Genomic DNA, 95,474 nt, shown 5'->3' with positions numbered 1-95,474 from the left:
CGGGCGAGGTGGGGGGCCCCGCCACTTATCGTCCGCTACAATAGGGCGGGCCCCGCCACTTACGCAAACACCGAGGTGAAGGCATGTCCGACGGTCAGCGCGCCGACGCGCGGCGGAACTACGCGCGCATCCTCGCGGTGGCCGAGGAAGAGGTCGCGGCCCACGGCTCCGGCGCCTCGCTGGAGCAGATCGCCCGCACCGCCAACGTCGGCTCGGCGACCGTGCGCCGCCACTTCCCCACCCGCCGGGCGCTGCTGGAGGCGGTCTCCGCGAGCCGGATCGCCGCGCTGTGCGCCCGCGCCGCCGCCTTGACCGGCGAGGAAGACAGCCGGAAAGCACTCCTGACCTGGCTGGACGAGGTCGTCGTCTACTGCGTCTCCGCTCGCGGGCTGGCAGCCGCGCTCTCGTACGACGGGCCAGTACAGGAGAACTCCTGTTCCGCCGCCATCGAGGACGCCGGGGAACCGCTCCTGCGGCGGGCCGCGCGGGACGGCGCGGTGTCGCCGGACGTCACCGTCGCGGATCTGATCACGCTGATCGTCGGCATCGTCCTGGCCACCGAGCACCACCCGGATCCGGCCGCCCGGGCGGACCGGCTGTTCCGGCTGGCCGTGGCGGGGCTGAGCCCCGGGACGTGACAAGGGGCCGGAGTGGTCGCCCACTCCGGCCCCCGGCACGGATTCCGCTTACCGGGTACCGCGGCGGCCCGACGAGACCACCGCCGGCACCGGAGCGCCGTTGATCACGAACTGCGACCCCGGCTCACGGACGACATCACCGTTCGCGGAGCCGCTGATCGTCACGTTCGTCAAGGCCGCGCTGCCACGGGCGCCGCTCATCGCGAGGATGCCCGCACCGTTGTTCGACTTGTCGATCTTGACGTTGGTGAGGGCCGCGGTCACGACGCCGCCGCCCGTCTTGAACTGGACACCGTCGTAGGTCGAGTCGTGGATCTCGGTGTCCCGCAGCACGACTCCGGGAATGTCCTTGCCCTGCGCGAAGAACGTGATCGCGCCGAACTCCTGCTGCTCACCCCAGAACACGCCGCCACAGCGGTACAGGGCGTTGTTCGCGATGAGCGTCTCCCCGGAGAACGGCAGCGGATCGTGGTCCGTCGCCAGCATGATGCCCGGGTAGTTCATCGTGTCGTGGACGATGTTGTTCTCGATCCTGTTGCCGTAGCCGCCGTAGACCGCGATCCCATTGGCACGCCACGGAAGCTGGATCGTGTTGTTGGCGAACACGTTGTCGTGCGCGATGTCCTGCGAAGGGTCCTTCACGTACTGGTTCGCCCACACCGCGAGCGAGTCGTCACCGGTGGTGCGGAACGACGAGTCGAACACCTTCGAATTCCGCGTGCCGTTGGTGAAGTTGATGCCGTCGGCGTAGGTGTTCCGGATCCGCATACCGCTGAACTCGAGGCCGTCGCCCGGTCCCCAGAGCGCCGGGACGTTGCTGTAGTCCCGGCCGACCCACGCGCCGACGTTGGCGTGCTCGATCCAGACGTTCGTGATCTTCGTGCCGGTACCGAACCGGCCGTTGAGACCGACGCCGCCTTCCGCGCCGCCGTCCCCACCCCGGATCCGTCCGGAACCGAAGATGGCGATGTCGGAGATCTGCGTGTTCTTGTCGATGTCGAATCCGAAGTTGCCCTCGTGCGGATGGTTGATACCGCCCGCGTTCTGCGGCTCGATCAGCGAGTACAGCTGCGAATGCCACATCCCGGCGCCCCGGATCGTCACGTCGGAGATGCCGACCTGGTTGTACTGGCCGCCGCCGTTGGGCACGTTCGGGTCGTCGGTCAAGATCTTCTTCTCCTGCCGCCACTGCCCCGCCGGGATCCAGACACAGGCGATCACGCCGTTCTGGTCGTCGGTCACCGCGCGCTGGATCGCCGCCGAATCGTCGTTCCCGTCGTTCGGCACGGCGCCGTACTCCGTGATCGACGTGCAGTTCGCCGGCTTCTCCGACGCCGGGGCGACCTGCTCCAGATCGATGAGATCGACGATGTAGAACGCCGCGTTGTCACCGCTGTCCCGCTGCAGCTTGAACTTCGTGCCCGGCGGATACGACCGGGACAACAGCGCGTGCGACTCGTCGAACAGGCGCCGCGCGTCGGCCTGCGGGGTGTTGGTCAGGCCTTCGGGGTCGTCGGTGCTGCCGTAGAGCCAGCTGTGCTTCGACGACAGCGTCAGCTTCTGCGCGAACGTCCCGTTGACGTACAGGCTGATGGTCGCTTCCTGTCCGCCACCGCCGGGGGCGTCCGGGATGGAGTTGCGCACGACGATCGAGTTCGCCTCGTTCGCCGACGTGAACTCCACGTACTGCCCCTGATTAGCCAGCCGAACGGACTTGCGGCCGGAGGACTCGGTCGCGAAGTTCGTATGCCCGAAGGTGCGCAACGGGTCGGCTTCCAGCAGTTGTCCTTGGTACTGCGCGGCTTCCGCCTCGTACTCGACGTACGGGACGGCCGCGCCACGGCCCACGACGATCGCCCGCGAGAGACTGTTGTTGGCCTCGTTGGTCTCCGTGACCGTGCCGGTCGCGTCGGCCGTCGCGGTCAGGGTCGCGCCACCGTCGGCGGCGGTCCAGGTGCCCGCGATCGCGACGTTCGCGGTGGTCCCCGCCTCGATCGCACCGGTGGCGCCGGTCAGCGTGGTGCCGCCGACGGCCAGCCGCGTCACCGAAGCGTCCGCGCGGCTCGTGCCGCGGTTGTGCACGGCGACGGTGAAGGACACGGCCGAACCCGCCGCCGGGTTGGGCGGGTTCGACGTGATGCCGCTGACCTCGAGATCCGGCCCCGGCGCCTGCGCGACGACCAGCGCGGTCGGCGAGGTGTAGGTGTTGTTGGTTTCGTTCTGCTCGGCCACCGTTCCCGCCGGATCCGCGGTCGCGGCCACGGTGTACGTCCCTTGTGGACGCGTTCCCGCGTCGACGGTCACCGTCGTGGACGCGCCGGCGGCGAGCGCCCCGACCACCGCTTCGCCGACGACGGTGCCACCGAGGCTGACGTTCACGGTCGTGGCGGCCGCGTTCGCGGTGCCGGTGTTCTTCACCGTTGCCGAGACGGCGAGTCGGCTGGTCTCCGTCGGGTTCGACGGCGTCCAGGTCGTGCCGGTGACGACGAGGTCTGGATTCGGCGCGGGCGTGCCGATCACCTGGAATTCCGCGACCTGGCCGCCGGGAGCGCCGGAGTTGGCGAAGAACTGCAGGCGCACGTCCGATGCCCGTCCGCTGACCGGTACGACCACCGAGTTCTGGTTGGTGGCCGGGTCGAAGCGGTGATCAGCCCGCGCCGAAAGGGAAGTGAACGCGGTGGCGCCCTGCGCGCGGCCGACGATCTCGAAGTTCTGCGTCCGCGCGCCCCAGATCTCGTCCGGGTTGAGCTTCACCACGACCGAGTCGACGTCCGCGTCGACGCCGAGTTTCACCGTCAGCGAGTTCGGATAGCCCGCGGCGGACTCCCAGTACGTGGCGGTGTTGTTGTCGTTGGCGTTGGCGGGGACGAACGAATGGACCGCCGAGGTGGCCTCGATCGGTTTACCCGCCGCCAGGTTCGCGCCCGCGCTCGTCCCGGAGCGCACGACGTGGTTGCTGTCGCCGGATTCGTTGCCCGCCGCGTCCTTTGCACGCACGAAGTACTCGACCCGGGTCCCGGTCGGCCTGGATTCGGTGAACGTGGTGCCGGTGATCGTCGTGACCGGCGTGCCGTCGCGGTAGACGGTGTACCCGGTGACCCCGACGTTGTCCGCCGAAGCCGTCCAGGTCAGCCGGATCTGACCGGCGGCGGGCTCGGTCAGCGCGAGATTCGCGGGCGCGCTCGGCGCCTGGGTGTCACCGGTGTCCGGTCCGTACAGCTCGAATTCCGCAAGCTGCGCCGCGGGCCAGCGCGTGTTCGCGGTGACCTGCAGCCGGACATAGCGGGCCGACGCGGTCATCGGGATCGTGACGGTGTTGGTCCCGGGGGTGAACGCGTAACCGGTCGGCGCGGCGAGGTCGGTGAACGCCGAGCCGTCGGTACTGCCGCGCACGGCCAGCGTCTGGGTGCGGGATTCCCAGCCGGACGGCAGTTTCAGCACGATCCGCGACAGGGTTTTGGCCGTTCCCAGGTCGGCCTGGATCCATTGCGGGAACGCGTTGTTGGCTGATTCCCAGTAGCTGTCCTGGTTTCCGTCCACGGCGTTCGAGACGGGATAACCGGGCAACGCGCTGCTCGCCGACACCGTGCGGGTCAACGGCACTTCGGCGAGCGCAGCTGGACCGGGTGGGACGGCGGGATCCGGCGGCGGCCCGCTCGCGGCGGAGGCGAAGGAGAGTCCGGCGACGGAAAGCCCCGTGACCAGGAGACCGGCGACGATCCGGGACAGGCGCATACGTGTCATGGCGTCTTCTCTTCTTTGAGACGGCGGGGAGGGAGCCAGAGCCGTACGAGCATGCAACAACTCGGAGACAAAATGCAAGAAGTTGACTTGCTTCCGAAATTTTGCGACATGTCTTCGCCTGTCGACATTGGATCGCCTGGCAACACACTTGTTCTCCGAATACGAGAGAACACGGGAAGAAGTGGTCGCGTATTCCGCAGAAACTGTGCACAGTTGTACACTCAACGCAGGCGAGCCGCGTGGAGGTCGAACCCTGATGGACGTGACGAAAACCTTGAGGTCGGCACTCACCGCCACGACGACCGAGTCGAGGTCCGCGGTCCGTGAGCTGCGACGGGAGACCGAAGATCTCGTGGCGCGCCGCGCGGGCAGGACCGCGAACCGGCTGACCGAACTGGGCGAGCGGCTCGCCGATCTGGTCCTGGTCTCGGGGAGCAGGCTCGCGGGCCTCGCCGATCGGCACAGCAAGCCCGTGGGTGAGGGCGTGCGCCGGGAAGCGGGGCGGATCGGCGAGTCGGTGGAGCGGCTGTCCGTCAAGCTTTCGGACCGGGCCATCCTGCTCGCCGAGGAACTGCTCGATCCGCGGCCGTCCGAGCGCCGCCGGCGTCGCTAGTCGATCACATCTCGCCGATCCGTGAAGGCCTCCTTGAGGGACCCTGGGTCCCTCAAGGAGGCCTTCACGGACCTGGCCTGAAACCGGCCGCAGCCGGAAGTCCTTGGCACATCGGTGCCACCGGCACTCGAGTGCCGGAAGCCCGGGTCCCGCGCCGCCCACCGCGGCCTTCTCCCGTCTTTAGTCGCTATCAACCGCCGTATCCGCTTGCCTAGCATGGGAAAACCGGTATCGGATCCGGCCGGGCGATCCCTGGCGAATCCGCCGTGGCCGTAAACGGGTGACCCGTCGATTTCCCTGAATTCCCCTGCATTGGAAGGCACCCATGCGCATCCGAGGTCTCCTCACCGCACTGCTGTGCGCGGCCGGGCTCACGACGGTCGCACCCGCCGCCGTCGCGGCCCCCATCATCGACGGCGAATACGCCCAGTCCGGCCCGTGGGCGGCCATGATCGAGCAGAACGGCGAGCAGTGGTGCTCCGGTTCGATCATCAGCGCCCGCTGGGTGCTCACCGCCCAGCACTGCATCGACGAACCCGGCGCCGAATACTCCGTCCGGGTGGGCGACGTCGACCACCAGGCCGGCACGTACGCGGTGGTGGCCGACATCTACACGCCGTCCAGCGGCGCCGACATCGCACTGTTGAAACTGGACCGTTCCGTGACCACGACGTACGCGTCCCTCGGCACCTCCGTCGCGGTCGGCGACACCGAATACGTTTATGGCTGGGGCTACAACGAAGACGGCGATCTGCAGCGTTACCTCAAGGTCGCCCGGATGACGGTGACCAGTGTCGGGAATGGACTGATCAAGGCCCGCCGGGGCAACGGCCTGACCAACGGCGGCGACTCGGGCGGCCCGGTCTTCGTCGGCGGCAAGCAGGTCGGCGTGCACATCGCGGGCAACAAGGTGGACAGCTCGACGCACACCAGCATCTCGGCGAACCGCACCTGGATCCGGAACACCTCGGGGGTCTAGGTCCGAACGGGTCCGGGAGCGGTGGCGCCACCGCTCCCGGACCGCTGAGAGGCAGGTGGAAAGTGGCATCGACGACTCCGGACGGGCTCGGCCCCCAACTGGGCAGGCTAGGCCTCGGCGAAACCGCCGCCAGGCTTTACCGGCGGATGCTCGAAAGCGCGCCCGTCACCGCCGCGGAACTGGCCTGGCGGGAGGACGACGCGGAGAACGTCGAGCTGGCGCTGAAGGAACTGGCCGACGCCGGTCTCGCGGTTTCGTCCGGAGTGGACGGAGACGAGTACGTCCCGGCGAACCCCAGCGAAGCGCTCACCGCGCTGACCACCCGACGACAGGCCGAACTGCACGACGCGCGGCTCGCGGTCCAGACCGCGTACCGCGCCTTCAGGCGGGCGCACGCTGGGATGCCGAACGCGCAGGACCTGCTCGAGGTGGTCACCGGCGACGCCATCATCCCCCGGCTGCAGCATCTCGCGACCACGGTGCGGCATCAGGTGCGCCGTCTCGATTCCCCGCCCTACTTCACCGGCGGCCGCCGGAATCTCCTGGAGGAGGAGCAACTGCGGCGCGGAATCGGCTATCGCTGTGTCTACAGTGGAGCGTCGTTCGGCGATCCCGGCTATCTGGCCGCGAACATCCTGCCGTGCCTGCGCGCCGGTGAGCGGGCCCGGCTGCTGCCCGAACTCCCGGTGAAGCTGACGCTGTTCGACGACCGTGCGGCCACCATCGCGCTGACCATCCGCGAGGCCGATCGCAACCAGTCCATCGTCATCGTGCGTCCCTGCAGCCTCTTCTCCGCGCTGGAGGGGCTGTTCGAGACGTCCTGGGCGGCCGCGCTCCCGATCGACCGGCGTGGCCGGACGTCCGGGCAGCCGATCCGGCCGGTCGAACGGGAGCTGCTGATCCTGCTCGCCGCCGGGCGCAAGGACGACGAGATCGCCGCCGAACTCGGCGTCAGCAGACGCACCCTGTTCCGCTACCTCGAAACCCTGATGGACCGCGCCGGCGTCTCCAGCCGGTTCCAGCTGGGGGTCTTCGCCACGCACAACAACTGGCTCTGAAAACCCCCGCATTTCGTCCTCTGAATGCGGGTGGCCCTCACCCGGATGGGGTCACCCGGGTCGATCATCCCCGCTGCGGTGAAGGCGCCGGGAGCGGATGGTGATCTTGGAAGGAGGGCGGAATCATGGGGAATCACCGGCACCACACCGGCACGGCGTCGCTCCGGATCGCCACCGCCGGCCTGCGGGTCTTCGCGGTCGTCGTCGCGATCGCGGCCTGCGCGTGGCTCGCGCTCTGGCTCGCGTTCACCCTCTGAGACCCGCCGGTCCCGGCTGGGATTCCGGCGGGCTCTCGGGTTCCGGCAGCGGGCGGTCCGGTCCCGGAGCCGGAACCCGTTCGGGTGCCCCAGGGTCCGGGACCGGTTCCGGCCTGCCCGGATCGGGCACCGGTTCGGGCATACCGGGGTCCGGCGGCATCGGGTCCGGCGGCGCCGGAGGCGCGGTCGTTCGAGGATTCGTCATCGCACATACCTCCTGATCACGCCACTACCCGATGCGCCACCGGCCGAAACGGTCCGTTAGCCCGTATGGGTGGCGATCCAGTCCGCGATGACGTCCGCGCGAGAGGTCGTCTCGATCCCGGCGTGCGGGCAGTTCGGCCCGGTGGCCTCGAGCGACACCAACGCGCCACCCGTGCCCTCGGCGACGAAGTACGGCGCCCCCGAGTCGTACGTGCAGGCGCTGGTCGTGATCGACGGCGCGGCGCCGCGGACGCCGATCGTCGTCGGCGCCACCGTCGCCACCTGCACGGTGCCTTGCTGCATCCGGGTGGCCGGAGCGGGATTCGTGGCGTTCAGGCTCCCCCAGCCCGCCAAGGTCAGCTGCTGGCCGACCTTCGGGAGCACCCGGCTCACCTTCAGCGGGGACACCGTCGTCACGGGCGTGTCCAGCTTGATGAGGGCGACGTCGTTTTCCTTCGCCTGCAGCACTTCGGTCGCCTTGCGGGCCACACCCGATTCGACCGCCTCGTCGACCAGGCCCAGCGTCACCATCGTCGGATACGGCATCTTGCCCGCGACCCGCTTGCGGTGCGCGTCGTGGAAGCAGTGTCCCGTGGTGACGACCCAGCTCGGCGCGATCAGCGCGCCCGTGCAGTAGCTGCCGTAGGTCGAACCGTCGGGACGTGGGATCTTCGTCATCGCGATCTTCGCGACGAACCCGAACCGCCCCGGTGGGACATCGGTGCCGTGGGCGACGTCCGGCGCGGCGAGCGCGGCCGGAGCGGTGGTGATGGTCAGGACAGCAGCGGCCAGCAGGGCGCGCAGACGCAATTTCTTACCCTTCGTCGATGAGGTGATCCGAGGCTAGGACCCCCTGCCCGACAAGGGGAATTCCCCGACCAGGTGTCACCCGATGGCACGTCTGCCGTTGACCGGTCCCGCACGGCGGGCGAGCCAGTGGCGATAGGGGAGGCTGGTTTCGGTGTCGGAGCGGTAAGCCGCCTCGGCCGCCGCGATCAAGGCATCGGTGTCCCCGCCGAAGGCGCCGTCCGCGCTCCAAGCGATCAGATACCGCATCCACAGCGGATCCCCCGCGAGAGACCGGATCGCGATCCCGGGTGAAGAGGGAAAGGTGACCTGGCACGGGGAGATCGCCCGGCCCGCCGCGATCAGGCGTTGCAGCGGACGCAATTCCGTGCTCCGATGCGCGACCTGCGGCCGGAATCCCGCGCGGGCACAGGCTTCTTCGAAGCACTCCGGCCATCCGGCGCCGTCGGACGGCCCGAGTACCCACCGTTCCCCGGCGAGCTCGGCGAGATCGATCTCGGCGCGGCGGGCCGCGGGATGGTCCGCGGCGATCGCCACGAACACCGGTTGCGTGGCCAGCGGCCGCGACGCCACGCCCGGCGCCGACGGCAGCGGGTGGCCGGGATAGTCGGCGACGACCGCGGCGTCGAGTTGCCCGCCGGCCACGAGATCCAGCAGCCGCAACGGCGAGAACTCGGTGGTCACCGAAACCGCTTGTCCCCGGCCGGAATCCCCGAGCCGGTCCGCCAGCTCGACGACCATGGACCCGCCGATCCCACCCAGCGCGACAGGACGTTTCTCGCCCTCCGCCAGGAAACGCGCCGCATCCCGGTGCATCGTGTCCGCCGCGGCGAGGACGGCACGGGCGCGGACGAGGACGCATTCGCCGAACGCCGTCGGGAAGACGCCGTCGCGCCCCCGGACGAACAAGGTTCCCCCGAACGCGCGCTCGATCCGTTGCACCGCGGCGGTCAGCGCGGGCTGGGTGCTCCCGATCCCGATCGCCGCGCGCGTGATGCTGCCCGCGTCGGCGACGGCGCACACCACTCGCAGATGACGTAACTCGACGTCCATCACGCGGACCTTATGGCCACTTGGGATGTGCCGGAAGCCGTCGAAAGTCGGGATCGTTTTTCGTACTCCCCTCTCCCCTCCCCGCAAGGAGTACGCATGCGACGCGCCTGTCTCATGGTCGCGCTGACCGCCGTCCTCGTCGCCGGGCTCGTTCCCGCGACGGCGTCGGCGGCTCCCCGGTTCACGACGTCGATGGAGGCCTTCGAGCCCGGAGGAACCATCACCAGGGTGGACGTCACCCGGCCCGCTTCGGACCGGGCGGCCGCGCCGCAGCAGATCGCGGCCGCCGCCGCGGTGACCCCGATCGAGACCAACGGCCCCAGCGAGACCACGTTCGACCTGGTCTTCGTCGGTGACGGCTACACCTCCACGCAGCTGAGCACGTACTCGCAGCACGTCCGCTCGAGTATCGCGGCGCTGTTCGCCATCGAGCCGTACAAGAGCTACCGCAAGCAGTTCAACCTCTGGCAGGTCGACGTCGTCTCGCCCCAGTCGGGCATCACGAACGACCCGACACAGGGCATCCGGCGCAACACCGCGCTGGGCTCGTACTTCTGGTGCGGTGGCATCGAACGGCTGTTGTGCGTCAACGAAACCAAGGCGAACCAGTACGCCGCGGCGGCACCGGACGTCGACCAGGTCATCATGCTGGCGAACACCACGAAGTACGGCGGCGCGGGCGGCGGGGTCGCGACGTCTTCCGGTGGCAACATCCAGGCCAGCCAGATCGTCGCCCACGAACTCGGGCATTCCATCGGCGGGCTGGCAGACGAGTACGACTACGGCACTTGCGACACCCGGGAACCCCGCGAGCCCAACGCTTCCGCGCTCACGGCCCAGCAGATGAAGGACCGCCAAGCCAAGTGGTACAAGTGGCTCGGCAAGCCCTCCCCCGACGGCGGCACGGTCGGCGTCTTCGAGGGTTCCCGCTACTGCAAGACCGGGATGTACCGGCCCAGCGTGAACTCGCTCATGCGCACTCTCGGCCAGCCGTTCAACCCGCCGAGCACCGAAGCGATGATCGCGGGCTTCCACCGCGAAGCCGCCCATCGGCACTGATCCCCCGTCATGGCCTCCGGACCGGGCCGCCGGCGTGACCGGCGAGCCCGGTCGCCATGTCGCGCATGAAGCGGCGGAGGTACCACCGGAAGATCCACGCGCTCCCCTTGCCCACGCGATACGTTCCGTGCCAACGGATCCGCGTTCCCCCGCCGGGCGTTTCGCAGAGATCGACCGAGGCCTGATAGTCCAGCATCACCGGGACGTCCACACCCTCGTAGGCGAACCGGCGTTCCGGTTCGAGGGCGGTGATCCGCTCCTTGGTGACCGTCTTTCCGGTACGGAAGGCGCGAACCGCGCCTACCTCGTCCCGGCCGTCGGCCGAAAGTCCTTGTGACGCGGCCACTTCCAGGGACCCGATCCGTGACCAGACCGGCCAGCTGCGGGCGTCCAGTAACAGGGCCCACACCGCGGCGGGCGGTGCGGACGATTCGGCGGTGACGTCGTACGACTGCGTTCCACTCACAAGGCTCACCCTAGGAACGGCCGGGCGGGTCCACCATGCGCCGGATTGCGCCGCGGTGATCAGGAATTGCGGTACTCCGAGGGCCGCGACCCGGTGTGTTTTAGGAAAGCGGCCGACAGGGCGCCGGGAGTGGTGAACCCGCATCTTCCCGCGATGACGGCGATCGGAAGATCGGTGCCCCGCAAGAGCCTGCGCGCCTCCTCGATCCGGAGCCTCGCGAGGAAACGGTGCGGTGTCTCACCGGTCTTCTCCTTGAAGACCCGGATGAAGTGGTAGACGCTCAGATGTACCTCGCCGGCGATTTCGGCGACGCTGAGCGGATCGGCCAGGCGGTCACGCATCATCGCGACGGCCGCGCGGACCCGGTCGTCCTCCCGGCCCGCGCTCGGCGCCGTCTTCCGCGCGTGGCGGGTGAGCAGGTGCACGGTGAGGAAGGCGGCCGCGGATTCGGCGTAGAGGTCGTCGTCCTCCTGCGCGTTCCCGACCGCGCGGACCAGCTCGTCGAGCAGCGGATCGCCCTCGGCCACGGACGCCGCCATCGCCTCGTGGTCCACCGCGCGGCCGCCCAGCCGCGCGGCGACCGATTCCACCGTGGTGCCCGGGATGTGCACCTGCAGGCTGCGCATCGCTTCGTCCCCGCGGTAGCGGCGCAGCAAGGGCTTGCCGGGAACGGCGAGTTCGAGCCGTCCCGGCCCCCATTCGTGCCGGTTCCACCGGCCTTCACCGCGGGTCTCCATCACCGCCCGCCCCGAAAGCGGCAGGATCAGATGCAGATCCGCGACGGCGGGCAGCCGCAGGTCCTCCGCGACGGGAACGTGGTCGAACCGCTGGACTAGCAGCGACTCCCAGCCGGAATCCTCCCAGCTGCAATAGGTCCGCCGGACATAGCGGGCCATGTCGAAACCGACGTAGGGCCGGAGGTCGAATCGCGCGGAATCGAACACCACGGTTTCGAGGCTAGCCGAGCAGCTCCTTCACGCGCGGGACGACCTGCTCGCCGTAAAGCCGGATGGAGTTCAGGCGCTGCTCGTGCGGAAGCGCGCCGACGCTGTACTTGAGCTGGAACCGCGAGAGGCCCAGTGTCCGCACCGCCCAGGCGATCTTCTGCGCGACGGTCTCGGGAGAGCCGACGAACAGCGCGCCACGCGGGCCCGCCATGACGTCGTAGTCGGCCCGGGACATCGGACCCCAACCGCGCTCGGCGCCGATCTTGGCGAAAGCGGCCTGGTGGTGCGGGAAATGCTGGGAGACGGCCAGCTCGTCGGTCTCGGCGATGTGACCGGGGCTGTGCATCGAGATCGGGAGCTCCTGGTGGCCCGCCTCCTTCAGCGCGCGCCGGTACAGGTCGGCGAGCGGGGTGAACCGCTCCGGCGACCCGCCGATGACCGCCATCACCAGCGGCAGGCCGTACGCCGCCGCGCGGACGACCGACTGCGGGGTGCCGCCGACGCCGACCCACGCGGGCAGGCTTCCCGATTCGGTGACCGGGAAGGCCTGCGCGCCTTCGAGGGCCGGTCGGACGGTCCCGGACCAGTCGACCGGCTTCTCCTCCTGCAGATGCGTGAACAGGTCGAGCTTCTCGGCGAACAGCGCTTCGTAGTCCTCGAGCGAGTAGCCGAACAGCGGGAACGACTCGGTGAACGAACCACGGCCGAGCGTGACCTCCGCGCGTCCCCGGGAAACCGCGTCCAGTGTGGCGAACCGCTCGTACACACGCACCGGGTCGTCCGAGCTGAGCACCGTGACCGCCGTGCCCAGCCGGATCCGTTCGGTGCGGCCCGCGATCGCGGCCAGCACGACGTCCGGCGAGGACACCGCCATCTCCGCGCGGTGGTGTTCGCCGACGCCGAAGTAGTCCACGCCCACCTGGTCGGCGAGAACACCCTCGGCCACGACTTCGCGGATGGCTTCGGCCTGGCTCACCGGCTGGCCGTTCGCGTCGTTCCCGACGTCGCCGAACGTGTCCAGGCCGAAGGTCGGCGCCTGCGGGGTGCCCAGGATCTCGTAACCCATGTCCAACTCCTCAAGTAGTTGAACGCTCAAACGTCGGGCACGGTGATCGTATTCCGCGGGCTCAGCCGCCGGCGATGTCGCGCGCCAGCCGGCGCGCGTCGTCCATGGTGAACTTGCCGGTGATCTGGGTTTCCCCGCCGGTGATGGCCGACTGGATCGACGGCGCGGTCAGCACCCGGCTCTTCAGCACCATCGCGACCTGCTTGCCGACGTTCGCCGCGGTCCAGTCGGCCCACGTCCGCGCGCCCGCGTCGGTGAAGCTGAGCCCGATGAGCGGACCTCCCGACTGCGTATCGAGGCGAGCGTTCGCTCGAGTGAGGTCCGCTCCGGTGAGGAACGCCGGGCCGAGCAGGTATTTCGTGCCCTGCACACGGTCGCAGCTGACCAGCGGGAGCGCCGGATCGTCGCGGCCGTCCAGCGGATCCTGCCCCGCCGAACAGTCCAGCGCCGCCGCGGCGGCCTGCTGTGCGGCGGGATCCGTGCTCTGGCGGTCGGTCGCCGCGCCTGTCGCCGGACCGGGCGGGAGCTCAGCCAGGACCGGACGGAACCGCAGCCGCGACCCGTCCTTGATCGCGAAACTGTCGCCTTCGGGTTCGGCTTGGCCGGAGACCCCGCCCTGGCAACCGGTGACACCGAGCAGGACGAGAGCGATCGCTACGAGGATGTTCCGCACCGGGACATTCTGTCGTGCCCAGCGTCCGCGCGGGGGCGAATCGCCGCCTTGACCGAGTAGCCGTCGGTCCGGTCGGAAAATCACCCGGACCGACCTAGCCCAGGTCATCGCATCGGGTGTTTGCTTGCTCACAGAACGTCGTTGATCGACGATTTGGGGGCCGCCGATGTCCTTCCGATGGGTACTCCGACTCATTCCGGTGACGCTGCTCGTGACCGCGGTGGCGGTGGCCGTCCCCGCACCCGCGAGCGCGGCTCCCGCCCCTCCCCTGGCACAGGTATGGCCGACACCCCAGCAGGTGACGCCACGAGCGGGACAGGTGACCATCCCGCGCACCGTCGTCGAAGTCGTCGGAGCGGCCACCGATGCCTCCGCGCTCGCCGTCGTGGACCAGGTCCTTCTGGCGGCGGGCGCGAGCACGATCGTCAAGGTCACCGACAACGATCAGGCGGCAGTCGACCGGGAACGCGGCAACGGCGGCCTCGTCGTCTTCGTCGGCGGTCCCACCGAAAGCAGGGCGACCGCACTGGCTCTCGCGGCGCTCCGTCTCAAAGGTCCGGAAGGCCTGTCCCCCGGCGGATACGTCCTCGCGGCCGACCGCGGTGTCGTCGCACTGTCCGGTGTGGACACTTCGGGGACGTTCTACGCGGCGCAGTCGTTCCGGCAGCTGTTCGCTTCCGGCAAGAGCGGCGCGTTCGGCATCCGGGACTGGCCCGCGGCTCCGCTGCGCGGCGTGATCGAGGGCTTCTACGGCGCGCCGTGGTCCCACGCCGACCGGCTGGCACAGCTGGACTTCTACGGCCGCACCAAGCAGAACATGTACGTCTACTCCCCCAAGGACGATCCGTTCCTGCGTGCCCGCTGGCGCGACCAGTACCCGCCGGAACAGCTCGCGCTGCTCTCGCAACTGGTCAGCCGTGCCGCCGCGAACCACGTCGAGCTCACCTACGCCCTCTCCCCCGGCCTTTCCGTGTGCTACTCGTCCGACGCCGACAAGACCGCACTGGTCACGAAATTCCAGTCGCTGTGGGACATCGGGGTGCGGTCGTTCGCCATCCCGCTCGACGACATCTCCTACACCCGCTGGAACTGCGACGCCGACGCCGCGAAGTTCGGCACCGGTGGCGCGGCCGCGGGCGCGGCACAGTCGTTCCTGCTCAACCGCGTTCAGCAGGACTTCATCGCGACGCATCCTGGTGTCGAACGGCTGCAAACCGTCCCGACCGAGTACTACGACCTCGCGGACTCGCCTTACAAGACCGCACTGCGCACCCAGCTCGACAAGGCGGTGATCGTCGAGTGGACCGGCGTCGGCGTGATCGCCGGGCAGATCACGGAAAAGCAGGCCCGGCAGGCGAAAGAGGTCTTCGGGCACGACATCCTGATCTGGGACAACTACCCGGTCAACGACTACATCACCGAACGGCTGCTGCTCGGCCCGTACATCGGCCGCGAGCCCGGCGTCGCGAAGTACCTCTCCGGGATCACCGCGAACCCGATGGTGCAGGCCGAGGCGTCCAAGATCGCCGAGTTCACCTCCGGCGACTTCCTGTGGAACCCGGACCGGTACGACCCCGACAAGTCCTGGCTCGCCGCCATCGCCGATCTCGGCGGACCGGCCGCATCCGCGCTGAAGGTGTTCGCGGAGAACAACTATTCGAGTCTGCTCGTACGCCTCGAAACCGGGAAACCCGATCTTGATTCACCGGTGCTGCGGCCACTGCTGGCCGCCTTCTGGGCCGCGCTGGAGAAGAAGGATCCATGGGACGCGGCCGCGAAACTGGATCGTTACCTGACCTCGATGGCCTCCGATCCCGAAGATCTGCGGCGCGGCATGGCCTCGAATCCGAAGTTCCTCGCCGAGGTCGGACCGTGGCTCGACCAGGTCGGGCTCTACGGTCAGGCCGGCAGGCACGCGGTGCGGATGCTGCTGGCCCAGGCCGACGGCGACGGCGCGAAGGCATGGGCGGAACGCGGCGAGCTCGTCGCCGCGCTCAAACAGGCGCAGGCGATCCGCGTGCCGACCTCGCGGGGCCCGCGCAACCCCAGCACCTGCACAGGAGTCTGTGTGCCGTTCCTCGACAGCGCGCTGGCCACGGCCGACCGCTGGTTCGGCCTGCCCGGGATCCGGCCGCGGCCGACGACGTCGCTCGGCACCTACACCGACAACGTTCCCGCCCGGATGATCGACGGCGACCCCGAGACCTACTACTGGAGCGACTGGGCACCCGCGATCGGCGCCACCATCGGAGTCGACCTCGGTTCCGCGCAGCGGGTGTCCCATGTGGACATCCTCATGGGGAAGCCGACCAGCCCGGACGACTACGTCCGCGCCGGTGTCCTCGAATACTCCGCCGACGGAACCCGCTGGACGACGGTGAAGACGGTCACCGAGCCGGTGATCTCGGCCGATCTCCCCGAAGGCGCCGAGGCGCGGTTCGTCCGCGTGCGCACGACCGGCGCCCAGAGCTTCTGGGTCGTGGTCCGCGAATTCACCGTGTCCACACCGGACAGTCCGAAGTACACCGTCACCGGCACCCCGGCGGGGCCGAACCTGGCCGCGGCGGCGGACAACAACGCCGATTCGCTGTACGCGGCGACCTCGGCGCCGATCGCGGGCGACGCGCTCGTCATCACCGCCATCGCGCCTAAACCGCTGAGCAAGGTCGTCGTCCTGGCGACTGAGCCCGGTGCGGGCGCCGACGTCCAGGTCGCGGATTCTGAGGGCGGCTGGCGGACCATCGGCCGGCTGTCGGGTGGTTACACGGAACTGCCGGCCGACGGCGTCACGACCGACAAGGTCCGGCTCCTCTGGTCGCCGGGAGGCGCGGCACCGAAGATCGCGGAGGTCGTCCCGGTCAGTCCACCGCGACCGTGATCGCGGCCGTGTGCACCCGCCCGCCGTGGGAGAATTCGAGGAACAGCCGGTACTCCCCGCGTTCCGAGAACAGGGAGTTGAAGGTCAGCTCGCCACCGGCCAGCGCCACGCCGAGCGGCTGGACCGGATGCAGATGCGTGGCCGACAACAGCATGCTGTGGAACCCGGTCATATGGCCGTTGGCACCCAGATGCGGGTCGACCGCGGTGAGGAGCGCGCCGTCCGGGCCGCGGAGGGCGAACCGGAGGACCTGCGCCCGCATCGACGGGATCCGGGCCGCCCCGTCCACCCGCGTCACCCGGTAGCCCGTGGCCGTCACGGTGTCGCCCGCCGGAGCGGGCACCGGGACGAAGGTGGTGTCACCGGGCACGGTGAACGGGACGCCGAGCACCACCGGATGCTTCGGATCCTTCGTGTCGAGCGGCACGAACTCGGCGAACATCCGGTAGGCGCCGCCGTCGGTCAGCGCGAGGTTCGTGTGCCAGGTGTCCCCGTCCAGCCTCGGATGCACGTGCTGGAAGACGTTCATGTCGTCGCGCACGGCGAAGAAGTGCATCTGTTTGGTCTGGTTGTCCAGGAACCGGGTCACCGGCCGCCCGTCGGGCCCGAGGATCCGGAACGCGACCGGTACCTCGGGCCCCCGGACGGTGGGAGTGGTGACCCGCTCGAACCGGTAGCCGCTTTCCGCCTCCGACAGCCCGTCGCTGTGGGCGGCCGGAAGCAGATCCGCCGTCACCACCGGCTGTTGCTGGTGAGCCGAATGTGCGGGGAGCCCGGTGTCGGCCGGAGGGCCACGAAGACCGCGACTGTGCCGATCACCAAGGCCAGCGCGAAGAACAACCAATCCGTGAGCCGGGGTTTGCGCACGCTCTACCCCCGGTCACTTGCCGCCGAGGTTCGGCTTCACCACGACCAGGCCCTGCTCGATACCGTTGACGATGACGATGCCGCTGGAGAAGTACGGGTAATTGCTCCACGCCCCGTTGAAGTTCGCCGAGTCGCCCGCCGGGTAGATGTCGAAGTAGCCGACCTCCGACAACCTCGCCGAAGCGACCCCGCTGACGTCCAGGATGCGCAGACCGGCCTGGTAGTTCGCCTGGTAGGAGTACTGGCCCTTGATGTACTGGTTGTGGTCGATCGCGGTGGCGGGCGAACTGTAGACGCCGGTGTGCACGGGAGCGGACAGCTTGGCCAGGTCCCAGACGTAGGTCTTGGTGCGCTTGTCGGTGCCGCGCGACTCGTCCAGTTCGTCGTCGAGCAGGAAGTAGCGCTGGTCACCGGTCAGCCAGCCCTGGTGCGAGTACTGCGCGCCCGAGTAGCCCTTGCGCGAGATCTGGACCGGCCTGGCCTTGTCGGTGACGTCGACGATGGTCAGCGTGTCCTCGTTGGCGTTGAAGCAGATTTCCTTGCCGCTGTACGCCGTGTCCGGCCCGCGGTAGACGACGCACTGCGTGTCGTGGGTGTACCCGTCCTGCGAAACGCAGCCCGCCTTGGCCGGGGCCTTCGGGTTCTGGATGTTGACGATATGCGGCCCGCCGCTGCACGTGTTGGAACCGATCGCGTACGCGAAACCGGTCTCCTCGTTGATCGCGATGTTGTGCGCGGGACCGAATTCCTTGTACAGCGCGTCGGCGGTGAAGGTCTGCGGTGTGGTGACGGTGCGCAGCCTGGTCAGGTCGAACACCTGCATCCCGTGCCCGGTGATGAAGTCGGCCACGATGAACGCGTGGTTCTTGTACACCTTCATGTCCCGCCACGAACTGCTGCCGCCGTTGGAGGGAAGGTTGCCGAGGAACTTCGGCGACGTCGGGACGCTCAGGTCGACGAACGCGGTTCCGTTGGTCCGCCCGACGATGGCGTATTCCTTGCCGGACGACGGATCGGTCCAGCCCCAGATGTCGTTGCCGTTGCCGCCGCCGAGACCGGAGAGGGGCAGCACGCTGAGCAGGTCGACGTTCTTGCACGGGTATTTGTCGGCCTTGCCGTTGACGCACGGGACTCCCGCCGCGGTGCCGGTGACGGCGTGCCGCTCGGCCGGGACGTGGTCGGCCATGAAGGTGCGGGCCGCCGCCTGTCCTTCCGCCGTCTCCGGATCGTGCGCGGACGCCGCGGTCATCGACAACACCAACGCGGAGGCCGTCAGCACGGCCAACCCCATCATCCGCACGAGTTTCATCCGAGGTGCTCCTCACCGGGTCGCGGTCGGCCTCCGACGATATGGGCACCCACTCCTGGTGTATCCCGTCGAACGTATGGGGCTTTTAACCGTTTATGAGCGGACTGGGGGTGCTTGCCTCCTCCTCTGCAGTGCGCAGCGCAGTCTGGGATGGAGCCAGTGCGGCGGTGTGATCACGAGGACTCGGATCGTTCTGTCGCGTGGTCAGTAAGGTCTTCCGGTTCGGTACCGAGGACTTGTCTGGTGGTCATGGCGAAGGTTCGCACCAGGCCGAGCAGGGGCGCTGTGTCCACCGGGTGACCGTCGAGGAGGCGGGAGAGGCTCTCCGCGAATACGCGAATCAGCTCTGTGGCCTGGTCACGGACATCGGCGGGTCCTACGACACCCAACGGCGCGTAGAGGTCTCTGGCAGTCGCGGCGAGGTCGAGAAGGCGATCGCGCCGTGCTCGGTCGAGTTCGGCACCTTCTCGAAGCTTGTCGCCGGCGTATCTCATTTCCACCCGCAAGTTCGAGATCGCGGCGAGAAAGGCCGTGTAGATCCGAAGACGTTGATCCCGCCAGTATCGCTCGGTCTCGAGTTCACGCTCCTCGGTCCACCGCCGCCGCTCCCGGGCCCAACGCACGTCTTCCCGGGCTTGCTCTCGGTGCCAGCGCCGATCTTCACGATGAGCATTGACGAACTGGCCTGCGACCACACCGATGATCCCCAACAGCGCCACTGCCAGCGGCGTCCAGAGCGGCACCTGACCACCTTGCATGACCGCAGTCTAGGCGCTGACGTCTTATTCGTCGGGTGTCACGAGCGATGCTTTGCCGACTGCGGGCATGCCGAAGGGCCCGTCGCCTGGGTGGCTGGCGGGCTCCTCGGTCATCAGACGTGATGCAGGGTGTTGCGCCGAGGTTTCCGGAGCGGGTCCCGGTATTGGGGTGGGATGAACTCCGGTAACCCATCGGCCGCCATCCGCACTTCCCAGTCACCGTGGTGAATCAGCCGATGATGGAACCCACACAACAGCACGAGATTCCGAAGATCGGTCGGCCCACCGTCCGCCCAGTGCTCAATATGATGAGCGTGGCAATTCTTGGGTTTCCGATGACAGCCGGGGAACGCACAACCACCGTCTCGAATGTTGAGTGCACGGCGTTGGCCGGGGGTGACGAACCGTCTCAGCCGTCCCATATCCAGCGGTTCACCCGAGGCGCCCATCACGACCGGCAACATCAGGCAATCGCAAGCGGCGAGCCGGGCTTCCCGCGCCGTCATCGTTCCCACGAAGTCCAGGCATGCGGTCCCGAGACCGGACTTCAGTTCATCGAGTCCGACGGTGACGTGCACCAACGTCCGGTAGCCGCTGGTGCCCGGTTGGTCGGGGCACGCGATCGCCAGGTCGAGCAGCTCGGCCCAGGCGTCTCCCAGGCGCTCGCACTTCATCCGCAGATCCGCCTGACCGAACTCATCCACCGGCCGCGGCTGGGCGTGCGCCTCCAACGCCGCGGCGGTCCGGGCCCCGGTCTCGTCATCGAGAAGACCGGTGAGTTTCCAGAAGCCGTCCTTACGCCGCTCCAAGGTGATCTCGCGGCGTGGTTCCTTCGGCTCGGGATCTTTGGGTTCGTTGCCGTCGGGGTTGAGCCAGCCCTGCAGCTTCGCTTCGGCGCCGGCGAGTTGGCGGGGTCCGGCGTTCGGGGCAAGCTCGGCCAGGATCTTCTCAGCGCTCTCCCGATCCTCGGCAGACGTGTCGGCGGGGAGGTTCTTCAAGATCTCCAGGATCTGATCAATCCGCTCATCCCCGACCAACCCCAGAGCCGCCACCGCAGCAGTCGCGGGAGCGACAGGCGGAACCTCCGTGCCATCCAGAGCCCGGGTCGGGTTCAACGCGATCGCCCGCTTCACCACCGCACCCGCTTCGCCACGCGACAGCCCCGCCAGCTCCGCGAACCAGCTCGCCGTACTGCCGTGCCCGTACAAGTCTTTCGCGCCCCGATTCTCGATCTCCGCCAGGAACCGCCCCAGACAAGCGGTCGCCATCCGAATCACCTGCAACGACTGCTGCACGCCATGAGCAAGCTCCAGCTTGCCAGCACGCCACAGTTCCTGCGGCAACTCGGGGAGGAAGGTCTCGGACACCCCATAATAATACCATGAATCGAACACATGTACGAATGTGAAGCCGTTTCGAAAGTGGATTCAAGGTTTGAGTGCACCACTGGATTCCCAGCAGGCGATTGGCGCTCTCGGTCTCACCACCAACCAGCCGACTCCAAGAACAAACCGAAACCTCAGTAAGCGCTTACTGTTAACATCGAACCGAAACGAAGGAGAACAGCACGCAGTGACGTCACCCGCAGCACAGCTCGAATCAGCCCTCACCACGACCATCGAAGAGAAAACCGCACGAGGCTCGACCGACCGACTGCCGCCCACCCAAGGCTGGCATCCCGGCGCCAGAATCGGCGCCACGGCCGAGCTCGGCGCGCTCCTCGCCTACAACGACGACGGGTCCACCGGGATCTGCAACCTCGAGAACGGCCGCGGCACGTGGCTGAACCTGCAACCCCAAGACCAAAAACAAGACCAAGACCAAGACCACCGCCCGTACTCGGTCTGGCGCTGGACGGCCGCCTACAACGGCCGGCCCGCCTGCCTGATGGGACGCCTCGCCCCCGGAGCAGCCAGACTGGAGCTCCACGCGAGCGACGGCACAGTCGCCGAAGCCGACGTCGTGGACGGCACCTTCGCCGCCGAAATAGCCGTGGACATGGCCAGCCTGCGTCACGCGCGGGAAAGACTGGAAGCCCATGAAGCCGCTTCCGCGGAAGGCCGCGCGGAGTTCGAGCGGCTGATGGCCGACTCGCGAACGGAAATGACGAAGCTCAAGGTCCGGGTCTACGACAGCGCCGGAACCCTTCTCTACGACGGCGCGGCGATCAACGCCACCGACTAGCAGCAAGCCGTTCGATGGGCTCCACCTCCAGGAGCCCATCGAACGGACTTACGAGACCAGCCGCCGGAGCAACAACCCGGCGTCCTCGGCGAGACCGTCGGCGAGATGGTGCAGCAGCGCCTGCTGGAACAGACCGTCGAAAGCCGCGTAAGCGACCTGCTGCGTCACGACCGGCGAAGCGTCGGCGAGTTCGGCGTAGCGCTCCACGACCCGCCAGATCATCGCCTGCCGTTGAGTGTCGATCTCGAGCACGTCGGCGCGGAACGCGGCCTCGAACAGGCTCTGGTTCCGCAGGTCGTACCACAGCCGGTGCATCACGGCGTCGGCCCGAAGCGTGCCCGCCATCGCCTCGCCGAATCCCCGCTCCAGTTCCTCGGCCGAACGCGCCATGGCCACGACCTCGTCGTAGCGGGTCACGCACACTTCCTCGAACTTGCGGACCGCGTAGGTCAGCAGTTCCACCTTGTCGGTGAAGTAGTAGTGCAGCACCCCGTGCGAGAAGTTCGACTTCTGCGCGATCTCCCGCAGGCTCGTCCTCGCGTACCCCAGCTCGGACAGCGCCTGCAGCGCGGACTCCGCCAGTTCCGCCCGCCGCTGGGCGAACTTGTCCACGCTCCGGCGTGCGATCCGCTCGCTCGTCTCGGTCACCACGAGTTCCTGTCCGGTCCGGGAGCCCGCGCCTGCCGCGGGTCCCACAGTCTAGCGTCGCGGATTTCTTGACGACTGTCCAAGAAAATCTTGACGACTGTCCAAAACAGGCTCAGGATGTGACCCACACCGCAACCGCGGACCGTCTCAAGGAGGAGAAGTCCATGGGTTCGTACGACCTTTCGGGCCGAAAAGCCCTGGTCACGGGTGGCGCGCAGGGGCTGGGCGCCGGAATGGCCGAAGCGCTGGCACAGGCGGGCGCCTCGGTGGTCATCGGCGACGTCCAGGAGGATCTCGGGCGCGCCACCGCCGACAAGCTCGACGCGGGCTTCGTCCGGCTCGACGTCACCGACGAACAGAGCTGGGAGCAGGCGGTCGACGCGGTCATCGGCGAACTCGGCGGGCTGGACATCGTGGTGAACAACGCCGGCGTCGAGATCACCGGGCTCGTCGCTGACCTCGACCCCGCCGACGTGCGCAAGATGCTCGACGTGAACGTGCTGGGCACCGCCCTCGGCGTGAAGCACGCCTTCCGCGCGATGCGGCCCGGCGGTCCCGCGGGTGCCGGTGGCGCCGTCGTGAACATCTCCTCGGTCGCCGCGACCATCGCCTTCCCCGGTATCGCGGGCTATTCGGCGACGAAATCGGCGGTCGACCGGCTCACCAGGGTCGCCGCGATGGAGGCCGGGAAACTCGGCTACGGCGTGCGCGTCAACTGCGTCTACCCCGGCCTCGTCCCCACCCAGATGGGTAATCAGCTCGCACAGGACGTCGTCGAGGTCGGCCTGTTCCCCAGCGTCGAGGACGCCATCGGCGCGGTCGTCGCGCAAACCCCCGCCGGGCGGCTCGGCGAAGTCGCGGACATGGCCGACGCCGTCGTCTTCCTCGCCTCCGACGCCGCCCGCTTCATCACCGGCGCCGGGCTCCCTGTCGACGGCGGAATGGGCATGTGACCAGCACGAACCCGAAAGGAATCACCATGAGCAGCCCCAAACCCGTCGTGGTCTACGGCGCCTCCGGCTACACCGGACGGCTGATCTGCGAGTACCTGCGCGAGTACAACGTCCCGTTCATCGCCGCCGGCCGGGACAAGGCCCGCATCCAGGAGGCGATCGACCACGTGCCCGGCCTCGACACCATCGATCACGAGGTCGTCGAGGTCTCGCACGACGTCGAAGCGCTCACCGAACTATTCCGCGACGCCAAGGTCGTGTGCAACACCGTCGGCCCGTTCAGCGAGTACGGCCACGAAGTCGTCGAAGCCTGCCTACGCACCGGAACGCATTACCTCGACACCACCGGCGAACAGGACTGGCTGATCGCCTCCGAAGAGCGCTACGGCGCGCAGATGGCCGAGAAGGGCCTGGTGCTCTCCCCCGGCATCGCGCAGATGTACACCACCGGCGAGATCGCGGCGAACCTCTGCCTGGAGACACCGGGACTGGACACTTTGGACATCCTGGTGTTCTGGAAGGGTTATCCCACGGTCGCTTCGACGAAGACGATCCTGGTCAACGCCGCGCTGTCCGCCGCGTACTACCTCGAACAGAACGAGTACCGGCCCTGGCCCGCCGACGGCGGACTGCAGGACGTCACCGTGCCCGGCCATCACGAGACCGGGCTGGCCCTGCCCTGGGGCGGCACCTCGCATCCGGTCTGGTTCAAGAACGACGCCCGCGTGGCCAACGTCAAGGCCGTCGGCGGCGTCTTCGACCGCGCGCTCATGCAGGGGGTGCCGCAGATCGTCGCGGCCGTCCTGGAACAGGTGAAAGACCTGCCGCTGGACGAGAAGATGCGCGTGCTGGCCGAGCAGGCCGCCGCCGTGCGCGACGAGATGCCGCCGCGGGAGAACCAGCGGCTCAACACCTCGCTGGATTCGGTGCACGCCTCGGGTCCGTTGGGCCGCGCGCACTGTGTCATCCACGGCACCTGCAATTACAAGCAGACCGGGTTGATGCAGGCTTACGGCGCCTACTCGCTGCTTCAGCAGCCGCCGAAGCGCGTGGGGTTCGCCTCCGGGTGCCAGGCTTTCGGCCACCGCGAACTGCTCGGCGTGCTACGAAGCTTCGGGCTGGTTTCAAATCCGGTCTTGACCGTCCACGACTGACCGGAAGGACGAGCGCGTGCGACTGACCGACTACCTCGACAAGGGCGCTTCACTCGATCCGGCGGCGCCCTGCCTCACCATGGGCGACACCTCCCTCAGCTACGGCGAAGTCCGAAAGCTGTCGTGGCAGGTGGGGCGGGCGCTGGCCCGGTCCGGCGTCAACCCGGGCGACAAGGTGGCGATCCTGTCCGGGAACGATCCCCTGTCGTTCGGCTGCGTCTTCGGGATCAGCCGGGCCGGTGCCGTGTGGTGCCCGGTCAACCCGCGCAACGAGGCCGCCGAGAACAGGGAACTGCTCGACCTGTTCGACTGCACCTGTCTCCTGGTGCAGGAGTCGTTCGCACCGCTCGTCTCCCGGATGCTCCCCGATCTGCCGAAACTGTCCACAGTGGTCTGTCTCGACGGCGCGATGCCCGGCGCCGTCCCGTTTTCCGACTGGATCGGCGACGCCGAGCCCTGGGAGGAAACCCCGCCGGACGACATGGTCCTGCTGGTCGGCACCGGCGGCACCACCGGCCATCCCAAAGCGGTGATGCTCAGCGGCACCAACGTGGAGACGATGTCGGCGCTCACGCTGATGAGCTACCCGTTCACCGGCCGCCCGCGTTACCTGGCGCTGGCGCCGCTGACACACGCGGCGGGGGTGCTCTGTTTCCCGGTCCTGACCCTCGGCGGCGAGATCGTCGTCATGCCCTCGCCGGACCTCGGCGAGTTCCTCGCACTGGTGGAACGCCGCCGCATCACGCACACCTTCCTGCCACCGACGCTGATCTACCTGCTGCTCGACAATCCGGCGCTCGACACCGCCGATCTGTCGTCGCTGCAATGCCTTTGGTACGGCGCCGCGCCGATGTCGGCCACCAAACTCGCCGAAGCGATCACCCGGATCGGCCCGGTCTTCGGGCAGTTGTTCGGGCAGAGCGAAGCCCCCATGATGGTCTCCACCCTCGCGCCCGCCGAGCATGTCCATCCCGATGGATCCCTTGCCCTGGAACGGTTCACGTCGGCTGGTAAGCCCACCCCGCTCACCCAGGTCGCGATCATGTCCGACACGGGCGAGCTGCTCCCGACCGGCGAACGCGGTGAGATCGTCGTCCGCGGTTCGCTGGTGATGCTCGGCTACTACAAGAATCCGGACGCGACGGCGGAGGCGAGCGCGCACGGCTGGCATCACACGGGCGACATCGGTTACCTCGACGACGACCATTACCTCTACATCGTCGACCGCGCCAAGGACATGATCATCACCGGCGGTTTCAACGTCTATTCGGCCGAGGTCGAGCAGGCGCTCATGGCGCACGAAGCGGTGCAGGACTGCGCCGTGATCGGGCTGCCGCACGAGAAATGGGGCGAGCAGATCACCGCCGTCGTCCAGCTCCACTCCGGGAAAACGGCGGCGGCGCAAGAGCTCCGCGCCGCGGTCAAGGAGCGGCTGGGCAGCATCAAAACACCGAAGGAGATCCTGGTCTGGCCGGATCTCCCCCGGTCCAAGATCGGCAAGGTGCTCAAGACCGAGATCCGGAAAGCCTTGCTGGACGACGCCTAGCGGCGCGCGAGTTCCTCCGCGGTCGGCAGCGGCCACTCGTAGCGTTCCTTGGCGATGCGGAGGTGGACCCACGTCTCCGCGGTCACGACGTCGGGCCTGCCGCTGATCTCTTCGAGCGCCCGGTCGAGGGCGCGGGCGGACTGCGCGGCGATGGTGGCCACGACGTCGAACCGGCCGATGGTCCTGGCGAGGAACTCGGTGTCCTCCCGCGCGGCGAGCGCGGCGGTCACGGCATCCCCGGCTCCCCGCACGTTCAGGCCGATCCCGCAGACGAGGCCGGCGTCCGGCCGGGCACGGCTGAGCACCGGCGCGATGCGGATGACGTCGTGTTCGACCAGGAAGCGCACGCGGGTGCGGGTGGCCGACGGCGACAGCCCGACGTGCTCGGCGATACGCGCGTAGCTTTCCCTCCCGTCGGCCTGCAGCCGCAGCATGATCGCGAGATCGCGATCGTCGAGCCGCAACCAGGGCGGCAGCGGGCGGCCGGGCATGAACAGGCCTTTGACCACGTCCACGTAGACGAGCGTGTTGACCTGCTCCACCTCCGGCAGGCCGCGGATGTCGGCCACCGTGCGATAGAGCTCGGGCGAGTCGGGCAGGCGCAGTTCGGCGACGGTCTGGTGATCCCCGCTCACCGCGGAGACGAACGCCGCGGCGGGCAAGGCCGCGATGGCGTCCGTCGTCGCCTGCGAGCGGCCCGAAGTGCGGATCGCGAGATGTGCGTACGCGGTCAGGCCGAGGAACTCGGGGTGGACCGCCGCGACCACGTTCAACGAGCCGTCGGCCTTGAGTTGCTCCAGCCGGGCCGACACGGCCGATCTCGAAGCCCCGACGCGTTTGGCCAGATCGGCGACGCTCATCCGGCCGTCCGTGCGCAAAGCCGCGACCAGCGCGTCGTCCACGACGATTCTCCTCTGCTGAATTTCCGACGGCGAGACGCACCATATCACCAGCGGAAACCCGGCAAAGACAGCCGAGATTGCGCGTTGTGTTCATGATCGCGCGCAGATCGATCGTGAACACCATCCGTACACGACCGATCTGATTGCGCTGGCGGTTTTCGTCGCTTACCTTCGCCCCACTTCACCGTCGAAAACCCCAGGAGTCCGCCCGATGCGCCTGTTGCCCCTCGATCGTTCAATCCTCGACGCGCGAGCGACGATCCTGCTTCCCGATGAGCTGGTGACCGTCGACGACGCCACCGAAGGCGCCGAAGCGGTCCTCGTGTTCGGCGAGGAGATCGCCGCGGTCGGTTCGGTGGACGAATGCCGTGCCCGCGCGGCGAGCCTCGGCCGTCCCGATCCGGAGGTGCGGCGGCTGCCGGGCACGCTCCTGCCGGGATTCGTCGATCCGCACGCGCATCCCTTGATGTACGGGCAGATGATGACCTGGGTCGACTGCGGCCCCGAACGCGCGTCGACCATTCCCGAGATCGTCGCGCTGCTGCGTGCGGCGGCCGAAAACGCCCCGGCGGGCAGGCCCGTCCGCGGTTACGGCTACGAACACCGCAACCTCGCCGAGAAACGCCATCCCCGCAAGGAAGAACTCGACGCGGTCGCCGACGATCGCGAGGTCTACCTCATGAACGCCAGCGGGCACGGCGGCGTGGTGAACAGCTTCACGTTGCGGCGCAACGGCGTCACCCGGGACACCCCGGATCCCGACGGCGGGGTGTTCTTCCGTGACGAGCACGGCGAACTCACCGGCGAACTCTCGGACGCCGCGTGCAACATCCTCACCGGCGTCACCGGGGTGAAGGTCGGACGGCACGGGCCGAACTTCCACCTCGAGGACGAGCCGGAGGAGCACGCGCGGCAGCTGGCCGCGGCGCAGGAGAAGTTCCTCGCCGCCGGGGTCACCGCGATCGGCGACGCCCAGGTCACGCGCCGCGAGTTCGACATGTACCTGCGGCTGGACGAGGCCGGGCGGCTCAAGACGCGCGTCCACATGTACCTGCTGTCCCATCTGCTCGACCAGGCCTTGGAAATGGGACTGCACGGCGCTTTCGGCACCACCCGCCTCGCTTTCGCGGGGATCAAGTTCTACGCCGACGGCACGCTCGGCGGCTGGACCGCGTACTTCCCGGACGGCTACGTCGGCGATCCCTGCCGTACTGGGCAGCTCTACCACGACCCGAAGGACTACGCCGCTCTCATCGGCAAGGCCCACGAAGCCGGGCTCCAGACCGCGACCCACGCCCAGTCCCCCGACGCGATCGCCATGGTGCTCGACGCCATCGAGGACGCGCAGCAACGTAGTCCCCGGCCGGACGCGCGGCACCGCATCGAGCACTGCGGGCTGCCGTCCCCGGAGCAGATCGAGCGGATGGCCGCGCTCGGCGTCCATCCGGTCAACCAGCCGCAGCACTACTACAACTGGGGCGAAGGCGTCACCGACGCCGTCGGGACTCCCGGCGAGCGGTTCAACCCGCTCGGCGAGTTCCAGGCCGCGGGCGTGCCGGTCACGCTGAGCTCCGACGCCCCGGTCGCGGAACCGAATCCGCTCGAAGCCATCCAGACCGCGGTGACCAGGACGACCCGCCGCGGCCACCGGCTCGGCGGGGACGACCTGCTGATCGACGTCCAGTCGGCCGTCGCCGCGCATACGATCGCCGGCGCCCGGGTGCTCGGCCGGGAACGCGACCTCGGCTCGATCACCCCCGGCAAACGCGCGGATTTCGTGCTGCTGGACGAGAATCCCCTGACCTGCGACCCGAGCCGGATCGCGGGCATCGGCGTGCTGGAAACCTGGATCGACGGCGAGGTGGCCCGATGACCGTCCAAACCGACACACAGTCACTCCGCCGTGCTCGCCGGGCCGGGCTCGCGGCCTTCGTCGGCACCACGATCGAGTGGTACGACTTCTACATCTACGCCACGGCCGCGAGCCTCGTCTTCGGCACCGTGTTCTTCCCCGCCACCGGCGACCGGCTGACCGGTGTCGCGGCGGCCTTCGCGACGTACGCCGTCGGGTTCTTCGCGCGGCCACTCGGCGGCATCGTGTTCGGGCACGTCGGCGACCGGGTCGGCCGCAAGACCGCGCTCGTGATCACGCTGACCATGATGGGCGCGGCGACGTTCCTGGTCGGCTGCCTCCCCGGCTACGGCCAGATCGGCACGTGGGCGCCGATCCTGCTCGTGGTGCTCAGGTTCGTCCAGGGCCTCGCCGTCGGCGGCGAGTGGGGCGGTGCCGTGCTCATGGCCGTCGAACACGCACCACCGGACAAGAAGACCTTCTACGGCGCGTTCGCGCAGGCGGGCAACCCCGCGGGCGCGCTGCTGGCCACCGGCCTGTTCAGCCTCCTGAGCACCGGCGGCACGGAATGGCTCGCCACCTGGGGCTGGCGGATCCCCTTCTTCGCGTCCGTCCTGCTCATCGGCGTCGGCCTCATCGTGCGGCTGAAGGTCGAGGAGTCACCGGTCTTCGAGGAGACCGTCGAAGAAACCGGCGTGCCCATCCTGTACGCGGTGCGGACGAACTGGAAGCCGATCCTGCTGGGCATCTGCGTGCTGCCCGTCGCGGTCGGCGGCTACTACCTCGTCACCACCTTCGCGACGGCGTACGCGACCGATCCGGCCGTCGGCGTCTCCGAATCGCTGGTGCTCAACGCGCTCACCATCGCCGCCTTCGTCGAACTGGTCGTCAGTTTCGGCGCGGCCTGGCTCGGCGATCGCTTCGGCCGGGTGCGAGTGGTCGTCATCGGCCTGGTCGGGGTCGCCGTGCTCGCGGCGCCGCAGTTCCTGGTGCTCTCGACCAAGAACGCGGTGCTGATCATCGCGGCGTTCGTCGCGATGCGCCTGGCGATGACGGCGACCTACAGCCCGATCGCCGCCATCCTGTCGCAGATGTTCCGCCCGCGGGCGCGCTACACCAGCATCTCGCTGTCCTATCAGCTCGCGGGCGCGCTGTTCGGCGGCCTCTCGCCGTTGGTGTCGACGCTGCTGTTCCAGGCGACCGGCAGTGTCTGGCCGGCGATCTGCCTGCTGATCGGGATGTGCGTGCTGAGCATCGCCTGTGTGCTGGCCGCGCCTCAGCACACCGACGAGGTTTAGCGGATGCGCAAGCGCCGCATGAGTTTCAGGCCGGACAGCATCCCTTCGACGTACTTCTCGTAGGTCTGGCCGCCGCGGGGACCCATGACCTGCTTCTTGAGCACCGCGACGTTCTTCACGTCGGTGTACTTGAGCAGGCCCTGGTCCCCGTGGCGGGCGCCGACGCCGGAGTTCTTGACCCCGCCGGACGGCGTCCCCTTCGAGGCGTACGCGGTGGCCAGGATGTCGTTGATGTTGACGTTGCCGGACTCGATCCGCGCGGCCACGGCCCGCGCGGCGCCGACGTCACCGCCCCAGACGGAGGCGTTGAGGCCGTACTCGGTGTCGTTGGCGAGCGCCACGGCCTCGTCGACCGTACGGTACTTGTGCAGTGCGACAACGGGTCCGAAGGTTTCGGTGACGCCGCAGAGCATGTCCTTCGTGACACCTTCGAGGATCGTCGGCTCGAAGAACGCCGGACCGAGATCCGGCCGCGGCTTTCCTCCACAAAGGACGGTCGCGCCTTTGGCGACGGCGTCGTCGACATGGGATTTGACCCGGCTCATGTGGTCGACGGACACGAGCGAACCCATGTCCGGCCCGAAGTCATAGGCGGCGCGGACGTCGAGGGCCTTGGTCTTGGCCACATACGCGTTCTTGAACTCCTCGTAGCGGGACTCCGGCAGGTAGATCCGCTCGATGTGCATGCAGATCTGCCCGGTGTTGCCGAAAGCACCGAAGATCGCGCCCTGCACGGTCTCGTCCAGATCGGCGTCTTCGAGCACGATCATCGGGTTCTTGCCGCCGAGTTCGAGACAGCAGCCGATGAGGTTGCGGCCCGCCTGTTCGCCGATCACCCGGCCGGTGGCGGTGGAACCGGTGAACATCACGTAGTTCGCCTGGCCGATGAGCGTGGGGCCGACGTCGGGGCCCTCACCGCACACCACCTGGAACAGCCCCTTCGGCAGCCCCGCCTGCTCCAGCAGCTCGACGCCGTAGAGCGGGGACAGCGCGGTCTTGTTGTCGGGTTTCAGCACCACCGCGTTCCCGGCCATCAGCGCCGGGACGGCGTCGGAAATACCGGTGGCGAACGGGAAGTTCCACGGCGCGATGATCCCGACCACGCCCTTGGGCTGCCGGATCTCCGTCGACGTCGTCAGGAACGGGACCGGTCCCCCACGTTTCGCCGGCGCCAGCAGTTTGGCGGCCCGCGTGAGGTAATGGCTCATCACCATCGCCGGATCGCAGGTCTCCTCGATCGCCATCCGGCGGTTCTTGCCGCTCTCGACCTGGATGAGGTCGGTGACGGCCGGCGCGTTGTCGACGAAGAGCGTGTGCGCGCGTTTGAACACCTCCAGGCGCTGCTTGAGCGGGGTGGCGGCCCACTTCTCCTGCGCGGCGCGGGCCGTGGTGAACGCCTGCTCGATGTCGGCGGGGGTCGACTGGGGCAGCTCGACGAGCACCTCGCCGGTGTAGACCTCGGTGAGTTTCCAGGTCGCGCCGGACGAGCCCGGCACGCGGGCGACGAGCCGTCGGAGGAACGCGTCGGTCACCGACGCCGGACGGGTGAGCGCGAGCGGTGTGACGGTCATGGCCCTCTTCTCCGTCAGTTGTCCGAAAGGACGAGCTGCGCGCCCATTTCGCCGATCATGATGGCGGGCGCGTTGGTGTTGCCACCGGTGATCGACGGCATGATCGAGGCGTCGCAGACCCGCAGGCCCTCGACCCCGCGAACCTTGAGGTCGGGACTCACGACCGCGAGCTCGTCCACGCCCATCCGGCAGGTGCCGACGCCGTGGTAGACCGAGGTCGCGCGGTTCAGGATCGCGTCGCGCAGTTCCTGACCCCGCAGCGCTTTGCCCGGGTGCAGCTCTTCCTTGATCGAGCCGTTGAACGCCTTCGACGCGAAGATCTCGCGGACCATCTCCGAGCCCTCACCGAGCACCTCGAGATCGCCCGGATCGGACAGGTACTGCGGGTCGATGAGCGGCGCCGCCGTGGGATCGGCCGAAGCGAGGCGCAGTGTGCCGCGGCTCCTCGGGTAGATCAGCGTCGTGAGCACGGTGAGCGCGGGCCGTTTGTCGACGTCGTGGCGGATGGGCGCGTCCTGGTTCGGCGTCACGTACGCCCACGGCAGGAGATGCAGCTGGAGGTCGGGCACTTCGGCGGCCTGGGAGGTCTTGAGGAAGGCGACGGCCTCGAACACCGAGTTCGCCAGGAACGTCGTTCCGGGCCGCATCAGTTCGCTGACGAGGCCGCGCGCGAAGTATGGCGGCGTGCCCCTGTTCTTGCTCGACGACGCACGGAAGGTCAGCGCGTGGAACATGTGGTCGTGCAGGTTGTCTCCGACCGGCAGATCCGCGACGACGTCGATGCCGTGTTCCTTCAGGTGCTCGGCGTGCCCGATCCCGGACAGCATCAGCAGCTGCGCGGATCCGACGAAACCCGCCGAGAGGATGACCTCCTTGCCCGCGCGCAGGATGCGCTGTCCGCCGTTCGCGTCCACGACCTCGACACCGACCGCGCGGCCGTTCTCGATGACCACCTTCTTCGCCAGCACGCCGGACTGGACCTGCAGCGTGGCGGGCGCGAGATGGTGGATGTAGCCACGTGAGGCGCTGTAGCGCAGGCCGTCCGCGGCGTTCTGCTGCATCCGGCTGACGCCCTCTTGGCACTCGGCGTTGTAGTCGTCGAGGATGTCGCAGCCGATCGCGTCGGCGGTCGCCTGGAGGAACTGGAGCGTGCCCTCCTGCGGGGTCTTGTTGCGGGTGACCCGGATCGGTCCGCCCGCACCGCGGAAGTCGTTCTCGCCGTCCTCGAAGTCCTCCATCCGCTTGTACGCGGCGTTGACGCTGTCGGCGTCCCAGCCCTTGTTGCCCTCGGCGGCCCAGGAGTCGAAGTTGGCGCGGTTGCCGCGCACGTAGACCATCCCGTTGATGGAGCTGGAACCGCCGACCACCTTGCCGCGCGGCACCGGCATCCGACGATCGAGAACGTGTTTCTGCGGCACCGAGTAGTAGCCCCAGTCGAAGGGCTTCTTGAGCTGGGGCACCGCGTGCATCGGGCCGACCAGCCCCGGCTTCTTGACGAGCATCTTCTCGTCCGTCTTACCCGCTTCGAGGACGATCACGCTGGCCCCGGCCTCCGCCAGCCTGCCGGCGATCGCGGCGCCCGAGCTGCCCGATCCGACGACCACGTAGTCGGCCTCGTCGCCGCGCGCAGCCCTGTTCGCCATGTCCGCTCCTCGGTCGCCCACCGTGCAGAACTGTAACCTGTTCTAGTTCTGTCACCGTATAGCGAGACCGGCCGGTTCCGCAACGGGCCATCGCTCCCCGGCCGGCCTCCGAGACCTCAGCGCAGCGGCTCGAGCGCCTTCGCGAGCGGCTCCAGCACGGCGGGGGTGTGCGGCGGCGGCAGGTAGATGATCGCCAGGTCGAGCCCCACTTCACCGAGTGCTTCGGCCTCCGCGGCCACCTTCGCGTAGTCGCCGTCCGTGCCGAGGCGGACGTGCGAGGACAGCGTGATCTCCTTCGGATCCCGGCCGATGTCCGCGCAGTGCCGGTGCAGCACCTCGCGCTTGTGCGCGAACTCCTCCGGCGTGCCTCCGACGAAGTTCCAGTGCTGGGCGTACTTCGCGGTCGTGCGCAGGGTGCGCTTCTCGCCGCTGCCACCGATGCAGATCGGCGGATGCGGCTTCTGCACACCCTTGGGTTCACAACGGGCGTCGGTCAGCTGGTAGTGCTCGCCCTGGAAACTGGTGGTCTCCTGGGTCAGCAGGCCGACGAGGACCTCGCAGGCCTCCTCGAAGCGGTCACTGCGCTCCTTGATGGTGCCCAGCTCCATGCCGTACGCGCCGGATTCCTCTTCGTTCCAGCCCGCGCCGACACCGATCTCCAGCCGTCCACCGGAAACGATGTCCAGTGTCGCGGCCATGTTCGCGAGCAGCGCGGGGTGGCGGTAGTGGATCCCGCTGACCAGCGTGCCCACCCGGAGCCGTTTCGTGGCCTGCGCGAGCGCGGTGAGCGTCACCCACCCTTCCAGGCAGGGGCCGGTCGAATCCGAGAAAATGGGATAGAAGTGATCGAAGGTCCAGCCCGATTCGAAGAGTTCGATCTCATCGGCGGCCTGCCAGACGGCGAGCATGTCGGACCAAACGGTGTCCTGCGGCGAAGTCTTGATGGCGAATCGCATGATCTTGATCGTAAACCTGGAGTTCCTCCACTTGCTTCCGAAATTCAGCGGGCGATGCCACGGCGAAGATAATCGTCGGCGTCCACTCCGGACTCGACGAGCAACGCGTGCGTGTGCTCGCCCAACGCCGGGACGTCGCCCATGCACGCCTCGAAATCGTCGAACGTCACCGGCGGCAGCAGCGCGTCGATCCGGGCGAATTCGGTGCCGACCTTGCGCCAGCGATCGCGCGCCCGGAGCTGAGGATGGTCGGCGACCTGGCCGACGTCCTTGAGTTGGGCGGCGGGCACCCCGGCCGCGGCGAGCCGGTCGTCGAGTTCGCTGTTGGACCACAGCGAGGTCTTCGCGGCGACGGCGGCGTCGCATTCCGCGCGGTGGGCGACCCGCTGGACGTTGGTGGTGAAGCGCGGGTCGTCGGCGAGTTCGGGCGCGTCGAGGACGTCGGTGACGAGCGTGCGCCAGCCGGCGTCGTTCTGGACGCCGATGAGCATCTGACCGTCGCGCGTGGGGAAAGCGTCGTACGGCGCGATCGAACTGTGGCTCAGCCCCATCCGCTCGGGCTCGGTGCCGGCGTACATCCGGGTGTTGAGCGCGTATCCCATCCATTCGACGGTGGCTTCCAGCATCGAGACCTCGATCGTCGCGCCCTCGCCGGTGCGCCAGCGGCGCAGCAACGCCGCCAGCACTGCCTGCGCGCAGTACATGCCCGAGGCGATGTCGGCGGTCGGGATACCGGTCTTCGCCGGAGCGTCCGGGGTGCCGGTGATCGCGATGAGCCCGGCCTCGGCCTGGATCAGCATGTCGTAAGCCTTGCGCCGCTCCATCGGCCCGCCCGTGCCGAACCCGGACAGGTTCACCACGACCAGTTCGGGATGATCCGCCCGCAGATCACCGAAACCGAGCCGCTCCGCCGCGCCGGGCGCGAGGTTCTGCACGAACACGTCGGCCTTCGCGACCAGCCGCCGGACGACGTCCCGGCCCTCGTCGGTCTTGAGGTCGACGGCGAGCGATTCCTTGCCCCGGTTGAGCCAGACGAAATGCGCGCCGCTGCCATGGACGGCGTGGTCGTACGCGCGGGCGAAATCCCCGCCGTCGACGCGTTCGACCTTGATCACCCGCGCGCCGAGGTCGGCGAGGTTGCGGGTGGCCAGCGGTACGGCCACGGCCTGTTCGACGGCGACGACGGTGACCCCGTCGAGCGGCCGCGTCACGCTTTCTTCTTCTCGGCCCGCACCAGCCCGCCGCCGATGATCAACCGCTGGATCTCGCTCGTGCCCTCGTACAGCCGCATCAACCGGACGTCCCGGTAGATCCGCTCGACCGCGACCTCGCGCATGTAGCCGCTCCCGCCGTGGACCTGCACCGCGAGATCCGCGGCCTTGCCCGCCATCTCGGTGCAGAACAGCTTCGCCGCCGACGGCGCGATCCGCCGGTCCTCCCCCGTCACATACGCCCGCGCCGCCTCACGGGCGAGCGCGCGACCGGCGAGCACACCGGTCTGCTGATCGGCCAGCATCGCTTGCACCAGCTGGAAATCCCCGATCGGCGTGCCACCCTGGGTCGCCGACGCGGCATACGCGACGGACTCGTCCAGCGCCCGCTGCGCCGTCCCGACGGCGAGGCCCGCCATGTGGATCCGGCCGCGCGCCAACGACGTCATCGCCGCCTTGTAGCCGACATCGCCGTCTCCGCCGACCAGCGCCTCGGGCCCGACGCGGACCTGCGAGAACGTCACGTCCGCGGTCCGCGAGCCCTCCTGCCCCATCTTCGCGTCCTTCGCCCCCACCGTGATGCCCGGCGCGTCGGCCGGCACGAGGAACACCGCGATCCCGGTGTCCGTCCGCGCGAACACCACGAACAGTCCGGCCTCGGTGGCGTTGGTGATGAACTGCTTCCCACCGTCGATCACCCAGCCGTCACCGTCCGGCTTCGCACTGGTCCGCAACCCGGCCGGATTCGACCCCGCGCCCGGCTCGGTCAGCGCGAACGACGCGACGACCTCACCCGACGCGATCCCCGGCAACCACCGGGCCTGTTGTTCCCGGGTGCCGAAACCGACCAGCACCTGCCCGGCGATCCCGTTGTTCGTGCCGAACATCGACCGCAGCGCCAGCGACGTGTATCCCAGCACCATCGCGACCTCGACGTCCTGCACCAGGTCGAGGCCGAGCCCGCCCCACTCCTGGGGGATCGCGTACCCGAACAGTCCCATCTCCGCGGCCTGCGCCCGCAGATCGGCCGGAATGGCGTCCGTGTTCATGATCTCCAGCTCCCGGGGCATCACCCGGGTGCGCACGAAATCGTCGATCTGGCCGAGAACGTCCGCGAACACGTCGTCGGGGACGTCGGGGTTGCCGGTGTACATGCCCTCACTATCGATCACCGTCCGGACTCCGGTCCACTCCCCCGAGTGGATTTGGCCGCGAGACCTACCGGCGATGTTGATCACCGTCCTAACGTCGAACCATGCGTACTCGAACCGCTTTCCTGTCCATTGTCAGCGCCGTCGCCCTGTGCTTCACGATTCCGGCGGTGGCCTCCGCGGCCGACGGCGAATTCACCTACCGCTACTACGACGAAGACGAAGAAATCCAGGTCGGCACCCTGGTGGATCCGCCCAGCGGTGAATGCATCGAAATACCCGAAATAGCCGACTGGGACGTCGACGCGTTCCGTCCGCGGAACGACACCGACTCGACCGCGGTGGTGTTCCTGGACGACGATTGCTCGAGCGATTCCTACTTCTCGCTACGCCCGTACGGCGGCCGGGGCTCGGACAGACTTCTCCTGCGCTCGGTCATCTTCAGTTAGGCCGAGCGGCCGTCGACACCGCGGTCCGCGCGGCGAAAGATGAGCCGCGGGGGTGGTCGTCGTGGCACGACGTGGACTTGTCTTCCTGGCCCTGCTCACGATCTTTCTGGGGCTGATGGTTCCCCGTGCCTCGGCCGACGGCCCGGTCGCCAGGTACGAGGGCGACCTCGAAGGCGCACGCTATCTGGTGCTGGTGCCGGAAAACTGGAACGGCACGCTCGTGCTGTGGAGCCACGGGATGTACTCCGTGGCGTATCCGGAACCCGATCGGATCGCGCTGACGTCACAGCCCGCGACCGAGTCTTTCCTTCTGGCGCGGGGCTACGCCTTGGCCGCGTCCCAGTATCGGACCGTGCGTGGCTGGTCGATCGAGGAGGCGCTGACCGACCAGACCCGGTTGCACGACTGGTTCACCCACACGATCGGCCCGCCGCGACGCACCATCGCGGCGGGCGAATCGGTGGGCGCGATCACCGCGACCCTGCTCGCCGAGCGGAACCCGCGCCGGTTCGACGGCCTGATGACCTTCTGCGGCACCCTCGCCGGCGGGGCCGCGCACTGGAATTCGTCGCTCGATGTCGGGTACGCGCTGAACACGCTGCTCGACGCACGGCTGCAACTCGTGCGGATCACCGATCCCGCGGCCAACGTGGGCAGATTCGTCGACGTGGTGCAGGCCGCCACCGCGAATCCGGGCGGCAGGGCCCGGCTCGCGCTGGCGAACGCGCTGGCCGAGATCCCAGGCTGGCTGGACGCCACGCAGCCACGTCCGCCGGACGTCGCGGATCAGGTTTTCTGGCAGGGCGTCTGGGATCGCTTCTACCGCGCTGGCGCGTTCGGTGTCGACCGGGTCGCGCTGGAACAGCGGGCGGGCGGCAACCCGAGCTGGAACGTGGGCGTCGACTACCGGCGGATCCTGGCGAAGTCCGGCGAACGGACACTGGTGGAACGCGCCTACGCGGAGGCGGGGCTCGACCTCGGTGCGGACCTCGACCGACTCGCGAAGGCGCCCCGAATCGCTCCGGATCCGGCCGCGTCCGCCTATCTGGCCCGCTTCGGGCTGCCGCTGGGTCGCACGCCGGTCCCGGTGCTGACCATGCACACCGTCGCGGACGGCACCGCGCCCGCGGCGCACGAACGCGCCTACGCCGAACGAGTGGGGCCGGGCGACGAGCTCCGTCAGCTGTTCGTGAACCGCGCAGGTCACTGTGTGTTCACCGCGTCCGAGGAGATCACCGCGCTGCGCACGCTGGAACGGCGGCTGGACCGCGGGCGCTGGCCGTCGACCGGCGCCACCACGCTGAACTCCGAAGCAGGCTCGCTCACCCCGGAACACCAGACGATCTTCGACATCGTCCGGGAAACCCGCGTGACGACCACGCCGGCGTTCGCGCGGCATTCCCCTCCCCCGTATCCGAGGGCGCTGCCGTTCTAGGCGCCGGCGAGGATCGTCAGCCCGTAGGCCGACAGGATCCGGTTGACCGGGACGAAGTAGGTGGAGCCGCCGCTCGAGCAGTTGCCGCTGCCACCGACCAGCACGCCCTGCGCCTGTGTCCCGCTGACGAACGGCCCGCCGTTGTCCCCCGGCTCGGCGCAGACGGAAGTCCGGGTCAAACCGGTCAGTGTTCCGTCCGGGAAGGTGATCGACACGTTCTTCGCCTGGATGGTGCCGCAGTGCCAGCCAGTGGTCGCGCCGTACCTGCACACCGACGCGCCGACCGGGGCTTCGACCGACCCGGTGATCGTCACGCGGGGTGGGGTGGGCGGGATCGAGCCCACCAGCCGCCAGTCGGTCGTGTTGGTCACCCGGATGACGATCGCGCCCGTCGGCGGGGTCTGGGCGCCCACGACCACCCCGACCACCCGGCCGGCGCTGCGGATCGTGTCACCGGGCTTGCCGCAAGCCGAACTCGCGATCAGGTAGCCGGTATTCCCCGAGACGGCGGCGAACCCGGCCGTACACCGCGTCGCGGCGCCGCTCTGCAACACACTCCCGCCGCCGAGCGGAGCGGGAGCGCTCGCTTGCGCGGTCGACGGCAGGGCCAGGCCGAGGGCCAGGACCAGGCAGGACAGGGATCGGGGCAGTCTCACGGGACCCTCCGATGGCCGGGGATGTCCCGATCGTAACGAGCGGAACACCCCGGCCCATCCGCCGAACCGCGCATTCTCAGCGCCAGCCGAGCTCCGGCGCCACGTGGGTGAGGATGCTCTCCAGCACGTGCGCGTTGTACTCGACACCGAGCTGGTTCGGGATGGTGAGCAGCAGGGTGTCCGCGGCCTCGATCGCCTCGTCCTCCTTGAGCGCCCGCACCAGCTCGTCCGGCTCGGCGGCGTACGACCGGCCGAAGATCGCCCTGGTCGTCTCGTCGATCATGCCGACCTGGTCCCGCGAGTCCCGGTCACGGCCGAAATACGCCCGGTCCAGGTCGTTGGTCAACGCGAAGATGCTGCGGCTGACCGACACCCGCGGCTCACGCGAGTGTCCGGCCTCCTTCCAGGCTTCGCGGTAGGCCTCGATCTGCTTGCGCTGCTGAACGTGCAGCGGCTCCCCCGTCTCGTCGTCCTTGAGGGTGGAACTCTGCAGGTTCATGCCCTGCTCCGCCGCCCACACCGCGGTCGCGTTGGAGCTGGATCCCCACCAGATCCGCTCGCGCAACCCCTCCGAGTACGGCTCGAGCCGCAGCAACCCCGGCGGATTCGCGAACATCGGCCGCGGGTTCGGCTGCGCGAACCCCTCGCCCTCGAGCAGCTTGAGGAAGACCTCGGTGCGCTGCCGGGCCATGTCCGCCGCGGTCTGCCCCTCCGCCGGCCCGTACCCGAAGTACCGCCAGCCGTCGATGACCTGCTCCGGGGATCCCCGGCTGACCCCGAGCTGGAGCCTGCCGCGGGAGATGAGGTCGGCGGCGCCCGCCTCCTCGGCCATGTACATCGGGTTCTCGTAGCGCATGTCGATCACGCCGGTCCCGATCTCGATCTTCGACGTCCGGGCCCCGATCGCCGACAGCAACGGGAACGGACTCCCCGCCTGCCGCGCGAAGTGATGCACCCGGAAGTACGCGCCGTCCACGCCGAGCTCCTCGGCCGCGACCGCCAAGTCGATCGACTGATGCAGGAAGTCGGCCGCGGACCGCGTCTCGGAGTGCGCGCTCGGTGACCAGTGGCCGAAGGACAGGAAACCAATCTTCTTCACGCCCGTGTAAGCGCCCCGCCCCCGACTTTGATTCCCCACCCTCCGTAGCCGCCGGTCACACTACGCACTTTCAGCCTTCGACCTGGGGGAACGCGCCCCTCCGGCACCGCAGGAGCTGTCGGAGGGTAACCGATCATCGTCTCAATGTAGGTCTGCGTGACTATACGTACCCCCCTGATTGAGGCCCTCCAGGCGACGTATACTCTTCTCACATCAGCAAGTCCGAGTGGCGGAATGGCAGACGCGCTAGCTTGAGGTGCTAGTGTCCTTAACGGACGTGGGGGTTCAAGTCCCCCCTCGGACACAAATTCATGGTGGATCTCCCACAGCACAGAGTAATCGGCCCGCTTCGGCGGGTCTTTCTTGCGTTACCGGTACGGCCTGGTCGTCTAGACTGATCCTGGTCGCGCCCTCCCCGCGTACGACAGTGCGGGGAGGTGTGTCATGACCTGTCCGATCTCATCGGTGTCCCTGCCCGCCGCTGTCCCCGCGTCCGCGCGGGTGCGGTCGCCGTTGTCATCCCCCGTTCCACTGGAGCTTCCGTCCCTGCACACGCCAGGCGCGGCCGGCGGGCCGCGGTTGTCGATCGCGGTCCTCGACGCCGGCGGGCGCCTGCAGGACCGGGGTGCGGTCGCGGCTATGGGCTGGAGCGTGGGTGACCGGCTGCTGATCACGCTGGTTCAGACGTCGGTGGTGATCCACCGGGGCGCCGATGGCGTGTTCGTCATGCCCCGCAAGCCCTATGTCTGCCTCCCCGCCACGGTCCGCAGGGCCTGCGGCGTCAATGCGGGCGCCCGCATGCTCCTGGTCGCCGACGCCGAGCACGACGTCCTCGTCGTCCACCCCGAACCCGCCGTACAGGCAATGCTGCGCGCCTTCCACGCCTCGCTCGCCACCACCGAGGAGGCATCATGAGCACCTCCGCCAGCCCGCAGGACCTCGAAACCGCCCGTCTTCTCCTGGACCGTCTCGGCGTCGACCCCGCCGAACTCCTCACGACCACCGCGACGGAGGACGGCCAGTCGCGGCGCCGGCCCATGCCGACCATCCGGGAATGGATTCCCGTCGTCGCCGCGCTGCTGTCCCGCAGCACCGCCGCCTCCTACGGGTCGTACTGGGCGAAAGCCGAGGCGGTGTGGGGTGACCGGCCTATGGACACGATCACCGCCACCGAGATCAAAGCCCAGTCCGAGATCGCCCGCGCCACGGCCGTGGTCCGGCGCAACTCCCGCGGCGGCCGCAACGCGGCCGAGAACTTCATCGCCGCCGTCCGCTGCCTCTACAAACACCTGGAGAACGACGGCCGCCTCGACCAGCACCGCAATCCCGCCCGCAGGGTCACCAAACCGCGACGCAATCCCTCCACTCGCCGGGCCCTGCCCAACGGGCAACTGTCCGAGCTCAACGACGTCGTCGCCAGCACCGGCGACGACCCCGAACTCGATGCCCTCCTCTGCCGGCTGCACGAGGAAACCGCCTGCCGCCGCGGCGGCGCCCTCGCCCTTCGCCCGAGGGACCTTGATCGCCGGCAATGCACCGTCCTGCTCCGGGAGAAAGGCGAAACCGAACGCTGGCAGCCCGTCTCCCCCACCCTGATGCGCCACCTCATCGCTCACGGGGAGGAGCGTGGCAACGGCGACCAAGGGGAGCAGCTTCTGCGCTACGCCAACGGCAACCCCATCACCAAACGCCGCTACGACTACATCTTCCGGCGTGTCCACGCCGAGCTCGAATGGGCCCGAGCCCTACAGGTCACTGCCCACTGGCTGCGGCACACCACCCTGACCTGGGTCGAACGTAATTTCGGCATCGGGGTGGCCCGCGCCTACGCCGGACACTCCGACACCGGCAGCGACCTCACCACCACCAGCTACGTCAAAGCCGACATCACCGAAGTCGCCGCCGCACTCGCCGCACTCACCGGCGAACCACACCCACTCGCCGCCTGACCCAGCGCGCCCGAGTTGCCCTGGATGCCGACGGAGGTGCTCGCGATCTCCCCGCGAGCACCTCCGCCGGCTCCTGTCAGCCGTCCCGCAGGTCACGGCGGTGAAGCAGCGATGCGTGAAACGCGGTGACCATCGCATGCAGAACATGCTGGGGATACACCACCAGCAGGTCATGCTCAAGCAACGACGCCAGCAACACCTGCTCGCCCGACCGCATCCGGCACCGCGACCGTAATCGCGCAGGCAGCACCACACCCATCTTCGACGGTATCCGCGCGGCCGGGTCTTCACTCGTCCGACTCACCACCAGAAGGCCAGCGGACACATCGAACCGAATCGACTGCCCCGCACACCAACCCAGCTGAGACAGCGCGACCTTGGCAGCCACAGTGCCGGTCTCATCGATCCGCACAAGACTGAAATTCACCGAACCACTCTCGACCAACACACCGAGTTCAGCCAGCGGCGGAGGAACCACGCCCCTGGTCGCTGAACCTCGGGCTGGCAGCAGCAACGACGCGACAATCCTGTCAGCCACCGGAACAGTCTCAGCCTCTCGCCCAAGAGGAATCGACGGATTCCCGGCAGCAACACCGTCATCCCGCTGGCCACCGGAGTCGAATGAACACGTTGCAGTCATGGCACGTCCCTGTTCCTTCACGCAGGGAGGGCGCGACTAACACCACCAGCTTGCCGAAACCTGACAGCGATCGCAATGACTGTCCTGGATCGTCCGCACGCATCAGGCGTCGCGTTCTGCCAACACCACACGCCGGGCCACCGTCACCACCAGCGCCGAGTCGCAGCGCAAAACCTGCGGCGACTATGCCACTTCCGCTCAGTCCTTCGGAGTGGCCGCCGATACCGAGCGCCGCGACCGAAGCATCAGCACTGAGCATCGTGCCGCCGGACCCACCGTGCACGTGCGGCTCGTCGACAGCCTGAACCGCGCAGATCGCCTACGTCCACCCGGCACGGCTGTCCGTTGCCGATCGACTACGAGTGGTACGGCCGCTCGTTCGACGGCCTGGACTACCGCTTCATCGAACCGCTGAGCCGTCACGCACCCGAGGACTACGCCCGCGACCCGGACTGGTGCCCCCTCGCCGAGCCGGAGTTGCTGCGCCACGACCTCACTCGCTGACGCCCCCAGTGCCGCGCTGCTCGCACCGCTCAAGATGGCGTCGTCCGTGTCCCGCATGAAGTCCAATGACGACGTGTTGGCCCTGCTCACGGCCGAGCCGGACCCCGACCCGGCTCGCCGGCGTCGAGTACACGGGCGACGAAGAGAACGACGCACGCGCCGAACCCGACGCGCTGCACCGCGGCTTCCGCGAACGCACCGCCCGCGAGCTGGAACGGATGCAGCTCGCGACCGAAAGCGAGTACTGGTTCTGCGTCTGCTTCAAGAGCCAGGACGACAAGGACGCCTTCCTCGCTGCCGCCGGTCTCGTCGTCATCGGGGACAAGTACCTCGACGGCTACGCCACCGCGGAACTGCTCGGCGTCACCATGCCCGAACCCGACGACACCGAGAGGGGGTGAACTGAATGCCTCCACGCAAGCGACAGACCGCCGCCGCAGCCGAGAAGCGCGGCGCGGCCCGTAAGAACGCCACCACTGCCGCTAAGGCGAAGGGGCGCGGCAAGGCGTCGAGCGGCGTCAGCTAGTCGTTGACGCTGTAGCTCGCTACGGCTGTAGCGCGATACAGCCGTAGGGCGCAGTCGGGTACTCTCCTGTTGCGAGTTCGCAAGCGGAATCCGTTGATGGACTGGCGACAAGAACGAGTGAGGGGCGACGACCGGTAGGACGCCGCCCCCTGCCTAGCGGTCCCAGAGCGTCGAAACTTCGTGGACCGCCGCAGCCAGCGCCCGAAGGAGCTGGATCACCCAGATTAGGACGTGGTTCCGGTTGGTCTTCATCGGCCAGCCGGGACCGCGCTCCGGCGGCAGACCGCCCGAGTCGTCTTCATCCTTTCGGTGTTCACTCATTGGTGTTTCCCTTCTGGGAAGCCGTCGCTTCCCGATCGCCGGGCCCGAGCAATCGAGTAGGCGGCTGGAAAATCACACGCTGAGCTGCAACCGCGCACGAGCCTAGCCTGAGTCAGGTTTTGTACGAAACCTGGGGCTATGCCACGAAAATGGCGTCCACATGAGTTGACGGGCTTGCACTCCATACACCAACGTCAACGAGCCGCTTACACCACCTAAAGCCTGTAAAATCCGCGTTTTCGGAGCAGATTGTGCCTCTACCGCGCGTTTGGGGCTCATTAAGGAGCACTAGCGGGTGCTTGTTGCGCGTATACGCGCGCGCGTTGCAACGCGAGGTGCCTCTGGCCATGGGGAAACGTGGACCGCAGGCAAGCCAGCTCATTGCGAATCCTGCACTGTGATCGCAAGGACCGGATCAATGATGCGGAGCCAGTGCCGCCTGCGGACGAGATTGTGCCGCCGGTGTGGTTGTCGGAGAAGGGACGGGCGATCTGGGATTGGCTCGCGCCGAGCATGATCACCCGCACGATTCTGACCGCGTGGGATGTCGACGCGTTCGGGGTGTTGTGTGAGGTGTTGGCCCGCAACGCCCGTGGCTACTGCCCTGGTGAACGGCTCCGCGTTGCTGATTCCCGGCGTGGGGGCCTGGTGCCGAATCTGGCGTTGAAGGTGCAGGCCGATTCGGAGCGCACGTTCCTGACGTTCGCGGCACGTTTGGGCTGACGCCGTCGGACCGGCAGGCGATCAAGGCCGAGGTGAGCGCCGATGGTGGGACCTCGGGCGACGCGGGCCACCTCCTCTCCTAGACCCGGTTCCCGCATGCGGAAACCCAGTTCCAAGATTGGCACGCCGAGGCCACCGCGGCTTCCGGTGTGCGGCTGGTCCTTCGACGGACGTCCCTGTCGCCAACGCGGCGACCGCCCTCTGCCATCAGCGCGCCGATCATGCGCAGGCGTTCGCTGAAGAGATTCGCGTGCACACCAAAAACCGGTGGGCACGGACCCCGTTCATCCACGCCGACTGGCAGCGCGACGACATCGTGCGCCCGCTGTTCGGCCAGGTCCTATGGGATCCGGAGTAGCAGACCTACGTTCCGCCGCTACCGGTCCGGCTGGATCGAGCTCGCCCGGAAGGGCGGTAAGTCCGAGCAGGGGACGGGGTCGAGTCGGTCGAGGTCTACGGCGCCGCCCGTGACAAGGACCAGGCGCGGCTGGTGTTCAACGTCGCCGCCCACATGGTCGCGCTGTCGCCGGTGCTGTCGAAACGGCTGCGGGTGGTCGAGCACGCCGCCCGGATCGGGGAGGAGAAAACCAACAGCGTGCATCAGGTCGTCACTGCCGACGCGCTGGGCAACCTCGGCTCGAACCCGTCATGTGTGATCTTCGACGAGGTCCTGACCCAGCCGGTTACCTATGGGCCGCGCTGCGGCTCGACATGGGCACCCCGTGTACAGCCGCTGCTGCTTGCGGCCACAGCGGCAGGCAACGACCCCACCAGCTTCGCCAAGTCCGAGCACGACTAGTGGTGAAGATCGCCGAAGACCTGTCCCGCGCCTCGCACCGGTTCGTCTACCTGCGCAACCTGCCGGCCGGGCTGCTCTCTTTGACAAGCACATCGACCGCCTCGCGTATACATGTAGGCCGCGCTCTCAGCGAGCCGAAGGTCTGCCTCATCGTCCAGTGAGTAAACGATCAACACCGACGCCGTCCGCAGGCATGCCAAGATTCTTGCCCCTGTGTGGGCGACTCACGCATGATCGTCGACGCCACCTCATCTGGCAGCTCCGGCAACGATCCACCGTCCTCCGTCATCGACACCACCCGTCCATTGTCGACATCATCTGTCCGTATTAGTCGGCAACGACACGCCACCATGCGAGCCGATCAGGACGGCCTCTGCGCCGAGGCCCGGATACCACAGGACTACTACGTCGCTTTTTTACAGATCCTGATCGTTGCCTGCCCATCAACGAGTTTGTTCGCCGCCGTGCTACGTACCTGAGCAGCTTTACATGCAATCAGCACGTGCTAGTCCCCACCGGATTGCCTTCGCTCTACTGAGGGTTCACTACAGGAACCAAAACGACATGATGGCGGGGAACCAACTCCCCACGATCAGTCGCCGCGCTAGAGAGTTCCGTTTCTCCTCGCTCGCGATGACGGCCGCTCCGATGTTGGGCACGAGCACGAGGGGGACGCAGATGAGGTAATACGCCAACGAATCTTGGGTAAGGAGGCCTGCCCAGATCCCCATAGCGGCTCCAAGAGCTAGGCTCACCCGGATCAGGGCAGCGAGCTGGCCGTGTATCCACTCGGTTGCCAGGCTACGCAGCCCAGAATGGACGTCCTCGGGTCTGTCTCGGATGTCCTTAAGTACCTCGTAACCCAGCATCTGCCAGAAGATCATTGCCGTGCCGACCCATATCACCGCATTGCTCGATCCTGTCGCTGCAGCGCCGTAGGACGCTGGCGAACTCGCTGTGATCGCCACGGTCAGATTCCCTATTAACGGGATGCGCTTAAGGTATTTCGAGTACGCCAGCGAAACGGAAGCGATCACGGCCGCGTAGCAGGTCAGAATTACGTTCACCGTGGCGGCCAGCGATACCGCCGTAACCACGCAGGCGTAGCAATAAAGCTTGGCCTGGCGGACCGAGATACGACCGGCGGGCAGTGGGCGATGGCTTCTGGTCCGCGCATCGACCGCAACGTCCTGTGCGTCGTTGAAAGCCTGCGCGGCTGCCGTCAACAGCGCCATGCTCACAACCGCCGCAGCGATGTCTAAAGGAAGCGCATATCGTGCCGTGAGATGGATTCCCACGAGTGTCCATGCGCTCTCGGCGAGGCAGGTCACAGGGCGAGAGATGGTCAGCAGGTCTCTGATCACTCTGGTCACTCGCGCGTAGCGAGCCGGTGCTGGAGTTCGGCGTGCCGGAACTGATAGACAGGGCCAACCTGCCGGAGCACGCCCCGCCGCAAATGCGCGTCCTCCAGAAAGCCGATGAGTCTCCACGGCAGGTCGCCACGAACGGCCTGCCACACTCGCACGACGAGAAACTGTCCCCACGCCGTCTGGAGGCATCCGACCCACACTCCGACTGCAACGCCGATGCACATGCCTGCGACGATGCCCGCGGCAATCCCGCCTTCGCGGACAACTCCGATGGTGAAGCCTGTAGACAAACCAACGGGGACGCCAAATGCTGCGGTCAGGGCGAAAAAGGCTGTCCGGTCGTGAGTGAGGGTCAACCGGGGGCTCGCTGCCTTGGTAACATGCGCGCTCGCAGTCTCCATACCGCCAGCAAAGGCCGCCGTCACGGCTACAAGCCCTCCTACCGCTATACCGATGGTGGCAGTCGTCGTCAGCGCAACCATGACTCCGATGCCAAGGCCAGCGATGATGCCCACTCCAACGCCGACCACTGACCAACGAAAGCCCTTGGCTGGAACGGACACCGCGTTTCGCATGTTCAATCCACCGATCACGGCACAACCTAGTGCGTTGAGGGCAATGGAGGACACCGGCCCGAGGCGCTGGTCAAACAGGCCGCCAACGAGCCCGCCAACCAGGCCGGTTATCAGTCCCGCCTTCGCGCCGCGTCCTCGACTAGAACCCAATCCAACGGTGGGGCCAACTGCGGCGCCGATGGCGAGGCCGGTCGCAGCCGTCGAGGCCACCTGATCCGGCGTGCCGAAAGCAAGTTCGGCCGTCAGCCCACCAAGGATACCTCCTCCGAAACCGCCTACCAGGCCTCCGCTGAGGCCGCCGGTCGCCGACGGCAGTGCGCGAAGCACTGTCGAGCGCAAGATCAACCCGATCGGCATGGCAGTGAGCACACCGACGCCAACGCCGACCCCGATGACGTCGACCAGCCCTGTGGCCGTACCCATTGCGACGCCACACATTACTCCGATGCAGATGACGAAGAACAATGGCGAAGCCGCGCGTTGGATTGCCCACCAGGCGATGTCGGTCGTGCGCCCACGGTCCTCCTCAAGGTGAGTGGCGATCGAGACCAGCCACCGCTCCGCTTTGCGCGCTCTCCACCTGGCGCGCTGTGACGGATCCGGATGACTTCGATATGCAGACGGGATGAAGGCGTCGAACAGATGCTTTCTGATGGCTTCCGGCCGCGGGAACCTCGCTGTGTCGCACAACTCCTCTGGATCGCGGACCGCCTGCAGACTCTCGCCGACTCGCGGCGCGTAGATCGACCGGGCCAGGCCCACCATCAAGGGTGTCGTCAAGGTCGCCGCAAGTGGAGTGCTCGTTTGGAGCGCGGCGAGCACGGGTGACCATCGCCGAGTAGCAACGGGACTGAGACCGCGACTGAGGTAGTCGACGACAACACTTGTGTTCAACGCTTCCAGCTCGATGCAAGCCGCACCGCGCAGCGGTACGCTGTCGGGGTCCTGCAGCAGAGTGTCCCGGTACTGATCAACGCGGCTAGACACGACCATTCCGCGACCCGGCCCGAGAGATTCGTTTAGCGCGCGCAACGCGGATGGCCTTCGCTCGTCGTTCAGCTCATCGAAGCCATCAAGCACTGGTAGGACCAGGTTACGTTCCAGCAGCATGCGCGCTCGCGAGACGTCTGGGGCCGCTGGCTGCCCCAGCGCGGGGTACTCGATGCCCATCCGCTTAGTGAGCCAGGAATCGAAGTCATCGGCGTCCGGGTCCCAGGTCGCGCAAGACACCAGGATCGGCACTGGCCCGCCGGGATTGCGGCGTGTCAGCAGTTCGAGGATGAGGCGCACCAGCAGCATGGTCTTGCCGCTGCCCGGCGCCCCAAGCACGACCAGGCGATGCGTCGGGATCCGCTGCTCGAAGATCTCGGCCAGGTCTCTATCCGATCCAGTGATGGCAGCGGCGTCCGATGGACATGGCGGTGCTGCACGCGAGGAGCCCGGCCATGCTGCGGCCATCGCCACCAATGAATCCCAGCTATCGGCCAGTGAAGGCGGAGCACCTTTCCAAGTCAGCGGGAGTGGGTAGGGGTCGTACAGACGACGTAGCCGAGCTTCGGCGTCCCACTGGCGATACACCACTCCAGCCAGTTCGTCGGCCATCCCGCTTGGAGTCTCCTTCGGGGATGCTGCCGATTCGGCTCGTGACCTCAACGCCACGAGCGCGGCGAAGCAGCTAACTGTGGTAAGCGGCAGGCCGATCAGCGTTGCGATGGCAGAGGCGGACGCGAAACCGGTGCTCCTCGTCAACTCGACACTGGCGAAGATGCTCGCCGCGGCGAGGAGGAGACCGACGATCCACGGCCAGCGCCGCAGCAATCTCACGCGGTATTCCTCGGCATCCGGTGGGCCCCCTCGGTCTGCGGCCGGCGCACTCCTTCGTTCAAGTCGAGTGTGTCCCGTTGCGCGTTACGCGAGCCGACGCAGGAATACGACGCACTATGGGCGCAAGCGCTAGAGGAGGGTGTGCACTACTAGGTCCCTGCGCTGACGTCGTACATGCACGAAGCGAGATAGCCATGCACTCGAACGCCCCGCTGCATGGCCGGGCCGAGGCCGCCATCCCTATCATCCTGAGCACTCATCACACAACGTCCTCACCGCCCTTTGGTCGTTGTTCCGCGGTCTAAAGCCGGAGCGATAAGTCTTCACCCACCCCGAAGTCGAGCGTGGTGGCGCACTTCGCACGGCGGCATCCCGCGGCTCTTCCCGCTGAACGAGTGCGGGGCCTACTCGACCAGCTGGATCATCCGCGCGAAAGCCCGACCGCCGTTCGGGTCGTCGACGACCCGAACAGCCCAGCGGAGACCATGACCTATCCCGGTATCAGGGTCACCCGCCGCCAGCGCGGGCACATCGTCGACCAACTCTGGCTCCAGTCGGAGAGAAGCCGACCCCACCATCGCTGACGACGAAGCCCTGATCGCCGTATTGCGCGCCGCGTGGTCCTGGAGCGCTTCAGCCCCTGCCTGGAGCAGGTCCGCGCGTTCGGCCGCGAGCTCCCGGACCAGTTCGTCGGCGGCCCTGCTGACCGAGGAGATCATCCACGGGCCAGTGGCTGGGTCCTTGCGCAGGTCGGCCAGCGCCGGGAGTTCCTCGGCAACGGACCGGCGTAGGGCATAGCGGGCCCGCCGGAACTCCGGAGAGTCAGCGACCTGCCTGGCCCAACTCCATGAGCTTCTCGTCCTCAGTGCGTCGCTCACGTGGGCCCGGAATCCCAACGACGCGCGGGCTGGGGGGCGCGAGCTCGTCCAGAGTGTCGTGCCAGGGCGCGGTCACCTCCAAGCCGCCGGCGTGGGCGAAGCCGACTTCGTTACGGCTAGTCCAGCCGCGATCCGGGCTAGAGCCTTACTCACCCAGGTCCGCTCCGCGCCGGCGTCGAGATCTCCAGCGCGGTGTCCGCGGCGTCCTGCGTCACCACGACGCGGCTCAGATAGAGCAAGGCGGCGCCCACGGACGCGGCAACAGCCACGACCTGCTCCGCCGCCAGCATCGCCGAGTCAATTTCAACTACACGGTCGGGCCACGGACGTCCATGACCACACACGAGGAGGATTTCGCACTGGCCCAGCGAGTTCAGCGCCTGGTGGCCGACCCCGCGTGACCGGCGCGCTGCTCGGCACCTGTGTGGCGATCGTGGCGATCGCGACAGGTGCGACCGGATGATGCTGGGCGAGATACAGAACCTGGCGCTCGGACCGCAACGAACGCCCGGCAGGCCGGCCACTCTGCCCGGGTAAAGCGATCAAGACTTAAACGCCTGGTACGCCGAACGCCGTCTCGACCCGATCCGGGAGCCGGTGCGCGAGGACATCCATCGCTACCAGCCGCCAAGCGGGTCTGCAGGGCGCCGACGGCTCGGAAATAACAGCGCCGTCACAGCTCAGGCCGAAGCACCATGCTTACCGACTAGACAACCTGGCAACGACGGTGGTCCGAAGCCTGCACCCGTCACATCGACTGGTGGACGAACTACATCGCGGAGCACGCGCCAAACTCGAGATCATGCCCCAGCCCTACGCGAACACCGGTGGGCGCGCTCGCCGGCCACCTCCCTGAAATTAACCGGCTCCAGCTCTGACACGAACTCGCCCCTCATTGGGAGCCGAGGCCCGAACGCGCGCCCGCCCAGAGCAACCCGCCGACCCTGCGAGTGATCACTAACGAACCCGCCCCGGCACCGAAAGCCTCCCGAACCCGACAGCCATCATCACGCAGCGGCGCGCGCCTGGTCCTCGTCCTCGACTTCCCCCAGCCGTGACGAGCGCAGAGATCGGCGGCACGAATGCCGGGACAGCGCATCGGCGAACGGTAGCTACCTCGACCGGAGACCTGCTCCACGAGCATGTCGAACCGGGCCCGACGCGCCTGCACCGGGCGATCGCCGAACTGCTCGACGCTGAACAGGACTGGCTCGCACTGCGCCATCAACCCAGCGCGGCTACGCCGCCCGCCACCGGTTCTAGATCCGGCCACCTGGGGCTCCGGAGTATCGGGGAAACTTTAGGCAAATGGGCTTCTGGCCAGGGGATATGTCGGGCTCTGGTGTGAGGTTGCCGGGTGGTTGCGCCGGTATTCACGGACGAGAGGCTGGAAGGATTGTGGCGGTTCCCGGAGATCGGCCGGGAGGACTAGTTCCGGTTGTCTACCTTGGCCCCGGGGGATGCGGCGTTCGTCGACCTGGGCAGGGGCCGCGCCGCAGGCGGTGTTGGTGCGGCTGGCTGAGCAGATTCATGGCAGTACGCGACCACATCGCGGAGATGGGCTCGATCGTGCGAGGGTGCAGCAGCCGCTCATTCCAACGAGTCCTGGCCGCTCTACGGCCTGCGCTGCTCAGCGCGGTCGAGCTAGCCAGTCGGCTACTCGAAGGTCAGTTTGATCCCGTATGGAGAGTGTTTGTCGGGCCCGAGGTGGGAACAAAACTCGAGGTCGACCGCGGCGAGGAACTCGAGATCGTCCTCAGATCCGGGTAGCTGCTCGTTCTCGTTGGCGTCGGCGAAGTATAGGGTGATCCATTCTTGCTGAGCGACCGACCACACCGCGAGATGGCTGGGGAACGCGAGAAGCCAGACCGCATCGACGGAATCCGGCAAGTCGGACAGCGCAGGCAGGCGGTGTGTGAGGAAGTAGTCGGCGATCTCCGCGTAGAAGTGGTCGAACGGGTGGGTAACGAGGAAGACGTTCCGTGCCCGGTCAGGAGATGACTTACGTTCGAGTTGTGCTGCGGCCGCCGTGATCATCGCCTTGGCATCAGTCAGCATCGCATCCGCAGAGGTGATAGCGATCGTCATTTCGGTCGTGCGAGGATCTCGCCCCTGGCGACGAGCCTTCTCGATGGCAGCGTTGAACTGGCGGGCAGGGCCAGGAAGTGATTTGATCTCGAAATCGGCGAAGGGTGCGTCCTCAGGTCCGACCATCCCATTGAGCAGTGTCTGGTTCTGGAGACTGAATACCAGATCTGGGCCGCCATCGTGGTCTGCCTCCACTGGCGGAGAGCCGAGGAAAGCCGTGGCGAGTACTGCAGCAAGGTGTTCGCCGGAGTTGACCTTCAGGTTCGCGGCCTTGTCAGGGCCGAGCGCGCGAAAGACCTCGCTAATCGCGGACCACACGGACTTGCGATAGATCACGACTATCCTGCTGCCGACCAGATCATCGAGGTTATCGTCGTTCTCGCTCATCGAACGAGCATGCCATGCCACGGAGCCTGATCGGGTTTGCTCGTCAATGCCCGGCGACGCGATAGGGGTCACGGGTGCTCAGTGGGCCCGCGAGATTCGCAGGCTGCCTCGCCCACCGCAACGTCGGTCGCGTCGATCTGATATATCGCTCACGCGGCCGCGTCCTACGGCCAGGCGAACGTGTCAGGGCGTTTCCAGGTCCGTGAACAGCTCGACGACCACGGCGCCCAATACGTCCGCGATGTGAACGACCTTGTCGATCGCCACGCTGTGCTCTCGCCCTCGACCTCCACGCAGAAGGACCGGTCCAGCCCGGCCGCCGCAGCAACGGCCGTCTGGGCGCGTCGGACAAACGGCTGACGGCGTGGCATCATCCAATTGGTGACGTGCAAGATTCGCCTGTCCGCGGCTGGTGTTCACCTGTTTGACCGTGTCTCTGGTATGAACGTGCTGCTGGATGAGGTGTCTGTTCCCCCTGAGCAGTTCTCTCCTGCTCCCCGGTACCTGTCCGTCGCGCTGACCAACGCCTGTGAGCTCCGCTGCGCCTACTGCTACGCGCCCAAGCACGCCGCCGTGCTCGAAAGGGAGCGTGTGCTGGCGTGGGCAGTCGAACTTGATGCTGCCGGGTGCCTCGGTGTCGGCTTCGGCGGAGGGGAGCCGACGGCGTATCGAGGGTTTGCCCAGCTGTGTTCGGATATAGCTCAGTCCACGTCTATGGCGGTGACCTTCACAACTCACGGGCACCGGCTCACACCCGAACTTGTCGAATCCTTGCGCGGGGCCGTGCACTTCGTCCGCCTGTCAGTCGACGGGGTCGGAGCCACCTACGAGCGGCTCCGCGGCCGACCGTTCGCGGCCGTCGTCCAGTCGGCCGGGCTTCTCGGCACCCTTGCCCCGTTCGGCATCAACGCCGTCATCAATGCCGACACGGTCAGCGAACTAGATGACCTCGCCGAGTTCGCCGACAAGGTCGGCGCGTCCGAACTCCTGCTTCTGCCTGAGCAGCCGACCGCAGAAACTCCCGGAATCAGCGGCGCTGACTCGCAGCGCCTCGTCGAATGGGCCGCGATCGCCAGGACAAAAGTTCGGCTCGCGATCTCCCGGACCGGCCTCGAGGCCGCGCTGCCCACAACGGAGGTCATCCCAGGCGAACGCCCTCTCGACGCGCATATGCACATCGACGCGACCGGTATCCTGCGCCCTCACGCCTACGCGCCCACAGGTGTGTCGGTCGGAAGCCTCATCATGGAAGCCGCGCAGGCGTTGAGGGAGGCAGCATGAGGATCTGGAACGGCTACGGCTCGGAGCATTCGATGGACCTCGTTCTGATCGGTCGGTTCCAGACCGTCACCGGCGCCAAGGCGGCACAAGAACGCATGGAGGCATTGAAGGACCTCGCCGAGGCCGTGTGGTCCGACGACGACTGGCGGAGTCCCGACGAGCGGATGCCTCGTGAACTCGGCGAAGCACTCGCTGAGATGAAGCTGTACGACATGGGGCGGTACGACGTCGATGTCTTCGCACTCGATCACAGCGTGACCCGCACAGCGGAGACGGTCCGAATCTGGACCGATGAGTCCGACGTTCAGGGATTCCTGAAGGTGCTTCTCAACTACGGCGCAAAGGTCGAGGTCTACTCCCGCCATGAGTGGGACGAGGACACGATCACGGGGCCGGATACAAGCAACCGGAGCGACGGTGGATCTGACTGATCTGGCACGCCTGCCGGGCGCCGCCGACCAGAACTTCGAAGCGCTCACTAGGGCCATCGTGTCCCGCCGCTACAGCGCGCTGGGCACGATGCGGGAGCGCCGGAACCAGCCCGGCGTCGAGTTCTACCTGCGTGTGGACCACGCCGGTGGCCTGGGTGGGCCGGGACGGGTGTGGGGTTGGTCGTGCAAGTGGTTCATCCTCGGCGCTAAGAATCGCCTGACAGCGGGCCAGCGGGACCAGATCGAGGATTCGCTCTCCAAAGCAGTCAAGCACGTCGCCGGCCTGACCGACTTCGTGCTCTGCCTTCCACAGCGACCCGCGAAGAACGACGAGGAGTGGATCAGCGGGCTCGCTGTGCCGGGTATCAGTGTCCGTCTATGGTCCACCGAGGATTACGACGCCCAACTCGCCGGACACGATGAGCTCCGCTCCACATTCTTCGGCGAGCTCGCCCTCACCCCAGACGTGCTGGCGCAGGCTCACCAGCGATCTATCGCGCCGGTCGAGGCACGGTGGATGCCGCGGCTGCACACTTCGCATCACGTGGAGCACCGCATCGACCGGGCCTTGCTACGGCCGGCGTCGTTTGAGTGGCTGGAGCAGCGCACAGACGGCATCGCAGCCCGGATCCGGGCACTGCGCACAGCCCTCGACGGCCTTGACGCTACCTTCCGCCAAGGTTTCGTCGAGGCCGTTGACGACCTGGACCGATTCGTCGACGACCTGCGGGAGATCCTGGACGCCGGGAGCAGTCTCCGGCCCTGGGAAGTCCGCGAGCGCCTCGCCGAACTGCGGCCACCCGCTACCTCGCCCTGCACGCTGCGACGTCTGGTGCTCAGGCTTAGGCAGCGTCGCCGGCCCGAGGCGCTGCTTGTCACCGGCCTCGGTGCGGAGATCCGCGACATCATCCAGTGGCTGGACGATACGTGGACCGACGCCAAAGCTCCCTTGCTCGCTGTCATCGCCGCCGCAGGACAGGGCAAGACTCACCTCGCCGCGCACATGACCTCACCTACCGGCCAGCCCACGGCAGGAGTCTTCATTCAGGGCGGAAACCTTCGTGCCGGCAAGACCCTCGACGACCTCGCGCGCCGGATCCCCGGGCTGAAGATCGACCACTTCGAGGACCTCCTGGAAGCGCTCAACGCGGCCGGCAACCGCGCCGGATGCCGGATCCCGTTGATCATCGACGGCCTGAACGAAGCCGAGCGGCCCGCGGAATGGAGGCCACTGCTCGCGGCGTTGGCGCCAGCCTTGGGCAACTACCCCCACGTGGCGATCATCGTCACTCTCCGCGAACCACTCGCCGACCAGGTTCTCCCGAAGGACACGGTGTCCCTGCAACTGGCGTGGCAGCGCTCGGAAGTCGACGAGATCCTCCGCGTCTACTTCCGCCATTACCTGATCGACCCTGCCGACGCCTGGCTACCGATCGAAGAGTTTCACAATCCTCTGTTCGTCTACATGTACTGCGAGGCAGCGAACCACGACCGCCGAGCGTGGGTGGGCGTGGAGGCACTACCTCAGTCCCTCATCGGCGTCTTCGAGCTGTACCGCGAGGGCGTGATCGAACGGCTAGCCCAGGACCCGGCCCGCATCCCGGTGCCGGCCGACCAGATCCAGCAGCGCCTGGCCGCGATGGCGAGGCACCTGTGGACACACAACGTCCGTCGGCTTCCCTTCGACGAAGCGCGAAGAATTCTCGACACCGACCAGCCGAACTGGGACGAAAGCCTGCTCCGGAGGCTCGTGGACGAAGGAGTGATCTTCCGCGAGGAGATCAAGGGTTCCGACGACACTGAGTGCGGCTTCGTGTTTGACCGCCTCGCTGGGTACTTGATCGCCGACGCGATTCTGGCGCGCATTCCCCCCGCGGAAGTCGACGAACAGCTCGCGGAGGCGGCTCTCTGGCGGTCCCTCCTGGGCGACCAGGCGCATCCTCTCGGCGAAGACATCCTCATCGGCCTCATCGCGCTGTTGCCACGCCGCTTCACCCGGCACCACCTGTGGCGAGTCGCCCCGAACGAGCACCGTACGCTGGTGCTCGCCCAGGAACTCTCGACCGAGTCGGACTTCCTCGACAACGAGACCGTCGACGCGCTCGCAACCGCGTTCGTGACCGCGTCGCCCAGCAAGCGGAAGGGCCGACCGGCCTTCGGCCGTCTGTGGGAGTTTCGCAGGTCCGCCCCGCACCGCCTGAATGCCGTGTTCCTCGATCGCGTCCTACGCCAGCTGTCCCTTCCCGTACGTGACCTGCGTTGGGCCGAATGGGCTCGAGGCCAGGCTCCAGGACGACTGACAGCAGACCTGGAAAGCGCGATCCACAGGTGGTCCGGAAGCAGTAACCGCGCCACGAGCGACGATCTGGACGCGCAGGCTATCGCCTGGCTGCTGACTTCCACAGACACAAGCATGCGGGACCTGGCGACGAAAGCCCTCCAGCGCTACGGCCAGCCAGAACCCAAGCGGCTGTTCGGCCTCGCCGCCCGGATGCTCGACGTCAATGACCCCTACGTCTGCGAACGCATCGTCGCCGCAGCGTTCGGTGCCGCCAGCACCCACCAGATGCCCGATCCTGGCGGACCGCTCGAACGCGCCCTACGAGACTGGCTAATACAGCTGCGCGACCGCTTCTTAGAAGGCGGGACCACGCCCACCTCGCACGAGCAACTGCGCGGCTACGTACGGGCCACCTACGAATTCGCTAGCGCTCTTCACCCCGCTGCCGTCCCGGACGGTGTCGATGCCAGCGCGCCGAAGTTCGCCGCCGTTACATCCCCAGAGATGATGGAGGACAACGACCCCAACGCCGACGAATGCGACCGCACCTTCGGCTTTGACTTCGAGAACTACGTCATCGGGGCCGCTATCAACGGCAGGGACAACTACGACTTCGACCACGCCGACTACCGCAGGGCCCGCGCCGAGGTCATGGCTCGCATCTGGGAACTGGGCTGGCGAGAGAAGGACTTCGGCAGTGTCGACCAATCCATTGCCGCGAACGCCGAGCAGCCTTACGGCACCAAAAGGAGGGTAGAACGGTATGGTAAGAAGTACGGCTGGATCGCCTACCACGAAATGGTCGGCCGCCTCGTCGACGCCGACCGCACACCCGCCCCTTTCGGGGACGCAGGACGCTTGATGCCCGATATCGACCCGACCTTTCCCACCAGGCCCCCGATAGCACCCATGGCCCTTCCGCCGTGGGCTCCCGTGGAGCCGACCGACGACCAGACCTGGCTTACGTCAGGGACGGTGGCTGTCCCGGACCATCTGTGGTCACCCGAGGAGATCCACGGAGTGAACGGCGGCTGGCTTCTGGTCGAGGGATACCTGGACCACCGCCACGACGGACGGACGGTGTTCGGGTTCTTCCGTACCCTCCTGCTGAAGCCGCATGACGTGGAACCTGCTCGGCAGCTCGCCAGCGAGCGTCAGTACCCCGGAAACGATTTCTTTCCTCCGCTGCCGGCGGTCCGCGACGTGCTGGCCGGAGAGATGCCTTGGAACCCCCGCTTCGAGCAGACATTCGACGACGATGCCGCAGGTTTCTTCTCGCCTCGAGCGCTGCGCGGCGATTGGCAGGACGATGGCATCGAGTTCGTCCAGGTCGCAGTGGACTACTCCCCCAACAACAGTTCGGAGATCGGGCTCGGCGGGGCCTACGACGTGCCGTCATTCGAGTTCGCCTCCCGGTTCGGCCTCCGTCAATTGCCCGGCACCGTGGACCTCGTAAGCCTGGACGGCCGACGCGCCTCCGCAGTCTTCCGCGTGGACAAGCCCTGGAGCGGCCACTTGCTCTACCTGCGCCGCGATCTCGTCGAGAGCTTCGCCGGTGATCGCCGGATCATGCAAGTGGCCTGGGGCGAGCGAGAGGTTGCCGCCGACTGGCACTCTGTTCCTTCCTGGATGCGTGCGGTACACCGCAGCTACGCCAACGTATGGCGGCACATCCGACTGCTTGAGGTGGATTAGCGCAGTACAGTGAGCCGCCCCGGAAGATTCTATAGCACTACGTACGCGACTCGAGAAAATATCCGTCGATGCGCCGCCATGAAATCATGTCGGGGCGCGAGCGTGCGCTCGTGATCTAGCTAGTAGGCGCGAGGCCGATAGCGTGCAGAACTCTGATGAGTTCTGGATACCTGTATGAGCCACTCTTCTGGGCGGCGGCTTCGCATTTCGAGGCAAACTCTGCGAACAGCGGTCCGCGGCCGATGCCTAGATGTGACGTGGCTTGCAGGAGTTGGACGGCGAGGCCGGGCATGGCTTTTGCGTTGCGGCACTGGTCGTTGTCGTACCACGCATCGAGGGCTTCCTTCAGCGTCTCGCTTGAGAGAAACAGCGCGTGCTGCAATAGGATGTGGCCGACCTCCTCTCCGTTGCGCCAACTGAAGGCGCTCCGCAGATGCTGAATCACGTGGGGCACGAAGAATTCACTTGGCCTTAACGAGATAACTTGCAGTCGATGAATATCGGCCAGCTGCTCGAAACGGGCCGCCAGTCCGGGTAAATGGTTCCTCGCCAGCGAGCTGCCCACCAGCGCATATCGGAGCGCGGTTTCCGGTGGCAACGTACTCCACTCATCTACGGTGATGGGCACGTCGAGCAAAACGTGGAAGCGTTCAGTCAACGGCTGATCTACCGACGCCCAGAAGTAGTCGTCATCAACCATGCGTGCTAGAACACGTAGTTGGGTCGCAGCCTCGAGGATCTGGAGCCGTTCGCGCGCCTCGCCCACAGCATCGCGGACCGTATCGCGGGCTTTCTCTGCGAAGGCACGCAGCGCGATGGCCATGCGATCGGCGTGTGCGTCCGCCGGCATCCGGCCGTCCGGATCGATCTCGAGCATCGCCGCCTTCGCAGCCAGCCTGATGATGCTTCTGCGCGTGGCCGCTCGAACCCGATCATGAAATGCGGCGCGGATGTGCAGTGGGGACGGGGCGAACTGGGGGTCGCAGATGTAGTTCTGGAACTCCTCCAGCATTCTGCCGCCCTGTGTGGGGGGATGCACCAACAAGGAGGTGAGCGCGATCGCCAGGTGTCCGCGGGCGGCTTCCGGGCGCGGGCTGTAGACCTCTCCCCCGGAACGCAGCGACGGGTGCGCGCACAGGTGCCGATCCTCCCGGATGCGGTCTAGTTCACGCTTGCCGATGGTGTCGATCAACTCGAACTCCACGGCCTTGTCGACCAATGAGGCCTCAATCCTCTGCATCGCCCCCACACCAGCGGAGGTCAGGCCCTTGTCCTGCGCATCGGTGACCTGAGTACGGAACACCTGAGCGTTCTTATCACCCTCGTCGGCGAGCCGGATCAGCTTCACGATGATGTCTGCGCTCACGGCCGACCAGGTCGCCGCGATACTCGCGCGAATAGCGCCCGCGTTGTAACACCGCCACGCCTCTTCGGCCAGCGGCCGAATATCCGGACTCCAAACCTGCGCAACCAGCGTCTCCAGATCGACTGCCACGACACCCTTCCCGCCACCGCCGCCAGATAACTCAACCCTACGAGGTGCCCCGAGCCCGGCCGAGAAGGTGGTGTCGGCGCGGCGTGCGGGTGTTGCTGGTCGGGATGCGGCGTTCTTGTGGTGGAACATCGGCATGAGCCCCTTACCGGCCGATGGTCCCCCGGCTTCACCGCTGACGCCGGCGAGGCGATGCTCGAGCAAGCCGCCGAACTCGCCGACCTGCTGGCCGTCGCCGGTGTGTTCATCCCCAGCCCCGCTGGCCCACCGGGCGTGGACGCGGTCACGCTGATCCGGGCGTTCATCGTCGACAGCAGCGGCGAGGACCTCGCCCCGCTCACCACCCACCAGGCAGAAGACCTGCACGACACTCTCGCTGCCGCCGGGCTCTTCGGCGACGGAACGTTCACTCCGCTCCCCCTGACCGGCCAGCGTGACGATCGGCCGCAATCGCCGTAGTGGCGGAAACGCGGTCGCGGTGGTGCGTCGCGAAGTGGGGTTGACAGATGCCTGTACTCGGGCGTGAGCCAGACCCGATGGCCCTGATCGCCGAAGCGACGAACCTTGTTCAGCGCAGGGACCTCGGTGGCCGAGGCACCGCACGGCGGATGCCGCCGCGCCGCCACCTGAGCTCAGGCGGCGGTCTACGTCGGCGTGTTCGGGGCCAGGCGCAGACCACGCACACCTCGGACCACCGCGTGCCCAGGTGCTTTGATCGCGAGCCGCCACCGGCGATCATGTGCGGGACCGGCGTCGATGCTCGTCTGCCCGGCCGGAGTATCGATGAGGCAGCTCTCACCGGTATCAGCGACGCGATAGCCCCGGTGGCGGTACCACCGCAGGACCGGCATATCCCCCGCGTCGACCTTCGCGGCGAAGACCCGTACACCGTGCTCGGCGAGGTACCGCTCGGCATGATCGAGCAACGCCGAGCCCGCTCCGCTGCCACGGAAACTCTCCTCGACAGCCAGGATCTCGATCTCGACGACGGACCGGGCAAGCCAGGTCCTCTGCTCGCCGTGATGCGACAGGACGAAATCTACCGGCGTGCACGCGTACACCACACCGACCAGGCGATCGCCCGCCAACGCCCCGAAACACCAGCCCAGGCAACCAGGCAATCCTGGGAACTCGACCCGGCCACCACCCAGGTCGAGAGCCGCCTGCCACGCACCACCTTCCGCAGGGGCGAGCGCTGACGTCCCGGCAACGATCGCCAACGCCGCCGCTCCCTCACCAGCACGCAGCAACCGCACCTGTACGTCCGTCGCTGGTGCGTGGACGTCGAGCGACGAGCTCTGCTGAGACGAATCACTGGGGCGGGAGGACACAACAAGCTCCGATCGTTCACGGCGAGGCTAACGGGTCGCCTACAGGACCGAACCGACGTCTCCCTCCACACGCCACCAGTGCACTCCACGCTCACGCGCGCGACGTCCGGACTCCTCGACACGGCGCGGAAGCTGAAAGCGCCGGGCAGTACGCTGGCCCGCATGGTGGCAGCTGACCAGCCGGACGTTTCCGCGGGCGGACTACAACACCTGCTGGCGGTCCGGGCCGAACGCTTCGCGACGGAGCAGGCGGTCGACGGCCTCCGGCAGGCGATCAAACGTGGAGACACCGACCAGATCGCCGCCGGCGTGACGGGCGCGATCGACGCGGTACACCACCTCGCCACCATGGCCGCCGCATCACCCGACGACACGACCTCCACCCATCTGCGAGCTCAGCTGCACAGGTGCCAGACCTCCTTCCAGGAGGCATACCAGCAGGACGACACCGACGGCATCATCGGCCACGGCGAACTAGTCGGCGACGCGGTCATGAACTACGCGATCCTCCTAACCAACCTCTAACCGCGCCACGCGGCTCGCACCTGCCGACCGCGTCCCGCAGCACGTTCGGAGTCGACAGGCCGAGTTGACATTCGACCCGAACTCCCGATTTTCGCCACGACCACGGGCGGCCCACAGGCTGTATCAGCCCACCCACCCCGGAAGAGCACACATGCCTGACCACGACGAGCTTCCGCTCCACCACACCACCGAACCGTCCAACGAACCGTACGACCACCTCGGCATCCCCGTCATCCTCGAGGCTGTCGCCCTCGCAACCCACCTGATCACACGCGGCGTCGCCCTGACCACGGACCAGCTCGCAGTCGCCCTCTACCGGGTGCCCGGCGACGACATGCCTGTCCTGCTCGACGCCCTGCACCGACACCGGCTCATCACCGACCACGCCCTGAGCTGTTTCGTCGGCCCCGCGTGGTCACACGCCGAACGCCCCGACCTCACTCTCCCCCGCCACCGCTGGCGGGCGCTATTTACCGCCGCCGGCTACACCGAGGACGGGCGCCGTGTCCCCCGCCCCACCCAGCCCTTGCGGCTGTATCGCGGGTCGGTCGCCGACCGCCGAGACGACTGGTCCTGGACGGAATCCCGCCGCGTGGCCCGCACCTACGCCGCCGGCGGCTTCGGCGGCCGCCTGCCCGGCGCGATCTGGACAGCCCTCGTCGAACCCGGACGCCTGCAGGCCTGCAACACCGACCGCGACGAGGCCGAATTCGTCGTCGACACAGAAGGACTCGCGATCAGTCCGCTCTCCGGCGGAGCAGTCCTGATGGACACCTGCATGGCACCTCATCCCACGTCGTGACCGCGTGCGATGGGTACGCGGCCGAGGTCCACAGTGCCGCTCCCCGGCTCCGACGAACGCCTCGGAAAGGTACTGCGAGGTCCGGAGACTTTTTCTTGCAACCACGCGCGCTTGAGTGGCCGCACTATCCGCAAAAATGTGTTTCAACAAGACAATCGACGGTGCGACACCGGACGTGACACGTGACCCGGAAACGGCGATCAGCTCTACCGAGCATCCATCCGGGCTGTACGCCGACAAGAACTTCGCTGCTGTATAGTGGCTTCAGCCCTTCATGCACAACCTCGTCTCGAAGTAGCCTGGTCCCCACAGTCAACAATTGTTCTGCGATGGGAATACACGATGACCAACAGCCCCGACTGGCACGATGTCGACTTTGAGGCTCTCGATCTCGGCCCTTGGGAAATCGGAACCGGCAGTCAGCCGACACTCAGCGAAATCGCGTTGTTCATGACCTTGAACAAGGTCCCCCTTCCTCCGCGTGACTGACATCGTGTAGCAGTGGATCCTCGCTGGCTCGGTGGAACCTGTGACTGCGAGCCAGTCCCGAAGCCCTGTCTCGCCGGCGTCCATCACCCACGAGAAAGAGACGATGGCGCCGTTCCGGCCGTGGAGCAAACCCGCTACCGACTTGCTCGACGTCCTGCCCCGCACCAGTTCCGCATGGTCACGAGCTGACCTGTTTGTCGGGTTCACCTGGTCGTCGCCGAACGCCCCGACCGGGCTCTCACCCCTTCCCTGAGGCGATCGCTGGCGAACGCTGTTGACGGCCGCGACCGTCTTCCGGATGAGCGGTGCTGAGACGAGTGCCGCTCTCACGCGCCGCGCCAACCGAACAGGTTGCGCCGCGTCCCGTATTTCCCCATGTGCCCGCCGCCCAGTAGACTGCGCTGGCATAGGCTTCACCAGCAGCCCCGTCATCTCGGGCTGAGGATCGCAACGACAAACCGTGGCGCACTCTTGTGCGCTCGATGTCGTACCCGACCTCAGGAGAGCGGAGCTGAACGTGTCCACACCGGACGACCTCTACCAGCGAACCCTGGCCGACATTCCCGACGGCGCCTGCCGAATGCTCGTCGCCTACAGCCGCGCTCGCCTCACACATGTCGAACCGATCGCGCATCTGCTCGACCAGGACCGAGTCGTCGTGACCCACCACGCCGATGGTGGCGTGACGATCGTGTGGGATGCGTACAACGGCCACGTCGCGGCCGAGATGTTCAGGCTCACGATGAACATGGTCTTCACTGGAACCGATCTGCTGCGCGACCCGCCTGAGCAGTTCTACGCGCACCCGGACGGGTGGTGCCCCGCGTGCGCGGAGGCCGTTCTGGACGGCCCGCCCGTGTGGGGCATCTGGCTCTCCCAAGCCTGGGAACGCAGCCACGTGCGCGCCGAACTGCAGGCCGGCCAGCCGCGCACTGTGGCCCGGTTCGCCAACCGCGTTCTCGCCGGGCAGGTGATGCGCTCGTACCTCGCCGCGCTGCGCCGGGACCGGCAGCGGCGACGCCCAGCCCTGCCGGTGGAAATCCTCGCGCTGGACCGCGACCCGCGGCGGGCGCCACGATACCGGCCGGACTGGGTCAGCGAGGACTCCCAGCTATGGCTCTGGCACAAGGACCCCACCGCCTCCCCAGCCGCCCGGCGTCACGGCGGCTGGCCCGACGAGGTCTGGCAGTTCCCGCAGGACGGCCACGCCGCCGAGGCCGTCGGCCAGATAGTGGTCGTCACGGGCACGGAGTTCGCTGCCCGCGCCCGAGAGGAAGACCGCGACACGGAACGCCGCGGGCCGGCGCGACGGGAAACGCGGCGCACCGGCGAGCAGGTCACCACGCTCGATGGCTACACGATCGTGTGGCACCGCGAGCAGGACACCGACGTCGAGGGGTATCTCAAGTCGATCCTCGACCCCCGTTCCTCCGAGCCCGCGCGTCGGATACGCGCCGACGGCCACCAGGAACGACTCGACGGAGCGCCCCGGGGACTGACGGTGTACGGCACCAACCAATTCAACCGGCCAAGTTTCGCCGCCGCGGCGGCGATCACCCCGCAGTACGCCTACCTGCTCGACGGCATCAAGCAGTCTCGCGGCATCACCGTAGGCGGCTGAACCCCAGAATCTCAGCTTGCTACCCGTGGCTGTCGCACTCGCAGCGCATCGGTGTGGTCGTCCCATATCGGAGCTCGACGTGTTCGATCGACCGCTTGACCTGGCAGGGACCGACCCCAGCCACCGGATCCGTCAGGGCCGCGATCAGATCCACTTTATGGGGCGCGCGTTCCGCACGAGAGGTCCCGACGTGGCACTCACCGGAAGCCGCCTAATGGAGGGTCGCCCATTAGGCGGCCTGAGGAGCTCACCCCGGCGTCCGAGCTAGAGGTGCGCACCCCACCTCGCGGGCAATCTTGTTATGAAGAACGCAAACACTACGGTCGCGGCAACATTAGCCACAACCTCAATTGAAACATTAAAACCGGCCTAAGAATGATTACAGGTAAACTTACTTGTAAGGCCGTAGCGCTGAAGCAGAGTCGAATCTTGATCCATGCCGCGAGCAGGAATTGGGCCGTGAGCTGCGTTGCCTCGCGCAGATACCCATCCTTGCGCGTAGTGCGCAATTCGAGGCGGACCCACTGATCCTGCCTCTGGACACCTTCGCTAGGGTGCTCATCCATCGGCACATGCCGATTCAGTTGTGTGGATTCTAGCTTCCAGCGCGACCGGTTCCGGGGGAACCGGCCGCGAGGGCGGTTGCCGTGAAAACGGGATAACCGAAGGGAGCACGATGACACACGGTTCGGATGATGAGGATGCGAGGCGCCGAGATGGTGATCAGCACCCCACCAGGTGGCGAAAGCTCATCTGGTGGGGCCCCGCCATCATCCTGGCAAGTCAGCTGGTGACACTCGTTAACACACTGATCCAGCTGATAGGCCGCTGAGGTCGGGTGGTCGGTCGTTCGCGCGACCGACCACCTGACATGGTCACCCGAAAGGGTTTCCTGCTTTGCTGTTTTGACGCTCAGCAAGGCTGATGCTAGACCATTACCGACATGGGGTCTAACCGCGCCGGTTTGTTACCCCGCCGAGACATCAGCTGTATCAGTTACCACTGCTCTTCCGCCGCACGATGGCCCGCTTGCAGGATCGCCTCGCCGCGACCAGTCACGCCCGGGTGCGCCCCGGTGTTCGCCCACGCGTTCTGACTCGCCAACGGCAACCGCCGTTCCGCCGTACCCACGCCGTTCCAGGGGAACGCCCGCGTGAGTCGCGTGGTGGCGGCGGCCTGTAGCTGGCGCGTAGGAGCGTGCGCACGGTGAGAGTGATCGCCGGCATGACGTGGTGGTAACCGCGACCTCGGCGTGCTGCCGCGTTCGGAGTGGTCCGGTGTGAGCGTGTCCGGAAGAGAGTGGCGCTGGACCGGCAGGCTGCGTGGCCGTTTGTACCCAGAGAGCGTTCGGCCATGGCAGCACTGTGAAGACTCTCGTTGAGGTCCAGGCGGTGCGAGCAGCGGCCAGTTCGTCCGGCGGACAGGTGCTCGGTCCGGACGCGGCCACATCTTGTCGGGGATGTGCGTTAGCCTTTCCAGGATCGAGCGCTCCCCCGCATGTCGGGGTGGTCCCTGCGTATGCAGGGTTCGCGATCCAGCGCCCGCACGTACTGCGGGCGAGGATTCCAGGCCACGCGTCACCGCGATGGCCCACGTAGCGAGCCTGCATGTCGACGAGAGGGCGAGCCTATGCGGTGCAACAGTTTTCCCGACACTTGCCAGCGTTGCTGGCAGCACATCCCCGCCAACGAAGGCGTACTCGGGCGGCGAGGCGATCGGTGGACGGTCTCTCACGAGGGCGACTGCCCGCCCTATCCCGGCGGCTACACCGGCCCGACGTGGGTGATCGACGCCGGCGAGCCCGGCACCCGTGATCGCCAGCCCCGTCCGAGGTGGACGATCGGCGTGGTTCTGCGTGCGGACATTCCCGCCGTCGAGCATCCGGTCCCCGAGGACTCCCCCGGCCGCTGCGGCGAGCCAGGCGGCCGGTGGGTGTCGCTGATCGTCACCGTCCTGGCCGAGGCGCAGCCACGGTTCGTCCGCGACGAGGACGGCAACAGCCCCGACGTGCTGATCGGCGAGAATGGCTGGTGGTTCCGGGCGAAGGTGCGGCCCGCCACCGCCGCCGAGGCCGCTCCCCTGCTCGCCGAGGAGTCGGTCGTGGCCCGGCGCCGGGAGCTGGAACGCCGCCGGGTGGCCGAGTTCGCGTTCGGTTACAGCCTCGTCGACGATGGCGAGGTTCCCGACGAGCCGGACCTCTCGGGCGCGGTGGCGGTGCCGTTCGGGGCCGAGGCGCTGCGGCGGGGCTGGCCGGTGGACCGGCTGCTGGTCGACCAGGAGGCGGGCGTGGTGTGGTCGCTGACCTACAACCAGGCCGACGGTGAGGACTGGTCCCGCAACAACACCGGCCCGTACGTGGCGTGGCGGCAGCCGCTGACCCCGCGGCGGGCCGAGCTGATCCGCGACCTGCGCGAAGAGTATGAGCTGGACACGTGGACGTCGGAGCTGAGGATCGAGCCCGCCGCCGCGCGAGCACTGCTGCACGCCGGATGGGACTACGACCGCGCCCGGGTCCTAGCGTGCTTCGCGCTGTCCTCGAAGGCCGACGTCGCCGCCCTGCTGGCGCGGCCGCGCGAGGACTGGGAAGACGCGGGCTGGCTCAACACCGCCAGCGTGACGTACCGGTCGCCGAGGGTCCCGCCCGCCGACGCGTCCCGGCTCGCCGATGCCGGGATCAGCCACTCCGCGATGTGCGACCTGCGCACGGCCGGGCACGCCACCGTCGAGCAGCAGATCGCGGCCACCCCGCCCGACGTCCCGGACAGCCCGGGGCGCATCATCCTGCGCGCGCCGGACAGCGCGCCCCGGTCAGCCGTCAAGGTCACCAGCGATCCGGAGCTCGCGCGGCACTGGCTGAGCACCCGCCGGACCTACTGGTGGCCGGGGCGGTCGAGCACTCCCCCGGCGCCCGGCCCGTCCACGTGGTCCGGACCGCAGGACTGCGGGACAGCTGGTCACTGTGGGACGACGGGGCGCTGATGCGCGGCGCGGACTGGCTCCAGATCTACCGGCCGGATCGACGGGACTACTGGACCGCACCGGCCCCGACCGGGCTGCCGGACGCGGCCGTCCACGCCATCGGGCTGGTGGCCACGTGCAGCAACACCGCGTGCCGGGAGCCCGCGATCTGGCATCCGCTGCGCGACGCGACCAGCCACGCCGAGACGATCATCGAGCAGGACCAGCGCGACCGGATCTCATGGGGCAGCACGAAAACCCTGTACCGGCACGATTACACGCTGCCCGACGGCAGCGTGCGGAGCTTGTGGCAGCTCCACACCAGCGAGGGCGGCATGTCCTCCGGCGGTGACGGCGACTTCGACGAGCGCCATCAGCTCTTGCCCGCAGAGGCCCCCGCGCGCGCCGCCTACACGGAACACTCGCTCGGGTAACCCAGAACGCGCCCCGGTTTGCCGACGCGGGGGACACCTGGTGCTGCTGACGGCTCGCCATTGGCTGAGATGGCGGTGAGGCCTGATACTGGCGCGGGGAGGACCGATGGGCGGATTGTTCGGGCACTGGGGTGAACTGCCACATGGTTCGGTCGGCCAGCGGTCGAGCGTTGTCGTCCTGGCTATCGTGACGGGATGGCTGGAAGTTCTCGCTCCCGCAAAAAGTACAGCAAGAAGATGATCTTCGGCGGTTGGCGACACAAAGAGAAGATCGTCGAAACTTGGAAAGCGGTCGTGCTGCGGGTCGAGCACGACGACGGGCGCCAGGGCGTGCTCAAGGCGAACCTTGCAGACGGGACATTTATAACGAGGTTCCGGAACGAGATCCTGGGCATGCGGCAGATGTCCGAGGCCGGGATCGAGGGCGTGCTCCGCGTTCTTGATGCCGATTTTCAGGAGAATCTGATGTGGTTCGTCATGCCTGAGGCCACCCCACTGGCTCAGCACTTGGGAACGATGCCTTCACTGTGGACCGTTGTCACGGCTGTCGAGCAGGTCACCGCCACACTGCTTGCCGTGAAGTCCGAGCTTGGCGTCGCGCATCGCGACATCAAGCCCGACAACCTCTTCTTCCTCGACGGCCGGGCGCACGTTGGTGACTTCGGTCTCGGGGACTGGGCCCCGCGCGAGGACGACCTGACCAAGGAAGGCACGTCGGTGGGTCCGGCGCACTTCCTCGCTCCGGAGATGCGGGCCGTCACCCTCGCCGAGGATGCGCACTTGGCCGACGTCTGGGCACTGGCCAAGACGTTGTTCGTCCTGGCGCACCCGAACAAGGGCGTCTACCCGCCACCGGGAACCCACTACGTGCAGGGGCGGGAATTCGAGCTGTGGTCGGTGGGTGGCCACGCCGGAGAGTCCCTCGGCCCGGTCCTCGAGGCCGCAACCCGGTTCGACCCCCACGACCGGATCACTCTCGAAGATTTTCATGCCGAGTTGCAGGCATGGCTTGCCGGCAATCCCGAGAAGCCCCGGCCCTCTATACCTGCCGGACGCGGATTCGCGACCGTCGCGAGCACGCGGCTCAGTCGTCGGGCGGAGAACGCGCTGGTCGAGGAGGCCGCACGACGCCTGGTGAACGACGGTGCCCGCGCTTGTGCCGAACTTCTCCCCGGTGACCGGCACGCGTGGATCGCCGGCAAAAGCAACCCTGGCGACGTGCCGGTTTTGCTGGCCCCGGACGAGTACTTTCCCCGGGCGAGCGAGGACGAGTTCGCGATCGATACCTACGTCGACGCCGCGACCCAAGCAGGACAGGATCTGCGCGCGGTGGTCGCGATCGGGCTCGTCAACGACCGCGGCTACCTCGTGCTCGAAGTACGCGCACCCTCCCCCACCGGCGATCGGCTGGTGTGGGGTGAATGCGACGAAGTCAACCCGCGCATGCCGAGCGCGCAGGAAGCCCTGCGCGATCTCGTGGCAAACATGGCCCGCGCTGTGACGACTGCTGACAACCCACACTGACACTCGGCACCAGGGCCTCGGTCGGTGCGGGCGCCCGCGCCTGGTCCTGCTCAGGTCCTCCGCCTATATGCCCGTCCGGGGGCGATCGGGTCGATGCCGAGGTACTCGATCCGGGCGTGGTCGCGCTCGCGGTCAATGGCCGCGTCCGGGTGGCGTAGCCGAAGTTCGAGGGCGGGCGGGTTGTTGAGGTAGACCGCGCGGGGACAGCCGTCGAGGTGGGGGCAGGTATCGATGGTCATGTTACAGCCCCAGCAGAGCAGGCCGCGGCACACCCCGCTGAAGTGATCATGGTCGGCCACCACGCCGATGGTCCGATGGCATGCCTGGCACAGCGGCCCGGCGTGGTCGATCAGCCGTCGGCGGAGCCGACCTAACCGGTCATCCCCGTTGTAGGGCGGCCACACGTTCCGGCCGCCGACGAAGGTGCACCGTCGCGAGGGCGCGACGGTGCGCGGGTCGACTGGATCGCCGATCAGGCCTGCTAACCATGACACCCGGTGTTCGGTGAGCGGGCGACGCCGCTGGTGTTCGGGCGCGGTTTTCGGGGCGAACATGCGGTAGATGGTTCCGTCGGTCCACCACGAGCAGACGCGTTCGTGCGGGATCCGCCCGCCGTGGCGTTCGCGGTCCTCGGCGGCGAACCGCCGCTCCAGTCGATCCGCCTGCGCGAGCAGCTGTTTGCCCAAAAGTTCGCGCGCGGTGTCATCAAGAGGCCTGGCGTCGCGGCTGCGGCCGCCCAGCGCGGCGTAGATCTCGGCCTGGTAGCCGATCTCGGTGCACAGGGCGCGCTCGTCGCGAAAGAGATGGTGCCTGCCGTCGTCGCCGAGTACCGCTGTCAGCTGTCCCGCGGGCGGGCGCCAGTCCGGGTCTATACAGGTGCCGCCGACACTCGCCCGGACATAGTCGTCGACACCGTCGTAATCCAGCTCCAGAGCAAGCCGCCACAGCAGTCTTTCGCGGCGATGGTCCGGCCAGGCATCCAGCCCGGCGGCGGGCGGGGTGTGCGAGGTGTTCACGAGAGGCCGGTTCCTCCATCCGTGACGGTGTTCGTCTCGATGAGGAGTCGATAGCGTCTCCGACTCACCCACGAAGTGCCAAGGCCTTCGACCCCATGGTGCGCTCGCGCACCGCAACCGGTGAGCTGGGCGTCCTCACATGCCCCGAAGGAAATGGGTCGGCGACGTGAGCGCGGCTACGCCGGATTCGTCGAGGAGGGCTCTATCGTGGCGTGGTGAACAAGGCGATGGTGCGGCTGGGGCCAGTCGAGATTCCGGATGTGGCGGTCCTGTTCGCCGGTCCCGGCATGGGGATGCAGCGTCGGTATGACCCCGGCTGGGGAGCGCTGATCGAGGTCGCCGGCGTAGTCCGGATGTTGGAGGCGATCGCCGCGGGCGAAGTGTCCGCCGACCGCGCGCGGCAGGCACTCGTGGGTCTCGCCGAACGCTCAGAACAGGCGTGGCTCGCGGATTCGGAATCCGATTTCGCCGCGGTGCCGACGTCGAGTTCGATCCGGTGCACCGGCGACTGCCCGGACTGTGAAGCCGCGCGGCCCGAGTTCGACGCGCACAACGCCGAGATCCAGCGACGAGTCGACCGTGCCCGGCACCTGGATCGATACCCGTTCGCTGTCTCGAAATCGTCGATCCACACTTCCTCGTGCAACATGGCGCGGCAAGGCCTCACCGGCAGTCCCCACGGGCGGACGAGGACACGGGACTGCTGTACCGGCACGAATTACACAGCTTCGTGCACGGGTTTCAGGGCGACAGGACCCTCCCCTGTCTTCTGGTCACCGATGACGAGTTGGCGCGATGGCGTGCGGAACGGACCGGTCCTGAAGGCGGCCTCCGGTATCGCCTGTGCAAGATGTGCGACCCGCAGGTTTCCCTGGCGTAGCACCAGGTCGAGCAGACCGACCAGCTCGCTGAGGCGGCACGATGTCGTCGGCCAGGCGCCCCGATCGCCAGTCACGGTCAGGCGCCGACACCAGCGGGACGGGTTTCTGCGGAGCTGGTAACGTCCCGTGGCACGGGCTTCTCCGAGACCCAGCGATGACGTGCCACAGGTCGTTCCCGGCGGTGGCGCCGAGCCGAAGCCGGCCCACAGGGCAGCACGGACTACCGACGATCATCGCGTGACGCAGTTTCGTTGCACGCCTGAGCCTGACGTCGGTCGCTGCCGGGACGACCGCACGGTCAGGAGCCTGCTGTGCCGACTGCTTTGCACCGCCGCGACCAGATCCGCCGCCGCCGCGCACTCACCATGGAAAACCACCAGCGCGCCGCGGTCGAGTACCAGCAGCACGGCCTGTTGCCGAGCACCCGGCCGATCAATATGGGGACGCCACAGCGCATGCTGGAGTACGACGTCCTGATGTGCTTGGGCCGGGGCAGCGTGGCCGCCGGGACGACGTGGCCGCCGGGGACCGTGCTGGGGATCCGGTCCGTCACCCCGCGCACCACGGAACTGCGGATCGACGTCCACCCCGACGCGATGATCGCCTTTCTGCACTCCGTCCTGCCGGTCATCCGGTATGCCGACGTCGGGACTCGCCGCGCGGTGGCACGCGACAACGGCGGCAACCGCCTCTCCCCTCTCCCCTCGTGGATCGGGCGGGACGCGGCAGTCGCGCTCGGCGTCCCGTATATGCGGGCGCGGATCACCGCGCGCGGGTTGGAGCTGTACCGGCTGTACGACGATCCCGATGTCCCCGGTCGGATCGTGCTCACCGGAATCACCGAAGCGACCTGGCCTCGGATCTGCGAGCGGCTGCGTGCGATTTACGGGGAGAACGAGGATCCGGTCTGGTGGGACCTGCCCGAACCTGTCGGTCTGGAGATCCGCCGCTACGGATTCGGCAACGAGGCCAAGGACCGTGGCCGCTTCAACACCCAGTCGAGCAATCTGCTCCGCCGCATCGGTCTGCTGCGCGAGCATCGCCCGCGCGCGATCGCGGTCGACACCGGTGACTTCAGCGCCACTGGGCCGGTGTTCGACACACCAGGCTGGCCTGCTCGCCGTCCCGGCCTGCTCGCCGTGCGGCTGGCAGCGGAGACTGCCGGCGCGGGCGGTGATCCCGGACCGATCGCCTGGCTACCGGCGGCCGAACTCGACGATCCGGCCCAGCCCGAGCTTGTCGCCCTTCGCTCGCGCTCCACTGTGGACCGCGGGTTCTCCGACGACGAATTGTTCGAGCGCTACATGCCCGAACGCTTCTCCCGACGTGTGACACCGTCGTGACACCGTGCACGCTGGCGGCGCCTGACGAGCGCTCGGAGCACGTTCTCCGTCAGGGCTGGTGGTTCGCGGTGCACTTAGGAGAGCCGGGCGCTGTACCGGCGTTCACGACCGGCCGCGGTGATGACCGCGACGGCCGCGTCCACACTGACCAGCGTGGGGTAGGGCACTCTGTCGACGTCGGCCCGCCACGCGGCCAAGAGTCCGTGACCGGGTCCTGATGATCCCTCATCCGAACCTCACTCCCACGTTCGCGCTTCCGTGTAGGTCGCGGGAACCCTCCCCTCGTTACCCGGACCAAGCAGCGCACGGTTCCACGTCACGGAGCGCTTTTCCTCGATCGCGCCAGGTCATGGCATGTCGGTTGTGGACGGTCGGGAGGCGAGACGCGGGGGTCCGGGGGACGATGGGCTGGCGGCGGGTGCGCCTCGTCGCCGAGCCGACGGGAGGTGCCGAGGATGGCGCGCAGACCCCGCAGCGACGCTTCCCGGGTTCCCGCGTGGATCGAGCCGATGCTGGCCACATCGGACCGCGGGCGGCTGCGGGCGGGCCCGGACTGGGCGTACGAATACAAGCTCGACGGCTACCGTGCCTGCATGCAGGTCGCGCCGGACGGCACTACTCGGCTGACCAGCCGCAACGGTATCGACTTCACCGATGAGTTCGCCGAGCTCGCCGGAGTGCTGGCGCCGGCGTTGGATGGGCGGGCCGCGGTGCTGGATGGGGAGATCGTCGTCTACGACGAGGGCGGGCAGATCGACTTCGGGTTATTGCAGGAGCGCCGCGGCCGCTACCAGACCCATCGCGCCTCCCGTCGCCGTGACGAGCCCTTCGAGGATCTTTCGGTGCGGTTCTTGGCGTTCGACCTGCTGCAGCTCGGTGAGGAGTCGCTGCTGCGGGCGCCGTACGACGAACGCCGGCGGCGGCTGGTCGAGGTGCCGATGCCGGATCCGTACCGGGTCGCGGTCGTGCGGGGCTTCACCTTCACCGAGCTGGACGCCGACCGGCAGACCACCGCCCACCTGCTCGCCCACGTCGCCGCAGCAGGACACGAAGGGCTCGTCGCGAAACACCGCCGCGCGCTCTACACCCCGGGCAGCGCACCGATGCCGGGATGAAACACCCGCTCACCCAGACGATCGAGGTGATCGTGTGCGGGTGGCGGCCCGGGAAGGGCCGCTTCACCGGCACGGTGGGCGGCCTCCTGCTCGGCGCCCACGACCAGGACAACGGGGAGCTGCGGTACATCGGCGACGTGGGCACCGGGTTCAGCAATGCCGAGCGCGCCCGCCTCCATACCCGCCTCGAGGCGCTGTCCCGACCGGAACACCCGTTCGCGGTCGATCCGCCCCAGGCGGACGTCGCCGGCGCACAGTGGGTGGAGCCGGTCCTGGTCGGCGAGGTCGAGTTCCGGCAAGTCACCCGCGCCAGCGGACGCCTGCGCCACACGGCCTGGCGCGGACTGCGGGAGGACAAGGAACCCCACGACGTCCTCGCGCCCCGAGCAGACCGCGAGCCCGTGGCCGCCTCTCCCCCGGCCGAGCCCGCCGCGACGACCAGGCCGCGCCCGCACGAGCCGGACGAGCCGCCCAGGCCGCTCGGACCGAAGATCACGGTGCAGGCCGGCGCCCGGCAGCTCACCCTGTCCAACTTGGACAAACCGTTGTACCCGGACGGGTTCACCAAGGGCGAGGTCATCAACTACTACTCCCACATCGCCCCCGTGCTGCTCCCCCACCTCGCCGGGCGGCCCATCACCGTGATCCGCTTCCCCGACGGTGTCGGCGGCGAGCAGTTCTTCGAGAAAAACGTGCCGCGCGGCGCCCCCGACTGGCTCCCCACGGTTCGGCTGCCGAGTACCAGCAGCCGCAGCCGCCACGGTGAACGCGGCGAGCCGATCGAGTACCCGCTGATCGACGAGCTGGCCGGACTGGTGTGGGCGGCGAACAACGCTTCCCTGGAGATCCACGTCCCCCAGTACACCGTCGACCCGGGCCCTCCCCCGGTCTGCCGGGCACCGGACCGGCTGGTGTTCGACCTCGACCCTGGCCCCGGAACGTCCATCGTGGACTGCTGTCGCGTCGCGGTACGACTTCAGGAGGTGCTGGCCGCCGACGGGCTGAGGCCGTTCGCGAAAACGTCGGGGTCGAAGGGCATGCAGCTGTACTGCGCGATCGACACCAACGACCCGGCCGCGCCCTCGGCCTATGCGAAACGGCTGGCTCAGCGCCTGGCCCGGGAAACACCTGATCGGGTCACGGCTGTGATGGCCAAAGCCCAGCGCAGCGGGCGAGTGTTCATCGACTGGTCGCAGAACAACATCGCCAAGACCACCATCGCGCCATACTCGCTGCGCGGCCGCGACCGGCCGACCGTCTCCACCCCGATCACCTGGGACGAGGTACGCGCCTGCCGCCGGCCCACGCAGCTCGCGTTCACCGCCGACGATGTCCTCGACCGCGTCACCGAACACGGCGACCTGCTCGCCGACTTGGACGGCACCCGCGCGCCACTCCCCGCCAGCTGAGGACAGAGAACTCGGGTGGGTTGCGGCCGGGATGTTGATGTTCATCTGATCGGCGCGGTGGGTAGTCGGGGAGTGAAACCGTGTCGGCGGACGAGAGGAGCGCCCCGTGAAAGGCGACGTCGAGACCTACCACCAGGACGGCGAGTGGAAGAACAAGATCGAAGGCGAGACAGAGCCGCTCGGCACCGGCTACGCCACCAAAGCCGACGCCGTCGCCGAGGGCAGGAAGCTGGCCATCGAACGCAAGGTCGAGCACTTCATCCGGAACCTGGACGGCACGATCGGCGAACGCAACACCTACACCGGCCACGACCCCCGCAACATCCCCGGCTGACACGCGCGGCATTGCGTGGGCTGGTCATCCGGCGTCGAGCAGGGCCGGGAGTTCGGAGGGCAGGAGCTCGTCGCGGCAGGGCGGAGGCCAGCTTGGTCAACTAGTGGCGTTCTATAAGCCCCAGTCTTCTCGTTCTCGGTGTGCTGGAGGGCGAACCTGCAGCATCGCGGCGGACCCGCTTCCCTGAGGCTTTTCCGCTCGCGGGGCGGTCACAGGGGAGTTCCTGCGAATGGTTGACGAGCGAGGCGGTGGCCGAACCAGGCGATCTGGGCACCGGAGTACAGCACCTGCAACGTCGGAGGGGCATCCTTCGATGTCCCTCCGACGCTCCGCCGGCTAGTTCTTCTTGTGGTACGCCTCGACGACCTCGGACGGGATCCGCCCACGATCGGACACCTCATACCCGTTCTTGCGAGCCCAGGCCCGAATCGCCTGGTTCTGCTCACGATCAGCCGCCGTCGGAGCCTTGGACACCACCGACAACGCAGCTACAGCCGGGGCCGCGACGGCCTTACGCTTGCGTCCACCAGCCCGGCGACCGTGTTCGACATACTGTTCGAAGATGTCACGAAGTTCTTCCGCGTTCTCCTCGGACAGATCAATGTGGTACGACACGCCGTCGAGACCGAACTCAACGGTCTCCTCCGCTTCCGTGCCATCAATGTCGTCGACAAGACTTACCGAAACTTTCTGAGCCACGCCACGTCCCTCCAGAATGAGATGTTGAACAACAGAATAGTATCCCTAAACCAGGCTCGGCTACACTTTGGCTTCAGATTTCGAAGCGGCGACGGAAAACACTTGTCCCGCGGAGCTCCCCGCGATTCCGGCCCTGTTCGCCGTGCGGGTTCCACTCAGGACTGGTCATCCGGTCATCGTGCTTGGCGAAACCGCAGTTCCGTGAGGCTCAGTCCCTGCCCTGCTCCGCGTGACGCTGCAGGATCGCGAGGATCTGCACACCTTGGATCCGCGAATCCTCCGATACGCCGTCTGCATCCGCGAGCTCCTCCGCGTCGAACCACTGCGCCTCGGACTCGGCATCATCGGAATAGTCGCCGTCCGGTTCGGCGACGAACACGTGGTCACGGTGGACGTGGAGTGTGTTGGTGTGGTTGTCGGGCCCGGCCGGGACCTCGGCGATCCACCACGGAGTCGCCATCGTCCGGTGAGGAAACCGGTTCGGAAGTGGCAGTGGCAGGAGCCTGCACCGTACCCCGGCCTCTTCGCGTACTTCGCGTGCGGCTGTCTCGGCGATGGTCTCCCCCGGTTCCTGATGGCCACCGGCCGGCAAGGTGATGTGCAGGCGGTGGTGCCAGATAAGCCCGATCATCCACCGCATCTGCCTGCGTTGCACCAGGAAAGTCGACGCTGTCTGCTCTGTGATCGTCACGAACCACGTTCCCATCTGCCAGCTTGCCTAGACAACCCTGTCACACTTTCTGGCAGCAGGTCAGCGTGAGCCAGCAGCACCATACCGACGCCCGCGGCACGTCACCCTTAATCTACGCTAGGTCCTTAATGGACAGTCTTGCTGCCGTCGCTCGAGAAAGCGTGAGTGGCGCTCAACCGCCATCGGCGCTTGTGGAAGAATCTCGCGCGGAAGCTGGCGTTCGCGCGAGATCACGGTCGCCCCATCCCGGCAGGGCGAGCAACAGCGGGTTTTGACGATGACCAAGGGCAACGCCGCACAGGCCGGCTCCGAGCACGATCAGCAGCCGGAGCAGCGGGCGTTCCGGTTGCTGGTCACGGGCGGTGGGACGGGTGGGCACACCTATCCCGCGCTGACCACCATCCGCACCCTGCAGGCCCGGTTGGCGGATCAGGGCATTGCGCATTGCCGGACGATCGCTCAGCGCGCAGTGCCTCCTCGCGAGACGGGTGGGTCCAGAGTGTGTTCCCTTGGGCGCCGTTTCTGTCGGAGACGGCGCCCGGGGTCGGGACATGCCCGTCATCGCTGTTTCGTCTCCGGAGCTGTTTGGCGAGGAGCGCATCCTCGACCTTGGCCGCCAGGGACGCGGCCCCAAGCCACTGCAACAGAATCGGCCGTAGTCGAGGCGGCCTCCCTCCTCGTTCACGGTGCGATGTGAAGCTAACTGGAAGAATTCGCGTGCTGTCGAATCACGTGCTGTCAGCCACAATGAACACTGTGCGTATTGCTGACTACACCCTGATCTCCCAGGACTGCCACGAGGACGGATCCGGATTCGCGGGGTTCCGCCGCCATCCCGAGGTCGCCGGTCTTGGCTGGCCCGACGACGTGCTCGAGCAATGGCTCTATGACCACGCGGGCAACGAGGCGTTCCTCCTCGACTATGCCGATGTCGACCTCGCGCAGATCAGCTGGGAGGTCGAAGCTGCTTCCACGGACCTGCTGGTCGAGACGCCGACCGGTGACTCCGACGGCGACTGTATTGATGAGTTCGCAGCCAACCCCGATTATTGGATCGAGGTACGCCACACAGGAATTCATAGGGGTGTAGCTCTCTGCTGGGAGATCCACGGCACGTGGAAGCGGTGGCCTGTGCTGATAGAGCGTTCACTGTTGACTCCCTCGGCGCCAGGGTTGCAGGTCGTCGAGGGACGAACACGGATCGGGATTCTCAAAGGTCGCCATCGCCAAGGTGACTTTGTCTCTGCTCAGCATCTGGTATGGGTCGGCCGGCCTCGACGCTGACGCTCACCGCGCGGGAGATTGCTTCCCGACACGAGTGACCGGCGGGTCTCTGCCAGTGCATCAATGGCATCGTGGTCCACTTCGGCGGGTCCTAGCACGTCATTGAGGTCCCGCTGCTGTCAGAGGAGCGTGACAGGTACCTCTGCGGGAGATGGTCTTCGGGATGTCGCGACGGATCAGGTCGTTAGGGCTAGCATCGACCGCAGTCTGCTCAACGCACTGCGCCCGTCGTCGGCGACGGTGTGCAGGCTGTGATTGTCGGCCGCACGAACGACGCGCTGGAGCTGATGTGGCAGTCGCCGGCTTTCGGCGGCGTGGATGGCGGCGGTGAGTGTGTCGGTGGCGCCGTTGTGGTCTCCCATAGCTGCGAGGGTTTCGCCGTGGGTGACGTGTTCGATGACCTGCCATTGCGGTGCGGCGGGTGCGGTCGCGGCGGGGCGTGACAAGACATTCAAGGCGTCGACAGGGCGGTTGAGGCATACGAGGCCGCGGGCGTGGATCTCGCGGAGAGAGAACGGGTTCAGCAGCATGCCGTCCTGATAGGACACCTGATCAAGCACACGGTGGCATTCGGAGATCGCTTCGGTGAAACGATGTTCGTGGCGTGCTTCGCCCGCGGCTCGGGCCAGGAGTGCGACGGCAGTGCCGCGGTCCTCGGGGGTGGTGGTGATAGCGGCGGCGTGCTCAAGGCGGGCGATCGCGGCGGGCAGCCGGTCTGCTTTGCGGAGCTCGTTGCCGTGCATGCGCAGGGCGTGCCCGAGGAAGGCGGGGTCTTCGAGGTGGCGGGCGATCAGGAGGGCTTTGCCGGTCCAGACAGCGGCGCCGGTGAGGCGCTCCTCGGGCAGGACCGTTCCCAGGGAGACCCCGAGGGACAGGCGGCCGTGGGCGAGCAGCCGAAGTGTGTGGGGATCGAGTCGGCCCTCGGCGGCGCGGGCCTCGAGCCGGGCCACCAGGGGCCACAGCTCGTTGACGGCGTCGACGGCGCGGCCGGCCTGGCGCGCGATGTCGGCCAGGCGGACGACGCTGTCACCGAACTGGACAAGTGCGGCGAAGTCGGCGTCGTCGGGATCGGTGACGCCGAGCAGGTGATACGGCAGGCCGAGACGGTGCGCGAGGTGCCGTCTGGCGCGGACGCCGTCAAAGGACCGTTTCCCGGTCTCGATCATCGCGATGTAGGACTTGTCGTAGTCCAGCAGCTGCGCGAGGTCCTGCTGGGACAGGCCATTGATGGCGCGGTAGGCGCGCAGAATGGTCGGCAGGTCTCGGGAGGCGAACGCCGCGACGGCACCGGGGTCGGACCACATCCACACCGCCGGTGTGAGCCGGGTCGGAGGGGTGGTGAGGGAGGCGGTGCTGCTGCGGCAGGCGGGACATGTTCCGGTCTTCGCGAACTCGCCGAGGCGGTGTCCGCAGCGGTCGCAACGCTGGCCCACGACAGGCCTACCTGACCGTGCTGTCCGCGGCCAGGCGAGTGAACCAGGTCGCGATCGACCGTTTGTAGCCGTCGGGCATAACGAGGTCCTGGACCTCGCCGGCGGTGAATTCGCCGACGCGTGTGTGTTCATGGCTCACGACCGGTGCGGCGCTCGTGGTGGCGCGGCAGCCGTAGGTCACGATGAACACGTCTTTCTTCGCGACGTCGATGTGGTACATCCACGAATCGATGATCTCCACGACGTCGACAGCGACGTGTGTCTCCTCGCCGATCTCGCGGGCGACACATTCCTCAGGGGTCTCGCCAAGTTCGAGGCGCCCACCAGGAAGTTCCCACTCGTCGCGTTCGTTGTGCAGCAGCAGCACGCGGCCCGAGCGCACGACGACGCCTTTGATCGAGACGGGGTAGCCGGGCATCGCCGACAAGCCTCCCTGTGCAAGGAACGAATAGAGGTGATCAGCACCGTAGCAGCCACCTGGAGAGATCGGCCGCTGACGATCTGTCAGTGGACACCTCCGGTGATCACCGGTTGTGCTGGAAGCCCGCCACACGACGAAGGAAGTGCCGGATGACCACGCTGGGGAACACCGAGGCACCCCCGCCGCCGCTGGACGTGACCCGCCCTCATGCCGCTGAACGGATCACCGCGGCACTGGCCGAGCACGGCGTCGCCGTGTTCCGCGGAGTCACTGGCCGGGCGGCGCTGCTGCGGCTGGCCACCGAGCTCGGTTCGGTCGTGTTGCACCCGCACAGCGATCCCGAGGGCGTCACCACGATCACGGCCCGGTCGGGGGCGACGCGTCCAGGGATGGCCGCGTTCACCGATAACGACCTCACCCCGCACACCGACCGCTCCAGCCTGTCCTCTCCCCCGGCCGTGGTGATGGCCGTATGTTCGCGGGCCGCGCCAACCGGCGGGGAAACCGTGCTCGTCGATGGCAGAGCGGTGCACGCGGCGCTGTGGGCGCACACGCCGGAAGCGGTCGCGGATCTGGCGGGCGCGCGCGGTGTGCTGTTCGGCGGGGCGGCCGGGTATCTCGGCGCGGTTTTCGAGCCTCGGGCCGACGGGCGGATCGCGATACGCCTCCGGCTTGACGACCTGGCGCGGTTCTCCCCACGGGCGCGACGGTGGCTTCCCCTGCTGCGGCAGGCGATCCGCGAGCACTCCGACACGCTGGCACTCCCGGCAGGACACGGGTATGTGGTGAACAACAGGTGGTGGCTGCACGGCCGCCACCGGTTCTCCGGCGACAGGGTGGTGTGGCGAGTCCTGCTCGACCCTCCCCCGGGTCGCGTTCATACCGGATTCCTCCCCGCAGCGACCACCAGTCTGCCCCGTCCGCACCCGACGATGAGCGAATCCATGTGAATCCGCCGCAGCGCCCGTGCACGGTCATCGTCGGCCTGCTCCACCGCACCTCGCTCAACGTTGCGCTCGCCGGGCCGGCCAACGCGGCGATCAACTCCGCCCGACATGCCGAGGTTCACCGCTGTCGTTAGCAGTCGAGGTAGTTGAAAAAGGGGCGTCCCCGCCCCGAATCCCAGGAGCTGGCCTGTCCTGCCCGCGTCCGCGAAGAGCGATGGCATCCCCGTGCGTGCATGTGAGAAACGGAGTCCAGATGAGCCCGAACAGTGCCTTGTGGATGAACTACGTCATCGGCATCGCGCGACAGGGTCCGCGGACCGGCCTGCGGGTAGGGATTGCGCTCGTCTCCCAGCAGGACGAGTTGCTGTGCTCGGCCTTCGAGGGAGAAATCCACGGCTCGTCCTGGTATCACGCTCTCCGGACCCGAATCGACGAACTCGGAATAGTCGGCGCGCACAGCGCATATCTGACGATCAATACCCTGGCGGCGAACCAGTCGTTCGACCTCGCGGAACTGGTGAAGGACGTGCGCATCGAGCGGATTTACATCGGCCTGCCCGACCCTGCGCTGACGAGCTACCTCGATGACGACCCCGTCACTTCCCCAGGCCAGGTACATCGCTTCCCTGACGATCTGCAGCGCAAGATTCTTCAGCAGAACCAGGACTTCTACGCGGCGAGCGAGCAGAATATCGGGTGCAACCCACACTACTCCACGAATCGCATTAGCGAAGCTGTCTCCACCGGATTACAGATGCGAGGATTTCCGCTCTCCAAGAGCGACGTCACCGCAAACAGGGCAAGACCTGCGCTCGCCACCTTGATCTGCGAGCGGTATGGCATCAAGGACGCGGAGGCTGATCGCGCCGTCAACGACGCACTGTCGGAAGCATTCGACACGAAGTACGGCACGTATGACGACGCGTACGATGCTCGCGCCGCCAACGCACACTGGACGGACGAGTTCATGTCGGTATTCAGCAGTTCGTCGTCAAGATCTCTGTCTGCCGTCAACATCCTCAACGTCGGTGTCGGCGCCGGTCACGAAGCAGCGGCCCTGTTTTCCGATTGCCTGCACATCACCTTTCTCGACATTGCGGAAAGTGGCCTAGCGAATATCGGTGGACGCATGCGGTCATCGAGAACCGTCGTCTCCAGCGCCGAGGACCTGTCTGCCCTACCAGGGAACAGTTACGACCTTTATGTGAGCTTGAGAACCTACAACTCGTCGTTCTTCGACACATCGGCGGCGGTCTCGGAGGCGCGCAGGGTACTGAAGCCCGGCGCTGTTATTATCGTCTCTGTGGCGAACGGATTTCTGCATACCCGGCAGGGCCGCGTCGTACCGGGTCTGCTTTTGCCCGGCACGTACTTCGTCGACCTCTACCGCGGGATGGACACCGTCAATCTGATTGGCGCGGAGCTCGACTGCACTGGATTCAAAGAGATCCGGATTCACTCCACAAGCACCGAGATCTACCTATCCGCTGTCGCCGCCTAACTGTTCAACCACCTCACCAGCCAGTGCCAGGGAAGGACATCTGCAATGAGCGGGCCAACGACGGTTGCCCAGCGGATCCTGCGATTCAACGAGGAACTCGCGGGAACCACGCTTGAGCTGCCTCCCGGCTTCACGGTCATCAACCCGTTCATCGGGCCCCAGAAAGAACGTGTCCGCGAGGTGACGACCGCGTTCTACCGCAAGTACTACGATGACGACAAGCCGCGCCGACTGGTCCTGGGGAGTTCGCCCGCTCGCCGCGGCACCGCCGTGACCGGGGTCCCGTTCGAGGACGCCAAACTCCTCGAAAGCGACACGGGAGTCGATGTCGACGGCTATGCGGTGAGCCGGCCTTCCGCCGGGTTTCTGCACGACGTCATCGGGCGCTACGGGGGCCGCGGCAAGTTCTATGCCGATTTCGTCATGAGTTTTGTGTGCCCTCTCGGCCTGACGAGAACGAACTCCAAGGGCAATGAGGTCAACTGCAACTACTACGAGAGCAAGCAGCTGGTGGCGGTCCTGCACTCGTTCCTCGTGGACTCGCTGGAACGCCAGCTGGAATTCGGAACCGACACCTCGGTGTGCTATTGCATCGGCAGCGGCGAGAACTTCGCGTTCCTCTCGAAGCTGAACGAGAGGAAACACTTCTTCCAGAAGATCATTCCTTTGGAGCATCCACGCTTCATCACTCAGTACAACCGGGATAGGGAGGATGAATTCGCTGAAAAGTATCTCAGCGCGTTTCGCGACAAAGGCGATTAGGCGCGGCATCCTCCGCAACGCTCGCCAGACCCCCTGCTAATTCGACGAAGGCCGGGCCTCAACGTACCCGGAGCGAGAAGGAGAGCACTGTGGCGACCGAGGGCAGGGTCCTGGTCCATTTCGGCTCGGACCGCGCAAGCGTCTACCGCTCACAGCGCGGCGAGCTGATGATGCTTCATAAGCAGCCGCTTGCGTTGGACGAACACCGGGCCCCGGAGGCGCTGGCAGAGCGCATCGCCGAGTTCTGTGCCGGACTCACGGACGTTTGCGAGGTCGTCGACAACAAGACAACACGCCTCTACGCCACCGGCGCCTTTCAGCAACTCCCGCAACCGCGCGCGGCCGCGCTGATCAACGCCGTCTATGTCGACACCGGCCTCTATCTCAACATTGTCGCCCCGGAGCTGGAGCAGTTCTACCTGCACACAGGGAGAACCGCGTGCGGATCGGACGCCATGATGGAGGGCCTCACCCGGCGGGAAATCCGGCATGCTGTTGTCTGCGGCAGCTTCCAGCACTCACTGGGGTACATCGAGGGTGTCATCACACGCCTGCGCGGCACCGGTTCCGCGGTGCTGAGTCCCCCGTCGACGAGGGTCAAGCCCGAGACCGCGGGTACCGACTTCATCCTCTTCGACTACCAGGACTTCCTGAAGAATAAACGCGACACGTGGCGGCACAAGTACGTGCACCTGGACACCTTCCGTCAGGCCGACGCTGTCGTCGTCTGCAACCCCGGCGGCCGCGTCGGGAAGGGGACCATCTTCGAGCTCGGTTTCATGTCCGCGCTGTCCAAAAGGGTCATCTTCACCGAAGAGCCCCAGGGCATCTCGGTCTTCTTCCCCTGCGAGGTCGGCCTGAACGCCTGAGCGCTCCCGCTGACCACTACCCCATCCCCCGCCTGTCCTCGAGTTGTCAACCGGAACCAACTGCGTCGCGGCGTACGGCACCAGGCGCAGCAGATCCCCGGGTGCTGCTCTTCCAACCACGTCTCATGTCTCGGCTACGACGATAGGGAAAGGATCTCCGCCGGTGAGCGATGCAGAAGCCGTCGACACAGTCCTCGACAGGCTACGAGCGATCGTCGCGTCCGTCCTCGACGTCGACAAGGACGACATCGAGCCCGATGCCCTGTTCTATGAGGACCTCGGCATCACCTCGCTGGACAAGGTCGCGATCACGGCCGGAATCGAGCGGGAGTTCGGAGTCCTGTCCCCGCAGGAATCGGCAGCCGTCACCAGCTTGGACACCGCAGTGGCCGTGCTCAGCGAACGCGCGACACGCCTCCACGAGATCGACTTGATCGACCGCCTGGTGGAGGGTCATGTGTCCGCGGGCCGCGGCTACAGAACCAGCTACCTCGACCCCCTGTCCGGAGAGATCACCTACGCCGCCCTCCTGGACGCTGCTTGCGGATACGCGGGCGCCCTCAGCGCAGCAGGCGTTGCGGCGGGCGCGCGCGGTCTCCTGGTCGCCGACGACTCCGTGGCGACCGTCGTCGCCGTCCTTGGCCTGTGGTGGCACGGCTGTGTCCCCGTGGTGATCAGCCCGATGCTGACGGACGGCGAAGTGTCCTACATCGCCGAGAACTGCGCGGCCACGATGGTGCACCTGGACGCGACCTCCACCAGGCAACGCGCTCTGGAGGCGCTGTTCGGGACGACAACCCGGTTCACCGGCCACGACGTCCGCGCCGCGCTGGCCACGACCGAGCAAGGTCCCGCTTACCGCCCGCAGGAGGCTGGACGCCGGGCCGCGTGGAGCGCGGGATGTGAGGCTCTCGTGCAGTACACCTCGGGTAGCACCGGCAAGCCGAAGGGGGTGCGGCACTCGGCGGGAGCGATCGCGGCGATGACCGCCGGCATTGGCACCGTCCTGGCGCTGACCGTCGACGACACCGTGCTGTCGACTGCCCGGATGTCCTTCGGCTACGGCTTCGGCAATTCCATCGTGTGCCCACTGGCGGCCGGAGCCCGAGTCGTGCTCATACGCGGCACGGTTGACGTCCACTCGGTCACCGTCGCGCTGCAGCAACACCATCCCACCGTGCTGTTCTCCGTCCCACGGCTGTACGCCGCGCTGCTGAACACCTCCGCGACGGCGGCGATCGATCCCACCTCGGTGCGGTTGTGCGTGTCGTCGGGCGAGCATCTGCCCGCTCCGCTCAGCGAGCGGATCCGTACCGTCTTCCAGGCCGAGCTCCTCAATGGGCTCGGGGCCACCGAGGTGCTCCACGTCGTCGTCGGCACGCCGCCAAGGGAACATCGACCGGGCACCTTCGGGGTCCCTGTTCCCGGAGTCACCGCCACCGTCCGCGCGGAGGACGGCACACCCGTCGCCGACGGAGAGGGCGGCCGACTCCACATCGCGGGCCCCACCGTCGCCGTGGGCTACATCGGCTGTCCCGACGCCGCGGCGGCCACCTTTGCCGACGGCGGCGCCTACACCGGGGACGTGGTGCGTCGAGCACCCGACGGCGCGTTCACCCATCTCGGCCGCACCGACGACCTGCTCAACCTGGGTGGCTACAAGGTCTATCCGCGTGAGATCGAGAAGGTCATCCGCGGCGCTGACGGGGTCCAGGACTGCGTGGTGGTCGGCGGCCGCGACGCTGACGGCCTGGAACAGGCCGTGGCGTATCTGGTCGCCCGGCCAGGCTTCGACACGGCCGTGGTGCGGCGGGCAGCGATGACCGCGATCCGTGACGGGCTGGCCGCCTCCAAGCGGCCAGCCCGGTTGGAATTCCTCGAGGAGCTCCCGACCACGTCGACCGGCAAGCTGGCCGCCTTCCAGCTCAGAGAGGCGGTGGCTCGACCGTGACCTGGGACATCACCGGGATGGCCGCCGTTGCCAACATCGGTGCCAGCCCCCGCGAGATCTTCGCCGCGTTGTGCGCCGGGCGGGAGAGCCGCCGGCCGCTGCGCGCGTTCGACCCGGCCAAGTACCGGGCGGCCTACGCCTACGAGATCGACGATCGGCCCGCGGACGGAACTGATATCCCGCTGCGTGCCACTCGCTGGCTTACCACCGTTGTTCGCCAGGCAGCTGCTGACGCGGGCTTGGGCGAGGACCTGTCGCAGCTGCCCGTGCTGGTGGGGACCACCATGCGCGAACAGCGCAGCCTCGAACTGTGGTGGCGTGACGGCGCGGACGTCGCTGTCGAAGACCTGCACTTCGGTACCGCATTGAAGGCGGCCTGTGGGGCGTCCACCACCTACACCTTCGCCAACGCGTGCTCGGCCACGCTGTACGCGCTCGGCATGGCCACCGACATGATCGCGCTCGGAATGGCCGACACGGTCATCGTCGCCGGCACCGACGCCGCCACCGAGAGCGGTTTCGGCACGCTCGACCGCGTGCAGAACGACATCCCCGACGCGCTGCGCCCCTTCGACACCACGCACAAGGGAATGCTGATGGGTGAGGGCGCGGCAGCGGTCGTCGTGCAGCGCGCGGGCACCGGCAGCGGGCACGTGCACGCCCGGGTACGGGGTGTGTCCATGAACTGCGACGCCCACCATGCCACCGCGCCCGACCCCGACGGCATCACCCGCGCGGTCCAGGACGCCTACCGCAGAGCAGGAGTGCGAGCGGACGACATCGATGTGGTGATGCTGCACGGCAGCGGCACACCCCGCAACGATGAGACGGAGGCGACCGTCCTAAGCCGCATCTTCCACAGCACACGACCCGGTCCGCGGATGACCGCCATCAAGGCGATGACCGGACACACCCTGGGCGGCTCGGGACTCCTCAGCCTGCAAATGGCGGTGCTCGCGATGAAGGACAGCACGGTGCCCCCGGTCCTGGGACTCACGAACCCGATCCCCGAGGCCGCTGGCCTGCACCTGGTCCAGGGCGCCCCCGCTTACGGTGCCCTGAACATCGCTCAGATCGACGCCTTCGGCTTCGGAGGGATCAACGCCGTCGCGATCGTGGAAGCGGCCCGATGAGCGGAACGACGAGCTCACCTCCGAATGCCCTGAAGGCATGGGCGGTCGTCGTCACAGGAATCGGGCTGGCGCTCCCCGGTGTCGCGACATACAGCGACCTACTCGGACCGCTGCCCGGCGAAGGCGGCTTCGACCCCGCGACCGGACTTCGCGGGCGCGAGATGCGCCAGAAGGACCATGCGTCCCGGCTCGCCCTGCGGGCCGCCGAATCCGCCCTCCACGACGCGGGCTGGACCGACCCCCACCCGTCGATCTCGGGCGCGGCTGATGCGACCGCCGTCGTGGTCAGCACCAACCTCGGCAACGTCGAGGACGTCTGCGCCGCAACCGACACCATCGCCGCAGAAGGCGCGTGGGGGCTCAGCCCGCTCGGCCTGCCTTCGACCTCGAGCAATGTCATCGCAGGCTGGGTGGCCATCCGCCACAGGCTGCGCGGCCCGAACCTCACCGTCTGCAACGGCGTCACCAGCGGTCTGGACGCTATCGCCTGGGCGCGAACCCTCATCGCAGCCGGACGCGCCGAAGCAGCCGTCGTCATCGGCGTCGAACCAGCCAATGACGTCACGGCGAAGTTGCTCGGTGCGCGGCCCACCGACGCCGCGGTCGCGATCGTCCTCGAACCAGCGACCACCGCCGCGTCCCGTGGCGCACGGCCGCGCGCCACGCTCGCCGGGTACGCACGGGCCCAAGATCTCTCCACCGCACTGACCACCGCAGGTGCGGCCGAGAAGCGACCCATCGGCCTGTGGCTCGGGGCCGAGACGGCCGCCGTGGCCAGTCAGCTGCACGCAGCCACTCGCCGGATCGACTTGGAATCCCAGCTCGGCCCGCTCTCCGGCGCACTGGGCGTTCTGCAGTGCGCCGCCGCGACTGCCCACCTGGACAGCGACGCCACCGGGAACGTGCTCGCCACGGTTGGAGGGTCTCCCCACGACGCGGCAGCCGCCCTGGTGCTGACTCCCTAAACCCCGCCACTCGTCCATCCAGCTCAGAGCCGAGGGGAACATCCATGACCAGAACGTCCGTGCACATCGAGGATCTCCGCGCTCTGATCGCCGGCGCCCTGGAGACCGAGCCCGGAGAGGTCACCGACGAGGCGCACTTCTCCGACGAGCTCGACATCGACTCGCTGCTGATGCTCGAGGTCGCAACCCGCGTGGAGACCGCGTTCGGCGTCCCAGCGAACACCGTGGCCAGCAGCGGCGCCACGACCCTCGCGCAACTGCACACCTTCGTCACCTCGACGCTCGTCGACGAGCCCAGTGCCGGCCCGGTCATCCGCCCGCGGCCACTGAACGATCCAGCGGCGCGCCTGTTCCTGTTCCACCACGCCGGCGGCTCGCACCTGCTCTACCGGGGCTGGGCGCAGCACTTCCCCCAGGACTGGGAACTCTGCCTTCTGGAGGCCCCGGGCCGCGGCCAGCTCCAGCACGTACCGCTGATCGACGACTGCGACCGGCTGGTCGACTACTTCCACACCGCTGTCGCTCCCCTGCTCGACCGGCCCTTCGGGTTCTTCGGCCACAGCATGGGAGCACTCATCGCCTACCAGTGCACCCGCCAGCTCCACCACGACGGAGGCCCACTCCCTCACTGGCTGGGCGTGTCCGCCTCCGAGGCCCCGAACACCGATGCCGTAACCGACAGCCGCCCTCACCTGATGTCCGACGAGGAACTGCGCCGCTGGCTGCGGGACGTCGGTGGCAGCACACCCCAGCTCCTCGACAACGACGACCTCTGGAGCACGTTCGCCCCGGCGTTCCGAAACGACTTCACACTCCTGGCCACCTGGGCTCGCCCCCGAGACCCCGAGCCACTGCCCGTTCCGATCACGGTATTCGGAGGAGACCGAGACACACTGATCAGCGAAGACCGCCTGCTCGCCTGGCACGCGTTCACAACGCACTTCCGCGGACTCCAGCGGTACGAGGGCGGCCACTTCTATGTGATGAACCATCAGCGGCCTCTCGCCTCGGCCATCACGTCCGCGATGCGTTCCGCCTCTGCCTGAACCCACCACGAAACCCGACAGAGAACCAACGTCACAGCAGGCCCGTGGATAGTGGGACGTCAGGCGTCGACCTCGGGGTGCATGAACCGCGCGGCTTGCCCAACGGCCGGGCGTTGGCGATTTCGGCTCGGGAGCTGTCTCCGATGTAGTCACCGACAACAAGCACCCACTGCGAGCACAATCCTCGACCTCCAGGGCCGCGGCCACAAGCAGGATCGGACCACAATTCGTGCGAAACTTCAGACCGCAACTCGGCTCGACGACAATTCTCCTAGCCCTGGTCTCCCGCAAATTCGCCTCAGCCATCACGGCCATGAAACGAGTGGAGCCTCAAATCACAACATGACGCGGGACGCTCAGCTACCGATTCGCCTCGGAGAGCTGCTCCACAGGCTGATCCCGTGCTGGGACAGCACCAATCCTCATGGAAGCGGGATCCGGCGGATTCCTGCGGAAACGAGAACGAAGGCCACCGAGATCATTTCCCTGGGAACCTTCGTGGCACCCGAGCGCTGGAACTGCTGGGCACAACATCCCTACCCGGCACCGCGGCGCCCGGAGAATCCAGCCGGTTACCGCGCCCACCGCCTCAAACTGCCGATTCATGAACCGTGCCGAGTACCACCAGAACTTGAACGAGCGACACGCAATCGGATGACGCAGTGACGAATGTGTTGCACACCGGCGATCTCGCGGCCCGGCCCCACTTCGCTGAGCACTAGCGACCGCGCCTCACCCCCGCACCCTGATCGATCCCATCACCTGGCACCAGCCCATCATCCGACCACGATCTCCGCGCTTCGACTAAGGGAGACCATGCCCACCGCCTCTCACCAGCTCGCCACCAAGCCTGTCGGCGCGCCGTCCACGCCAGGCCGTGCCGCGGACGTCGAGCAGATCATGGCGATCGCCGACACGCTGGCGCTCGACTACGGCCTCGACCCAGCAGAGATTTCACGTATCCCAGAAGGCACCGCGACGGACAACTACGCCGTCGTGGACCAGTCGGGACGTCGACACTTCGTCAAGGCCTACCGAGCTCGCGACAAGCTGGATCTGGAACGGGCGTCGATCGAACTGTCCGAGTACGCCGCCGACGGAGGTGTCGCTACCGCACGGATAGTCCGCTCGAGCGAACACGAACTCATCGAGACCCGCGGTCGCCTGCCACTGTCCCTGTGGTCCTACGTGCCACACACCGAGACCGCCGAAGGCACCCTGTCCGGTGCGCGGTGGTCAGCGGTCGGTACAGAAATGGGCCGCCTCCACCGCCGACTCGCCACTCATCCAGCCGCCGCACCCAGTCTGAAACCTGGTGCCACGTTGTGCGACGCCGCCGCCGCACGTGATCGCTTCGAGACCCTGATTAGCGCGTACGAGCACAAAACCGGTCTCGGGGAATTCGAGACCTGGGCACTGCAGGCAGCCCGTGAGCGGCACGCCGTCATGGGGGACGTCGACCGTGTCCTTGCTTCACTGCCACAGCTGACGGTCCAGGTCATGCACGGTGATCTGGCAGGCCCCAACGTCCTGTTGAAGGGCGACGACGTCGCCGCGATCGTGGACTTCGGGCCGCCCACACCAGGCTTCCTCGCCTGGGAAATCGTGCGTCTCGGCTGTGACCCTCAGAGCGTCCTGTCCAACGGCGTGGAGAACTGGCTCAAGGGATACACCGATCTCGCCCTCGCCTATCGAGACGCCCACCCTGAAGGGCACACGGACGACCTCGTCAGCTCGCTTCGCGTCGGCTGCGCGGCCAAGCTCTGCGCGACCTTTCCACTGTCGGCACCAGTGCAACGACCACATCTGGTCGACGCCGCCCTCGAGTCCTACGCACGGGCACGGCACGAGGCTGCGCTGATGCTGCTCGACCAGCTACCTGACCTGGAGGAAACCCTGCGTTTCGCTATTCGCTGAATGCATGACCTGTCGCTGCGAGGCTCGCGCTTCCGTCGGCACTGGCCAGGCACGAAGTTGCCGGCGGCGGGTCGTGCTCGTCGTAGTCCACGAGAACCGCGGCGAAGCCGCCACACAGCGGCTCGACGCCCCCGAACAGCCGAATGCGAACCGTGACGATCACTGACACCGACATCCGCGCCACCTTCACCACCTACCTCGACCACCATCCAGACGACGCCGCGGCCCTGACCGAACCGCTCGCCCTGCCCGACCAAGGCCCCAATTTCGGCGGGTATGGCATTGGTTCCAGTTCGGGTTGGGCAAGATGGGCCACGTGACAACTACGAACGATGCAAATGTGCGGACGAGCGCTCAGTTGCTCTATCTGTCTGTTGATCTTGGTGAGCGACCGACAACAGACGTCTTCAGCCGTCAAGCGCAGGCGCTAAACACGTTGGCAGTGCGTGCCACGTGGTTATCCAACACCGGGAAGGGGCAACTTTCAGGCACCCCTCTTATCGCTCCAGGCGCGCCTAATTCGGCAGTGCAGGTGGTGCGTATGAGTTTGGCCAGCCCGTGGGTCAGCGTGTTGGGGGGCCTGGCTGAACGCTCGGCTCCGGTTGGCTATGGCGTCGCGGCGTTATTTGGGCTGCGGCAACTGTTGAACATGGTCATGACCTGGCAGCGGCACCGGTTGGAGATCTCCGAGCGAGAGCAGGCAATGGAGCTGTATCGGGCAGCGGAACGCGAGATTGCGCCGATGGTTACTGATGAACAACGGCGTGTCAGTGTCGCCAACGAAATCGCCGGCGCCGGATCGGCCCTGGGCGATATCCGGGAAGCCGACCTGATCGACCCCGATGATCCGCGCGCCACCGGCGAACAGACAACTACGCACGACCTGTGACGTGCGCCGCGGCCAGTCGATCAGTTCCGTCTGTTCAAGTTGGCGAGAAGCTCGCGGTTCGCGGTCCGCGCGGCTTCCAATTCCTGGTCGCCACGCTCCTCGATCTGGCCTCGCAAGCCAACCACCTGTTTGTTCGAGGTCGTTGATCCGCCTCTGCAACTGGTCGACGCCTGGCGGGAGCGCCGAGCCCTGACTCCCGCCAGGCGTTCTCGCCGAGCAGCTCGGAGAGCTTCTTCTCCAGCTGACGATGTGAGCGGCCTGACGAGCGAGTTGCCTCTGGCCGTTCGCCAGGTCCGCTCGCGCGGGATACCAGGCTCACCATGCGCCCGCCGCCGTGCGCTGGGTCCTGCACGCCGAGCCGAGTAAAGCCGCGCATCTGCTTCACGGGCACGTCGCGGGTCACTGTCGAACTGCTTCCCGACCCACCCGGCCACATCCGGTTGCCCATCGCCGACGACGAATCATCGACCGCCTGGACGTCGACCAGGCGCGGGCTGGCCGCAAGATCACTCCGGTCACCTACGACGACGGCCAGTGCCTGCGGGCAGAACTCACCGACCTGCACGCACTCCGGCTGCCGTCTGTGGTCAAGGTGTAACCCGAGCCTGGACTGCTGCCGCATTGAGGTCGCGAGTCCCAGTCCGTGCCGAGCCGGGGCTGTCGGTCGGGTTACTGCCGTTCATGTGTTGTTCCTGTCTGGGCCGTATGGACAGGGTGTTCAGGCCCGGTGTCGTGTTCCTGGGCGTGCGCAGTCGTCGCTGGCGGCGTCGGAGTGCCGCCAGCGGGGATTTCCGCAAGTGAGTCCCCGGGGTCTCAGATGGTCGAGGTCCGCTGGATGTTCAGCAGGGGCGGGTCGGTGTCCTCAAGGTGGTCGAGCAGCGCGTCGACGCCGGTACTGGTGGATCGGGCGACCTCGCTGCTGGTGAGCGGGATCAAGGTCATCAGCTCGACCAGGACGTTCCGGTCCGCGCCGAAGATCGCGTCGAAGTCGTCGAGGTAGGGGTGGCCGCCGACGAGGACGCCGGTGATGTCGGTGCCGGCGAGCAGCGGCCGGTCGTTGCGGATCACCTGATTGTTGACGACGCCGCGGTGGTTCTCCTGGACGATCTTCAGGGTCGTTTCCACCAGGTAGAGCGCCGCGCCGTCCTGCCCGTGTTCGACGGAACACACGAGTTCCTGCGGGTACACCGCGGTGATGGGCTGGCTGGACAGGCCGTGGGTGGCGAAGGAGACGTACTCGGGGCGTTCGTGCCGCCAGATCTCGACACCGTCGACCTCGGTCTCCCGCCTGCCGTGGCCGAGGTAGCGGGTGAGGTGGTCGTCGAGGGCCTGCTCGGTCATGGTTGCAGCAGCTCCGTGAGGTCGGCGGGAAATCCGTACTGGCCCTTGGTGATCTCGGCCGGGGTGTGGCCGTTGGTCTCGGTCGCGGTCTTGTCCGCTCCGTGGGCCAGCAGGAGTTTGATCATGGCGCCGTCGGGCGATTTGCGCCATCGGATGACCGCGAGGTGCAGCGGTGTCGCACCCGGTGTGTAGACGGCCTGAACGTCCGCGCCGGCGTCGAGCAGTGCGCGGGCGGCGTCGACCTTGCCCTCTTGGACCGCGAAGTGCAGTGGCGTGTACGTGTTGCGGTTCTCGGTGATGTTCACGTCGACGCCGTCGGCCAGGCGGCGCTGGATAGCGGCGACGTCGCCTTCATAGGCTGCGTAATGGAGTTCGTCGCGTCCTTCGCGGTCCGGCTTGGTCATCACACCTCGTTTCCGTTGCACCGTATGCTACCTGGCTGTTTCACGCGGTTTACGGTGGTAGTTCGTATTTATGGCTGTGGTTGGCCTCGGGTGTTTCGAGGTGGTAGCGGCCGGGATCGTTCTGGTCTTCGATGACTTTCTCGCGGGAGTAGCCGTTCGCTTCGGCCTCGGCTTTGTAGCGCCACCATTCCGAGCCCGGCTGGTGCCCGAATTCGTATTTCCCGGGTTCGGGCACGGTCATTCCGGCGGGGTCGGGTTTGCCGGTGTCGGGGTCGATCTTGACGAGGCTGCCGTCGGGGTTGTGCGCGGCGGGAATCCGTGCACGGGAGCCCTGGCACACGAAGTCTCCGGAGCCGTCCGGCTGCCGTTCGGCGTCCCGGTAAATCGCTCGTTTGGTGCCTTGGCGGAGTTTGACCCGGTTCCGGGTCGGTTCGTAGACCGGACGTGGCCCCGGTGCCGCCGGCCCGCCGGTGCCGTCGTGGCTGGCGGGATCGGGTTTGTCGTTGTCGTGGTGGCGGCCGAGGCCGTCCTTGATGAGTTTCCCGGCGCCGAAGGTGGCGGCGGCGATGACCATGTCACCGGTGATCTTCCCGAGCGCCCGGTCGCCGCGGCCGGCGGCCCAGTCGTCCCAGGAGACCATCGCCTTGAGGGTGTCGACGGGGTGGGTGAGGTTGTGGGCCATCGCGGCGACCGTGCCACCCGGGTCGCTGACCGCGCCCCACAGCCCTTCGAGCAGGCCTTGGGCGCTGTCGAGCATGCCGCCGTAGAAGTTCGCGTCGGCCTGTTTCCGGGAATCCTGTGGCGCCAGCGCCGCCTCGGCCTTCAATGCCTCCGCGCATCGGTTTCCTTCGCCGAGGAGTTGCTGGCGTGCCCGGTGCAGGATGTCGCGGGCGGCTTGGCGTTTCGCCTCACCGGGGTCGGTGAAAGGCGGTGGCTGCACGACGGTCGGGTCACCGCGCTCGATGTTCGCCCGGTTCTGCGCGTCGGCCTGGGCACAGGCGTGGCCGTGGACGGCGATCGCGCGTTCGGTGTCGGCCTCGCCTTGTTTCCACTGGGCGATCGCCTCCGCGGCCTGGGCTTGGGCCCAGGCCAGGCAATTGGCGAGGTCGGTCAGCGCGAGCGCGGCGTTGTCCAGCGAGTCACCGGCAGTGCCCCAGCGCGGCACTTCGGTCTGGTGATCGTCATGGAACTGGTTCGACGCCGGCCCCTGCCACGCCCCGGTGTCGATCCGTTTCAGCGCATCACCCACCTCGAGCGCGTCCCGCGCCCGCTCATGCAGCACACGCGCGTTCTCGAACACCGCGTCCGGATCTCCCGGCACCAGCCCTTTCGGATCGTCGGTCTGCCCCAGCTCCGCGACCATCACCGGCCGCTCCCGACACGCGGCGGCGCGCTGACCGAGCCGAGCCCCGGATCGGTTTTCAGGGCGGCGAGGTTGGTGTGCTCGACCTCGCGGTAGGCCTTCGCCGCCGCACCCAGCAGGCCCCCGAGATCGCGAGCGCGATCCGCCAGCGCGTCCAGCCCGACACTCCACCGCCCGCAGAACTCCGCCAACGCGGCATGAACCCCGTCATGCCCATACAGCCGCGGT

The 95,474-nt window shown here is 67.4% G+C and carries 88 protein-coding genes, 1 tRNA gene and 1 pseudogene (1 of these 90 only partly in view); 50 read left to right on the top strand and 40 right to left on the bottom strand.

The genetic code is table 11. The annotated features are described in order from the left end of the window. The first annotated feature begins 83 nt into the window (after positions 1 to 83). A complete protein-coding gene (locus ED92_RS11065) occupies positions 84 to 638 on the top strand; it encodes a TetR/AcrR family transcriptional regulator (protein ID WP_037336632.1) in 555 nt (184 codons plus the stop codon). A gap of 48 nt (positions 639 to 686) precedes the next feature. On the opposite strand, the gene ED92_RS11060 is transcribed toward ED92_RS11065, so the two are convergent. After that, positions 687 to 4,382 (bottom strand): CARDB domain-containing protein, encoded by a 3,696-nt coding sequence (locus tag ED92_RS11060; protein ID WP_037336630.1) that lies wholly within the window; start codon positions 4,380 to 4,382, stop codon positions 687 to 689. A gap of 256 nt (positions 4,383 to 4,638) precedes the next feature. On the opposite strand from ED92_RS11060, the gene ED92_RS11055 reads away from it, so the two are divergent. From ED92_RS11055 to ED92_RS43645, 4 genes are all read left to right on the top strand, one after another. Then, complete coding sequence (locus ED92_RS11055) at positions 4,639 to 4,995, top strand: hypothetical protein (RefSeq protein WP_037336627.1); 357 nt, start codon at positions 4,639 to 4,641, stop codon at positions 4,993 to 4,995. A gap of 325 nt (positions 4,996 to 5,320) precedes the next feature. After that, a complete protein-coding gene (locus tag ED92_RS11050) occupies positions 5,321 to 5,974 on the top strand; it encodes a trypsin-like serine protease (RefSeq protein ID WP_037336626.1) in 654 nt (217 codons plus the stop codon). A gap of 62 nt (positions 5,975 to 6,036) precedes the next feature. Further along, positions 6,037 to 7,032, top strand: coding sequence for a helix-turn-helix domain-containing protein (locus ED92_RS11045; RefSeq protein WP_037336624.1), 996 nt, complete (start codon positions 6,037 to 6,039; stop codon positions 7,030 to 7,032). A gap of 125 nt (positions 7,033 to 7,157) precedes the next feature. After that, a complete protein-coding gene (locus ED92_RS43645; protein ID WP_255355316.1) occupies positions 7,158 to 7,289 on the top strand; it encodes a hypothetical protein in 132 nt (43 codons plus the stop codon). On the opposite strand, the gene ED92_RS41855 is transcribed toward ED92_RS43645, so the two are convergent. From ED92_RS41855 to ED92_RS11035, 3 genes are all read right to left on the bottom strand, one after another. After that, positions 7,279 to 7,494, bottom strand: a complete 216-nt coding sequence (locus ED92_RS41855) for a hypothetical protein (protein WP_081975764.1) — start codon at positions 7,492 to 7,494, stop codon at positions 7,279 to 7,281. The two genes, ED92_RS43645 and ED92_RS41855, sit on opposite strands and share 11 nt — an antisense overlap. Positions 7,495 to 7,550: 56 nt before the next feature. Further along, positions 7,551 to 8,303: a trypsin-like serine protease gene (locus tag ED92_RS11040; protein WP_037336622.1), complete on the bottom strand. Its 753-nt coding sequence runs from the start codon at positions 8,301 to 8,303 to the stop codon at positions 7,551 to 7,553. A gap of 75 nt (positions 8,304 to 8,378) precedes the next feature. Continuing rightward, complete coding sequence (locus ED92_RS11035) at positions 8,379 to 9,353, bottom strand: LysR family transcriptional regulator (protein ID WP_037336620.1); 975 nt, start codon at positions 9,351 to 9,353, stop codon at positions 8,379 to 8,381. A 96-nt stretch (positions 9,354 to 9,449) separates the two neighbouring features. Between ED92_RS11035 and ED92_RS11030 the strand changes: the two genes are divergently transcribed. Further along, the gene (locus ED92_RS11030; protein ID WP_037336618.1) at positions 9,450 to 10,412 is read left to right on the top strand and encodes a M64 family metallopeptidase; all 963 of its coding nucleotides are present in this window, start codon (positions 9,450 to 9,452) and stop codon (positions 10,410 to 10,412) included. A gap of 7 nt (positions 10,413 to 10,419) precedes the next feature. Here ED92_RS11030 and ED92_RS11025 read toward each other — a convergent pair whose 3' ends face one another. From ED92_RS11025 to ED92_RS11010, 4 genes are all read right to left on the bottom strand, one after another. Then, positions 10,420 to 10,878 (bottom strand): SRPBCC family protein, encoded by a 459-nt coding sequence (locus ED92_RS11025; protein WP_037336616.1) that lies wholly within the window; start codon positions 10,876 to 10,878, stop codon positions 10,420 to 10,422. Positions 10,879 to 10,937: 59 nt separating this feature from the next. After that, the gene (locus ED92_RS11020; RefSeq protein ID WP_037336613.1) at positions 10,938 to 11,825 is read right to left on the bottom strand and encodes an AraC family transcriptional regulator; all 888 of its coding nucleotides are present in this window, start codon (positions 11,823 to 11,825) and stop codon (positions 10,938 to 10,940) included. Between the two features lie 10 nt (positions 11,826 to 11,835). After that, entirely contained in the window at positions 11,836 to 12,891 is a 1,056-nt protein-coding gene (locus tag ED92_RS11015; protein ID WP_037336611.1) for an LLM class flavin-dependent oxidoreductase, read from the bottom strand. Between the two features lie 61 nt (positions 12,892 to 12,952). After that, entirely contained in the window at positions 12,953 to 13,564 is a 612-nt protein-coding gene (locus ED92_RS11010; RefSeq protein WP_037336609.1) for a precorrin-3B C(17)-methyltransferase, read from the bottom strand. A gap of 199 nt (positions 13,565 to 13,763) precedes the next feature. Here ED92_RS11010 and ED92_RS11005 point away from each other — a divergent pair, with 199 nt between their 5' ends. Then, positions 13,764 to 16,442, top strand: a complete 2,679-nt coding sequence (locus tag ED92_RS11005; RefSeq protein ID WP_235213247.1) for a beta-N-acetylglucosaminidase domain-containing protein — start codon at positions 13,764 to 13,766, stop codon at positions 16,440 to 16,442. Here ED92_RS11005 and ED92_RS11000 read toward each other — a convergent pair. The 4 genes from ED92_RS11000 to ED92_RS10985 form a co-directional block, all read right to left on the bottom strand. Further along, positions 16,423 to 17,181, bottom strand: coding sequence for a hypothetical protein (locus ED92_RS11000; protein ID WP_235213246.1), 759 nt, complete (start codon positions 17,179 to 17,181; stop codon positions 16,423 to 16,425). The two genes, ED92_RS11005 and ED92_RS11000, sit on opposite strands and share 20 nt — an antisense overlap. 141 nt (positions 17,182 to 17,322) lie before the next feature. Beyond that, positions 17,323 to 18,618, bottom strand: a complete 1,296-nt coding sequence (locus tag ED92_RS10995; protein WP_037336605.1) for a choice-of-anchor B family protein — start codon at positions 18,616 to 18,618, stop codon at positions 17,323 to 17,325. Between the two features lie 173 nt (positions 18,619 to 18,791). Further along, the gene (locus ED92_RS10990) at positions 18,792 to 19,376 is read right to left on the bottom strand and encodes a hypothetical protein (protein WP_037336602.1); all 585 of its coding nucleotides are present in this window, start codon (positions 19,374 to 19,376) and stop codon (positions 18,792 to 18,794) included. 113 nt (positions 19,377 to 19,489) lie between these two features. Further along, positions 19,490 to 20,743: an HNH endonuclease signature motif containing protein gene (locus ED92_RS10985; RefSeq protein ID WP_037336600.1), complete on the bottom strand. Its 1,254-nt coding sequence runs from the start codon at positions 20,741 to 20,743 to the stop codon at positions 19,490 to 19,492. Between the two features lie 205 nt (positions 20,744 to 20,948). On the opposite strand from ED92_RS10985, the gene ED92_RS10980 reads away from it, so the two are divergent. Continuing rightward, the gene (locus tag ED92_RS10980) at positions 20,949 to 21,560 is read left to right on the top strand and encodes a hypothetical protein (RefSeq protein WP_037336598.1); all 612 of its coding nucleotides are present in this window, start codon (positions 20,949 to 20,951) and stop codon (positions 21,558 to 21,560) included. A 48-nt stretch (positions 21,561 to 21,608) separates the two neighbouring features. On the opposite strand, the gene ED92_RS10975 is transcribed toward ED92_RS10980, so the two are convergent. Further along, complete coding sequence (locus tag ED92_RS10975) at positions 21,609 to 22,208, bottom strand: TetR/AcrR family transcriptional regulator (protein WP_037336597.1); 600 nt, start codon at positions 22,206 to 22,208, stop codon at positions 21,609 to 21,611. Positions 22,209 to 22,327: 119 nt separating this feature from the next. Between ED92_RS10975 and ED92_RS10970 the strand changes: the two genes are divergently transcribed. Genes ED92_RS10970 through ED92_RS10960 form a run of 3 tightly spaced genes read left to right on the top strand, consistent with a single transcriptional unit; the run spans position 22,328 to position 25,861 of the window. Next, positions 22,328 to 23,161, top strand: coding sequence for an SDR family NAD(P)-dependent oxidoreductase (locus ED92_RS10970; protein WP_235213245.1), 834 nt, complete (start codon positions 22,328 to 22,330; stop codon positions 23,159 to 23,161). Between the two features lie 26 nt (positions 23,162 to 23,187). Continuing rightward, positions 23,188 to 24,315, top strand: a complete 1,128-nt coding sequence (locus tag ED92_RS10965; RefSeq protein WP_037339770.1) for a DUF5938 domain-containing protein — start codon at positions 23,188 to 23,190, stop codon at positions 24,313 to 24,315. A gap of 16 nt (positions 24,316 to 24,331) precedes the next feature. Further along, entirely contained in the window at positions 24,332 to 25,861 is a 1,530-nt protein-coding gene (locus ED92_RS10960) for an AMP-binding protein (protein ID WP_037336593.1), read from the top strand. Here ED92_RS10960 and ED92_RS10955 read toward each other — a convergent pair. Further along, complete coding sequence (locus ED92_RS10955) at positions 25,858 to 26,763, bottom strand: Lrp/AsnC family transcriptional regulator (RefSeq protein WP_037336591.1); 906 nt, start codon at positions 26,761 to 26,763, stop codon at positions 25,858 to 25,860. The genes ED92_RS10960 and ED92_RS10955 overlap by 4 nt on opposite strands. 211 nt (positions 26,764 to 26,974) lie before the next feature. On the opposite strand from ED92_RS10955, the gene ED92_RS10950 reads away from it, so the two are divergent. Beyond that, entirely contained in the window at positions 26,975 to 28,636 is a 1,662-nt protein-coding gene (locus ED92_RS10950; RefSeq protein ID WP_037336589.1) for an amidohydrolase, read from the top strand. After that, on the top strand, positions 28,633 to 29,913 hold the full coding sequence (locus ED92_RS10945) for an MFS transporter (RefSeq protein ID WP_037336586.1): 1,281 nt from the start codon (positions 28,633 to 28,635) through the stop codon (positions 29,911 to 29,913). The genes ED92_RS10950 and ED92_RS10945 overlap by 4 nt, the downstream gene beginning before the upstream one ends. Here the strand turns inward: ED92_RS10945 and ED92_RS10940 are convergent. The 5 genes from ED92_RS10940 to ED92_RS10920 all read right to left on the bottom strand — a co-directional run bounded on the left by ED92_RS10940 (position 29,910) and on the right by ED92_RS10920 (position 36,448). Beyond that, a complete protein-coding gene (locus ED92_RS10940) occupies positions 29,910 to 31,484 on the bottom strand; it encodes a succinic semialdehyde dehydrogenase (protein WP_037336584.1) in 1,575 nt (524 codons plus the stop codon). The two genes, ED92_RS10945 and ED92_RS10940, sit on opposite strands and share 4 nt — an antisense overlap. Before the next feature lie 14 nt (positions 31,485 to 31,498). Next, the gene (locus ED92_RS10935) at positions 31,499 to 33,127 is read right to left on the bottom strand and encodes a GMC family oxidoreductase (RefSeq protein WP_037336582.1); all 1,629 of its coding nucleotides are present in this window, start codon (positions 33,125 to 33,127) and stop codon (positions 31,499 to 31,501) included. A 116-nt stretch (positions 33,128 to 33,243) separates the two neighbouring features. Further along, on the bottom strand, positions 33,244 to 34,083 hold the full coding sequence (locus ED92_RS10930) for an LLM class F420-dependent oxidoreductase (protein ID WP_037336579.1): 840 nt from the start codon (positions 34,081 to 34,083) through the stop codon (positions 33,244 to 33,246). Positions 34,084 to 34,127: 44 nt separating this feature from the next. Continuing rightward, on the bottom strand, positions 34,128 to 35,294 hold the full coding sequence (locus ED92_RS10925; RefSeq protein ID WP_037336577.1) for a CaiB/BaiF CoA-transferase family protein: 1,167 nt from the start codon (positions 35,292 to 35,294) through the stop codon (positions 34,128 to 34,130). After that, positions 35,291 to 36,448 (bottom strand): acyl-CoA dehydrogenase family protein, encoded by a 1,158-nt coding sequence (locus ED92_RS10920; protein ID WP_037336574.1) that lies wholly within the window; start codon positions 36,446 to 36,448, stop codon positions 35,291 to 35,293. Before ED92_RS10920 ends, ED92_RS10925 begins: the two co-directional genes overlap by 4 nt. Positions 36,449 to 36,549: 101 nt before the next feature. Between ED92_RS10920 and ED92_RS10915 the strand changes: the two genes are divergently transcribed. Both ED92_RS10915 and ED92_RS10910 read left to right on the top strand, forming a co-directional pair. Further along, complete coding sequence (locus ED92_RS10915) at positions 36,550 to 36,894, top strand: hypothetical protein (RefSeq protein WP_052120470.1); 345 nt, start codon at positions 36,550 to 36,552, stop codon at positions 36,892 to 36,894. 61 nt (positions 36,895 to 36,955) lie between these two features. Further along, on the top strand, positions 36,956 to 38,329 hold the full coding sequence (locus ED92_RS10910) for a DUF6351 family protein (RefSeq protein WP_152610911.1): 1,374 nt from the start codon (positions 36,956 to 36,958) through the stop codon (positions 38,327 to 38,329). Here ED92_RS10910 and ED92_RS10905 read toward each other — a convergent pair. Both ED92_RS10905 and ED92_RS10900 read right to left on the bottom strand, forming a co-directional pair. Then, the gene (locus tag ED92_RS10905; protein ID WP_037336571.1) at positions 38,326 to 38,985 is read right to left on the bottom strand and encodes a S1 family peptidase; all 660 of its coding nucleotides are present in this window, start codon (positions 38,983 to 38,985) and stop codon (positions 38,326 to 38,328) included. The genes ED92_RS10910 and ED92_RS10905 overlap by 4 nt on opposite strands. Positions 38,986 to 39,061: 76 nt before the next feature. After that, entirely contained in the window at positions 39,062 to 40,084 is a 1,023-nt protein-coding gene (locus tag ED92_RS10900) for an LLM class flavin-dependent oxidoreductase (RefSeq protein ID WP_037336569.1), read from the bottom strand. A gap of 220 nt (positions 40,085 to 40,304) precedes the next feature. On the opposite strand from ED92_RS10900, the gene ED92_RS10895 reads away from it, so the two are divergent. From ED92_RS10895 to ED92_RS10885, 3 genes are all read left to right on the top strand, one after another. Continuing rightward, positions 40,305 to 40,388 (top strand) — tRNA-Leu (locus ED92_RS10895). Positions 40,389 to 40,528: 140 nt separating this feature from the next. Beyond that, the gene (locus tag ED92_RS10890) at positions 40,529 to 40,999 is read left to right on the top strand and encodes a hypothetical protein (protein ID WP_235213244.1); all 471 of its coding nucleotides are present in this window, start codon (positions 40,529 to 40,531) and stop codon (positions 40,997 to 40,999) included. Next, positions 40,996 to 42,033, top strand: a complete 1,038-nt coding sequence (locus ED92_RS10885; RefSeq protein WP_037336567.1) for a site-specific integrase — start codon at positions 40,996 to 40,998, stop codon at positions 42,031 to 42,033. Before ED92_RS10890 ends, ED92_RS10885 begins: the two co-directional genes overlap by 4 nt. A gap of 76 nt (positions 42,034 to 42,109) precedes the next feature. Here the strand turns inward: ED92_RS10885 and ED92_RS10880 are convergent, their stop codons facing one another. Further along, entirely contained in the window at positions 42,110 to 42,571 is a 462-nt protein-coding gene (locus ED92_RS10880) for a hypothetical protein (protein ID WP_152610910.1), read from the bottom strand. A gap of 447 nt (positions 42,572 to 43,018) precedes the next feature. On the opposite strand from ED92_RS10880, the gene ED92_RS42745 reads away from it, so the two are divergent. Next, a complete protein-coding gene (locus ED92_RS42745) occupies positions 43,019 to 43,177 on the top strand; it encodes a hypothetical protein (RefSeq protein WP_161791100.1) in 159 nt (52 codons plus the stop codon). A 65-nt stretch (positions 43,178 to 43,242) separates the two neighbouring features. After that, complete coding sequence (locus ED92_RS10875) at positions 43,243 to 43,578, top strand: hypothetical protein (RefSeq protein WP_235213243.1); 336 nt, start codon at positions 43,243 to 43,245, stop codon at positions 43,576 to 43,578. 278 nt (positions 43,579 to 43,856) lie between these two features. Here the strand turns inward: ED92_RS10875 and ED92_RS42740 are convergent, their stop codons facing one another. After that, entirely contained in the window at positions 43,857 to 44,024 is a 168-nt protein-coding gene (locus ED92_RS42740; protein WP_161791099.1) for a hypothetical protein, read from the bottom strand. 357 nt (positions 44,025 to 44,381) lie between these two features. On the opposite strand from ED92_RS42740, the gene ED92_RS43300 reads away from it, so the two are divergent. From ED92_RS43300 to ED92_RS42730, 4 genes are all read left to right on the top strand, one after another. Beyond that, positions 44,382 to 44,747 (top strand): P27 family phage terminase small subunit, encoded by a 366-nt coding sequence (locus ED92_RS43300; RefSeq protein ID WP_235213242.1) that lies wholly within the window; start codon positions 44,382 to 44,384, stop codon positions 44,745 to 44,747. Positions 44,748 to 45,237: 490 nt separating this feature from the next. Then, positions 45,238 to 45,546: a hypothetical protein gene (locus ED92_RS41340; protein WP_052120465.1), complete on the top strand. Its 309-nt coding sequence runs from the start codon at positions 45,238 to 45,240 to the stop codon at positions 45,544 to 45,546. After that, positions 45,546 to 45,707: a hypothetical protein gene (locus tag ED92_RS42735; RefSeq protein WP_161791098.1), complete on the top strand. Its 162-nt coding sequence runs from the start codon at positions 45,546 to 45,548 to the stop codon at positions 45,705 to 45,707. Before ED92_RS41340 ends, ED92_RS42735 begins: the two co-directional genes overlap by 1 nt. Positions 45,708 to 45,776: 69 nt before the next feature. Then, on the top strand, positions 45,777 to 46,025 hold the full coding sequence (locus ED92_RS42730) for a hypothetical protein (protein ID WP_161791097.1): 249 nt from the start codon (positions 45,777 to 45,779) through the stop codon (positions 46,023 to 46,025). Between the two features lie 66 nt (positions 46,026 to 46,091). On the opposite strand, the gene ED92_RS10860 is transcribed toward ED92_RS42730, so the two are convergent. The 4 genes from ED92_RS10860 to ED92_RS10845 all read right to left on the bottom strand — a co-directional run bounded on the left by ED92_RS10860 (position 46,092) and on the right by ED92_RS10845 (position 52,668). Then, positions 46,092 to 46,910, bottom strand: coding sequence for a UbiA family prenyltransferase (locus ED92_RS10860; protein WP_161791096.1), 819 nt, complete (start codon positions 46,908 to 46,910; stop codon positions 46,092 to 46,094). 5 nt (positions 46,911 to 46,915) lie between these two features. Further along, positions 46,916 to 49,315, bottom strand: coding sequence for an NACHT domain-containing protein (locus ED92_RS41335; RefSeq protein ID WP_052120464.1), 2,400 nt, complete (start codon positions 49,313 to 49,315; stop codon positions 46,916 to 46,918). A 404-nt stretch (positions 49,316 to 49,719) separates the two neighbouring features. Then, entirely contained in the window at positions 49,720 to 50,193 is a 474-nt protein-coding gene (locus ED92_RS10850) for a hypothetical protein (RefSeq protein ID WP_037336559.1), read from the bottom strand. 1,656 nt (positions 50,194 to 51,849) lie between these two features. Then, the gene (locus tag ED92_RS10845) at positions 51,850 to 52,668 is read right to left on the bottom strand and encodes a hypothetical protein (protein WP_037336557.1); all 819 of its coding nucleotides are present in this window, start codon (positions 52,666 to 52,668) and stop codon (positions 51,850 to 51,852) included. A 441-nt stretch (positions 52,669 to 53,109) separates the two neighbouring features. Between ED92_RS10845 and ED92_RS10840 the strand changes: the two genes are divergently transcribed. Genes ED92_RS10840 through ED92_RS10830 form a run of 3 tightly spaced genes read left to right on the top strand, consistent with a single transcriptional unit; the run spans position 53,110 to position 58,356 of the window. After that, a complete protein-coding gene (locus ED92_RS10840) occupies positions 53,110 to 53,949 on the top strand; it encodes a radical SAM protein (protein WP_063777576.1) in 840 nt (279 codons plus the stop codon). Next, the gene (locus ED92_RS10835; protein WP_037336554.1) at positions 53,946 to 54,380 is read left to right on the top strand and encodes a DUF6375 family protein; all 435 of its coding nucleotides are present in this window, start codon (positions 53,946 to 53,948) and stop codon (positions 54,378 to 54,380) included. Before ED92_RS10840 ends, ED92_RS10835 begins: the two co-directional genes overlap by 4 nt. Beyond that, positions 54,367 to 58,356: an NACHT domain-containing NTPase gene (locus ED92_RS10830; RefSeq protein WP_037336552.1), complete on the top strand. Its 3,990-nt coding sequence runs from the start codon at positions 54,367 to 54,369 to the stop codon at positions 58,354 to 58,356. The genes ED92_RS10835 and ED92_RS10830 overlap by 14 nt, the downstream gene beginning before the upstream one ends. Before the next feature lie 115 nt (positions 58,357 to 58,471). Here the strand turns inward: ED92_RS10830 and ED92_RS10825 are convergent, their stop codons facing one another. Next, entirely contained in the window at positions 58,472 to 59,851 is a 1,380-nt protein-coding gene (locus ED92_RS10825; protein WP_037336550.1) for a hypothetical protein, read from the bottom strand. Between the two features lie 189 nt (positions 59,852 to 60,040). Here ED92_RS10825 and ED92_RS10820 point away from each other — a divergent pair, with 189 nt between their 5' ends. Continuing rightward, the gene (locus tag ED92_RS10820; protein ID WP_037336549.1) at positions 60,041 to 60,307 is read left to right on the top strand and encodes a hypothetical protein; all 267 of its coding nucleotides are present in this window, start codon (positions 60,041 to 60,043) and stop codon (positions 60,305 to 60,307) included. A gap of 185 nt (positions 60,308 to 60,492) precedes the next feature. Here the strand turns inward: ED92_RS10820 and ED92_RS10815 are convergent, their stop codons facing one another. Next, positions 60,493 to 60,909 (bottom strand): N-acetyltransferase, encoded by a 417-nt coding sequence (locus ED92_RS10815; RefSeq protein ID WP_235213318.1) that lies wholly within the window; start codon positions 60,907 to 60,909, stop codon positions 60,493 to 60,495. Positions 60,910 to 61,257: 348 nt separating this feature from the next. Between ED92_RS10815 and ED92_RS10810 the strand changes: the two genes are divergently transcribed. From ED92_RS10810 to ED92_RS10785, 7 genes are all read left to right on the top strand, one after another. Beyond that, positions 61,258 to 61,704, top strand: coding sequence for a hypothetical protein (locus tag ED92_RS10810; protein ID WP_037336545.1), 447 nt, complete (start codon positions 61,258 to 61,260; stop codon positions 61,702 to 61,704). Between the two features lie 151 nt (positions 61,705 to 61,855). Further along, entirely contained in the window at positions 61,856 to 62,506 is a 651-nt protein-coding gene (locus ED92_RS10805) for a hypothetical protein (protein ID WP_037336543.1), read from the top strand. 342 nt (positions 62,507 to 62,848) lie between these two features. After that, a complete protein-coding gene (locus tag ED92_RS42725; protein WP_161791095.1) occupies positions 62,849 to 62,995 on the top strand; it encodes a hypothetical protein in 147 nt (48 codons plus the stop codon). Between the two features lie 517 nt (positions 62,996 to 63,512). Further along, entirely contained in the window at positions 63,513 to 64,616 is a 1,104-nt protein-coding gene (locus tag ED92_RS10800; protein WP_037336541.1) for a hypothetical protein, read from the top strand. A 1,629-nt stretch (positions 64,617 to 66,245) separates the two neighbouring features. Then, on the top strand, positions 66,246 to 67,595 hold the full coding sequence (locus ED92_RS41330; protein ID WP_052120462.1) for a hypothetical protein: 1,350 nt from the start codon (positions 66,246 to 66,248) through the stop codon (positions 67,593 to 67,595). Continuing rightward, positions 67,595 to 68,008 (top strand): hypothetical protein, encoded by a 414-nt coding sequence (locus ED92_RS10790; RefSeq protein ID WP_161791094.1) that lies wholly within the window; start codon positions 67,595 to 67,597, stop codon positions 68,006 to 68,008. The genes ED92_RS41330 and ED92_RS10790 overlap by 1 nt, the downstream gene beginning before the upstream one ends. 195 nt (positions 68,009 to 68,203) lie before the next feature. Further along, entirely contained in the window at positions 68,204 to 69,532 is a 1,329-nt protein-coding gene (locus ED92_RS10785; protein ID WP_081975762.1) for a protein kinase, read from the top strand. Positions 69,533 to 69,582: 50 nt separating this feature from the next. Here the strand turns inward: ED92_RS10785 and ED92_RS10780 are convergent, their stop codons facing one another. Continuing rightward, positions 69,583 to 70,548 (bottom strand): endonuclease domain-containing protein, encoded by a 966-nt coding sequence (locus ED92_RS10780; RefSeq protein WP_037336535.1) that lies wholly within the window; start codon positions 70,546 to 70,548, stop codon positions 69,583 to 69,585. Between the two features lie 1,192 nt (positions 70,549 to 71,740). On the opposite strand from ED92_RS10780, the gene ED92_RS10770 reads away from it, so the two are divergent. Further along, complete coding sequence (locus tag ED92_RS10770) at positions 71,741 to 72,772, top strand: hypothetical protein (RefSeq protein ID WP_152610907.1); 1,032 nt, start codon at positions 71,741 to 71,743, stop codon at positions 72,770 to 72,772. A 74-nt stretch (positions 72,773 to 72,846) separates the two neighbouring features. Here the strand turns inward: ED92_RS10770 and ED92_RS43640 are convergent, their stop codons facing one another. Then, on the bottom strand, positions 72,847 to 72,969 hold the full coding sequence (locus ED92_RS43640; RefSeq protein WP_255355315.1) for a hypothetical protein: 123 nt from the start codon (positions 72,967 to 72,969) through the stop codon (positions 72,847 to 72,849). Between the two features lie 258 nt (positions 72,970 to 73,227). Here ED92_RS43640 and ligD point away from each other — a divergent pair. Together ligD and ED92_RS10755 are read left to right on the top strand one after the other, a co-directional pair. Next, a pseudogene (gene ligD, locus ED92_RS41845) lies at positions 73,228 to 75,296 on the top strand (DNA ligase D). A gap of 106 nt (positions 75,297 to 75,402) precedes the next feature. Continuing rightward, the gene (locus ED92_RS10755; protein WP_037336530.1) at positions 75,403 to 75,630 is read left to right on the top strand and encodes a DUF2188 domain-containing protein; all 228 of its coding nucleotides are present in this window, start codon (positions 75,403 to 75,405) and stop codon (positions 75,628 to 75,630) included. Positions 75,631 to 75,966: 336 nt separating this feature from the next. Here ED92_RS10755 and ED92_RS10750 read toward each other — a convergent pair whose 3' ends face one another. The 3 genes from ED92_RS10750 to ED92_RS42880 all read right to left on the bottom strand — a co-directional run bounded on the left by ED92_RS10750 (position 75,967) and on the right by ED92_RS42880 (position 77,465). After that, complete coding sequence (locus ED92_RS10750) at positions 75,967 to 76,329, bottom strand: Lsr2 family protein (protein ID WP_037336527.1); 363 nt, start codon at positions 76,327 to 76,329, stop codon at positions 75,967 to 75,969. 208 nt (positions 76,330 to 76,537) lie between these two features. After that, positions 76,538 to 77,035, bottom strand: a complete 498-nt coding sequence (locus ED92_RS10745; protein WP_052120460.1) for an NUDIX domain-containing protein — start codon at positions 77,033 to 77,035, stop codon at positions 76,538 to 76,540. A gap of 157 nt (positions 77,036 to 77,192) precedes the next feature. Next, positions 77,193 to 77,465, bottom strand: a complete 273-nt coding sequence (locus tag ED92_RS42880) for a hypothetical protein (protein WP_162483733.1) — start codon at positions 77,463 to 77,465, stop codon at positions 77,193 to 77,195. 311 nt (positions 77,466 to 77,776) lie between these two features. Here ED92_RS42880 and ED92_RS10740 point away from each other — a divergent pair, with 311 nt between their 5' ends. After that, entirely contained in the window at positions 77,777 to 78,304 is a 528-nt protein-coding gene (locus ED92_RS10740) for a hypothetical protein (protein WP_037339749.1), read from the top strand. A 176-nt stretch (positions 78,305 to 78,480) separates the two neighbouring features. Here the strand turns inward: ED92_RS10740 and ED92_RS42455 are convergent, their stop codons facing one another. Both ED92_RS42455 and ED92_RS10730 read right to left on the bottom strand, forming a co-directional pair. Beyond that, on the bottom strand, positions 78,481 to 79,737 hold the full coding sequence (locus ED92_RS42455; protein ID WP_052120457.1) for a helix-turn-helix domain-containing protein: 1,257 nt from the start codon (positions 79,735 to 79,737) through the stop codon (positions 78,481 to 78,483). Between the two features lie 7 nt (positions 79,738 to 79,744). After that, on the bottom strand, positions 79,745 to 80,155 hold the full coding sequence (locus tag ED92_RS10730; RefSeq protein WP_037336525.1) for an NUDIX domain-containing protein: 411 nt from the start codon (positions 80,153 to 80,155) through the stop codon (positions 79,745 to 79,747). Between the two features lie 152 nt (positions 80,156 to 80,307). On the opposite strand from ED92_RS10730, the gene ED92_RS10725 reads away from it, so the two are divergent. From ED92_RS10725 to ED92_RS10680, 11 genes are all read left to right on the top strand, one after another. Continuing rightward, positions 80,308 to 81,108, top strand: coding sequence for a TauD/TfdA family dioxygenase (locus tag ED92_RS10725; RefSeq protein WP_052120455.1), 801 nt, complete (start codon positions 80,308 to 80,310; stop codon positions 81,106 to 81,108). Between the two features lie 250 nt (positions 81,109 to 81,358). After that, positions 81,359 to 82,606 carry a class I SAM-dependent methyltransferase gene (locus ED92_RS10720; RefSeq protein ID WP_037336522.1) on the top strand — a complete coding sequence of 416 codons (1,248 nt, stop codon included), beginning with the start codon at positions 81,359 to 81,361 and terminating at the stop codon, positions 82,604 to 82,606. A gap of 45 nt (positions 82,607 to 82,651) precedes the next feature. Further along, the gene (locus ED92_RS10715; protein ID WP_037336521.1) at positions 82,652 to 83,368 is read left to right on the top strand and encodes a uracil-DNA glycosylase family protein; all 717 of its coding nucleotides are present in this window, start codon (positions 82,652 to 82,654) and stop codon (positions 83,366 to 83,368) included. An 89-nt stretch (positions 83,369 to 83,457) separates the two neighbouring features. Further along, positions 83,458 to 84,237, top strand: coding sequence for a hypothetical protein (locus ED92_RS10710; RefSeq protein ID WP_037336519.1), 780 nt, complete (start codon positions 83,458 to 83,460; stop codon positions 84,235 to 84,237). 163 nt (positions 84,238 to 84,400) lie between these two features. Beyond that, positions 84,401 to 86,188, top strand: a complete 1,788-nt coding sequence (locus ED92_RS10705) for an AMP-binding protein (protein ID WP_200882688.1) — start codon at positions 84,401 to 84,403, stop codon at positions 86,186 to 86,188. After that, complete coding sequence (locus ED92_RS10700; protein ID WP_037336516.1) at positions 86,185 to 87,321, top strand: beta-ketoacyl synthase N-terminal-like domain-containing protein; 1,137 nt, start codon at positions 86,185 to 86,187, stop codon at positions 87,319 to 87,321. Before ED92_RS10705 ends, ED92_RS10700 begins: the two co-directional genes overlap by 4 nt. Next, complete coding sequence (locus ED92_RS10695; RefSeq protein WP_052120452.1) at positions 87,318 to 88,286, top strand: beta-ketoacyl synthase N-terminal-like domain-containing protein; 969 nt, start codon at positions 87,318 to 87,320, stop codon at positions 88,284 to 88,286. The genes ED92_RS10700 and ED92_RS10695 overlap by 4 nt, the downstream gene beginning before the upstream one ends. A gap of 44 nt (positions 88,287 to 88,330) precedes the next feature. Further along, on the top strand, positions 88,331 to 89,332 hold the full coding sequence (locus ED92_RS10690) for a thioesterase domain-containing protein (protein ID WP_052120448.1): 1,002 nt from the start codon (positions 88,331 to 88,333) through the stop codon (positions 89,330 to 89,332). Positions 89,333 to 90,232: 900 nt separating this feature from the next. Continuing rightward, positions 90,233 to 91,249 (top strand): phosphotransferase enzyme family protein, encoded by a 1,017-nt coding sequence (locus ED92_RS10685; protein ID WP_037339733.1) that lies wholly within the window; start codon positions 90,233 to 90,235, stop codon positions 91,247 to 91,249. A 152-nt stretch (positions 91,250 to 91,401) separates the two neighbouring features. Continuing rightward, entirely contained in the window at positions 91,402 to 91,569 is a 168-nt protein-coding gene (locus ED92_RS43130) for a hypothetical protein (protein WP_200882687.1), read from the top strand. A 221-nt stretch (positions 91,570 to 91,790) separates the two neighbouring features. Further along, positions 91,791 to 92,138: a hypothetical protein gene (locus tag ED92_RS10680; protein ID WP_037336515.1), complete on the top strand. Its 348-nt coding sequence runs from the start codon at positions 91,791 to 91,793 to the stop codon at positions 92,136 to 92,138. A gap of 813 nt (positions 92,139 to 92,951) precedes the next feature. On the opposite strand, the gene ED92_RS10675 is transcribed toward ED92_RS10680, so the two are convergent. The 4 genes in view from ED92_RS10675 to ED92_RS10660 are tightly spaced (at most 49 nt apart) and all read right to left on the bottom strand, a layout consistent with a single transcriptional unit that may run on beyond the window. After that, positions 92,952 to 93,479, bottom strand: a complete 528-nt coding sequence (locus ED92_RS10675; protein ID WP_037336513.1) for a suppressor of fused domain protein — start codon at positions 93,477 to 93,479, stop codon at positions 92,952 to 92,954. Next, the gene (locus ED92_RS10670; protein ID WP_037336511.1) at positions 93,476 to 93,883 is read right to left on the bottom strand and encodes an ankyrin repeat domain-containing protein; all 408 of its coding nucleotides are present in this window, start codon (positions 93,881 to 93,883) and stop codon (positions 93,476 to 93,478) included. Before ED92_RS10670 ends, ED92_RS10675 begins: the two co-directional genes overlap by 4 nt. A 49-nt stretch (positions 93,884 to 93,932) precedes the next feature. Next, positions 93,933 to 95,246: a putative T7SS-secreted protein gene (locus tag ED92_RS41325; protein WP_052120446.1), complete on the bottom strand. Its 1,314-nt coding sequence runs from the start codon at positions 95,244 to 95,246 to the stop codon at positions 93,933 to 93,935. Beyond that, a protein-coding gene (locus ED92_RS10660) for a hypothetical protein (RefSeq protein WP_235213240.1) crosses the window boundary here: on the bottom strand, positions 95,246 to 95,474 show its 3' portion. It continues 92 nt past the right edge of the window; the window shows 229 of its 321 coding nt (coding positions 93-321); its start codon lies off the right edge, out of view — the gene reads right to left on this strand; its stop codon occupies positions 95,246 to 95,248. Before ED92_RS10660 ends, ED92_RS41325 begins: the two co-directional genes overlap by 1 nt.

It is taken from the genome of Amycolatopsis sp. MJM2582 (assembly GCF_000754115.1).
In the GTDB taxonomy this organism is placed as follows: Bacteria; Actinomycetota; Actinomycetes; order Mycobacteriales; family Pseudonocardiaceae; genus Amycolatopsis; species Amycolatopsis japonica.
Note: the sequence above shows the minus strand (reverse complement) of the source record. Positions and strands in the feature narration are given on the sequence as shown.

Excerpts from the sequence above, each read along its gene's own strand:
- ED92_RS11065 (WP_037336632.1), top strand. The coding sequence starts at position 84 with ATGTCCGACGGTCAGCGCGCCGACGCGCGGCGGAACTACGCGCGCATC.
- ED92_RS11060 (WP_037336630.1), bottom strand. The coding sequence starts at position 4,382 with ATGACACGTATGCGCCTGTCCCGGATCGTCGCCGGTCTCCTGGTCACG.
- ED92_RS11055 (WP_037336627.1), top strand. The coding sequence starts at position 4,639 with ATGGACGTGACGAAAACCTTGAGGTCGGCACTCACCGCCACGACGACC.
- ED92_RS11050 (WP_037336626.1), top strand. The coding sequence starts at position 5,321 with ATGCGCATCCGAGGTCTCCTCACCGCACTGCTGTGCGCGGCCGGGCTC.
- ED92_RS43645 (WP_255355316.1), top strand. The coding sequence starts at position 7,158 with ATGGGGAATCACCGGCACCACACCGGCACGGCGTCGCTCCGGATCGCC.
- ED92_RS41855 (WP_081975764.1), bottom strand. The coding sequence starts at position 7,494 with ATGACGAATCCTCGAACGACCGCGCCTCCGGCGCCGCCGGACCCGATG.
- ED92_RS11035 (WP_037336620.1), bottom strand. The coding sequence starts at position 9,353 with ATGGACGTCGAGTTACGTCATCTGCGAGTGGTGTGCGCCGTCGCCGAC.
- ED92_RS11030 (WP_037336618.1), top strand. The coding sequence starts at position 9,450 with ATGCGACGCGCCTGTCTCATGGTCGCGCTGACCGCCGTCCTCGTCGCC.
- ED92_RS11015 (WP_037336611.1), bottom strand. The coding sequence starts at position 12,891 with ATGGGTTACGAGATCCTGGGCACCCCGCAGGCGCCGACCTTCGGCCTG.
- ED92_RS10995 (WP_037336605.1), bottom strand. The coding sequence starts at position 18,618 with ATGAAACTCGTGCGGATGATGGGGTTGGCCGTGCTGACGGCCTCCGCG.
- ED92_RS10990 (WP_037336602.1), bottom strand. The coding sequence starts at position 19,376 with ATGCAAGGTGGTCAGGTGCCGCTCTGGACGCCGCTGGCAGTGGCGCTG.
- ED92_RS10965 (WP_037339770.1), top strand. The coding sequence starts at position 23,188 with ATGAGCAGCCCCAAACCCGTCGTGGTCTACGGCGCCTCCGGCTACACC.
- ED92_RS10950 (WP_037336589.1), top strand. The coding sequence starts at position 26,975 with ATGCGCCTGTTGCCCCTCGATCGTTCAATCCTCGACGCGCGAGCGACG.
- ED92_RS10945 (WP_037336586.1), top strand. The coding sequence starts at position 28,633 with ATGACCGTCCAAACCGACACACAGTCACTCCGCCGTGCTCGCCGGGCC.
- ED92_RS10940 (WP_037336584.1), bottom strand. The coding sequence starts at position 31,484 with ATGACCGTCACACCGCTCGCGCTCACCCGTCCGGCGTCGGTGACCGAC.
- ED92_RS10935 (WP_037336582.1), bottom strand. The coding sequence starts at position 33,127 with ATGGCGAACAGGGCTGCGCGCGGCGACGAGGCCGACTACGTGGTCGTC.
- ED92_RS10930 (WP_037336579.1), bottom strand. The coding sequence starts at position 34,083 with ATGCGATTCGCCATCAAGACTTCGCCGCAGGACACCGTTTGGTCCGAC.
- ED92_RS10920 (WP_037336574.1), bottom strand. The coding sequence starts at position 36,448 with ATGTACACCGGCAACCCCGACGTCCCCGACGACGTGTTCGCGGACGTT.
- ED92_RS10915 (WP_052120470.1), top strand. The coding sequence starts at position 36,550 with ATGCGTACTCGAACCGCTTTCCTGTCCATTGTCAGCGCCGTCGCCCTG.
- ED92_RS10890 (WP_235213244.1), top strand. The coding sequence starts at position 40,529 with ATGACCTGTCCGATCTCATCGGTGTCCCTGCCCGCCGCTGTCCCCGCG.
- ED92_RS10885 (WP_037336567.1), top strand. The coding sequence starts at position 40,996 with ATGAGCACCTCCGCCAGCCCGCAGGACCTCGAAACCGCCCGTCTTCTC.
- ED92_RS10875 (WP_235213243.1), top strand. The coding sequence starts at position 43,243 with ATGACGACGTGTTGGCCCTGCTCACGGCCGAGCCGGACCCCGACCCGG.
- ED92_RS42740 (WP_161791099.1), bottom strand. The coding sequence starts at position 44,024 with ATGAGTGAACACCGAAAGGATGAAGACGACTCGGGCGGTCTGCCGCCG.
- ED92_RS42730 (WP_161791097.1), top strand. The coding sequence starts at position 45,777 with ATGATCGTCGACGCCACCTCATCTGGCAGCTCCGGCAACGATCCACCG.
- ED92_RS10845 (WP_037336557.1), bottom strand. The coding sequence starts at position 52,668 with ATGAGCGAGAACGACGATAACCTCGATGATCTGGTCGGCAGCAGGATA.
- ED92_RS10840 (WP_063777576.1), top strand. The coding sequence starts at position 53,110 with ATGAACGTGCTGCTGGATGAGGTGTCTGTTCCCCCTGAGCAGTTCTCT.
- ED92_RS10835 (WP_037336554.1), top strand. The coding sequence starts at position 53,946 with ATGAGGATCTGGAACGGCTACGGCTCGGAGCATTCGATGGACCTCGTT.
- ED92_RS10820 (WP_037336549.1), top strand. The coding sequence starts at position 60,041 with ATGCTCGAGCAAGCCGCCGAACTCGCCGACCTGCTGGCCGTCGCCGGT.
- ED92_RS10805 (WP_037336543.1), top strand. The coding sequence starts at position 61,856 with ATGCCTGACCACGACGAGCTTCCGCTCCACCACACCACCGAACCGTCC.
- ED92_RS42725 (WP_161791095.1), top strand. The coding sequence starts at position 62,849 with ATGACCAACAGCCCCGACTGGCACGATGTCGACTTTGAGGCTCTCGAT.
- ED92_RS41330 (WP_052120462.1), top strand. The coding sequence starts at position 66,246 with ATGCGGTGCAACAGTTTTCCCGACACTTGCCAGCGTTGCTGGCAGCAC.
- ED92_RS10790 (WP_161791094.1), top strand. The coding sequence starts at position 67,595 with ATGCGCGGCGCGGACTGGCTCCAGATCTACCGGCCGGATCGACGGGAC.
- ED92_RS10785 (WP_081975762.1), top strand. The coding sequence starts at position 68,204 with ATGGCTGGAAGTTCTCGCTCCCGCAAAAAGTACAGCAAGAAGATGATC.
- ED92_RS10745 (WP_052120460.1), bottom strand. The coding sequence starts at position 77,035 with ATGGGAACGTGGTTCGTGACGATCACAGAGCAGACAGCGTCGACTTTC.
- ED92_RS42880 (WP_162483733.1), bottom strand. The coding sequence starts at position 77,465 with ATGCGCAATGCCCTGATCCGCCAACCGGGCCTGCAGGGTGCGGATGGT.
- ED92_RS10730 (WP_037336525.1), bottom strand. The coding sequence starts at position 80,155 with ATGCCCGGCTACCCCGTCTCGATCAAAGGCGTCGTCGTGCGCTCGGGC.
- ED92_RS10725 (WP_052120455.1), top strand. The coding sequence starts at position 80,308 with ATGACCACGCTGGGGAACACCGAGGCACCCCCGCCGCCGCTGGACGTG.
- ED92_RS10720 (WP_037336522.1), top strand. The coding sequence starts at position 81,359 with ATGAGCCCGAACAGTGCCTTGTGGATGAACTACGTCATCGGCATCGCG.
- ED92_RS10715 (WP_037336521.1), top strand. The coding sequence starts at position 82,652 with ATGAGCGGGCCAACGACGGTTGCCCAGCGGATCCTGCGATTCAACGAG.
- ED92_RS10695 (WP_052120452.1), top strand. The coding sequence starts at position 87,318 with ATGAGCGGAACGACGAGCTCACCTCCGAATGCCCTGAAGGCATGGGCG.
- ED92_RS10690 (WP_052120448.1), top strand. The coding sequence starts at position 88,331 with ATGACCAGAACGTCCGTGCACATCGAGGATCTCCGCGCTCTGATCGCC.
- ED92_RS10685 (WP_037339733.1), top strand. The coding sequence starts at position 90,233 with ATGGCGATCGCCGACACGCTGGCGCTCGACTACGGCCTCGACCCAGCA.
- ED92_RS10680 (WP_037336515.1), top strand. The coding sequence starts at position 91,791 with ATGAGTTTGGCCAGCCCGTGGGTCAGCGTGTTGGGGGGCCTGGCTGAA.
- ED92_RS10675 (WP_037336513.1), bottom strand. The coding sequence starts at position 93,479 with ATGACCGAGCAGGCCCTCGACGACCACCTCACCCGCTACCTCGGCCAC.
- ED92_RS10670 (WP_037336511.1), bottom strand. The coding sequence starts at position 93,883 with ATGACCAAGCCGGACCGCGAAGGACGCGACGAACTCCATTACGCAGCC.
- ED92_RS41325 (WP_052120446.1), bottom strand. The coding sequence starts at position 95,246 with ATGGTCGCGGAGCTGGGGCAGACCGACGATCCGAAAGGGCTGGTGCCG.